Here is a 114,726-nt window from a genome sequence, read left to right as displayed (position 1 = left end):
CAGTCCGTGATGCGGACCTGCTCGAAGGTGCTCTCGTAGAGCTCGGCCGAGCCGAGCCGGGAGGAGGCGAGCTCGATCGAGCGCCAGCGGCTGCGGGGCGCGGACAGCCCCGGCACGTCCAGCCGCTCGAGCCGCGATTCCACGAGGGAGGCGGCCCGCAGCTGCGCCCGCTCGAGGACCACGCCGTCGAGCACGCACTCGCTGAAGGACGCGGCCGTCAGGTCGGCGCCGGTGAGGTCGACGCCGTCGAAGCGGAGGCCCTCCGCGTGCTCCCGGGCGCCGGTGTCGCCGGCGTAGCCCTCCGCGAGGCCGGCGAGGAGGAGCGGATCGAAACGGGGAGCGGGGAGGGCGGCGCGCACCCGGCGAGCCTACGCGGCGAGCACCTGCGCACCGCCCACCGGCGAGCCTCTGCGCGCGAGCGGGGCCCGGCGGTGAGAGCATGACCGCATGCCCCGACTCCTCGCCGTCTGCCGCGTCGACCGCCTGCTCCCGGACCCGGGCCTGGTCGGCGTGACCGCCATCGACAAGCGCCCCGTCGAGGGGCCGGTCGTCATCCGCGATCTCGGCGTCTACGCCGACGTGCAGGCCGACCGCGCGCACCACGGCGGCGAGGCGAAGGCCCTCTACGCCTACGCCCGCGAGGACGCCGAGTGGTGGGCGGAGCGGCTCGGCTACGAGATGCCCCCCGGACGGTTCGGCGAGAACCTGCGCGTCGAGGGGCTCGATCTCACCGGCGCCGTGATCGGCGAGCGGTGGCGGATCGGCGAGAAGGTCGAGGTCGAGGTGACGATGCCGCGGACGCCGTGCGCGACCTTCCAGCGCGTGCTCGGCGAGCCGCACTGGGTCAAGCGCTTCGCCGACGAGGGGCGCACCGGCGCCTACCTGCGGGTCCTGCACCGGGGGAGCATCGAGGCCGGCGACGCGATCGAGCTGCTCTCGCGCCCGGAGCGCGCCGTGCCGCTGCGCCGCTGGTTCGTCGAGCGCCGCGCGGACGACGCGCAGACCCTCCTCGACGCCGAGGCCGCGGGCGAGCTGCGCCTCGCCGCCGACCTGCGCCCGTACGTCGAGCGCGCCCTCGCCTGACCCGCGGGCTGCTGAACCGGCCCCAGCCTGCTGATCGAGCAGCCCAGTGCGGGCGTCGATCCGGCACGAATGGTCGTCTCCGAATGCGAGAGGGGACCGTTCGTGACGGATCGACTGGCGCGGTCGGGGTGTGGAGAACAGGCGGGTCTGTGAAGAGCGGTTCTCAGGGGTCCGCGTGCGGCACGGTGGCGGGATGCCGCAGCCGTCCCGTCTTCCCGCCGAGCTCCTCGGGCGGCCGTTCACCGTCGCCGAGGCCGCTCGCGTCGGTCTCGCCCGGGGTCGCCTGCGCAGCGGCGATCTGACGGCGCCGTTCCACGGCGTGCGGGTCGAGGGCGTCGATCCGGACCTCGAGATCCGCGCGCGGGCGCTCCTCGCCCTGCTCGGGCCGGGAGCGGTCCTCAGCCATCTGACCGCGGCGAGACTCTGGCCGCTGGAGCTCCCGCGCGCCCTGCCGGGTGAGCCGCTGCACGTCAGCGTGCGCGCGCCGGCTCGGGCGGCACGGCGTCCGGGAGTGGCCGGGCACGCGGTCTCCGATGCGCGGGTACGGCGCGTCGTCCGGCACGGCTTGCCGATGACCGACGGGGCGTCGCTCTTCTGCCATCTGGGCACGCTGCTCGAGCTCGACGATCTCGTGGCGGCGGGCGACGCGCTCGTGCGGACGCCGCACCGCGGAGATCCGGAGGATCCGCGCCCCTGGGTGCCGCTGGGGGAGCTCCGCGAGCGAGTGGCGTGGTTCTGCGGGCGCGGGGCAGCGCGGCTGCGCGAGGCGGTCGCGCTGGTGCGCGACGGCGCCGAGTCGCGGCCGGAGACGCGCTTCCGGCTCGCGTCGGTGCGGGCAGGACTTCCGGAGCCGCAGCTCCAGGTGCCGCTGTTCACGCCGGCGGGTGTCTTCGTCGGGCGGCCCGACGGCTGGTACGAGCGGGAGCGGGTGTCCTGGGAGTACGAGGGCGACGGACACCGCACGAGCAACCGCCAGTTCGCGCGCGACGTCGGCCGCTACGACGACTTCCTCGCGATCGGTGTGCACCCGGTGCGCATCGTCGCGGCCGAGTTCCTGCCGCACCCCGAGCGCTCGGTCGAGCGGCTGCGCCGGGCCCTCGCGGATCGAGCGCGCCCGTGAGCGCGGGTCTCGATACGCCGCGGCGCGGCTGCTCGACCGGCAGGGTGCGGCCGCTGCGGAGGCACTCGACCAGCAGGGAGGGGCCCTGGCGCAGGAAACTCCGGGAGGATGGGGGGATGACTGCGACGCTGCTCGAACGGATGCCGACGCCCGACGCCGACGGGCGCGTCGACGACGACGCGGTGTACCTGGCGTTCACGGAGTGGGCCGAGGCGCGCGGGCTGCCGCTGTACCCGGCGCAGGACGAGTCGATGATCGAGATCTCGTCGGGGGCGAACCTGATCCTGTCGACGCCGACCGGCACCGGGAAGTCGCTGGTCGCGATCGGGGCGCACGCCGCCGCGCTGGCGAACGGCCGGCGCAGCTACTACACCGCGCCGATCAAGGCGCTCGTCTCGGAGAAGTTCTTCGCGCTGGTCGACGTCTTCGGCGCCGCGAACGTCGGCATGGTGACCGGCGACTCCTCGGTGAACCCGGACGCGCCGATCATCTGCTGCACGGCCGAGATCCTCGCCAACCTGGCACTCCGGCACGGCGCCGAGACGGACGTCGACCAGGTCGTGATGGACGAGTTCCACTTCTACGCCGACCCGTCCCGCGGCTGGGCCTGGCAGGTGCCGCTGCTGACGCTGCCGCACGTGCAGTTCGTGCTGATGTCGGCGACGCTTGGCGACGTGACGGCGCTCGCCGCGGACCTCACCCGGCGGACGGGGCGCGAGACCGCGACGGTCACCGGGGTCGAGCGGCCGGTGCCGCTGCACTTCTTCTACGAGATCGCGCCGATCCACGACTCGATCGAGGAGCTGCTCTCGACGAACCAGGCGCCGGTCTACATCGTGCACTTCTCCCAGGCCGCCGCGCTCGAGCGCGCGCAGGCGCTGACCAGCGCGAACATCGCCACCCGCGAGCACCGCGACCGCATCGCGGAGGTGATCGGCGGCTTCCGCTTCACGACTGCGTTCGGCAAGACCCTCTCGCGCCTGCTCCGGCTCGGGATCGGCGTGCACCACGCGGGCATGCTGCCGAAGTACCGCCGCCTGGTCGAGCAGCTGGCCCAGCAGGGCATGCTGCGGGTGATCTGCGGCACGGACACCCTCGGCGTCGGCATCAACGTGCCGATCCGGACGGTGCTGCTCAGCGCACTGACCAAGTACGACGGCGTGAAGAGCCGCCAGCTCTCGGCCCGCGAGTTCCACCAGATCGCCGGGCGGGCCGGCCGCGCGGGCTACGACACCGCGGGCACCGTGGTGGTGCAGGCGCCCGAGCACGAGTCGGAGAACCGCAAGGCGCTCGACAAGATGGGCGACGACCCGAAGAAGCGGCGCAAGTGGGTCGGCAAGCGCGCGCCGCAGGGCTTCGTCAGCTGGGGCGAGCCGAGCTTCCGCAAGCTCGTCGACGCCGAGCCCGAGACGCTCACCTCGCACATGACGATCACCTCGGCGATGCTGCTCAACGTGATCGCGCGCGGCGGCGACGTCTTCGCGAACGTGCACGCGCTGATCTTCGACAACCACGAGCCGTGGAAGCGGCAGCTGCAGCTGGCCCGCCGGGCGCTGGGCATCTACCGCACGCTCCGCACCGCGGAGGTCGTCGAGCAGATCGTCGACGCCGACGGCGTGGTCCGCATCCGGCTGACCGTCGACCTGCAGCCGAACTTCGCGCTCAACCAGCCCCTCTCGCCGTTCGCGCTCGCCGTGTTCGACGTGCTCGACCCGGAGTCGCCGACCTTCGCGCTGGACGTGATCTCGGTGCTCGAGGCGACGCTCGACGACCCGCGGCAGATCCTCGGCGCCCAGCAGTTCCAGGCCCGGGGCGATGCGGTCGCCGCGATGAAGGCGGACGGCATCGAGTACGAGGAGCGGATGGAGCTGCTCGAGAGCGTCACGCACCCGAAGCCACTCCAGGAGCTGCTCGAGGCGACCTTCGAGACCTACACCGCCGTGCAGCCCTGGGTGCGCGACTTCGAGCTCTCGCCCAAGTCGGTGGTGCGCGACATGTACGAGCGCGCGATGTCGTTCGGCGAGTACTGCGCGTTCTACAAGCTCTCCCGCTCGGAGGGGCTGGTGCTGCGCTACCTCTCCGACGCGTTCCGGGCCGCCCGGCAGACCATCCCGGACGAGATCAAGAACGAGGAGCTGCACGATCTGATCGAGTGGCTCGGCGAGCTGGTGCGCCAGGTCGACTCCTCGCTGGTCGACGAGTGGGAGGAGCTGGTCAACCCGGCCCTGCACGCCGCCGACCAGGCGATCGTGCCGCCCGCGCCGCGCCGGCTGACCGCGAACCAGCGCGCCTTCCGGGTGCTGGTGCGCAACGAGCTGTTCCGGCGGGTCACGCTCGCGGCGCTGGACGACCACGAGGCGCTCGGCGAGCTGGACGCGGCGGCCGGCTTCGACGCTGACGCCTGGGGAGAGGCGCTCGACGACTACTACGACGAGCACGACTCGATCGGGATCGGGCCGGACGCCCGCGGTCCGAAGATGCTGCTCGTCACCGAGACGCCGACCCAGTGGCGGGTGCGGCAGATCCTCGACGATCCGGCCGGCGATCACGACTGGGGGATCTCCGCCACGGTCGATCTCGCGGAGTCGGACGAGGCGGGCGCCGCGGTCGTGCGGGTCACCGCGGTCGGGCGGCTCGACGGCGCGAGCTGACGGCGCAAACCGACGGGCGGCGCGCGGCCGAACGCCGCGAGCCGCCACCGCGGACCGACGCCGCGCGCCGCACGTCGCGTTTTCCGCGACACATCGAGCCCGCATACTGGTTCGCGTGGCAACGGGATCAGGGGACGCGCTCGTCGCGCGCGAGCGGCTCGCCTGGATCGACACGACCCGCGGCCTCGGCGTCCTCGCGGTCGTCCTCTTCCACGTCCTGATCTGGAGCTTCGCCACCGTCGCGGATCCGGGATCCTCGGTCGCCGCGCTCTGGGACCAGGTCGGGGGCTCGCTCGGGCGCATCCGGATGCCGATCCTCTTCGCGCTGGCGGGGCTTCTCGCGCAGTCCGGCCTGCTGCGCGGCTGGCGTCGCGGCTCCGCGCGGGTGCGGCTCGTCTCGAACTACTACCTCTACGCGGTGTGGGTCGTGCTCTACGCCGTGTTCTTCGCCCTGCTCGCGCGCCCCGACTTCCCGCACTCGATCGACTCGCTCGACCGCGTCCTCCTGCAGTTCGTCTTCCCGACGACCACGCTCTGGTTCCTCTTCGCGCTCGCGCTCTACCCGCTCGTGCTGGTGCTGCTGCGGGCGCTGCGGGTGCCGTGGTGGGGGATCCTGCTGCTCGGCACCGCCGCCTGGTTCCTCGCGACGAACCTGCGGGTGATCCTCTTCGGCGACGCGCTGCTGGCCAACTTCGTCTTCTTCGCGCTCGGCGTCCTCGGGGCGGAGCAGCTGCGCCGCTTCTCGCGGCCGGGTGTGCTGGTGCTGCTCGTGCCGCTCGGGGTGTTCCTGGTGGCGGTCGTGGGTGGGCGCGTCGTCGACGGGGCAGCCGGGCAGATCGCGGGCTTCGTGGTGAGCGCGAGCGCGATCCCGCTCGCCGTGGCCTGCGCGGCTCTGCTCTGCCGCTGGGCGCCGGCGGCGCGGGTCGGCTCGGCGATCGGACGGCGGACGCTGCCGATCTACCTGCTGCAGGTGCCGCTGCTCGGGCTGTGGTCTCTCGTCGCGAACCCGGACGCCGCCTGGCTGACGGGGCTGCTCGAGAAGCCGGTGGCGGCGCTGCTCTACCCGCTGGTGCTCACGGCGGCGATCGTCGCGCTCTCGCTCGGGATCCGCCGGGTGCTGGCGCTGATCCCGGGGGATCCGCTCTTCACGGTGCCGGCGCCGCTCGTCGCGCTGACGCGTCCGGCGCGGGCCGGGCGGCACGCGGGCTGAGCGCCGGCAGCCGCGCGCTCAGGCGCCCGCCCGGTGAGGCGATCAGGTGGTCGGACGGTCGGTGCTCAGCCGGCCGGGTGCTCAGCCGGTCAGGCCCAGATCTGGGCCAGGTACTCGCTCGTCACCTGCGGGCTGCGCTCGTGCACGTCGTCGGCGCTCCACTCGAGGATCGACTCGTCGATGATCCACTCGCCCTCCTTCGGTGCCGCGCCGCTGGTCTCGTAGCCGGCGGTCGAGTTCGTCACCGACGCCCAGGTCGCGGCGCCCATCGGCCCGATGAAGGTGCTGTCGAGCGCCGAGCAGCCGAACTCGACGCCGGGGCCGTTGGAGGCGCCGAAGCTGCCGTCCTGGTCGGCCTCGTCCGGCACCGGGAAGACCCGCTTCACGACGTCCGCTCCCACGACCAGGCAGTGCTGGTAGCGCACGTTCTCGGCCGAGCCGATCTGGAACGCGGTGTTCGTCGAGGCGAAGTCGATGCAGTCGATGCTCGTGATGTCGCCGTAGTAGTTGCCGCCCTGGCCGGAGAACTGCACGGTGTCGGTGTGCGCGCCGGAGCCCTTCTCCTTGTACGCGGGGGCGGTGTAGCAGCCGATGCGGAAGATGTGGCGGAGGCCGCCCGCGCCGTCGGTGGGGGTGCGCATGCTCGAGACGTCCTCGTCGCGGAGCTGGGCGTCCGGGACGACCACCTCGACGAGCTCGACGTTCTCGGTGAAGTCGGTGCCGTCGACGCCGTAGACGTTGTAGGCGTTGGTGGTGATCCGCGCGAAGGCCGAGCTGCTGCAGCCGGAGGCGAGGAAGGCGCCGTTGGTGACGATGCCGACGAGCGCGACGTTGTAGACGCGGAGCAGGCGCCAGGAGTTGGCGGTGGTGACCGTGCCCCAGCCGTCGCGCGGGTAGACGAGGACGCGGGTGTCGCGATCGAGCGTGCCGATGTCCTGCATCATCGGGGACGAGCTCGAGCCGGCGCCGCCGCCGGGCAGCTCGCCCGGCGCGACGAGGATGCGGACGGTGTCGGCGGGGCCCGCGGTGTCGAGCGCCGTGGTGATGGCCTCGCTGATCGCCGACCAGGAGCACTCCACCTCGACCTCGAGGTCGACGTCACCGGTGAACCACGGGGTCCGCGAGGGCCAGTGGGTGCCGTTCGGGCCGAAGGAGGGCGTCGGAGTCGGGACGCCGGCCAGCAGGTCGAGCTCGGCGGCCGGGGTGCCCGGCTCGCCGGAGACGCCGGGCTGGTCGGGCTGCAGGGCGCGATAGGCGGCGTAGCCGCCGCCGCCGAGGGCGACGAGGCCGAGGCCGGCGCCGACCGCGCCGAGCACGACGGCTCGACGGGAGGGCCGCTTCGGCGGGAGCTCGTGGAACTGCGACGCGTCGAAGGGAGGCTTCGCGGAGGAGGGCGAGGAGGAGTCGGCCAAGGGTGTCCAAACCGTCAGTGGGCGGTGCCGGAGGCGGCACGCCTCGGGTCCGGCGCGCCACGCTGTGCCGTGAGCGCAGCCGTCGGGACGTCGGCACGCTCGACACGCACCCTAGCAGCCGGGGTCGACGGGACTCCTGGGAGGGGGGTGCCGGGCGGGGCGGGTGCTGTCGGCGGGTGGGTCTCGATACGCCGCTGCGCGGCTACTCGACCAGCATGCAAGCGGGGCGGCGCGGCAGCTCGACCAGTATGAAGCGGGCGTGCGGCTGCTCGACCAGCATGACGGGCCGTTCCGGGCGGTGCGCTGCATGCTGATCGAGCAGCCCGCGGAGCGGGCGTATCGAGATCCACCAGCGTCAGAACGGGAGTCTGCAGACCTGCCCTGCTGAGGAGGGTGGGTCTCGATACGCCGCTGCGCGGCTACTCGACCAGCATGCAGGCGGGCGTCTCTTCCAAGGCGACCGGGGTCAGCGGCCGCGGGCCTCGCGCTTGCGCATCTGGGCGGCGATGTCGGCCTCGGTGATCTCCTTCTTCGCCGGGCCCCAGAGGGCGGCGGCCTGGCTGGCCACCCCGATGCCGATGCCGAGCATCGGCCAGATCGGCCAGAAGTAGCCGTCGGCGCCGGTCGCGAACCAGACGCCGGTGCTGATCGCGGAGACGGTCATCCAGCCGCCGACCGAGCCGGCGAAGTCGCGGCGGCGCTTGAGGTCCTTGACGGCCTGCGCCCGCTCGATGTCCTCGGGACGGGCGAGCTCGACCTCCGCCGGCTTCTCGGCGGCGTTCTCGGCGGGCGGCTGCGCTGCGGAGCCCCGCTCGACCCCGGTCGCCGACGGCTGATCGCGCCGGGCCGACGGGTCCGGGGACCCCCAGACGTTGTCGCTCATGACACCCCTCCGCTCGTTGCGCCCAGCCTACGCAGGCGGGCGGTCGAGGGCACGGCCCGCCTCAGGGGAGCTCGGGCTGGCAGTGCGGGCACCACCAGGTGCGCCGCTGCTCCGGGTCGTCGCGGACCTCGGCGCGGACGAGGACCGTGGTGCCGCAGCGCAGGCACGGCCGGCCGGCGCGGCCCGCGACCCAGTGCCGCTCGCCGCGGCGGGTGTCGCCGGTCGTGGTCTGGAACATCCCGGGCACCGTCACGGACGCGCGCAGGCCCCGGGCGGCGGTGGCGATCAGCGCGCGCACGTCGACGGTGCCGACGGGCCGCCAGGGGAAGAGTCCGCGGAGGAAGCAGACCTCGTTGGCCCAGAGGTTGCCGAGGCCCGCCATCAGGCGCTGATCGAGCAGGGCGGCGACGACCGGCCGCTCCGGTGTGCGGGAGAGGCGGGCGACGGCCTCCTCCGCGCTCCAGTCGGCGCGGAGCGGATCCGGCCCGAGGTGGCCGACCGCGCGTGCCTCGTCGCGGGTCGGCAGCAGCTCGACGACGGGGAGGTCGATGCCCCAGAGGGTGACCCCGTCGTCGAGTCGGAGCCGGACGCGGACGTCCTTCTGGACGGCCCGCGGGACGGCGCGGCCGGGCGAGGTGACCGTCCAGGAGCCCTGCATCCGCAGGTGCGTATGCAGGGTCAGGTCACCGGAGAAGCGGGTGAGCAGGTGCTTGCCGTGCGTGTCGTGCGTGTCGTGCTCGAGGATCCGCAGGCCCTCGAGCGAGCTGCCGGCCGCGTCGCCCGAGCGCAGCTCGCCGTCCGCCACGGTGCGGCCGTCCGCCGCCCGCCTCAGGCGGGCGGCGAGACGGTGGACGCTGTCTCCCTCGGGCATGCTCCGCACTCTAGGAGCCGGACCCGCGCGACGTCAGGGGTGGCGCGACGAGGGCGGGCCCGCTTCTCAGCGGGCCCGCCCCGGCGGTCGGTCGTGCGCGGTGCTCTAGCGGGCGCTGTACGCCTGCCGGTACGTCCGCTCCGTGCCGTCCTTCGCGGTGACCTCGATCGTCGCGGTGCCGGCCTTGATCGGGCGGAGCACCGTGAGGTACGAGGTCGTGAACGACTGGCCGGGCTTCACCGAGCTCTTCGTCCGCGTGCCGAAGGGCGTCGAGATCTCGATCGCGACCGCCTCCGGGCCGTTGTTGACGGCCGTGACCGTCAGCGTGCGGAGCACGGCGAGGCGCGTGGTCTTCGCGCTGGTCGCGACGTCGATCACGGTCGCCGGCGCGGTCTCGGGCAGGTCCAGTCCGACGACGACCGGGTCGTGGTCGCTCGAGCGGTAGGCCGAGGTGTCGTAGAAGATCGTCGCGTTGTAGTCGTAGCGGCTGTACTCCAGCGCCACCGACTCCCCGCTGTTGATGTTCCAGGTGTCGACACCGGTCACGGTCGCGTCGGCCGCCGGGGAGGCGAAGACGTGGTCGAGCGAGCCGACCGCGCCGTCGAAGGAGTAGGAGTACTTCCCGTCCTTCGCGCCCTGGTCGATGTAGCCCGCGTCGCGCAGGACCTGGATCGGGTCCTCCTGCGAGTAGGCGTTGAAGTCGCCGAGCAGGTAGACGAGGTCCGTCGCCTTCTCGGTCTTCAGGCGGTCGGCGAACGCGACGAGCGCGGTGGCCTGGTTGACGCGGGAGGCGTTCGAGGCGCCCTGGCCGTCACCCTGGTCGGCGTCGACTCCGGAGCCGGAGCCCTTCGACTTGAAGTGGTTCACGATCGCGACGAACTCGCTGGCGCTGTCGCCGATCAGGCGGAACTCCTGGGCGAGGGGCTTGCGGGCGTTGGAGAAGGCGACGCCGTCGTTCAGGATGACGGACTCGCCGACCGGCTCGATGACGGCCTTCTTGTAGATGAACGCGGTGCGGATGACGTCCTCGTCCGCGAGCGCGGGGAGGGCGGCGGGCGAGGGCACGTACGCCCACAGCTCCGAGCCGGCGGCGGTGTTGAGGGCGGCGGTCAGCGTGGCGAGGGCCTCGTCGCGCGGCTTGCCGAACTTGGCCGAGTTCTCGATCTCCTCGAGCGAGACGACGCCGGCGCCGAGGCTGTTGATCGCGGTGACGATCTTGGCCTGCTGGCGCTCGAGGTCGTCCGCGTTCGCGGCGCCGCGGGCGTCGCAGCCGCTGTTCACCGTGACGGGGTCGCCGTCGCGGTCGGTGTAGAAGGTGCAGCCGGTGATCGAGTCGCCGGTGGTGGAGAAGTAGTTGAGCACGTTGAAGGACGCGATCGAGAGGTCGCCGCCGACGGCCTCGGGGGCCGCCTCGCGGGTGTTCGCGAACGTCGCCGGCTGGACGGTCGCGGCGTTCTCGACCGTCAGCTGCGTCGTCGGCTGGAAGGACCAGCCGCCGTTGCGGTAGTCGAGCACGACCGGGGTCGTGAAGGTCGCCGGGGCGCCCACGCGGATCGGCTCGGTCGGGGTGAGGTAGGGCAGCGGGATCGCCTTGTTCGCGGCGGCGCCGAGGAAGTTGATCGAGGCGCCGTCGTCGAGGACGATCGCGCGCGCGGCGTTGTCGGCGACGACCGCGGCCAGCTCGGGCGTTCCGGGACGGGCGACCTCGGTCGGGGTCAGCAGCGGCGAGTCGCCGGCGGCGAGGCCGATGGAGCCGAAGCTGTTGAGGTCGAAGGTGTCGGTCACGGTGAACGCGCCCTGCGGGGCGATCAGCATGCTCTCGAGCGTCTCGCGCTCCTCGACGGTGCGGGGGAGGCCGACGGCGGCCGGGATCGGCGCGGCGGCCGGGGTGCCGAGCTTCTCGACGGTCGCGGCCGAGGTCGGGGTGAGCTCGGTGAGGCCGTTGAACTCGCTGACGGCGCCGGTGATGCGCAGGTTGTCGCCGATCGCGACCGCGCCGACCGAGGCGGAGGAGTAGACGAAGACGGCGTCGGAGGCGGTGCGGCCGGTGGTCTGCGCGCCGGTGCCGGCGGTCTGGATCACGAAGCCGCTGTAGCCGCCGGTCGCGTAGCGCGCGGTGACGACGCCGGTGGTGGTGACGGTCTGCCCGACGAGCGGGGACGCGGCTCCGGTGCCCTGGATCTCCGCGATCGAGACGGTCGGCGCGGTGGTGGGCGGCGTCGTCGGCGGCGTCGTCGGCGGGGCGGTCGGGGTCGCGGTGGGGGTCGGCGTCCCGGTCGGCGCGGGCGTCGGCTCCGGGGTGCTGCCGCCGGCGGCCTCGGGGGTCATCGCGCCGACGGTGAAGTCGGCGGCGTTGGAGTCGGTGTCACCGGTCGCGGTGTCGGCGCGCGCGATCGACTCGGTCAGCGTCGGCGCGGTGGCGGCCGCCGACTCGAAGGTGTTCGAGGTGCCGTAGCCGAGGAGGTCGAGGACCGCCTCGGGCTGCTCGGCGGTGCCGATCGGCGGGGCGACGAGGGTCGCGGTGCCCTCGACCAGGAAGAGCGTGCCGCCCGCGGCCGCGATGTTGAGGCCGTTCGCGGTCTGGTCGGCGGCGGGGAGCGGCGCGCCGTTGGTGCCGTTGCTCGCGCCGGCGATGAGGAAGTGGCCCTCGGCGGGGACGGTGCCGGTGAGCGCGACGGTCGTCGTCGGGTTGGCCGTGCCGGTGGCCGAGCGGTACTGCAGCGAGAGGCCGGTGAGCGCGACGTCGGCGCCGGTCGGGTTGAAGAGCTCGACGAAGCGGTTGCTGTAGGTCGCGCCGGCCGAGCCGCCGCGGGCGAAGACCTCGCTGATGACCAGCTCGTCCCCGCTCGGAGCGGCGGTGGCGGGGGCAGCGACCAGCGGCGAGGCGACGAGGGCCAGGCCGGCGAGGGCCGCGAGCGCGAGGCCTCTCCGGGGTGCGCGGGCGCGGGGCCTCTGCGCGGGGAGTGCGGGGGAGTCGGGCATGGTGGTCCTCTCGATCGCCGCTCCGGGGAGCGGTGGTGCGTCACCGCACGTCGACGGCGACCCTCGCCCCTGAAAGGGGCACAGTGAGCCACGCTATGCAGTGCGGGTGCCCGGCCTGTGAACCGGACGTTTCATGAACGTAAACTCACCCACCGACATCGGGGCCGCGGTCCCGTCTTCGCGGCCTCCGTCCGGGAACGCGCGCCATGATCGGGGGATGATCTCCTTCGAACTGGCCAAGGCGCTGCGCACCGCGGGTCTGCGCTGGGCACCGGTCACCGGCGACCGCTTCCGCATCGAGCGCGAGGGGTTCGACGGCGACGTCTTCACCGTGAGCGACATGACCATCGAGCCGCACGAGTACGAGACCGGCACCGTGCTCGGCTTCAACGGCACGACCGAGTGGGCGCTCGACTCCGTGGCGCTCGACGACTCGCTCTGGCTGCCGCGCGAGGACCAGCTGCGCGAGCTGCTCCGCGGCACGTTCCGCTCACTGCGTCGCGTCGCGGACGGCGGGCCGGTGCGCTTCGCCGTGACGGTCGAGCTCGCCGGCGAGCAGCGCGACTTCGAGGACGAGATCGCCGAGAACGCCTACGCGGAGGCGCTGCTCGCGCTGGTCAGCTCGGTCGCGGTCGACCTCGACGACGTGGACGAGCTCGCCTGAGCCGATCCTCCGGGCCGGTCGGGCTCAGGACGCCGCCTTCTCCTCCTCCGCTCCGGCCGTCGAGGCCGCCTTCTTCGCGGCGGGCTTCTTCTTCGGAGCGATCTTCTTGGGAGCAGCCTTCTCGTCGTCGTCGGTCTTCGCGGCGCTCTTCTTCGCCGGCGGCTTCTTGGCGACGGTCTTCTTCGGCGCCGAGTCCTCGTCGGCGGAGGAGTCCTCGTCCGCCTTCTTCCTCGTCACGCGCTTCTTCGCCGGCGCCTTCTCCTCGGAGTCCGCGGACGCCCCCGCCTTCGCGCCGCGGCTGCGCTCGACCGAGCGCTTCAGCGCCTCCATCAGGTCGAGCACCTCGCCGCCGCCCTCCTCCTCGGGCTTCTCGCCGAAGGTCGCGGAGGTGTCGAGGGCGTCGCCCTGCTCGATCTTCGCGTCGATGAGGGTGCGCAGCTCGGCCTGGTAGGAGTCCTGGAACTTCGACGCGTCGAAGTCCTCCGAGTAGGAGTCGACCAGGTGCGAGGACATCTCCAGCTCGCGGGCGGCGATCCGGGTGGTGCCCTCGAGGTACGGGAACTCGACCTCGCGCACCTCGTCCGCCCAGAGCAGCGTCTGCAGCATCAGCAGCTTGCCGCGCACGCGCAGCGCCGCCAGCCGGGTCTTCTGCCGGAGCGCGAACTCGACGATCGCGGTGCGGTCGGTCTCCTCGAGGGTGCGGCGCAGCAGCACGTAGGCCTTGGGGGAGGAGGAGTCCGGCTCGAGGATGTAGGCGCGGTCGAACATGATCGGGTCGACCTGCTCGCTCGGCACGAACTGCACGACGTCGATCTCGCGGTCGCGCTCCTCCGGCAGCGCCTTCAGCTCGTCCTTGGTGAGCACGACCGTGCGCTCGCCGTCGTCGTAGGCCTTGTCGATGTGGTCGAAGGTCACGACCTCGCCGCAGATCTCGCACTTGCGCTGGTAGCGGATCCGGCCGCCGTCCTTGTCGTGCACCTGGTGCAGGGGGACGTCGTGGTCCTCGGTGGCGCTGTAGATCTTCACCGGCACGTTGACCAGGCCGAAGGTGATCGCGCCCTTCCAGATGGCTCGCATGGCCCCAGTGAACACCGTGCGCCGCCGCGGCGGGAAGCCCCGCCCCTCCCGCGAGATGCCACTTGTGCACGCGACACGCCGTGGAATCGGGTCACAAGTGGCATCTCGCGGCGCGGAGGGGGAGGGGCACTCGACATCCTTTCGGGCGGCGGGTGTCGAATGGACGGCGATGACTGACGAGAACCGGCCCGCCGACAGGCTCCGCGCCGCCCTGACAGCCCCCGACGCGTCGTCCCGGCTGCAGGCGGCGATGACCGCCGGCACCCGGCCCGCCGGCGAGTACGCCCCGGTGCTCGTGGCCCGCTGCGCCGTCGAGCCCGACTTCGGCGTGCGCGAGATGCTCACCTGGGCGCTCACCCGCCACGATCCGGCGGTCACCGTCGACCTGCTGCTGCCCGAGCTCGCGTCCGGGACACCGCAGGCCCGCAGCCAGGCGCTGCACACGCTGTCGAAGGTGGGCGACCCGCGCGCGTTCCCGGCGATCACGCCCGCGCTGCTGCACGACGAGCACGCCGCGGTCGCGCACGCGGCCTGGCGCACCGCCGCCCGGCTCGCCCCGGACTCCGAGCGGCCCGCGCTGGCCCGGCAGCTCGCGGAGCACCTCGGCGAGCGCGACCGCCCGGACCAGCGCGCCCTCACCCGCGCGCTGCTGATGCTCGGCGACGCCGCGGGCCCCGTCCTCGAGGCCGCCGCGCGCTCGGAGGAGGACCCCCGCCGCTTCCACGCCCTGGCGACCCTCCGCCTCCTCGCCGACCCGGACGAGGACGTCGAGGAGGCCTTCGCCCGCGCCCGCCGCCCCTGACGCGGGCCCGACCGCTCGGAAGCGGACGCAGGGAACGCGTGAGGCGTCCCGTTCCCGTCGAGGCGTCCAGCAGCAGCGGGACTCCTCGACGGGGACGGGACGCCTCGGGCGTCCGGGTCGGCTCAGCCGATCGGGGTCGGGTTCACGGGGTCCGGCGGAACGGGCAGCGAGCCGTTGATGCGGTTCTGCGCCTGGCACTGGCTCGTGCAGTTGGTCGCTCCCTGCGAGAGCTCGACGGCGTCCTCGCCGAGCACCCCGCCGAGGCGGCCACCCGAGGCGACGGTCCACTTCGTGACCGTGCCGCTCTGGAAGGTCTTCGTGGCGACCTGCGGGCTGTCCTTGCCGAGCAGCATCGAGTGGTAGCCCGTCGCGCTCTGGGCCGGGGTCACTGCGTCGACTCCGCTGCCGAAGTTGATCTTGCCGGTGAAGCTGTTGACGAAGTAGAACAGCCCGGGGCCGAGTGTGTGCACGAGCTCGACGTTCCCGGCGAACTCGGGCTCCATCTGGAAGATGCCGCCCTGCGCGCCGTCCTTCGCCTGCACCTTGAGCTTGCCGGCCGCGGTCCGGAGGATCACCACCAGGGTGTCGTCCTTCACCTCCAGCGAGTCGAGCCGCGCGCCCGCGAGCTGCGCCGCGGTGAGCGTCGGCACCTTGGACGCGAAGACCACCGTCGGCGAGGTGACCATCCGCTGCGTGTCGGGGGCGCCGGTGAGCGTGTAGTCGTAGACGCCCAGCGTCGACACGCGGAGGTCGAAGCGGTTGTTGACGCCGCGCACCGCGATGGTCCCAGCGACGGCGACGTCCTTGAGCTTCACGTCCTTGCCGGCGGCCGGGTCGTAGGTGGTGCCGTTCACGGTGACGGAGTAGTCGCCTCCGACGGACGAGGTCTTGGCCTGCGCGGGCGAGGCCGCGAGGCCGGTGAGGAGCAGCGCGATCGCGGCGATCGCCGCAGTGCGGGCGGTTCTGCTGAGGGGGGACATCGTGGCCTTCCTGTCGACCGGCGCTGGGCCGGTGCGGGTAGGAGGCAACCCTCGCCCGCGCCGCGCCGCGCGGCAATCGGACCTTGGTACTAGTACCCGGGCAGGTGGTCGCGCACCCACAGCGCGGCGCTCGTGCGATCGCGCACGCCGATGCGCGTGAAGGCGTGCCCGACATGCACCTTGACCGTCCGCTCCGCGATCCCGAGCTCTCGCGCGATCTCCTTGTTCGCTCGGCCGGAGGCGATCAGCCGCAGCACCTGCTCCTCGCGAGTGCTGAGCGCGGGCAGGGCGGCACCGGCGCCGCCCGGCAGCAGAGCCCGGGCCGCCCGCGGATCCAGCGGGGCGTGCCCCGCCGCCGCCGAGCGGACCGCGTCGAGCACCACGGCGGGGTCGGCGTCCTTGAGCTGGTATCCCTGGGCGCCCGCCCGCAGCGCGGCGAGGACGCGGCCCCGGTCGTCGAACGAGGTCAGGACCACGACGCGGATCGCCGGGTGCAGGGCGAGCATCCGCGCGGTCGCCTCGATGCCGTCCATGCCCGGCATCGACAGGTCCATCAGGACGACGTCGGGCGCGGACTCCGCCGCCGATCCGAGCGCCTCCTCGCCGCTGCCCGCCTGCCCGACGAGCAGCAGGTCCGGCGCGCTCGAGATCAGCGCGGCGAGGCCCGCGCGGACGAGCGGATGATCGTCGACGATCAGGACGCGGATCACGGCGCCGGCTCCAGTCGCCAGTGCGTCCCCCGGCCTGGAGCCGTCAGGAGGCGCAGCTCGGCGCCGCGCTCGCGGGCGAGATCGCGCAGGATGCTCAGCCCGAGGTGTCCCGCTTCCGGGTGCGCGAGCGCCGTCGCCGCGTCGAAGCCGCACCCGTCGTCGACGACGTCGAGCGCGACCGAGCGGCCCGTGCGATCGCCTGCGCGCCGCAGCCGGACGAGGACGCTCCGCGCGCCGGAGTGCTTGACCGCGTTCGTCAGCGCCTCGTGCGCGACCCGGTAGAGGAGCCGCTCGTCGTCCGCGGTCAGGCCGGTGCGCGGCGGCGCCTCGACCACCACGTCCAGTCCGCGCGCGCGGGTCGTGACGGCGAGATCCTCCAGAGCGGCGGCGAGCCCCGCGTCGGCGAGGCTCGGCGGGTAGATGTCGACGAGCAGCGACCGCAGACCGCCGAGGCCGGTGCGGACGGTCGCGGCGACCTCGCGGAGATCCGCGGCGAGGGCGGGATCGCCGTCCGCCTCGGCCCGCTCCGCCCGCCCGTGCACGGCGAAGGAGGCGGCGACGAGGTCCTGCACGGCACCGTCGTGGACGGTCGCCGCGATCCGCCGGCGCTCGTCCGCCGAGGCGTCGAGGGCGCGCTGCAGCAGTGCTTCGCGACTCCGCCGCGACCGCCCGATCAGCGCGAGCAGGCGCGCGAGCACCGGCAGCAGCACGAGCACCAGCAGCACCGTGCTCGCGATCGAGATGACGGCGAAGCTGCGCCAGAGCTCGCCGCTGCGCTCGACGACCTCGTCGTAGCGGAAGTAGCTCTCGAACAGGAGCGGAGTCCCCGACGGCGTCCGCACGGTCCGGTAGGCCTCGAGGAGGCGTCCGCTGTCGCGCTCGTACACGTTCTCCGGGGCCTGCAGGTCGGAGACCTCGGCGTGCACAGCGACGTCGGCGAAGGCCTCCAGATCGTCCTCGTCGAGGGTGAAGGTCCGCCCCTCCAGGCGCCGGTCGTCGGAGTAGAGGATGCGGCCCGAGCGGTCCCAGAGCTTCACGCGCACCAGGGAGTCGTCGAGCACGTGCGCCCGGACCTCGCGGTCGACGAGCTCCAGCGCCGCCGGGTCGCCGGTGAGCACGGCGTCCGCGAGAGCCGGCTCGACGATCACCTCCGCGAGGAGATCGGCGGTGTCGGAGGCGTCGGCGACGGCCTCGGACTCCGCGAGCGTCCGCGCAGCCTGGACGTCGAGGGCGCTGATGCCGAGGATCAGGAGCAGGGCGACGGCGATCACGCCGGCGAACACGCGCCGCGGCCGGACGGCGGGCTCGCCGGTCCGCTCGCCCGCGGCCACGACGACGATCCAGGAAGGCTCCATCGCTCGCGAGGCTATCAACGACATCCGTCGTTCAGTGCGAGCGGTCCGGGTCGGCGGCGGCCCGCCGCGAACGAGCGAGGCGTCCCGCCCCCGTCGAGGCGTCCTGCCGGAGCGGAACGCGTCGACCGGAGCGGGACGCCTCGGGTGGTGCGGTGGCTACGCGCCGATGAGCACGCCGCGGTCGGCGAGGTACTCGCGGATCAGGCGCTCAGCGCTCGCCCGGTCGGTGATGCCGTAGCGGTCGATGATCTGCTGCACGTAGGGACGCGCGATCGCCTCGGTGATGCCGAGCTCGGCGGCGATCTCGCGCGGCGAGAGGCCGGCGGCGATCAGCCCGAGGACCTGCTCCTTGGTGGGGAGCACGAACGGCGGGGTGGTGGGCTCCGGCTCCGGCGTGGTCGGGTCCTTCTCGGCGTCGATCGCGGAGGTGTCCTCGGCGAAGGAGGCGGTCACGAAGGCGATCGCCTTCGAGGTGATGCCGAGCGCCTCCTGGTTGATGTTCGCCAGGTCGTCGCCGGCCGAGTGGTAGTTCGGGTCGTGCGCGATGCCGACGGTGCCGCCGAAGAGCGCGGCCTCCTCCTCGGTCTTGATGTCGTCCGCTCCGGTGAACAGGCCGGAGGCCGGGATGCCGGCGGAGATGAAGCCGTCGTAGTCGCTGCGGCCGTCGAACGCGGTGTCGATCCAGGGCTGGCCGATCGAGTCGAAGTAGTCCGTGAACGCCTTCTCGGTGGCGATGGAGCCCGCGGGCACCTCGACCGGGGCCTCGTAGGTGGACTCGTTCGCGTCGTAGACCGAGACGACGTAGTTCGGCGAGGCGACCATGTCGAAGTTCAGGTAGGTCGCGATGTCGCCGGCCTCCTCCTCCGAGAGCGAGTCGACGTAGGTGTACGAGCCGACGAGCCCGACCTCCTCGGCGCCCCACCAGGCGAAGCGCACGGCGTTGGTGGTCTCGCCCGCGTCCGCGAGCTGGACGGCGGTCTCGAGGAGCGTCGCCGATCCCGAGCCGTTGTCGTTGATGCCGGGGCCCTCGGGCACGCCGTCGAGGTGCGCGCCGAGCATGACCACGTTGTCGTGGTCGCCGCCGGGCGTCTCGGTGATGATGTTGAAGGTGTCGGTGTCGGTGGTCGTCTGCTCGAGGACCAGCGTCGCCGTGCTGGGCAGCGCGGCGATCAGCGACTGGCCCTCCTCGAGCGTCACGCCGACCGACGGGATGTAGCTGTCGTCGGGCGCGCCGAGCGTGCCGTTGAGCGCCTCGCCGGGAGCGTTGTTGTAGATGATCACGGCGGAGGCCCCGGCGGCGCCGGCGGCGGCCGACTTCTCCGAGAAGCTGCAGGTGCCGCGGCTGACCAGGGCGACCTTGCCGGTCGCGTCGAGTCCGGCCCAGGCGTCGGCGTCGCAGCCCAGCGGGTCGACCGGCTGGATCAGCTCGCCCGTGACGCCGCCCTCGGGGGTGGAGGGGGTGAACGACATCGGGATGCCCTCGACCGCGGGGGTCGTGGTCAGCGAGAACTCGTCGATCGTCTGGGTGGTGGTGGTGAAGTCCTGGCGCTCGGTGGTGTAGCCGGCGGCCTTCAGCACGGCCTCGACGTACTGGCCGCTCTGCTCGTAGCCCTCGGTGCCGATCGCGCGGTTGCCGTCGTTGGCGTCCGCGATCGCCTGGAAGGCCTCGAGGTGGTTCATGATGCCGTCGACGGTCACCGCATCGGCGAAGTCGACGGGCTCGACGGCGTTCGCCGCGGGAGCGAAGGCGAAGCCGGCGACCAGCGCGCCGGCGCCGATCATCGCGGCCGAGCCGAGGAGTGGACGCCGACGTCGTGCGCCGGAGGTGTCTTCAGTGGTGGTAGCCACAGGTGGTCCCTTTCGTCGAGGGCGGCGGCCGTCGGACCGACGGCCTCCGTCGCCCTCGCTGTGCTGAGAAGCGGCGGTGCCCTCTGCGAGCGTATTCACAGGTCGCGCGCGAATGACACCCCTTCGCGGCACTTGTCACCCGGTGGAAACACGGAGCGCCGGCCGCGGCCGGAGGGCGTCTCAGGCCGTCGCGTCGCTCTCGGCCCACTCGCGGAGCATCGCGATCGTCTCCGCGGGCCGGTCGCGGTGCGGGCTGTGACCGGCTCCGGCGACCACCGCATAGCGGACGCGCGGGTTCGCGCGGAGGACCTGTGCGGCGAGGGACGGCGGGAAGAACGTGAACACCTGCGGGTCGCCCGCGAGCACGAGCGCGGGCGTGCGCAGGGCCGGGACGTCGGCGAGCAGGTCCCAGGGGTCGTTGTCGTCGACGGTCGCGGCGACGGCGGCCGGATCGGCGGCGTGCGCGGCGCGGAGCTTCTCCGCGCGGTCGCGCTCGTCCCAGCGCGGCTCGGCGGCGGCGAGCCCGTCCGCGGTGACGGCGAGGGCGGCGAGCTCCTCCGCGCGGACCTCCGCCCGCGACTCGGCCGGCAGCTGCAGCACCGGGTCGAGCAGCACCAGCCGGGCGGCCCAGCCGGTGTCGCGCGCCGCCGCCCGCACCGCCACCGCTCCGCCGAGGGAGTGGCCGACCACGAGGTCCCAGGTGCCGGACGGAGCGCGCAGGGCGAGCACGTCACCGGCGTAGTCGTCGTGCCGGGACGACCCGCCGCGGGCGCCCGCACCGTGCCCGCGCAGATCCGGCGCCGTCACGCTCCAGCCGGCACCGGTCAGCGCCTCGGCGACCCGCCACCAGGTGCCGGACGCGCCGCCGAGTCCGTGCAGGAGGAGGGCGGTTCTCGTCTCCGGGGCTCGCGTCGTCATGCCGCCAGGCTAGGGCGCGTCAGTCGAGGCTCGGGTCGCGGCCGGTGCGCTCGCCGGACGCCAGTGCACCGATTCCTGCCAGATCCTCTTCGTCGAGGGCGAAGCCGAACACGTCGAGGTTCTCCCGGATCCGCGCGGGCGTCACCGACTTCGGGATCACGACGACTCCGAGCTGCACGTGCCAGCGCAGCACGACCTGCGCGGGCGAGACGCCGTGCTTCGCGGCGATCGACGCGAGCACCGGCTCGTCGAGCAGACGGCCGCGGGCCAGCGGCGACCAGGCCTGCGTCACGATGCCGTGCGCGGTGTCGAAGGCGCGCAGCTCGTCCTGGGGGAGCCGCGGGTGCAGCTCGACCTGGTTGATCGCGGGCACGACCTCGGTCTCGCCGAGCAGCCGCTCGAGGTGCTCGATCGCGAAGTTCGAGACGCCGATCGAGCGCGCCCGGCCCTCCTGGCGGATCCGCTCCAGCGCGCGGTAGGTGTCGACGTAGCGGTCGCGCGAGGGGATCGGCCAGTGCACGAGGTAGAGGTCGACGTAGTCGGTGCCGAGCAACTCGAGGCTGCGGTCGAAGGCCTCGAGCGTCTCGTCGAAGCCGTGGTCGTCGTTCCAGACCTTGGTGGTGACGAAGACCTGCTCCCGGGGGAGGCCGCTGGCGCGGATCCCCTCGCCGACGCCGCGCTCGTTGCCGTAGAGGGTCGCCGTGTCGATGTGCCGGTAGCCGGCCTCGAGCGCCGTGGCGACCGTGTGGGCCGCCTCGTCGTCGCCGATCTTGTAGACGCCGAGCCCGATCTGCGGGATCGCCCGCCCGTCGTTGAGGGGGAGAAGGGGAACGCTCATCCCCCCATTCTTCCCCCTCCGCGAGATGCCACTTGTGCGCACGACACGCCGCGAAAGCCGGTCACAAGTGGCATCTCGCGGGAGGGGTCAGAGGTGCCAGTGCAGCTCGCCGTGCGGGCCGACGCGGACGGTGTCCTCGATCAGGGCGGCGAGGCCGGCGACGCCGAAGAGGAGGCGGCGGTCGTCGCGCGCGGCCTGGCTGGTGTGCACGAAGCGGCGGACGGCGAAGTAGTCGTCGTGTCCGGGCTGGAGGCCGTCGACGAGGCCCTGCTCCCCGAGGGCGCGCAGTCCGCGGCCCGGTCGGCGAGCGGGCCCGAGACCGAGCCAGAGCGTGCCCGTCTCGAGCAGGACGACGGTGCTCGGCACGATCGCGCCGGCCCGCAGTCGCCGGGCCGTGATCTGCCAGCCGAAGCCGAGGTGGTGCACCCGGATCGGATGCGGTCCGCGCCAGGCGTGCGAGGGGTCCTCCGCGCGGTAGTAGACGGGGCTGGGGCGGAACGAGCCCTGCCAGAGCGCCGCGGCCAGCTCCCCGGCCCACTCGGGCGTCTCGGGGTCGGCCCAGGGGTCGAGGACGTGTGCCTCCTCCGCCTCGCGCTGATGCTGGCGGACGAGTTCCTCCGCGTCGTCGCGCAGTGCCATCGGCAGCCCCTCCGTCCCGTGCGAGCCCCACCCTAGGGGGGCGCGCCTGGGAGCCTCAAGGGAGCGGGGTCCGAGCCGAGTGGGAGACGCCTCCGCGCAAGGGCGTCAGAGGACGCCGACTCAGGTCGGCAGCTCCACCGGCTCGGTGTCCGGCAGCGGGCTCGCGTCGCGGCCGCGGAGGTCCGGGTGGAAGCGGCGGCCGAGCGCCGGGACGACGAAGCCGACGAAGGCGAACACCGCGGCGACCACGATCGCGGCCGTCGGGCCGGATCGGTCGATCTGCACGCCCGCGATCGCCGAGCCGAGCGCCGCGCCGATCAGCTGCCCGGTGCCGACCCAGCCGTAGGCCTCCGCCGTGTCCGAGAACTTCACGCTCGCGGCCGTGATCGTGAAGAGCGCGGCCAGGGCCGGCGCGATGCCGACGCCGGCCAGGAACAGTGTGATCGAGAGCCACCAGAAATCGGTCGAGAACGCCGCGAGGCCCATGCCGACGGTGACGATCAGCATCCGCCGCGCGGTCGCCCAGCGGCTGATCGGGATGTGGCCGAGGGTGAGCCCGCCGACGAGCGAGCCCGCCGCGAAGACCGCCAGGACGACGCCCGACTCCACGCCGCCCTCGCCGAGGACCGCCACGACGCCGGCCTCGACCGCGGCGCAGGCGCCGACCAGCAGGAAGCCGACGACGGTCGCGAGAAGCACCGGCGGCTTGGTCAGCACGGCGCCGAGCTTCCGACGCGAGCGCGGGATGCGCACCCGGCCGACCTCGGGCGAGGCGATGAACCAGATGCCGCCGCCGACGAGGAAGAACGCGGCGGTGAGGATGCCCGCGACGGTCGAGATCTGGATCGAGACGAACGTCGTCAGCACCGGGCCGAGCACCCAGATGATCTCCTGCGCCGAGGCGTCGAGGGAGAAGAGCGGGGTCAGCTGCGAGCTGGGCACCATCTTCGGGTAGATCGTCCGGACCGCCGGCTGCACGGGCGGCATGCTGAGGCCCGCGACGAAGCCGATGACGACGAACTGCCAGATCTCCAGCGGCAGCAGCGCCATCGCGATGATCGCGGCCGCGCAGACGATGAGGGTGGCGGTGAGCACCCGCCGCATTCCGAGCCGCCCCATCAGGCGGCTGGTCAGCGGGCCGGCGATCGCCTGGCCGATCGACATCGAGCCGAGCACCAGGCCGGCCGCGGCGTAGGAGTCGTGCACGCGCTCCACGTGCAGCAGGAAGGCGAGCGAGAGCATCCCGAACGGGAAGCGCGCGGTGAGCTGGGCCGCGATGATGCGACCCACGCCGGGGGTTCTCAGGAGTTCGGTGTAGCTGCCCACCGGATGACACTAGCGGCCCGCGGAGGCCCGCCGGCGTCGTCCGCCGAACCGGCCGCCGGCGGCCCCGGTCAGCCCGCGAGGACCTTCCGGATCCGCTGCAGCGACACGCTCTCGACGGTGCCCAGGCTCTGCGCGAAGAAGCTGATCCGCAGCTCCTCGATCAACCAGCGCGCGCGCACGAGACGCTCCGGAGCGTGCGGCGGCAGCGGGATCGTGCCGCCCGCGGAGCGGTAGAGCTCCTGCGCCGCCTGCACCTCGTTCAGCCAGACCCGGTCGCGGCCGACGTTCTCGCCGATCTTGCCGAAGCGCTCGGTGATGCCGCCGAGGTAGCGCGGCAGGTGCCGGAGCCGCTCGAGTCCCGTCGCGGAGACGAAGCCGGGGTGCACGAGGCCGGTCAGCTGCTCGCGGGCGTCGGTCAGCGCGGGGAGCAGCGCCATGCTCGTCGAGGCCTTGAGCGCCTTCTCGACGCCGCGCGCCGTGGTGAGGATCGTGGTGACGGTCTTCACGGTCTCGAACATCGTGTCCATCACGCTGCCCGAGACCCGGTCGCGGACCGCGTCGAACTCGGCGCGGAGGAAGAGCATGCCGTCCGGCTTCATCCGCCAGAGCACCGCGTCGACGCAGGCGAGCAGGCAGTCGCCGAACAGCGCCGTCGTGTTCTGGTACGGGCTCTGCGCGAGCACGAGCTTCTCGTTGGCGGTCAGGTACTGCTGCACGTAGGCGACCGGGCTGGGCGTCGCGAGCAGCAGCAGGCGGCGGACGCCGCGCGGGTGCTCGCGCGCCTGGTCCTCCGCGGTCGCGAGCAGGCGGATCGAGACGGAGTCGCCGTCGTCGATCAGTGCCGGGTAGGCGCGGATCGTGTTGCCGCCCTGGCGGGTGTCGGTGACACGGGGGAGCTCCGCCATGTCCCACGTCTTGATCCCCCGGCGCTCGAGGGCGTCGGGCACGCGCGCCTCGACCACCCGGGCGACCTCGTCGCGGACCCGGCCGCGCAGGCGCTCGGCCAGCGGCGCGAGCTCCTTGCCGGCGGCGACGGTGCGACCGCGCTCGTCGGCGATCGCGAAGGTGACCCGGAGGTGCGCGGGGATGCGCTCGAGGTCGAAGTCGGAGGCGTCGATCACGACGCCGGCCTCGCGGCGGATCGCCCCGGCGAGGGTCGCGGCGAACGACTCCGTCGGCGGGTTCGGCACGTCCTGGGGGAGCGCGGCGGTGAGCTTGCGCGCCCAGTCGTTCGCCGGGACGACGTTCCGGCGCAGGTGCTTGGGCAGCGCCTTGATCATCGCGGTGACGAGCTCGGCGCGGAGCCCCGGCACCAGCCAGTCGAAGCCGAGCGGCGTGACGCGCGGCAGCAGCGCGAGCGGCACGTGCACGGTGACGCCGTCCTCCTCGGTGCCCGGCTCGAACCGGTAGGAGAGCCGGAAGCGCTGGTCGGCCTGGCGCCACTGGGTCGGGAACGCGGTCTCGTCGATCTGCTCCGCGTCCTCGGGCAGGAGGGTCTCCTGCGTCATGGTCAGCAGGTCGGGCTCGTCGTGCTGCGCGGTGCGCCACCAGGAGTCGAAGGAGCGCACCGAGGTGATGTCGCGCGGGACGCGGCGGTCGTAGAAGTCGAAGACGGCCTCGTCGTCGACGAGCAGGTCGCGGCGGCGGGTGCGCTCCTCGAGCCGCTCGAGCTCGGCGCGCAGGGCGCGGTTCTTGCGGTCGAAGGCGTGCCGCGCGTCCCACTCGCCCTCCACGAGGGCATGGCGGATGAACAGCTCGCGGGCGTAGCCGGCGTCGATCCGGGAGAACTGCACCCGGCGCCGGGCGATGATCGGCACGCCGTAGAGGGTGACCTTCTCGTAGGCGACGGCCGCGCCCTGCGCCTTCTCCCAGTGCGGCTCGCTGAACTGCCGCTTCACCAGGTCGCCGGCGATCGCCTCGGCCCAGGCCGGATCGATCGCGGCGTTCGAGCGGGCGAAGAGCTTGCTGGTCTCGACCAGCTCGGCGCTCATCAGGGCGTCGGGCTGCTTCTTCGCCAGCGCGCTGCCGGGGAAGATCGAGAACTTCGCGTTGCGGGCACCGACGTACTGGACGCTCTGGCGCTCGCGGTTCTTCGCCGCGCGCTGCGCCTGCTGCGAGGTGGTGTCCTTGATGCCCAGGTGCGAGAGCAGGCCCGCGAGGAGGCTCCGGTGGATCCCGTCGGGGTCGACCTTGGGCTCGGCGAGCTCGAGCTTCAGCGGCCGAGCCAGCTGGCGCAGCTGGCGGAAGACGTCCTGCCACTCGCGCACGCGGAGGTAGTTGAGGTACTCGGCCTTGCAGAGCCGGCGGAAGGCACTGGAGGAGAGCTCGGCCTGCTTCTCCTCCACGTAGTTCCAGAGGTTGAGCAGGGTCAGGAAGTCGCTGGTGGGGTCGACGAAGCGGGCGTGCTGCTGGTCGGCCTGCGCGCGGCGCTCGAGCGGGCGCTCCCGGACGTCCTGGATCGTCAGCCCGGCGACGATCGCCATCACCTCGCGGCTGACGTCGTGCTTGCGCGACTCGATCACCATCCGCCCGAACCGCGGGTCGATCGGCAGCCGCGCGAGATCCCGCCCGATCCTCGTGAGCTGAGGCGCTTTGTCGGCCCCCGTTCCCCGCGAGATGCCACTTGTGACGGGTTTCTTCGGCGTGTCGCCCTCATAAGTGGCATCTCGCGAGGGGGAGTCGGCGGGGGTGGCGGGGGAGCGGAGGGCGCCGAGCTCGGTGAGGAGATCCAGGCCGTCCTTGATGCCGCGGGAGTCGGGCGGGGTGAGGAACGGGAAGCCGGCGATGTCGCCGAGGCCGAGCGAGATCATCTGCAGGATGACGGCGGCGAGGCCGGTGCGCAGGATCTCCGGATCGGTGAACTCGGGGCGGCGCTCGAAGTCCTCCTCCGAGTAGAGGCGGATCGCGATGCCCGCGCTGGTGCGGCCGGAGCGGCCGGAGCGCTGGTTGGCCGACGCCTGCGAGATCGCCTCGATCGGCAGGCGCTGCACCTTCGAGCGGGCGCTGTAGCGCGAGATGCGAGCGGTGCCGCCGTCGATCACGTAGCGGATGCCGGGCACGGTGAGGCTGGTCTCGGCGACGTTGGTCGCGAGCACCACGCGCCGGCGGACGCCCGGCGTGCGGCCGCGCTCGAAGACGCGGTGCTGATCGGCGGCCGACAGCCGGCCGTAGAGGGGGAGGACCTCGGTGCCGGGGAGGTTCCGGCCGCGGATGGCGTCCTCGGCGTCGCGGATCTCGTTCTCGCCGGAGAGGAAGACGAGGACGTCGCCCTGGTCCTCGCGCGCCAGCTCGGCCAGCGCGTCGGCGATGCCGGTCATCAGATCGCGGCTGCCGCTCGTGGCGTCGGGGACGTCGGTGTCGTCCTCCTCCTCGGGCTCCTCGGCGACGAGCGGGCGGTAGCGGATCTCGACGGGGTAGGTGCGGCCGGAGACCTCGATGATCGGGGCGGGCTCGCCGGCGGCGTCGCGGAAGTGCTCGGCGAAGCTCTGCGGGTCGATCGTGGCGGAGGTGATGATCAGCTTGAGATCCGGGCGGCGGGGCAGCAGCCGGTGCAGATAGCCGAGCAGGAAGTCGATGTTGAGGCTGCGCTCGTGCGCCTCGTCGATGATGATCGTGTCGTACCGGCTGAGCATCCGGTCGTGGTTCATCTCGTTGAGCAGGATGCCGTCGGTCATCAGCTTGATCCGGGTCGACGCGCTCGCCTTGTCGGTGAAGCGGACCTGGTAGCCGACGATCCCGCCGACCTCGTCGTCGAGCTCCTCCGCGATGCGCTCGGCGATGGTGCGGGCGGCGATGCGGCGGGGCTGGGTGTGCGCGATGCTCTCGCGGCCGAGCTCGAGGCAGATCTTGGGCAGCTGCGTCGTCTTGCCGGAGCCGGTGGCGCCGGCGACGATCACGACCTGGTGGTCGCGGATGGCGGCGGCGATGTCGTCCCTGCGCGCCGAGACGGGGAGTTCGGGAGGATACCGGATGCTGAGGACGTCTGACATGAGCCCTCCATCCTACGGCGCCGTGACATGATGCCCAGGTCTCCCGGCGGAATCCCGCGGGCGGCCACCCGCGCCGTGCGGGCCGAGCAGAGAGCCGAGTGTGAACACGCAGTCCCTCCTCGTGATCCTCAACATCGTCCTGCTGATCCTCGCGATCCGGGGCGTGCTGGCGAACGGGCGGCTGTCGAAGGTCGCGAAGGTCGGCTGGGTGGCACTGATCGTGATCCTCCCGTTCGCGGGGAGCATCGCGTACCTGGTCTTCGGCCGGCGGGCGAGCGGCGGCGGGTCGCCGGGGCCGCAGCGGCCGACCGGCTGGTTCTTCGAGCGCTGAGGCGTCCTTCGGCGTTTGGGGTGCTGGCGGGTGGGGCGGACGCGGTGCCTCGTCGCGGCTCCTTCCCGCGCGCCTGCGGCGCGCCCGCCAGACCCGAGCCAGGAGCCGCGACGAGGCACCGCGTCCACCCCTCCGGGGTGAGACGGAGGCGAGGGGCGGGCCTATCCCTTCGGGAGGAGACTCGACGTCGTCAGCTCTGAGGCCGGTGCCTCCATCGCAGGGAGAGGCCCATGAAACATGCTGGTCGAGTAGCCCCGGAGGGGCGTATCGCAGCCATGCTGGTCGAGTAGCCCCGGAGGGGCGTATCGAGACCCACCGCCGTCAGCAGGGCGGGTCTGCGGACTCATCTCCTGACGGTGGTGGATCTCGATATGCCCGCTGCGCGGGCTGCTCGAGCAGCATGAAGTCAGCAGATCATGCTGGTCGAGTAGCCCCGCAGGGGCGTATCGAGACCTACCGGCGTCAGCAGGGCGGGTCTGCATGCTCGGCTTCTGACGGTGGTGGATCTCGATACGCCCGCGAAGCGGGCTACTCGATCAGCATGGGGGCCCCGCGGAGCGGGGGTCCACCGGGGGGAGCGGCGAGAGTGGGGGGCGGCTGTCAACGGCCCGGACGGCGGCGGGCGGCGCGTCTAGCGTGGAGGGCATGGCCGAACGACTTCGCTCCAGTGTCAGTCCGTACCTCCGCTCGCACGCCGACAACCCGGTGGACTGGTGGCCGTGGGGGGAGGAGGCGTTCGCCGAGGCGGTGCGCCGGGACGTGCCGGTGCTGGTGTCGATCGGGTACGCGACCTGCCACTGGTGCCATGTGATGGCGCGGGAGTCGTTCTCGGATCCGGTGCTCGCGGCGCGGCTGAACGACGGGTTCGTGGCGGTCAAGGTGGACCGCGAGGAGCATCCGGACGTCGACACCGCCTATCTGACGGCGGCGAGTGCGTTCACGCGGAATCTGGGCTGGCCGCTGACGGTGTTCACGACTCCGGCCGGGGAGACGTTCTACGCGGGGACGTACTTCCCGCCGCGGGCCGTCGGCGGGGTGCCGGCGTTCTCGGACGTGCTCGACGCGGTGTCGGAGGCGTGGCGGCTGCGGCGCGACGAGGTGCAGGCGACGGCGGGGACGCTCAGCACCGCGCTGCGGGAGGCGACCGCGGTGGTGCCGACGGGAGACGCGCTCCCGGACGACGCGGCGCTCGCGGCGGCCGTCGGGGCGCTCGCTGCGGAGGAGGACCGGGTGCACGGCGGTTTCGGCGGGGCGCCGAAGTTCCCGGTGGCGCCGGTGCTCGGGTTCCTGGCGTCGCGGGACGACGGCGCGGAGCTGGCGGAGCGGACGCTGCTGACGCTGGCGGGTTCGCCGCTGCGGGATCGCGACGGGGGCTTCTTCCGCTACGCCACCCGCCAGGACTGGAGCGATCCGCACTACGAGCGGATGCTCTACGACAACGCCCAGCTGCTCGACGTCGCGGCGGTGCTGCTCGGGCGCGAGGGCACCGACCGGGAGGCGCTCGCCGAAGTGGCGGAGGGCGTCGCGTCGTTCCTGCTCGCGACGCTGCGCCGGCCGAGCGGCGGCTTCGCCAGCGCGCAGGACTCCGAGAGCGTCATCGACGGGCAGCGCTCGGAGGGCGGCTACTACCTCGCCGAGGACCGCACGGATCTGACCCCGCCCGCGCTCGACGAGAAGGTCGTCACCGGCTGGAACGGGCTGGCGATCGGAGCGCTCGCGCGAGCCGGGCGGGTGCTGGGCCGGGAGGACTGGATCGCTGCAGCGCGTGCCGCCGCCGATCTCCTCCTGGAGCGGCACCTCGTCGACGGGCGCGTCGGCGTCCGCGCCTCGCTCGGCGACTCCGTCTCCGCCGCGCGCCCGGCGCTGGAGGATCTCGGCATGCTCGCCGGCGGGCTGCTGCAGCTGGCGCTCGCCGAGGGGACGCCCCGCTCCGCGGTCGTCGCCCGGACGCTGATCGACGGGGCGCTGGACGCGGCCGCGTCCTGGCCGCCGTTCGCGCTGCCCGGCGGTGGGGACCCGGCGCTCACCGCGCGTGGGCTGCTGCTGGCGGCCGATCCGTCCGAGGGCGCCTATCCCTCGGGCCTCTCGGCGGCGGCCGACGCGGCCCACGTGCTGTACCTCCTGACGGGGGAGCGGCGCTACCGGGAGGCGGCGGAGGCCGTGGTCGCGGGCATCGGGCCGGGGGCACTCGGGCAGCCGATGGGGTTCGGCGGGGTCCTCGCGCTCGCCGGGCGCCTCGCGCGGCCGGTCACGCAGATGGTCGTCGTCGTCCCGGACGACGGCGCACGGGCACCGCTGCAGCGCGGCGCCCGGGAGACCGGGCTGGGCGTGCTCGCGGTGGTGAGCGACGACGCGGCGGCTGAGTGGGCCCGCGCCGGCTTCGAGCTCTTCGAGGGCCGGACGTCGCGCGACGGTCTGCCGACGGCCTACTCCTGCGAGGCCTTCGTCTGCGCGCTGCCGACGACCGAGCTCCCGGAGGAGCTGCTCACGCGGCCGTGACGACGAGCGGGGCGTCGGGGTCGGCGGCCCACTCGTTGAGCGAGCCGTCGTAGACGACCGCGGTGTCGACGCCGAGGACGGCGAGCGCGAGCGCGTCGGCCGTCGCGGCGATCCCGCCCGCGCAGTAGAGGACGATCCGCTCGGCCTGGAGCGTCTCGCCGAAGAGCGCCCGAAGCCGCTCCGGCGGGAGGAGCGTGTTGTCCTCGCGGTCGACCAGCCGGACGGCCGGGACGCTGACCGAGCCGGGGAGGTGGCCGAGGCGCGGCCGGCGCCCCTGCTCGCCGGTGAACTCCCTCGGCGGCACGGCGCAGACCAGGGCGCCCGGCTCCTCGCCGCGGACGACGCGCTCGACGCCGGCCTTGTCGATCCAGAGCGGGCGCTCGGGACGCACGGTGATGCCCGCGGCGGTCCGCGGCTCGACGTGACCGGTCTCGATCGGGCGCTCCTCCCGCCGCCAGGCGCTGAGTCCGCCGTCGAGCACTGCGACCGCGTCGTGCCCGGCGGCGCGCAGGAGCCACCACAGGCGCGACGCCCACTGGCCCACCGCGGAGTCGTAGACGACGACCACCGAGTCGTCGTCGATGCCGAGGGCGGCCGTCGCCGCGGCGAAGCGCTCGGGGTCGAGCCGGGTGAAGGGGAGGGCCGCCTCCGGATCCGAGAGCTGCGCGAGCAGGTCGCCGAAGACCGCGCCGGGCACGTGGCCCTCGAGGAGGTACTGCTCGTCGCCGCCGAGGTAGCCGGGCCTGCCGTCGAAGCCGGTCACCAGCAGGACGCTCGCGTCGACCACGACGAGGTGCTCGCGGCCGAGCTGGTCGGCCAGCCACTGGGTCGAGACGATCGGCCGGGCGAGGTAGGGGGCTGCAGGGCTGCTCACCTGCACCACGCTAGGCGCGACCCCCGACGCTCTGCAGGCCGGTGCGTCATCGTGGTTCATCCGGCGTCACAGTCGGCTCGGCGCGGCCGTCCCTCCTGCGGTACCGACCGCCGCGCTCAGCACTCGATGACGTTGACCGCGAGGCCGCCCTCGCTGGTCTCCTTGTACTTCGAGGACATGTCGATGCCGGTCTGCCGCATCGTCTCGATCACGGTGTCGAGCGAGACCCGGTGCGTCCCGTCGCCGTGCAGCGCCAGCCGCGCCGCGCTGACCGCGGTCGACGCCGCGATCGCGTTGCGCTCGATGCACGGGATCTGCACCAGTCCGCCGACCGGGTCGCAGGTGAGCCCGAGGTGGTGCTCCATCGCGATCTCGGCCGCGTTCTCCACCTGCCGCGGGGTCCCGCCGAGCACCGCGCACAGCGCGCCCGCCGCCATCGCGCAGGCCGAGCCGACCTCGCCCTGACAGCCGGCCTCCGCGCCCGAGATCGACGCGTTGGTCTTGCAGAGCGAGCCGATCGCCGTCGCAGTGAGCAGGAACCGCCGGATGCCCGCGCGGTCCGCCCCGGGCACGAAGCGGAGGTAGTGGTGCGCGACGGCCGGGATGATGCCCGCCGCCCCGTTCGTCGGCGCGGTGACGACTCGCCCGCCCGCCGCGTTCTCCTCGTTGACCGCGAGGGCGAACGCGTGCAGCCACTCCACCGAGGTCGCCCGCGCGCGGTCCAGCGGGTCGTCCTCGAAGGCCTCGAGCCGGCCGCGCAGGACGGAGGCGCGGCGCTGCACGCCGAGACCTCCCGGCAGGACGCCCTCGGTCGCCAGGCCGTGCTCGACGCAGGCGGCCATCGCGTCCCAGATCGCGTCCAGCCGCGCGTCGATGTCGAGGCCGGGGTGCAGCGCCCGCTCGTTCGCGGCGGCGATCTCGTCGATGCTCGAGCGGGTCCGGTCGCAGGTCGCGAGCAGGTCGAGCGCGGAGACGAAGGGGTAGGGGTGCGGAGCGAGCGAGGCCAGCTCGGCGCGCTCGCCGGCCCGGCGGATGAAGCCGCCGCCGATCGAGTAGTAGGTCTCCTCCCACTCGGGCAGCGCCGCGTCGCCGAGCCAGACGCTGAACGTCAGGGCGTTGGGGTGCTCGGGGAGCCGGGTGCGCGGCTCGAAGGCGATGTCGTCGCGCGTCATCGGCAGGCGCGCCTCGCCCGCGAGCGCGATCGCGCCGTCCTCGTCGAGCCGCCGCCACGCTCCGCGGACCTCCTCGGGGTCGCAGGTCTCCGGGTGCAGCCCGGACAGCCCGGCGACGATCGCGTCCGGCGTCCCGTGGCCGATGCCCGTGGAGCCGAGTGAGCCGTAGAGCGTGCAGACCACGCGGCTCACCCGGTCGAGCAGGCCGGCGTCGCGCAGCCGCTCGGCGAGGGCCAGGGCCGCCCGCATCGGGCCGACCGTGTGCGAGCTGGAGGGGCCGATCCCCACGCTGAACAGGTCGAAGGCGGAGACGTATGCACTCATCTCCCGAGACTACGCCTCGCGCGCGGAAGGGGGCGGGCGCCCGATCGAGCGCCCGCCCCCTGTTGTTCCGAGTACCCGGACCGAGGTCCCGAGGGTCAGAACTCGCAGTGCACGTGGTCCGAGTGGCCCGCGTCGCCGGGGCCGAGCGTGAGCGTCGCGCCCATCTCGGCGCAGGCGTTCTGGATCGCCTGGTGGTCGGCGCCCTCGTAGACCCGCACGCCGTCGATCAGGTCGATGTCGACCGCGTCGCCGGTGTAGTGGCCGGAGCCGGTGGAGTGGTCCTCACCCGCGATGGAGGTGACCCGCAGGGTGTGGCCGTACTGCGTGTTCAGCTTCAGCAGCGCGTCGAGCATGGCCGGGTTCAGTGCGACCGAGGTCACGCCGGCGTCGCCCTCGGGGCTCGTCTTGGCCGGCTGGCCGGCGGCCGTGTCGCGGATGTTCGCGAGCGAGGTGGAGGCGGCGTCCGAGCCCAGCTCGTAGAGCTCGATCCCCGGGTTGTCGAGGATCGCCTGCGCGGTCGCGGCGGCGTCGCCCGACGGGGGAGGCGTCGTGCCGCCACCGGTCCCGGCGACGAGCGCCTTCCAGGTGGCCGGTCCGACGATGCCGTCGGCGGTCAGTCCGGCACTGCTCTGGAAGCTCTGCACCGCGGCGGTGGTCGCCGCGCCGAACGCGCCGTCGACCGCGACGGACGCGCCGTTCGCGTTCAGCTGCGTCTGGACGGCGCTGACGGCGTCTCCGGAGGCGCCGCTCTGCACGGTCACCGTCAGGGCACCCCAGGTGGCCGCACCGATCACGCCGTCGGCAGCGAGACCCGCGCCGGACTGGAAGGAGGTGACCGCCGACTGCGTGCCGGCGCCGAACGCGCCGTCGACCGCGAGCGACTGGCCGGAGGAGCGGAGCAGGTACTGCGCGGTGGTCACGTCCTCCCCGGTCGAGCCGGAGGAGAGGACGGGCCAGTCGGCCGCCTGAGCGCTGGTCGCGGTCCCGACGCTGACGCCGAAGGCGAGCAGCAGGGCGGTGACGACCGCGAGGGCGCGGGCGCCGAGACTCCGTGCGCGCCGGGTCTCGGGGGTCGCCGTGCTGGTGGTCGTGCTGATCTCTGTCGTTCTGATGTCCGTGGTGCTCATGATCCTCATCCCTCGCTCTCGACGGCCTCGCGCGCCAGGGTCTCCCACTGCGCGTAGGCGTCCGGGTAGGCGGAGACCTGCACGGCCTGCGCCGCCTCGGTCACCGACATCGACTCCCAGCCGGCGATGTCCGTCAGGCCGGTGTTCGTGGTGGGGCTGTTCGCCGCCCCGTAGAACGCCCTCGAGGCGTAGACCGGGTCGACGAGGTCGGCCGCGTCGCCCCAGCCCGCCGACGGGCGCTGCTGGAACAGGCCGACCGAGTCGCGGTCGCCACCGGAGAGGTTCCGCAGTCGTGACTCCTGCATCGCCGTGGCGATGGCGACGACCCAGCCGTACTCGGGGACGCCGGCGGTCTTGCCCTCCGCGATGATCGTGCGGACGTTCGCGAGCTGCTCCTCGCTGAGGGTCGCGAACGTCTCGCCCGGCTGGCCCGGGTCGGGCGTGGTGCCCGAGCCGGCGCCGACGAGCGACTGCCAGGTCTGCGGACCGACGACGCCGTCGACGGTCAGCCCGGCCGCCGACTGGACGCTCTTCACGGCGGCGAGGGTCGCGGCACCGAACGCGCCGTCGACCGTGAGGCTCGCGCCGACCTTGTTCAGCTGCACCTGGAGCGCGCTGACCGCCTCGCCGGAGTCGCCGGAGGACACCGTCGCGATCAGGGCGGCCCAGGTCTGCGCGCCGACGATGCCGTCGGCCGAGAGGCCGCGCGCGCTCTGGAAGGAGGTCACCGCGGCGGCGGTGGCGGGGCCGAAGACGCCGTCGGCGTCCACGGAGGCGCCGGCGGCGTTCAGCAGGTGCTGCACCGTGCGGGCGTTGGCGCTGTTCTCGCCCTCGGCGACGACGGGCCAGGCGGCGGCGGACGCGGCAGCGGCGCTGACCGGCGCCTCGGCCGCGAAGACGGCCGGGGCCGTGGCGACCGACCCGAGGGCGAGGGCGCCGCAGGCGAGCCCTGCGATCAGGAGGCGCCTCGGGCGCTGGGCGACTGGAGTGGGACGGGTGGTTCTCATCGTTTCGTACACCTCTTCGTGGCCGCCGGGCGGCCGGATTCGTTGTCACGATCGGCGGAGTTCGCTTCTCCCTTGCCCGTCCTGCCTACTCCTGTCGCTGTCACGGATCCGGGGACACGGAGGGGTCGCCCAGAGAGCGCCCACGCGATGCGGAGGAGACTCCGACTCGAGGGGGAGGTGCTCACTGGACGGCAGGAGGATCCTTCGCCGATGTGCTCCGACGTCCCGCGCCGCGCGACACGCCCGGGTTGCACGGCACCAGCGGCCCTGCTAGCTTCGGCGGGCGCACCACCGGAGAGCGCACCCCCGACGCCCGGAAGGAGCAGCCCGTGACCGCGAATCGATCGACCAGTGACGAGCTGCTCGTCGCCGATCGCCCCCGCGCCCTCGTCGGCGCGGTCGAGCTCGAACGCTCGAAGCGCAATCTCGCGAACCTCCAGCCCGGCGTCGTCCGGCACCCCTAGGCATCCGCCGCGGGCTCCCGGACGACGTCGTCTCGGGGCCCTCGTGCGTCGGCACTCCTCTGCAGGGGAGGGGCCTCGCGGTCGGCTCGCGGCATCCCGCCGCCCCGAGCGCGTCCCACCCCGATCCCGGCGACCGCCGGGCCTTCACGAGAGGAAGGACCATGCAGAGAATCACGGAGCGGCTCGTCTCCTGGGCGAGCATCCTTGACGACAACGCACGGCAGCAGGCGCTCACCGCGTCGGAGATGCCGTTCATCCACCCCCACCTGGCGCTGATGCCCGACGCCCACCTCGGACTCGGAGCGACGGTCGGCTCGGTCATCCCGACCCTCGGCGCGCTCATCCCGGCGGCCGTGGGCGTCGACATCGGCTGCGGCATGATCGCCGTCCGCACGCAGTTCTCCCGGAGCGACCTCGCCGGCCGCGACCTGGGCGAGCTGCGGCGCCAGATCGAGCGGGCGGTGCCGCTGTCGGCCGGCGCGGCGAACAGGAAGGTCGTCGCGACCGCCGAGCCGCGGGTGGCCGAGCTGGAGGAGCTCGCCGCCGAGGCCGGCTTCGATCCGGCGCGCTCCGCGAAGCACTGGCGGCTGCAGGTCGGCTCGCTCGGCAGCGGCAACCACTTCATCGAGGTGAGCGTCGACGAGACGGACGCGGTCTGGCTGTTCCTGCACTCCGGCTCGCGGGGCGTGGGCAACAGGATCGCGACGGCGCACATCCGGGTCGCCCGCGAGTACTGCGAGCGGCACTGGATCGCGCTGCCGCACCCCGACCTCGCCTACCTGGTCGAGGGGACGGAGCCGTTCGACCGCTACGTCGCCGAGCTGCGCTGGGCGCAGCGGTTCGCCCTGCTCAACCGCGAGGAGATGATGGACCGGGTGATCCGCCAGGTCGCCGAGTGGAGCGGCGTCGCGGTCCAGGAGCGGGAGCGGATCAACTGCCACCACAACTTCACCGAGAAGGAGCACCACTTCGGCCGCGACGTCTGGGTGAGCCGGAAGGGCGCGATCCAGGCCGACGCCGGACGGCCGGGGCTCATCCCCGGCTCGATGGGGACCGCCTCGTACGTGGTGGTGGGGCGCGGTGACGCGATGTCGCTGAACTCGTCGCCGCACGGCGCCGGCCGCGAGTACTCCCGGTCGGCGGCGCGGAAGACCTTCAGCCGCGAGCAGCTGCGCGAGGCGATGGCCGGCATCGAGTACCGCGACACCGACGCCTTCCTCGACGAGATCCCGGCGGCCTACAAGCCGATCGACCGGGTGATGGCCGATGCGGCCGACCTCGTCGAGATCCGGCACACCCTCCGCCAGCTCGTCAACGTGAAGGGCGACTGACCCCCTCCGCGAGATGCCACTTGTGCGCGCGACACGCCGTGGAAAGCGTGCACAAGTGGCATCTCGCGGAGGAGGAGGGCGGCGTCAGCGCAGGGTCTTGCGGGAGGTGATCTGACCGGTGTCGAAGCCGAGGAGGTGCAGGCCGCCGTGGAAGCGGGCGTGCTCGACCTTGAGGCAGCGGTCCATCACCACGGTGAGGCCCTTCGACTCGCCGTACTCGGCGGCCTCCTGGTTCCAGATGCCGAGCTGCACCCACACCGTCGGCGCGCCGAGGGCGACGACGTCGTCGATGACCGAGGGGATGTCGCTGGCCTTGCGGAACACGTCGACGATGTCCGGCACGACGGGGAGGTCCGCGAGGCTCTTGTAGACCGGCTGCCCCAGGATCTCCTTCGCGTTCGGGTTCACGAAGTACAGCTCGTAGTCGCTCGACTGCTGCAGGTAGGTCGACACGAAGTAGGACGAGCGCGCCGGGTTCGGCGAGGCGCCGACGATCGCGACGGTCTTCGCGCGGCGGAGGATGTCGAGCCGCTTCTTCGCGTCCGGCCCGACCCAGGTGCGCTGGGACTTGAGCAGCTTCGCCAGCGGCGAGTTCGTCGGCACGGAGCAGCTGAGCCCGTTGGACAGGTGCGCGACGACGGTGTCGTCGGCCCCGGTGGTCGCGGCGGTGCCGGCAGCGATGCCGGTTGCGGTGTCGCTCATGGTCAGACCTCCACGGTCGGGGAGTCGATGGTCACCGAGACGTCGTCCGGCAGTTCGGTCGGTGCGTCCGGCGTGCCGTGCGCCTCGACCGCGCGGGTGAGCGCCTGGTCGAGGTCGTAGATGATGTCGTCCGCGTCCTCGATGCCGACCGAGAGCCGGACGAGGCCCGGCAGCACCCCGGCGTGCAGCAGCTGCTGCTCGGTGAGCTGCGCGTGCGTCGTCGAGGCGGGGTGGATCACCAGCGTCTTCGCGTCGCCGATGTTGGCGAGGTGGCTGGCGAGGTCGACCGACTCGATGAAGGTCTGGCCGACGGCGCGGCCGCCCTTGACCACGAAGCTGAAGACCGAGCCGGGGCCCTTGGGCAGGTACTTCTGCGCGCGCTCGTGGTGCGGGTGCGCGGGCAGGCCGGCCCAGTAGACCTCCTCGATCCGCGGGTCGGCGTCGAGCCACTCCGCGACGCGGCGGGCGTTGTCGACGTGCGCCTGGATCCGGTAGGGCAGCGTCTCGACGCCCTGCGCGAGCAGGAAGGCCGAGTGCGGGGCGAGGACCGGGCCGATGTCGCGCAGCTGCTCGGCGCGGAGGCGCGTGAGGAAGCCGTACTCGCCGAAGTTGCCGTCCCAGGAGAGACCGCCGTAGGAGGCGACGGCGTCGTGCAGCAGCGGGAACTTCTCCTGCGAGTAGTGGAAGCGCCCCGACTCGACGACGACGCCGCCGAGCGTGGTGCCGTGCCCGCCGAGGAACTTGGTGGCCGAGTGGATGACGATGTCGGCGCCCCACTCGATCGGGCGGACGAGGTACGGCGTCGCGACGGTCGAGTCGATGATCAGCGGGATGCCGGCGGCGTGCGCGACGGCGGCCAGGCCCTCGATGTCGGCGATCTCGCCGGAGGGGTTCGCGATCGTCTCGGCGTAGAGCACCTTGGTCTTGTCGGTGATCGCGGCGGCGTAGTCGGCCGGGTCGTTCGACTGGACGAAGGTGGTCTCGACGCCGAAGCGCCGCAGCGTGACGTCGAGCTGGGTGATCGAGCCGCCGTAGAGGTTGGCGGAGGAGACGACGTGGTCGCCCGCGCCAACCAGCGCCGCGAAGGTGATGAACTGCGCCGACAGGCCGGAGGCGGTCGCGACGGCACCGAGGCCGCCCTCGAGGCTCGCGACCCGCTCCTCGAACGAGGCGACGGTGGGGTTGGAGAGCCGGGAGTAGATGTTCCCGTACTTCTGCAGCGCGAACCGCGCCGCCGCGTCGGAGGTGTCGTCGAAGACGAACGCGCTCGTCTGGTAGATCGGCAGCGCTCGCGCGCCCGTCACCGGGTCGGGGATGTTGCCGGCGTGGATTGCCCGCGTCTTGAAGCCGTACTCGCGATCTGCCATGCGATCGACGCTAGCGGGCGCCGCCGACACCGGGCCACCGGAGCGACGCATCCCGTAACAGTCCCAGGCTCCGAGCACTCGAAGCGTCGCGCCTCGACGACCGTCACAGCGTCGCGTGCACCGCCGCCAGCGACATCACCGCGATCGCGAACCACGAGGCGAGCGCGACGACCAGCGCCCGCCAGCCGGTCGTCAGCAGCGCCCGGAGCCGCACTCCGCTCCCGAGCGCGAACAGCGCCGCCGCCAGCAGCCAGGTCTGCGCCGTGTCCGCCGCGACCAGCACGCCCTCCGGCAGCGGCAGGAGCGTCCGCAGCAGCACCGCCGCGAGGAAGCCGACCACGAACAGCGGCACGATCGCGGGGCGCGGTCCGCCCTCGTCTCCGCCGCGTCGCGTCACGGCAGCGGCGACCGCCACCATCGGCGCGAGCATCACCACGCGGGTCAGCTTCACGACCACCGCGATCGCGAGGGCCGACGCCCCCGCGACCTGCGCCGTCGCCACCACCTGGCCGACGTCGTGCACCGACGCGCCGACCCAGTGCCCGAACTGCACGTCCGTGAGGCCGAGCGGGTAGCGCAGTGCCGGCAGCACCGCGATCGCGAGGGTGCCGCAGAGGGTGACCAGCGCGACCGGCACGGCCTGCTCCTCCTCCTTCGCGCGGGTCGCCCCGGCCATCGCGCCGATCGCCGAGGCCCCGCAGATCGAGAAGCCCGCGGCCAGCAGCAGCGGCTCGCGGCCGGGCAGGCGCAGTGCGCGCCCGAGTCCGTAGGTCAGCCCGAAGGTCGCGAGCACGATCGCGACGACGATCAGGATCGCTCCCCAGCCGAGCGAAGCGATGTCGACGAGCGAGAGCTTGAGCCCCAGCAGGACGATGCCGGCGCGCATCAGCGTGCGCGAGGAGAACTTGAGCCCCGGGGCCAGCCGGCCGCTGAGCAGCGGGCGGGCCGCCGGCAGCTGCGCGACCAGGATGCCGAGCGCCACGGCGGCCGTCAGCATCGGCACGGCGGGGATCGCCAGGTGCACCGCGAACGCCAGGACCGCCGCGGCCGCGCAGGCCGCGAGCCCGGGCCCGATCCGGGCGATCAGACCCACGAGGGCAACCACATGTGCGCCTGCCAGAACGAGAACGACGTCTGCTGCCCGGTCCAGAGCGGGTAGAAGTAGGCGGTCAGGGCCGCCGCGACCACCACGAAGATCAGCACGATCACGATGCCGCGCGTGCGTCTGCCGCGCTCGTCACCCCGCTTGCCGATCACCACCCCCGCCGTCAGGGCGAGCGCCAGCATCATGTAGGGCTCGAAGACCACGCAGTAGAACTGGAAGACGGTGCGGTCCAGGTACAGCATCCAGGGCAGGTACCCGGCGACGATGCCCATCAGCACGAAGCCGGCGCGCCACTCCCGGTAGCGCGCGAGCCGGTAGAGCAGGTAGACCAGCGCGAGCACGCCGGCGTACCAGATCAGCGGATTCGCGACCGAGGTGATCGCCTCGTCGCAGCGCACCGCCGCGCAGCCGTCGACCCCGGTCGCCTGGTCGACGAAGTACATGCTCGTCGGCCGCAGCATCAGCAGCCAGGTCAGCGGGTTCGCCTCGTAGGGGTGCGTGGCGCGCAGATTGATCGAGTAGTCGTACATCTGCACGTGGTAGTGCCAGAGGCTCTGCGCCCAGTCCGGCACCCAGGCGAGCGCGCCGGTCCAGGCGTTGCCCGGGGCCTCCGTCGCCCACTGCCGCGCCCAGCCGCCCGAGGTGCGCAGCCAGCCGAGCCAGGTGCCGAGGTAGGCGATCAGCGCGATCGGCACGACCAGGAGGAAGGTGACCGGCCCCTGCTTGAGGATCGCGCCGCTGACCCAGAACGGCACGCCCGCGCGCCGGCGCAGCAGCGCGTCGACGACGACCGCGTAGACGCCGTAGGCGGCGAGGAAGTAGATGCCCGTCCACTTCACTCCCGCGGCGAGGCCGAAGATCAGACCGGCGGTCAGCAGCCAGGGCCGCCACCAGAGCACCGGTCCCCAGCTCGGCAGGTCGCCCGCGGCGACCTTCACGGCCATCCGCTCCTCGGCCCAACGCCGGTCGAGCAGGATCGCGGCGACACCGCAGAGGGCGACGAACATCAGGATGCCGTCGAGCAGCGAGACGCGCGACATCACGATCGCGTGGCCGTCGATCGCGAGCAGCAGGCCGGCGAGCGAGGCGAGGAAGGTGGAGCGGAAGAGCAGCTTCCCGATCACGATCACGAGGGCGACCGCGAGGATGCCGACGATCGCGGTGGCGAGGCGCCAGCCGACGCTGTCGTCCGCGCCGAGCAGGCCCATCCCGAGCCCGATGATCCACTTGCCCAGCGGCGGGTGCACCACGAAGGACGGCGCTCCGGTGAAGACGTCGACGGCGCCGGTGGCGAAGCCCGGGTCGGGGTTCTCCGGCCAGGCGCCCTCGAAGCCGAGGTTCCAGAGCGTCCAGGCGTCCTTGACGTAGAAGGTCTCGTCGAAGACCAGCGAGCGCGGGTGCCCGAGGTTCCACAGCCGGAGCACGGCGGCGACCACGACGACGAGGATCGGCAGCCCCAGCTCCCAGAGCCGGCGGCGCGCGGTGGTCGCGACGAGGCGGTCGTGCACGTCGTCGAACCAGGAGCCGCGGGGCAGGTCCGGCGCGCTCTCGCGCACGCGCGTCGTCGGGGCGCTCTCGGCGGTGCTCGCGGCAGTGACGCCGGCGGTGCTCCCGTCCGCGGGCCCGACCGGCACGGCGCGCGAGGCCCCCGCGGAGTCGAGGAGCAGGTCGTCGAAGTCGCGCTGCGGTCGGTCCGTCACCCGGCCATGCTAACGGCGCGCGGATCCGCCACCGGGCCGTGTTCGGCCGCCGACGCGCGCCGACTGGGAGGATGGACGGATGATCATCCTGGCCGGCACGCCCATCGGCAATCTCGGCGACGCGACGCGGAGGCTCGTCGAGGCGCTCGAGAGCACCCGGCACATCGCCGCCGAGGACACCCGCGTCACCATCCAGCTGCTCCGCGCCCTCGGGATCGAGAACCGCCCGCAGCTCTACGCCCTGCACGACCACAACGAGCGCGAGCGCTCCGCCGAGCTGGTCGAGCTCGCCCGCGAGGAGGACCTCCTCGTCCTCAGCGACGCCGGCATGCCGACCGTCTCGGACCCGGGCTACCACCTCGTCGAGACCGCCGTCGCCGCCGGCGTCCGCGTGACCGCTCTGCCCGGCCCGTCGGCCGTCCTGATGGCGCTCGCCGTCTCCGGTCTGCCGACCGACCGCTTCAGCTTCGAGGGCTTCCTGCCGCGCAAGCACGGTGAGCGGGTCACGCTCTTCCGCTCGCTCGTCGACGAGCGCCGGACGATGGTCTTCTTCGAGTCGCCGCACCGCATCGGCGACTCCCTCGCCGATCTCGTCGAGGCGATGGGGCCCGAGCGACGGGTCGTGGTCTGCCGCGAGCTGACCAAGATGTTCGAGGAGGTCCGCCGCGGCACCGCGGCCGAGCTCGCCGAGTGGGCGGCCGACGGCCTCCGCGGCGAGATCTGCCTGGTGGTCGAGGGCGCCCCCGAGCGCGAGGCGTCCCTGGAGGACGGGCTCGCCGACGTGCTCGAGCGTGTCGCGGCCGGCGCGCGGCTCAAGGAGGCGTCGGCCGAGGTCGCGGAGATCACCGGCCTCTCCAAGCGCGCGCTGTACGAGGCGGCCCTCGCGTCCCGTCGCGGCTGAGCCCCGGCCCGGGTCGCGTCCGGCACCGCTCTGTCACACAGCGGGAGGCCCCGGCGGCGAACCCTAGGATGGTCGCCATGTCCGACGGCGCCTCCTTCTATCTCACGACCCCGATCTTCTACGTGAACGACGTCCCCCACATCGGGCACGCGTACACCGAGGTCGCCGCCGACGTCCTCACCCGCTGGCACCGCCAGGCGGGCGACGACACCTGGCTGCTGACCGGGACCGACGAGCACGGCCAGAAGATCCTGCGCACCGCCACCGCGAACGGGACGACCCCGCAGGAGTGGGCCGACCGGCTCGTGCAGAATTCCTGGAAGCCGCTGCTGTCGACGATCGACATCGCCAACGACGACTTCATCCGGACCACGGAGCAGCGCCACGAGGTCAACGTGCAGAAGTTCCTGCAGAAGCTCTACGACGAGGACGCGATCTACACCGGCGAGTACGAGGGCTACTACTGCGTCGGCTGCGAGGAGTACAAGCAGCTCTCCGACCTCGACGAGGGGACCGGCGAGTACGAGGGGCAGTACGTCTGCAAGATCCACTCCAAGCCGGTCGAGCTGCTCAAGGAGAAGAACTACTTCTTCAAGATGAGCGAGTACACCGAGCGACTGCTCGCGCTCTACGAGGAGCGCCCCGACTTCGTGCAGCCCGAGTCGGCGCGCAACGAGGTCGTCAGCTTCGTGCGCCAGGGCCTCGCCGATCTCTCGATCTCGCGCTCGAGCTTCGACTGGGGCGTCAAGGTGCCCTGGGACGACTCGCACGTCGTCTACGTCTGGTTCGACGCGCTGCTGAACTACATCACCGCCGTCGGCTACGGTCAGGACGAGGCGGAGTTCGAGCGCCGCTGGCCGGCGACCCACATCGTCGGCAAGGACATCCTCCGCTTCCACGCGGTGATCTGGCCCGCGATGCTGATGGCCGCCGGGCTCGACGTCCCCAAGCAGGTCTTCGGCCACGGCTGGCTGCTGGTCGGCGGCGAGAAGATGTCGAAGTCGAAGCTGACCGGCATCGCGCCGGAGCAGATCACCGACACCTTCGGGTCGGACGCGTTCCGCTACTACTTCATGAGGGCGATCACCTTCGGCCAGGACGGCTCCTTCTCCTGGGAGGACCTCGCGGCGCGGTACCAGGCCGAGCTCGCCAACGGCTTCGGCAACCTCGCCTCGCGGGTCATCGCCATGCTGCACCGCTACTACGACGGCGTCGTGTCTGAGCCCTCGGCAGTGAGCGAGGCGGAGGAGCGCGTGCAGGCGACGGTCGCGGAGGCGGCGGCCGCGGCCGACCGCTCGATCGAGACCCTCGCGATCCACGACGCGATCACCGCCGTCTGGACGATCGTCGACGAGCTCAACGGCTACATCACCGAGCAGGAGCCGTGGGCCCTGGCCAAGAAGGACGAGCGCGAGCGCCTCGGCACCGTGCTCTACACGGCGTCGGAGGGGCTGCGCGCCCTGGCGGTGCTGCTCTCGCCGGTCGTGCCCCGCGCGACCACGGCGCTCTGGGAGGCGCTCGGCGTGCAGGACGCGCTCGGCGCGCTCACCGCCCAGCCGCTGCGCGCGGCGGGGGAGTGGGGACAGCTGCCCGTCGGCACCACCGTCGGCACCCTCGCCCCGCTCTTCCCCCGCATCGAGGTCCCGGAGTCCTGACCCGTCCGGGCCGTTGATCGCGGAGCCCGCTCCGCGGGCGCCTTCATGCTGGCGGAGCCCGCTGCCCGGGCGCCTTCCGAGGGTCACGGAGCCTGCTCCGCGGGCGCCCATATGTTGATCGAGTAGCCCGCTGCGCGGGCGTATCGAGATCCGCCGTCTGCACACGCGGGGTCTCGATACGCCGCCTGCGGCGGCTACTCGACCTGCATGGTGGGCCGCCCTGCGGAGGGCGGCCGGACCAGCAGGCGGACGCGTTCCCAGCCGACGGCTGCGCCTCCATGCTGATCGCCTAAGCGGCTGCGCCCCATGCTGATCGAGCAGCCCGCGCAGCGGGCCCTTCATGCTGATCGAGTAGCCCGCGCAGCGGGCGTATCGAGCTCCGCCCTCTGCAAGCGCGCACTCTCCAGATCCGCCCTCCGGGGCCCCGCCGCCCCGCCCCGGTAGCCTGGACGCATGACCGACAGCCAGCACGTCCGCGCCCGTGAGAACACGTCCGGCCGCGACCTGACGTACCCGCCGCTGCCCGAGGCGCTCGTCGTCCCCGTCTACGACAACCACACGCACCTCGAGATCTCCGACGGCCTCGAGCCGCTCGACTACCGCGAGCAGCTCGACCGCGCCTCTACGGTCGGTGTCCGCGGCGTCGTGCAGGTCGGCACCGACGTCGAGACCAGCCGCTGGTCGGCCGAGCGCGCCGCCTCCGAGCCGCGCATGCTCGCCGCCGTCGCGATCCACCCCAACGAGGCGCCGGCGCTCGAGGAGCGCGGCGAGCTCGACGACGCCCTCGCCGTGATCGCCGAGCTGGCTACCCAGCCGCGCGTCCGCGCCGTCGGCGAGACCGGCCTCGACTTCTTCCGCACCGGCGAGAGCGGCCGCGCCGCCCAGTTCCGCTCGTTCGAGGAGCACATCCGCATCGCGAAGGAGACCGGCACCGCGCTGCAGATCCACGACCGCGACGCGCACCGCGAGGTGATGGAGACCCTCCGCCGGGTCGGCGCCCCCGAGCGCACCGTCTTCCACTGCTTCTCCGGCGACGCCGAGATGGCGCGGATGTGCGCGGAGGAGGGCTGGTACCTCTCCTTCGCCGGCACCGTCTCGTTCAAGAACGCCGAGTCGCTGCGCGAGGCGCTGGTCGCCACTCCGCGGCACCTGATCCTCGTCGAGACCGACGCGCCGTACCTCACGCCGGAGCCGTTCCGCGGCCGCCCGAACGCGCCCTACCTGATCCCGCACACCCTCCGCTCGATGGCCGCGACGCTGGAGACCGACGTCGGCCACCTGGCCGCCACGATCGCCTCCAACACCGAGCAGGTCTACGGCGAGTGGGGCGGCGAGGTCGGCTCTGAGCCGTCGGAGCCGGTCGGGCAGCTGGCATGACCGGCCGGCACGCGGCGGAGGCGGCAGCCGAGCAGGTCGCCGTCCCGAAGCTGCTCGGACCCGCCGAGATCCGCGATCTCGCTCAGCTGCTCGACGTCACGCCGACGAAGAAGCTCGGCCAGAACTTCGTGCACGACGCCAACACCGTCCGCCGCATCGTCAAGCTCGCCCGCGTGGAGCGCGGCGAGAGCGTCGTCGAGATCGGCCCGGGCCTCGGCTCGCTCACCCTCGGCCTCCTCGAGGCCGGCGCCGGGGTCGTCGCCGTCGAGATCGACGGCCGGCTCGCGGAGCAGCTGCCCCGCACCGTCCAGCTGATGGCGCCCGCCGCCGACCTCACCGTGATCCGCGCGGACGCGATGAAGGTGCTCGAGCTGCCGGGCGAGCCCGTGCGGCTCGTCGCGAACCTCCCGTACAACATCTCGGTGCCGGTGCTGCTGCACTTCCTCGAGCACTTCCCGAGCATCCGCTCCGGCGTGGTGATGGTGCAGTCCGAGGTCGGCCTCCGCCTCGCGGCCGGCCCGGGCTCCAAGATCTACGGCGGCCCGAGCGTCAAGGCGTCCTGGTTCGGCTCGTTCACGACCGGCGGCACCGTGTCCCGGCAGATCTTCTGGCCGGTGCCCAACGTCGACAGCGTCCTCGTCTCGTTCGAGCGCGGCGAGGAGCCGGGCGACGAGACCCTGCGCCGCGCTGTCTTCGCGGTGGTCGACGCGGCGTTCGCGCAGCGGCGGAAGATGCTCCGCCAGTCGCTCGCCGCGCTCTTCGGCGACAGCACCGCCGCGATCGCCGCCCTCGAATCGGCCGGCGTGCCGCAGACGGCCCGCGGCGAGGAGCTCGACGTCGCGGCGTTCACCGCCCTCGGCCGGGCGCTCGACCCGGCGCGGGTGCCGGTGCGCGGCGGCGCGGTGCCGGCCGCGACGGGGGCTGAGGACGACGGCGAGAGCGCCGACGAGGATGCCGACGAGGCCGTCGACGAGAGCGCTCCCGCCGCGGACGAGCGCGGCTCCGCCACCCTGTAGCGTGGTCGCATGGCCCATCGCGCGACGACGTCGAACCGGGTCCACGCGCGAGCGCCAGGCAAGATCAACGTCTACCTGAAGGTCGGCGCCGTCCGCGAGGACGGCTACCACGAGCTCGCGACGGCGTTCCAGTCGCTGTCGCTCTACGAGGACGTCCGCGCGAGCGACGCCCCCGACTTCTCGGTCGAGTTCTCCGGCTCGATCGACACCCGCGGCCTCGCCGTCGACGGGTCGAACCTCGCGATCAAGGCGGCGCGGGCGCTCGCCCGGGCGACCGGCTACCGCGGCGGCGTGCACCTCGAGATCGAGAAGAACGTGCCGATCGCGGGCGGGATGGGCGGCGGCTCGGCCGACGCCGCCGCGACGCTGCTGGCCTGCGACTCGCTCTGGGGCACCGCCTGCACCCGCGAGCAGCTGCTCGGCATCGCCGCCGGGCTCGGCGCGGACGTCCCGTTCTCCTTCACCGGCGGCACCGCGATCGGCGTCGGCCGCGGCGACGAGCTGAGCCCCGCGCTCGCGAAGGGCCGCTTCGAGTGGGTGCTCGTGCTCTCGGAGCAGGGCCTGTCGACCCCCGAGGTCTACCGCGAGCTGGACCGCCACCGCGAGCGGCACCTGCACGACTTCCGGCCGATCTCCGCGACGCCGAGCATCGAGCCCAACGTGCTGCAGGCACTCCGGGCCGGCGACGCCGCGATGCTCGCCGATGCGATGCACAACGACCTCCAGGCGCCCGCCCTGCACCTGCAGCCCGGCCTCGCGCGGATCCTCGAGCGCGGCGAGGAGAGCGGCGCCCTCGGCGGCCTGGTCTCCGGCTCCGGCCCGACGGTCGCCTTCCTCCTGCCCGACGCCGACGCCGCGCTCGACCTGCAGCTCGAGCTGACGTCCGCCCGCCTGCGCGCCGTCCGCGTCTCCGGCCCGGTCCACGGCGCCCGCCTCCTCTCCACCTGAGGCATGCCGTCGGGGCATGCTGGTCGAGTAGCGGCGCAGCGGCCCACCCATGCTGGTCGAGTAGCCGCGGAGCGGCGTATCGAGACCCGCCCTGCTGGACACGGTGGATCTCGAGACGCCCTCTGCGAGGGCTGCTCGATCAGCATGTGCGGGGCACCGGCCTTCACCATGCTGGTCGAGTAGCCGCGGAGCGGCGTATCGAGACCCGCCCTGCTGGACACGGTGGATCTCGAGACGCCCTCTGCGAGGGCTGCTCGATCAGCATGTGCGGGGCACCGGCCTTCACCATGCTGGTCGAGTAGCCGCGGAGCGGCGTATCGAGCGGAGGGGGCGCCTCCGGCGCCATCGCAGGGCGGGGAAGAGGCCGACGTCCTTGGGGTGCGCGGGTCTCGATACGCCCCTGCGGGGCTACTCGACCAGCATGTCTGCGGGCGTCTCTTCCAAGTAGACCCACCCGGCGTCCGCAGAGAACGCTCGATCTCGTGGCCTAGAGTGCCGCTCATGGCCCCCAGACGAGTAGCACTGTTCGCGATCCTCACCGGGCTCGTCTCGGCCGCCGTCACCCTCGCCGCCGCCGAGCTCGTCGCCGTCTTCACGGGCGCCGGCGGCAGCCCTCTCGTCGCGGTCGGCGGCTTCGTGATCGACATCGTCCCGCCCGGCGTCAAGGACACGGTCATCGCCCTGTTCGGCACCGGGGACAAGCTCGTCCTCCTCGTCTCCCTCGGGATCGCGGTCGCCCTGCTCGCGATCGCCGCCGGGCTGCTCGAGTACCGCAAGGCGCCGCTCGGCGTCCTGGTCCTCGCCGCCGTCGCGGGCCTCGGAGCCCTTGCGGCCGTCAGCCGGGAGGGCGCCTCCGGCATCGACGCCGCGCCGAGCGTCGTCGGCATGGTCGCCGGCGCGATGGTGCTGCGCGCTGCCTCCGCCCGCCTGCGCGCCTGGGACGAGGAGCCCGCCCAGGGCTCGACCGACCGCCGCTCCTTCCTCCGCCTGGTCGGCATCGCCGGTGCCGCCGCCGTCGTCGCGGGCGTGGGCGCGCGGGTCGTCACCGCCGCCGCCTCCGCCGTCACCGCGGTCCGCGAGGCCGTCGTGCTGCCGACCCCCGCCGCCACCGCCGCGCCGATCCCCGCGACCGGCGTCCTCGACAGCATCGAGGGCATCAGCTCCTACGTCACCTCCAACGACGACTTCTACCGGATCGACACCGCGCTCTCCGTGCCCAGCGTCGACCCGGCGGACTGGTCGCTGAAGATCACCGGCATGGTCGAGGAGGAGATCACCCTCACCTGGGACGAGCTCCTCGCCCTCCCGCTCGAGGAGCACCTCGTCACCCTCTCCTGCGTCTCGAACGAGGTCGGCGGCGACCTGATCGGCACCGCGCTCTGGCTCGGCTACCCGATCCGCGAGCTCCTCGCCCGTGCTCGCCCGACCGCCGGCGCCGACATGGTGCTCTCCCGCAGCATCGACGGCTTCACCGCCTCCAGCCCGCTCGAGGTGCTGACCGACGAGGGTCGCGCCAGCCTCCTGGCGGTCGGCATGAACGGCCAGCCGCTCCCGGTCGAGCACGGCTTCCCGGTGCGGATGGTCGTCCCGGGCCTCTACGGCTACGTCTCGGCGACGAAGTGGGTCACCGAGCTGAAGGTCACCACCTTCGAGGACGACGTCGCCTACTGGTCGACCCGCGGCTGGACCGAGCGCGGCCCGATCAAGGTCGAGTCCCGGATCGACGTCCCCCGCCAGGGCCAGGCCGTTCCGGCCGGCACGGTCGCGGTCGCGGGCGTCGCCTGGGCGCCGCACACCGGCATCTCGAAGGTCGAGGTCCAGATCGACGGCGGCGCCTGGCAGTCCGCGCGCCTGGCCGAGGCCGTCACCGCCGACACCTGGATCCAGTGGGTCTACGAGTGGGACGCGATCGCCGGCGACCACGTCGTCCTGGTCCGCGCCACCGACTCCGAGGGCCTGGTGCAGACCCAGGACGAGGCGCCGCCCGCCCCCGACGGTGCGACCGGCTGGCACATGCGCACCGTGACGGTCGCCTGAGCGCACCGCGTCCGCCCGTGGGGATCCGCGGAGGCGGCCCCCGGTAAACTCGGCCCCTATGGCACATCTCCTGGGCGCTGAGTCGCTCCGCCTCGAGTACCCCACGCGGGTCATCTTCGACGACGTCTCCCTCGGCATCGAGGAGGGCGACCGCATCGGCATCGTCGGCCGGAACGGCGACGGCAAGTCCACCCTCCTCCGCCTGCTCGCCCAGCGCATCGAGCCGGACGGCGGCCGGGTCACCCACCGCCGCGGTGTCACGCTCGGCATGCTCGACCAGGCCGACACCGTCGACGAGGAGCTCACCGTCGCCCAGGCCGTCGTCGGCGGGCTCGAGGAGCACGAGTGGGCCGGGGACGCGCGCACCCGCGACGTCATCGCCGGGCTGCTGCGCGACGTCCCCTGGGACGGCGTCGTCGGCGCGCTCTCGGGCGGCCAGCGCCGCCGCGTCGCGCTGGCCAAGCTGCTCGTCGGCGACTGGGACGTCGTCTTCCTCGACGAGCCCACCAACCACCTCGACGTCGAGGGCATCGCCTGGCTCGCCGAGCACCTCAAGCGCCGCTGGGCCGCGACCTCGGGCGGCCTCGCGGTCGTCACCCACGACCGGTGGTTCCTCGACGAGATCTGCACCGCGACCTGGGAGGTGCACGACCGCCTGGTCGAGCCCTTCGAGGGTGGCTACGCGGCGTACATCCTGCAGCGCGTCGAGCGCGACCGGATGGCCTCCACCATGGAGTCGAAGCGGCAGAACCTGATGAAGAAGGAGCTGGCCTGGCTCCGCCGCGGCGCTCCGGCCCGCACCGCCAAGCCCAAGTTCCGCATCGACGCGGCGAACCAGCTGATCGAGAACGAGCCGCCCGTGCGCGACTCCGTCTCGCTGTCGCAGCTGGCCGTCTCGCGGCTCGGCAAGGACGTCGTCGACCTGCTCGACGTCACCGTCCGCTACGGCGAGCGGACCGTGCTGAACCGGATCGAGTGGCGGATCGCGCCCGGCGAGCGCACCGGTGTCCTCGGCGTCAACGGCGCCGGCAAGTCGACCCTCCTCGGCCTCGTGGCCGGCAGCGTGCAGCCGACCAGCGGCAAGGTCAAGCGCGGCACCACGGTCCGCGTCGCGATCCTCGACCAGCAGCTGCGCGAGCTGACCGAGGTGCAGCACCAGCCGGTCCGCGAGATCATCGCCGAGCAGCGCACCAGCTACTCGATCGGCGGCAAGGAGATGACGCCCGGGCAGCTGCTCGAGCGCCTCGGCTTCTCCAGCGCGCAGCTCTCGACGCCGGTGAAGGACCTCTCCGGTGGCCAGCGCCGCCGGCTGCAGCTGCTGCTGATCCTGCTCAGCGAGCCCAACGTGCTCATCCTCGACGAGCCCACCAACGACCTCGACACCGACATGCTCGCCGCGATCGAGGACCTGCTCGACTCCTGGCCGGGCACGCTCCTCGTCGTCTCGCACGACCGCTACCTGCTCGAGCGGGTCACCGACCAGCAGTACGCCGTGATGGACGGCGCGTTCCGCCACCTGCCCGGTGGTGTGGAGCAGTACCTCGACCTGCGCCGCGCGCTGGAGAAGGGCGCGCCCGCGGGCGGCTCGACGGGCGCATCCGCTCCGGCTCCGTCCGGTCTCGGCGGCGCCGAGCGGCGCACCGCCGAGAAGGAGGTGTCGGCGATCGACCGGCGCCTGCACAAGCTCACGCAGCTCTCCGCCGCGGTGCACGAGAAGATGGCCACCCACGACCCGGACGACTACGACGGCATCCTGGGCCTGAACGCGAAGCTGCGCGAGCACCAGGACGAGGCGGCCGGGCTCGAGCTGCGCTGGCTGGAGCTGTCGGAGCTGCTCGAGGGCTGAGCGCGGCGCAGAACATCAGCTGAGAAGGGGGTGCCTCCGCTGTGGGGGGAGGGACCCCCGTCTCAGCTGATGTTCTGCAGCGGAGTCAGCCGAAGTCGAGCGAGAGCTTGCGGAGCAGCTGCGCCAGCCGCTCCTGCTGCGCGTGCGTGAGGGCTCCGAGCAGCTCCTGCTCGGCGTCGACGAGCCGGGTGATCGCCGCGTCCACCCGGGACAGGCCCGACGGCGTCATCTGCACCAGCACGCCGCGGCCGTCGTTCGGATCGTCGAGGCGCTCGACGAGGTCGCGCTCGACCAGCCGGTCGATCCGGTTGGTCATCGTGCCGCTGGTGACCATCGTCGCCTGGAGCAGCTGCTTCGGGCTCATCCGGTAGGGCGCCCCTGCGCGGCGGAGGGCGGAGAGGACGTCGAACTCCCAGGTCTCGAGCTCCGAGCGGCCGAACGCGCTGCCGCGCGCCCGCTCCAGCTGCTTGGCGAGCCGGCGCATCCGGGAGAAGACCTGCAGGGGAGTGAAGTCGAGGTCGGGCCGCTCGCGCACCCAGGCGTCGACGATGCCGTCCACCTCGTCATTCGCGCTCACCCGTCCATTCTGGCGGGTGCGCGCCCCGGGAGTCGCCGGGAGCCGCTCGACGGGGACGCCACGGCGACGGCGGGTGCGGGCGGATGGCAGGATGGACGGCGCGCGAGAGCGCGGTCCGCCATGGTGTAACGGCAGCACGGCAGCCTTTGGAGCTGTCCGGTCCAGGTTCGAATCCTGGTGGCGGAGCTCTGTCGTCCAGGAGCACGGTCGCCGAGTACGGCTCCCCAGCTGTCGCGCACGGTGGCGCGAACGTTGGGATTCTCCCAACGAGCGCGTACTCTGCACGCATGACGGCAGACATCGGACGGCGTGTGGCCGACCTGCTTCCGAGTGGCAGCACTCAGCGGAGCATCGCGGCGGACGTCGGAATGACACCGGACGCGTTCTCGCGCGCTCTCCGCGGCGAGCGCGGATTCGCCGCGATCGAGCTCGCGAAGATCGCGGATCTCCTCGACGCGGACCTGCACTTCCTCATCACCGGGGCGCCGGACCCGACCCGGATGATCGCGGCCGCACGCCACTCCTTCGACCAGGAGACGCGGCGTCATCACGTGCCGGGCAAGGACATCGATCTCCCGCATCTCGACGCGGTCCTGCTCGCCTATGAGCAGGTGCAGGGCGAGCTCGCCGCATCCGTTGTCCCCGAGACTCTCGAGTCCGCGCGAGCCGCCCTCGGCGCCGACTTCGTCCGTCCCTTCGCCGACCGTCTGGACGCGCTGGGGATCGACGTCGTCCGCCTGAGCGAGTTGACCTCCGCCTACTCCTTCCGCTTCGGTGATCGAGCGATCATCGCGCTCAAAGCGACGGGGAACTGGTTCTGGGAGAACTGGTCGCTCGCCCACGAGCTCGGGCATCTCGTCCACCAGGCGGAGTCCCTCCGACGAGGTCGATCGGTGGAGACGGTCTCCAGCGAGCCGGAGGCCAACGGCTTCGCCGCCGAGCTCCTCCTTCCCTCTCCGTGGATCCGGAGCATCGATTGGACGGGAGTGACGGAGTCGGACATCGCGGAGCACGTCTGGGATCGAGGCGTCTCCGTCGACGCCCTGAAGAAGCGGGTCGCGGCGCTGCGCCTCCCGATGAACGAGCATCTCGAGACGTGGTCGACGCAGCCCACGCAGAGGCTTCTGCGACGCCACTGGAGCACGTCCGACGCCGGCCACCCCATCACGTCCCGGATGGACGCGGCGTCGACGCGGAGATTCCCGCTCGCTCTGCAGGACGCTCATCTCGCGCAGATCTCGCAGGGGACCGTCCGCAAGGACACGCTCGCGTGGATGCTCGGGGTGGATCCTGTCGACCTGGAGGTCGACGAGCCGACCGACGGGTCGGCGCTCTCCTCCGATGCCCTCGCCGACCTCCTCGGTCTCGGTGCCTGAGGAGTGCCTTCGCGTGACGGTTCGGCTCTTCCCTGACAACACGGTTCTGATCAACTTCGCCTACCTCCACCGCATGGACCTCCTTCGTCGGCTGCTCGGGGATCCTGCCTGGTGCGCCACCGTCGCCCATGAATGCTGGATGTCCTCGTCCGAGCCGGATCTGGAGGACTTGAAGGAGGCGCCCGACATCTTCGGCGAGCCGCTGTTCCCGGAGACTCCGGCAGAACATCTCCTCACGACCGTCTATCGCAAGCAGCTGTCTCGACCAGGGGATCCGCCAACGAAGAACCTCGGAGAGGCGGAGACTCTCGCCATCATCCACAGTCGCGACATCAAGGCCGTGTTCTTCACGGACGACGCCGGCCCTGCCGCTCTCCTCGCCGGGGAGCCGAGCGGCATCCAGGTGCAGACGGCGACCACGTGGGGGCTGCTGCGGATCGCGTATCGCGCGCACTTCGTGGACGGCGACACGCTCTGGTCGTACGTCTCGGTGCTCCGATCCAGGAACAGGCATCTCCCTCCCGGACGAGCCCGATACGACCGCGAGGATTTCACTGCCTGGTTGGAGTGCTGAGGCGACTCCACGGACGCGTCCATGGGGAAGCCGGGAAGGGCCGCTGTCGATTCCGGTAGCGTGATCGGCGGCGCTCAGCTGGTCCGAGGCCCCGGAAGATGTCCGGGGACCCGCCGGCTGTCCGTTCGAAACGAGTCGCCCGCCCGACCGCCGACGGAGTTCTGAGGATCGCCGAGAATCCTCCGGCGCTCGCAAGTGGCGCTCACGGAGGAGAACGAATCATGGTCGACAGCACGCTCGCGGTGGTGATCCTGGCCGCAGGCCAGGGCACCCGGATGAAGTCCCGCACCCCCAAGGTCCTGCACCGCCTCGCCGGGCGCCCGCTGCTGGGGCACGTCCTCGACACGGCCGCCTCGCTCGACGCCGGCCACGTCGTCACGGTCGTGCGGCACGAGCGCGAGCGGGTCGCCGCCGCGGTCCTGGACCACACGCCCGCGGCCCTCGTCGTCGATCAGGACGAGGTGCCCGGCACCGGCCGCGCCGTGGAGCTCGGCCTCGCCGCGCTGCCGGACGACTTCGACGGGACCGTCGTGGTGCTCAGCGCCGACGTCCCGCTGCTGGACGCCCCGACGCTGCGCCGCCTGGTGGACGAGCACCTCGCGGCGGCCAACGCCCTGACGATGCTGTCCTGCGTGCTCGAGGACCCGACCGGCTTCGGCCGCATCGTCCGCGGCGTCGACGGCGGCTTCGCCTCGATCGTGGAGCAGAAGGACGCGAGCGACGCCGAGCTCGCGCTCACCGAGACCAACGCCGGCGTGTACGCCTTCGAGGCCGCCGCCCTCCGCGCGGTGATCGGCGCCATCGGCACCGACAACGCCCAGCAGGAGAAGTACCTCACCGACGCCGCCGCCGCGCTGAAGACCGCCGGCCGTGCGATCGAGGCCGTCCCCGTGCAGGACCGCTGGCTCGTCGCCGGCATCAACGACCGCGCCCAGCTCGCCGACGCGGCGCTCGAGCTGAATGCCCGGATCGTCCGCCGCTGGCAGCTGGAGGGCGTCACGATCCAGGACCCGGCCACCACCTGGATCGACGTCGACGCGGTCCTCTCGCCCGACGTCGAGATCCTCCCCGGCACGCAGATCAAGGGGCCGACTGTCATCGCCTCCGGGGCGATCATCGGGCCGGACACGACCCTCGACTCCTGCGAGGTCGGCGAGGACGCGGTGATCAAGCGCTCGGATGCGACGCTCGCGGTGATCGGCGCTCAGGCACAGGTCGGCCCGTTCTCGTTCCTGCGCCCGGGCACCGTGCTCGGCGAGCGCGGCAAGATCGGCACCTACGTCGAGACCAAGAACGCGACGATCGGCGCCGGCTCGAAGGTGCCGCACCTCTCCTACGTCGGCGACGCGACGATCGGCGAGGAGTCGAACATCGGCGCCGGCTCGATCTTCGCCAACTACGACGGGGTGAACAAGGCGTCCTCCGTCGTGGGGTCGCACGTGCGCGCCGGGTCGCACAACGTCTTCGTCGCCCCCGTTAGAATCGGTGACGGAGCGTACACGGGCGCCGGCACGGTCATCCGCAAGGACATCCCCGCCGGAGCCCTCGGCATCACCGTCGCTCCGCAGCGCAACATGGCCGGATGGGTGCAGACCCATCGTCCGGGAACCGCGTCGGCCACCGCCGCCGAGGCCGCCCAGGCGTCGGAGCCCGAGGGCACCGACCGCGCGACCGGAGGAAGCGGAGCACAGTGACGGGCATCACCGCCAGCAACAAGAAGAGCCTGGTCCTGGTCTCGGGGAGGGCGCATCCGGCACTGGCGGAAGCGGTCGCCGACGAGCTGGGCACCGAGCTGGTCACCACCGAGGGGCGCACCTTCGCGAACGGCGAGCTCTACGTCCGCTACGGCGAGTCGGTCCGCGGCGGGGACGTCTTCGTCCTGCAGTCGCACACCTCGCCGATCAACGAGTGGCTCATGGAGCAGCTGATCATGGTCGACGCGCTCAAGCGCGCCTCGGCCAAGCGGATCACCGTGGTCGCGCCGTTCTACCCCTACGCGCGCCAGGACAAGAAGGGCCGCGGTCGCGAGCCGATCTCGGCCCGCCTCGTCGCCGACCTGTTCAAGGCCGCCGGCGCCGACCGCATCATGTCGGTCGACCTGCACGCCGCGCAGATCCAGGGCTTCTTCGACGGCCCCGTCGACCACCTCTTCGCGATGCCGGTGCTGCTCGAGCACTTCCGCGAGAAGCTCGATCCCTCGACCCTCACCGTCGTCTCGCCGGACATGGGCCGCGTCCGCGTCGCCGACATCTGGAGCGACAAGCTCGGCGTGCCGCTCGCGATCATCCACAAGCGCCGCGACCCCAAGGTCGCGAACCAGGTCTCGGTGCACGAGATCGTCGGAGAGGTCAGCGGCCGCGTCTGCCTCCTCGTTGACGACCTGATCGACACCGGCCGCACCATCGCCAAGGCCGCCGAGGCCCTCAAGGCCGCTGGCGCGATCGGCGTCGTCGTCGCCGCGACCCACGCCGTCTTCTCGGACCCGGCCCGCGAGCTGCTCAGCTCCGAGTTCATCGACTCGGTCGTCGTCACCGACACCCTGCCGCTGCCCGAGGAGAAGAAGTGGGACCGCCTGACGATCCTGCCGATCGCCCCGCTGCTCGCCCGCGCGATCCACGAGGTCTTCGACGACGGCTCCGTCACCTCCATGTTCGACGGCGACGCGTAGGCCGCAACCGGAGACGTCCGCGCTCTCCGCGCCACATGCTGGTCGAGTAGCCGCGGAGCGGCGTATCAAGACCCGCCGTCGCCCGCGGGGTGGTCTGCAGACCCGCGTCTGACAGTGGTGGATCTCGATACGCCCGCTGCGCGGGCTACTCGATCAGCATGGAGGGGCGGCGCCGCTCGTGAGCGAGCGGATCAGTGCCGTTCCTTGTTGGTCGAGTAGCCGCGGAGCGGCTTATCGAGACCCGCCGTCCTCAGCAGGGCGGTCTGCAGACCGGCGTCGGACGGTGGTGGATCTCGATACGCCCGCTGCGCGGGCTACTCGATCAACATGGTGCGGCGCCGCTCGCGCGCGAGCGGCTCAGTGCCGTTCCATGCTGGTCGAGTAGCCGCGGAGCGGCGTATCGAGACCAGGCGTCGCCCGCGGGGTGGTCTGCAGACCCGCGTCTGACGGTGGTGGATCTCGATACGCCCGCTGCGCGGGCTGCTCGATCAGCAGGGGCGTGCGCGGTCGGCGGCCTTCGGCTCGCTCGGGGGAGCGTCCGACGCCCTAGCATGAGTGAATGCGCATGCATGGTGATCAGACCCGGACGGGGGGTCTGCTGCGCGCCTCCGAGCTGTCGCGGGCGTCGATCGCCGTGGCCGCGCTCTTCCTCGTCTGGTCGCCCGCCGCGCACGAGGCCGGCTGGTGGCTGCTGCTCGGTCTCGGGCTCGCGGCGGCGATGGCCGTCGTCGGTGCGGTCGCCGACTCCGGCCGCGAGGTGCACGACGGACCGACGGGGGAGTGGCTCGGGCTCGCCGGCCGCGCCCTCGCGGCGTCCGCCCTCGCGCTGACCGCCGCCGACTCGATCGTCGGCGCGAGCGCGCGCCCGGTCGCCGTGCTCCTGATCGTCGGCACCACCCTCTTCGTGCTCCGCGGCGGTGCCGTCCCGCCCGGACTCGCGCGCCTGCTCCTGGGGCTCGTGCTGCTCCTCCTGCTGGCGTCCGCCGTGATCGTCGCCCTCGCGGACCCGGTCGCGACCCCGTCGGAGACGGTGATCGGCGGTGCGGAGGGAGCCGGAACGGCGGCCGCCCTGCTGCTCGTCCTCTTCGCTCCCGCCTCGCCCGGCGAGACGCCGACGCTCGGCCGCTCGCTGCTCGGGATCGGCGTCACGACCGTCGTGGCGGCCGTGATCGGCGTCGGGCTGCTGATGCTCGTCGGTCCGCAGGAGCTCGCCGATGTCCCGGCCTCGCTCTCCGCAGTCGCAGCCGGGACCCCCGCCGCCGTCCTCGTCGGCATCGCGGCCGTGCTTGCCGCCCTCCTCGCGCTCGTCGCCCTGACCCGGCGCGACGCCTCGGCGCTGGTCCGGCTCGCGGACGCGGGCGAGATCCCCGGCCCCTTCGCCCACCGCAACCGCCGCACGGGCGTGCCCGCAGCCGGTCAGCTCGCCGTCTGCCTGGTGTCGGTGCTCGCGGTGGTCGTCCTCGACGCCGACGCCCTGCTCGCCTTCGCGGTCGCCGCCTCGCTGCTCGCGCTGATCCTGCGCCGGCTGGATCGCGGCGTCGCCGGCGCGCGCTGGCCCGCGATCGTCTCCGCGGCGGGCGCGCTCGTCCTCCTGCTCGCGCTGCCCTCGGCGACGGCCGCCGCGGTCGCCGTCCTGCTCGCGCTGCTGCTCATCGTCCGCGCCTTCCGGCGCTAGCGGCCCCTAGGCGAGCGCGGCGGTCTCGACCGGCCGGCTCGGCAGCTGCAGCGCGAGCGGATCCGCCCGCACCCGCCCGAGTCCCGAGCGGACCGCGCCGAGAGCGACCGCCTGATCGCCGAGCGTCGACGGCAGGATCCGCGGTGCCGGGGCGTGCACCTCGCCCACCAGGCGCTCGGAGACCGCCGCGAGCAGCGGGCCGGCCGAGGCGGCCAGCGCCCCGCCCACGACGATCAGGGAGACGTCGAGCAGGTTGGCGACGGTCGCGGTGATGGCGGTGAGGCGGTCGATCAGCCGCGCGACGACGGCGGAGGCCAGCGGATCGCCCGCGTCGGCCGCGGCCAGCACCTCGGCGGCCCCGGGCTGCGCCACGGCGTCGAGGAGCGACGCCGGCCGGCCCGCCACGGCCAGCGCCTCGCGGGCCCAGGTCCGCGCGAGGGCCGCGATGCCCTCCGCCGAGCCGACGCCCTCGACCAGGTCGAGGTAGCGCATCTCACCGGTCAGGCCGCGGGCGCCGCGCAGCAGCGAGCCGCCGAGCACGATCCCGCCGCCGAGCCGCTCGCCGGAGAGCAGCGCCAGGTAGTCGTCGCAGCCGATCGCCGCGCCGCGCCAGCCCTCGGCCAGCGCGGCGAGGTTCGCGTCGTTGTCGACCACCGGCGACCAGCCGCGGCCGGAGTAGTGGTCCACGAGCCCGGGGTTCATCGCGCCCCAGAAGCCGTTGTCGCCCGCGGGGGAGTGGCCGAGCGCGTCGACGGGAGCCGGGACGCCGAGGGTCAGCGCGAGGACCTCGTCGTGGGTCACGCCGGCGAGGAGGAGGGCGCGGTCGAGCACCCGATCGATGTCGGCGACGCGGCGCTCGTGCGGGAGGTCCTCGACGAGCTCGTGATCGACGGCCTCGACGTGCCGCACGAGGGTCTCGCCGAGCAGATCGGCGACGAAGACGCCGACGCTGTGCTGTCCGGCGTCGACGCCCACGATGACGCCCGCGCGGCGGCGGAGTGCGTACCGGCGCGCAGGCCGCCCCTTGACGTAGTCGCCGGCCGCGCGCTGGTTCTCCAGCTCCTCCAGCCAGCCGAGCTCGATCAGGTCGTCGCAGACGGCGATCACGGTGGAGCGGGTGAGGCCGGTGCGCTCGATCAGAGCGGAGGCGGTCACCGCCTCGCCGGTCCAGGCGCGCTCGAGCACGTCGAGCGCGCTGCGCCGGCGCTGGAACGAGCCGGTGCTCAGGGAGAGCCTGCTCTCGGACATCGCGTCCCCCTTCCCCTTGACGTCGGCCGGATCGGCTGCAACAGTACATCGCGTACTAGATTTATTACCTAGATTTAGTCACCGAAGCAACTTATCCGCAACCCGGGAGACGACGACGTGCCCCTCACCACCACCGCCCTCAGCCGGCGCACCCTGCTCACCGCGGCGGGTGCCGGCGCCGCCGCGCTCGGCCTCGCCGCCTGCGCCTCCCCCTCCGGTTCGGGCGGGGTCACCGAGATCACCTTCTTCCAGTCCAAGCCCGAGGTGATCGGCTACTTCGACGAGGTCATCGACCGCTTCCACGCCGCGCAGTCGCGGGTGCGGGTCGTGCACGACTTCTCCTCGAACCTCTCGGCGGGCTTCGTGCGCACCAATCCGCCGGACCTCGGCTGCCTGAACTACAACTTCGAGGTCGCGCGGTTCGTCGAGCGGGGCGCCCTGAGCGACCTGTCCGACATGGCCGAGGCGAAGCGGATCAACCCCGACCTGCAGCCGCTGATCGAGCAGACCGCGTCCTACCCGGGCCGCACCAGCGTGCTGCCCTACTCGCTGATGATGTCGGCGGTGCTCTACAACCGCGAGATCTTCGCCGCGCAGAACCTCGAGGTGCCGACCACCTGGACCGAGTTCCTCGCGGTCTGCGACGCGCTGACCGCGGCGGGCATCACCCCGATCTACGGCACCTACAAGGACCCGTGGACGGTCGCGCAGGGGCTGTTCGACTACTCCGTCGGCGGGACCGTCGACCTCGAGGCCTTCTTCTCGCAGCTGAAGGAGCAGGGCGCCGACGTCGGCCCCTCCTCGCCGGTCTCGTTCGAGAAGGACTTCGCCGCTCCCGTCGACCAGATGGTGCAGCTCGCCGGCTACGCGCAGCCGAACGCGGCCAGCCGTGCCTACGGCGACGGCAACCTGGCCTTCTCGAACGGCGAGGCGGCGATGTACTTCCAGGGCCCGTGGGCGCTGAGCGAGATCGCGAAGACCGCCCCGGACCTCTCGATCGGCGCCTTCCCGCTGCCGATGACGGACGATCCGGACGAGCGCCGCGTGCGGGTGAACGTCGACCTCGCGCTCTGGATCCCGGAGGCCTCGACCAAGAAGGCGGCGGCGCGCGAGTTCCTCTCCTTCCTGATGCAGCCGGAGATCATCGACGCCTACAACGCCGACAACAACGCCTTCGGCGTCACCACCGACGCCCCCGCCGTCACCCAGCCCACCCTCGTCGAGCTGCAGGAGTTCTACGACCGGGCGGCGTTCAGCCTCGGCGCCTCGCAGCTCGTGCCGCAGAACATCCCGCTGCAGAACTACGTCCAGGGCGTCGCCCTCGGCTCCGACCCCGCCGCGACGCTCCGCACGATCGACGCCGACTGGGCGCGCATCGCGTTCCGCTCCTAGACCTCCCCGACCACCTCTCAGAGACGAGACACCATGGCCCTCTCCGCCCCCGCCCGCCCGGAGGAGCGCACCGTCGCGACTCCCCGCGCGGCCGTCGCCCCGCGCCGGAAGCCGCGCACCGACCGCACCTTCCTGCTCTACCTGCTCCCCGCGCTCGTGCTCTTCACGCTCGCGATCACCCTCCCGGCGCTGATGGGGATCTTCTTCAGCTTCACCGACTCGATCGGCTTCGGCGAGTGGAGCTTCATCGGCCTCACCAACTACGTCGCCCTGTTCTCGGACCCGGCGATCCTCGCCTCCTACGGCTTCACCGTGGGCCTCGCGCTGGTGACCGTGCTGCTGGTCAACGTCGTCGCCTTCCTGCTGGCGATCGCGCTGACCTCGCAGATCCGCGGGAAGGTCGCGCTGCGGGCGGTGTTCGTGCTGCCGATGGTGGTGTCGGGCATCATCATCGCGTTCGTCTTCAACTTCCTGTTCTCCAACTCGCTGCCCGCCTTCGCGCAGTCGGTCGGAGCGACGCCGCTGGCCAGCAGCATCCTGGCGGATCCGAACCTGGCCTGGCTCGCGATCGTGATCGTGACCGCCTGGCAGGCCGTGCCCTCCGCGCTGCTGATCTACATCGCCGGCGTGCTCTCGATCCCCGGCGACGTCTACGAGGCCGCCTCGCTCGACGGCGCCTCCAGCTGGGGGCAGCTGCGCTCGATCACGCTGCCGCTCGTCGCGGGCTACGTCGTGATCAACCTCGTGATCGGCTTCAAGAACTTCCTCAACTCCTACGACATCATCGTCGGCCTGACGGACGGCGGCCCCGGGACCTCGACCCGCAGCGTCGCGATGACGATCTTCTCCGGCTTCACCAGCGGCGACTACGCCTACCAGATGGCCAACGCCACGATCTTCTTCCTCATCGCGCTCGTGATCGCGCTCGTACAGCTGCGCGTCTCGCGCGGAAAGGCGGCCTTCTGATGACCAGCCAGGTCCCCCTCGCCCCGTCCCTCCCCGGCACCCGCGCCGCCGTCGACGCCGACGCCCGTCGCGGGGGGAAGCGGCGGCGCTCGAGCCTCCTGCTCACCCTCGTCCTCGTGGTCTGCGCCCTCTCGGTGATCGGCCCGCTGTGGGTGACGCTGACGATGGCCTTCAAGACCGGCGCCCAGGCGGTCGACGGCAACGCCTTCTCGATCCCGCTGCCGTTCTCAGTCGACGGCTTCGTCCAGGCCTGGAACCTGACCGACTTCCCCCGCGGGTTCGCCGTCTCGGTCTTCGTCTCGGCGATCACGGTCGGCGGCACCATCGTCCTCTCGGCCCTCGCCGCGTTCGCGATCTCGCGGAACTGGAGCAAGCGCTTCTACCGCTGGTCGTTCTTCTACCTGCTCGCGGCGATGTTCCTGCCGTTCCCGGTGCTCGCGCTGTCGCAGGTCTCGCTCACCGGACTCGTCGGGCTCGACAACCCGCTCGGCGTCGCGATCCTGCACGTGATGTTCCAGCTGAGCTTCAGCGTGATGCTCTTCACCGCGTTCCTCCGCTCGCTGCCCGAGGAGCTCGAGGAGAGCGCCCGGCTCGACGGCGCGACCACCAACCAGGTCTTCTGGCGGCTCGTCTTCCCGCTGCTCGCCCCGATGAGCGCGACGGTCGGCATCTTCGCCTTCCTCGCCTCCTGGAACGACTTCATGATGCCGTCGCTGATCACCTCGGACCCGTCGCTGCAGACGCTCCCGGTGCTGCAGAAGATCTTCCAGACCCAGTTCAGCAACGACTACAACGTCGCCTTCGCCTCCTACCTGATGGCGATGGCCCCGGCGATCATCGTCTACCTGTTCACCCAGCGCTGGGTCATGTCGGGCGTTACTCAAGGCGCCATCAAGTAGGGCTCGCGGGCCTCGGGGCGGCCGTCTGCGGCGTTGTCGTCGGTCGCCGTAGCTCCGCTACGCCTCCCTCCTCCGCCTTGCAGCCGACCACCCCGAGACCCGCGGGCTCGACTCCGGGAGGCGAGGGTGCCGTGCTGCGCACGAGCCGGCCCCGAACATGCTGGTCGAGTAGCGCCGCAGGGGCGTATCGAGACCCGCCGTCACCGAGCGCTCGGCCGCGGCCGACGACGAACCACCAGACCAGACCACAGACCACGACGAACGGAAGGACACCCGTGACGGACACGGTACTCAGCAGGAGCGGCACGACCGAGGACGCCCAGTGGTGGCGGCAGGCGGCCGTCTACCAGATATACCCGCGGAGCTTCGCGGACGCGAACGGTGACGGGATCGGCGACCTCGCCGGCATCCTCGAGCGGATCCCGTACCTGCGGGAGCTCGGGATCGACGCGGTCTGGCTCAGCCCGTTCTACCCGTCCGCGCTGGCCGACGGCGGCTACGACGTGGCCGACTACCGGGACGTCGACCCGCGGATCGGCACGCTCGCCGAGTTCGACGAGATGACGGCCCGCCTGCACGAGAGCGGCATCCGCGTCATCGTCGACATCGTGCCCAACCACTCCTCCGACCTGCACCCGTGGTTCCAGGAGGCGCTCGCCGCCCCGAAGGGCTCGCCCGCCCGGGAACGCTACGTCTTCCGCGACGGCCGCGGCGAGGACGGCGCCCTGCCGCCGAGCGACTGGGAGTCCGTCTTCGGCGGCCCCGCCTGGGAGCCGGTCGGCGACGGCCAGTGGTACCTGCACCTCTTCGCGAAGGAGCAGCCCGACTGGAACTGGGCGAACCGCGAGATCCGCGACGACTTCCTCGAGACCCTCCGCTTCTGGTCCGACCGCGGCGTCGACGGCTTCCGGATCGACGTGGCGCACTCGCTGGTCAAGGACCTCACCGAGCCGCTCCCCGCGGCCGCCGAGATCGACGGCCAGCGGATCGACGGCAGCCACCCGTTCTGGGACCGCGACGAGGTGCACGAGGTCTACGCCGAGTGGCGCGCCCTCTTCGACTCCTACGACCCGCCGCGCACCGCCGTCGCGGAGGCCTGGGTCGACGCCTCCCGCCGCGCCCGCTACGCGAGCCCCGAGGGGCTCGGCCAGGCCTTCAACTTCGACCTGCTCGAGGCCGACCTCGACGCGGAGGAGTTCCGCCGGCTGATCACCTTCAACCTCGAACTGGCCGCGGAGTCGGGTTCGTCGACGACCTGGGTGCTCTCCAACCACGACGTCGTCCGGCACGCGACCCGCTACGGGCTCCCGCAGAAGGGCGCGGCCGAGAGCGCCCCCGCGAAGCAGTGGCTGCTCAGCGGGGGAGCGGAGCCGGTGCTCGACCGCGCCCTGGGCCTCCGCCGGGCCCGCGCCGCGACCCTCCTGCTGCTGGCCCTGCCCGGCTCGGCCTACCTGTACCAGGGCGAGGAGCTCGGCCTGCACGAGGTGGCCGGCATCCCGGACGCCGACCGCCAGGACCCGACGTTCTTCCGCAGCGGCGGCACCGACGTCGGCCGCGACGGCTGCCGAGTCCCGCTGCCCTGGGAGGCGACCGGCGACTCCTTCGGCTTCGGCCCCGGTGGCGCGCACCTGCCCCAGCCCGCCTGGTTCGCCGACTCCTCCGTCGAAGCGGAGGAGCTCGCCGAGGACTCGACGCTCGCGCTCTACCGCAGCGCCCTCGCGCTCCGGCACGAGCTGCAGACCGACGAGAGCCTGGAGTGGCGGGACGCGCAGCCCGGCGTGCTGCACTTCGCGCGCCCGAACGGCTGGCACTCGGTGACCAACCTCGGCGAGGAGCCGGTCGCGCTCCCCGAGGCCGAGGTGCTGCTCGCGAGCGCGCCGCTCGAGGGGCGCCTGCTGCCGCCGGCGACGACGGTCTGGCTGCGCTGACCCGGCGACCCGTCGCTCCGCACGACGAAGGCGCCCCCGCCCGCGGGATCCGAGGATCCGACGGGCGGGGGCGCCTTCTGCGTGTGCACCCGTGGGTGCGTCCGCGGGGTCAGTGCGTGGACGGGTCCTGCTCGACCTCGGAGCGGTCGCCCGACCACAGCGTGTGGAAGGTGCCCTCCTTGTCGACGCGCTGGTAGGTGTGCGCGCCGAAGAAGTCGCGCTGGCCCTGCACGTGACGCTGCCGCGCCCACCGCCGGCGAGAACGCAATGCCGCCCGCCCGCCGACCGAAGCGTGGCGAGGAGCAACTCGAGTTTCTACCCGGCGACGAGGTTGTTCTAGCAGCGTGTGGTGGCGCAACAGGTGCTGCGCGCTGCGCCTACGGTCTGGCTCGCCTTGCGTCCGCGCTTCAGGCCATACGCTGAGGGGGGGTCGACGTCAGGGATGCAGTACCCTCCTCGGATATACCGCGTATAGCTGCGTCGAGAAAACCATCAATAATGTGATTGTGAAGGAGACTCGGTTGCGAGACTCGATCAGCCAGCTTGAGCTAGAAGGCTTCGGCCCGTTCGCATCAGCTCATTTCGATTTCTCACCTAATTTGAACATCATTGTTGGCGAGAATTCCACTGGGAAGTCGCAACTTCTCAAGGTCCTTTATAGCGTTACTCGTGCAGTCGGCACTCCGGATCAGTTGGCTGGACCAGAACCGACGAGAAGTTACTTAAATCTTTCGCTAGCGGCAAAGCTCGTCGAGACATTTCGACCAGAGTCTCTAGGGCGTTTAGCCAATCGCCGCAGAGGGCGTTCTAGGAGTCAAGTGGTGGTAGCGTTTGACGAGGACTCATACGTCGACTTTTCGTTCGCCTCGAATTCGAGATCTGAAGTCAAAACAGGCTACATTCCCGGTCACTGGTTCGAAGAAACGTCCGTCTATTTTCCTTCGCGCGAGTTGCTGTCAATATACCCCGGTTTCGTGTCGCTATATAACGAGCGGGCCTTGGAATTCGACGCCACTTGGCGAGATACGGCGGATCTCCTCGGTCGACCGCCGCTCCGTGGGGCCCGAGAGGGTGCGGTCAGGCGAATCCTAGCTCCTATAGAAGATTCGCTTGGGGGGACGGTGGTCGAAGAAAATGGCCGCTTCTACTTAAAGCAACCCGGTATCGGCTCGCTCGAGATGCACCTCGTCGCCGAAGGCCTTCGAAAGCTCGGAATGCTGGTGCGGCTGGTATTGTCGGGAACGCTTCTCAATGGCGGCTACCTCTTCTGGGACGAGCCGGAAGCTAATCTGAACCCCCGCACTCTTCGAGGCGTGGCGAAGACCATCGTCGAGCTATCTCGTTCCGGGGTGCAGGTCTTCATTGCAACGCACAGTCTTTTTCTTCTGCGGGAGTTGGAGCTCCTACTCGCGAGGAACAGTGAGGAGGCGTATGCGCTCTCTGCTCCGGCCCAATTCATCGGCTTGAACCGAGATGAAGACGACATCGCAGTATCGCAGGGACCGTCGCTACATGACCTGAGCGACATCACCGCTCTCGATGAAGAGTTACAGCAGTCGGCGCGTTATCTCGGGATGGTCGAGTAGATGGTCGAAATCAAAGAGAAGGACTTAGTGTTCTCATTTGAAGACGAATGGGAAGTCAGCAAGTATGACGAATGGGCGTTCTATCGCAATCGGCTCAATAAGATGAATGCGAAGGGCGTCGATATTGTTGCCATTCGCGAATCGATCCTTTATTTGATTGAGATCAAGGACTACACTCATCCGAATTCGAAACGCATACCTTTCGACACTCTGCCTCTCGAGATTGCGCAGAAGTGTCTCGATACCCTAGGGGGATTGGTTGCGGCCCGCGAATGGGCGGTCGGAGACGAACAGGCCTTCGCGGTGATCGCGCTTCGCGCCACTCGGGTGAAAGTGATATTCCATGTCCACCTTCCCCCGTCCAAGGGTGGCCGGCTGAGTAACGCCAATGGAGTTCTTGCGAACTTCAAAGATTCGATCGGTTCCAAGGTTAGGGGAATCGATCCCCACTTCATTGTTGAGAGCCCTTCTTCACCCACTGATCTATGGTCATTTCGTCATTTCAAGACGATAAAGTAACGCGCTCTCACTTCGCGGGCCCAAGGATCCGCCGAGCGAGAGCGCGCTACTCGGGTGCTGCCGCGGGTCAGTGCGTGGACGGGTCCTGCTCGACCTCGGTGCGGTCGCCCGACCACAGCGTGTGGAAGGTGCCCTCCTTGTCGACGCGCTGGTAGGTGTGCGCGCCGAAGAAGTCGCGCTGGCCCTGCACGAGGGCGGCGGGCAGGCGCTCGGAGGCGAGCGAGTCGTAGTACGACAGCGCGGCGCCGAAGCCGGGGATCGGCACGCCCGAGAGCGCGGCGGTGGAGACGATGCGGCGCCAGGCGGCCTCGCCGTTGGCGACGGCCTCGGCGAAGTACGGGTCCTCGAGCAGCGTCGTGATCTCCGCGTTCTCGGCGTAGGCGTCGACGATGCGGTTGAGGAACTGGGCGCGGATGATGCATCCCGCGCGCCAGATCTTCGCGACGGCGCCCTTGTCGATCTCCCAGCCGTACTTCTCGGCGCCGGCGATGATCGCGTCGAAGCCCTGCGAGTAGGCGACGACCTTGGAGGCGTAGAGGGCGGCGCGGACGTCGTCCTCGAAGCCGTCGTAGAGGGCGACGGGCGTCGGGCGCGAGGTGACGCGCTTCTGCACGGCGGAGCGCTGCGCGGGCTTGGAGGAGACTGCGCGGGCGAAGACGGCCTCGGCGATGCCGCCGACGGGCACGCCCAGGTCGAGCGCGTTCTGCACGGTCCAGACTCCGGTGCCCTTCGAGCCGGCCTGGTCGAGCACGATGTCGAGGAAGGGCTTGCCGGTGTCGGCGTCGACCTGGCGGAGCACCTCCGCGGTGATCTCGATGAGGTACGACTCGAGGTCGCCCTTGTTCCAGGCGTCGAAGACGTCGGCGATGGCGGCGGGCTCGTGGCCGCCGACCGTGCGGAGCAGGTCGTAGGCCTCGGCGATGAGCTGCATGTCGGCGTACTCGATGCCGTTGTGGATCATCTTGACGAAGTGGCCGGCGCCGTCGGTGCCGATGTGGGTGACGCAGGGCTCGCCCTCGGCGACCGCGGCGATCGAGGCGAGGATCGGGCCGAGAGTCTTGTACGACTCGACCGAGCCGCCGGGCATGATCGACGGGCCCTTGAGCGCGCCCTCCTCGCCGCCGGAGATGCCGGTGCCGACGAAGTGGATGCCGGTCTCGCGGACGGTCTTCTCGCGGCGGATGGTGTCGGTGAACAGCGCGTTGCCGCCGTCGACGATGATGTCGCCGGGCTCGAACGCGGCGGTCAGCTGCTCGATCACGGCGTCGGTGCCGCGGCCGGCCTGGACCATGATGATCGCCGTGCGCGGGGTCTTCAGCGAGGCGGCGAAGGCCTCGATGGTCTCCGAGGCGACGAAGCCGGCCTCGGGGTGCTCGGTGATCAGCGTCTCGGTGCGCCCGTACGAGCGGTTGTAGACGGCGACGGTGTTGCCCTCGCGGCTGGCGAGGTTGCGGGCCAGGTTCGAGCCCATCACCGCCAGACCGACGACTCCGATGTTGGCTGTGGCGGTGGGCTGGTCAGACACGGTTCTCCTCGACGTACACGTTCAGGGTTGACGGATTCAGGCTAGCGCCGGGGTCGGGCGCGCAGCCGGGAGCGGCCGTGCACGGAGGTCCTCCCTCCGACGCACGGCCGTTCAGACCTCAGGCGCCGTGGCCCTCGGGGTCGACCTCGGCGGGGATCGGCGGGCCGGGCGGGGTGCCGTCGCCGAACGGGCGGCCGCCGAGCTCCTCGCGGTGCGAGGGGACGAGCCAGCCGGACAGGTCCGGGCCCTTCGGCACGACGCCGGTCGGGTTGATGTCGCGCTGCACCTCGTAGTAGTGCGACTTGATGTGCGTGAAGTCGATCGTGTCGCCGAACCCCGGGGTCGCGAACAGGTCGCGGGCGTAGCCCCAGAGGGCCGGCATCGCCGAGAGCAGGTTTCGGTTGGCCTTGAAGTGGCTGTAGTAGACGGCGTCGAAGCGGGCGAGCGTCGTGAAGAGACGGACGTCGGCCTCGGTGATCGTGTCGCCGACGAGGTAGCGCTGCGTGCTCAGGCGCTCCTCCAGCCAGTCGAGTCGCGCCCAGAGCGCGTCGTACGCCCGGTCGTACGACTTCTGCGAGCCGGCGAAGCCGCACTTGTAGACGCCGTTGTTGACGTCCTGGAAGACCAGCTCCGCGACCTCGTCGATCTCGTCGCGGTGCTTCTCCGGATACAGGTCGGGCGCTCCGTCGCGGTGGAACTCCGTCCACTCGCGCGAGAAGTCCAGCGTCATCACCGGGTAGTCGTTGGTGACGACCTGGCCGGTGGGGATGTCGACGATCGCCGGCACCGTGATGCCGCGCGGGTAGTCGGGGAAGCGGGCGAGGAACGCGTCCTGCAGGCGCGGGATGCCGAGCACCGGGTCGACGCCGCCCGGGTCGAGGTCGAAGGTCCAGCTGCGCTTGTCGTGCGTCGGGCCGCAGATGCCCATCGACAGCGCGTCCTCGAGGCCGAGCAGGCGGCGGACGATCACCGCGCGGTTCGCCCACGGGCAGGCGCGCGAGACGACGAGCCGGTAGCGGCCCGCCTCGACCGGGTAGCCGTCGCGGCCGTCCGCGGTGATGCGGGTCGGGATGTAGTTGGTGTCGCGGTGGAAGCCGTTCTTCTCGACGTAGGAGCCGAAGTCGTCAGAAGTCATGCCCGCACGCTAGCCAGCCCGGCTGGGGGCGCGGTAGGGGCGCCCGCGGGTGGCGGCTCGGCCGCGCGGCCGGTAGGGTGGGTAGCTGAACTTCGGCGAGGGATGCCCCGTGCATCCGTGATCGACGCGGTGGAACCAGGTGGAGCTCCGGAAGGAGCGCCGCGGACCTTTCCTCACGCAGACACGCGTTCGAGTCGAAACCCCGTCCGCGGCCCCAGGCCGGGACCCGAGCAGGCGGCGCACGGCGCCGTCCAGGAGAACACCATGGCAGAACTCACCAACAAGGTCGTCGCCGAGGTCCGCACCTCGTTCGGCAAGGGAGCGGCCCGCAAGATCCGCGCCCAGAACAAGATCCCCGCGGTCCTCTACGGCCACGGCACCGAGCCCGTGCACGTCACGCTGCCCGGCCACCAGATCCTCCTGCTGACCCGCAAGGCGAACGCGATCCTCGAGCTCGACATCGAGGGCGTCGCCCAGACGTCGCTGGTCAAGGACATCCAGCGCGACCCGGTCCGCCAGATCATCGAGCACATCGACCTCGCGGTCATCCGTCTCGGCGAGAAGGTCTCGGTCGACATCCCCGTGCACGTCGAGGGCGAGGCCGCTCCCGGCACGCTCGTCTCCACCGAGGCGAACACGCTCTCGCTCGAGGTCGACGCCACGAAGATCCCGCAGAACGTCGTCGTCTCGGTCGAGGGCCTCGAGGCCGGCACGCAGATCACCGCCGCCGACGTCACGCTCCCCGAGGGCGCGACGCTGCTCACCGACCCCGAGGCGCTCATCGTGAACGTCACCGAGGAGGTCGAGCAGGACCTGGGCGAGGAGGGCGAGCCCACCACGCCGGCCGAGCCCACCGAGGCCGCCGAGTAGTCGGAGCACCACCCGCACGGACGGGCCCGCCGCGATCGCGAGCGGGCCCGTTCCGCGTCCGGGGGCTTCGCCCCGCGGAAGACGTCGCTGCTGAGCGCATCGAGAAGAGGGAACGAGATGGGCGAGACCTGGCTGGTCGTCGGACTGGGCAACCCGGGCGCGCAGTACGCGCGCAATCGGCACAACGTGGGGCAGATGGTGCTCGACGAGCTCGCGACCCGGATCGGCGGCTCGTTCCGCCGGCACAACCGCGCGAACGCCGTGGTCGCCGAGGGCTTCCTCCGCCCCGGCGGACCGAAGCTGATCCTCGGCAAGCCGAACAGCTTCATGAACCTCTCGGGCGGCCCGACGGCGCAGCTGCTCGACTTCTACTCCCTCGCGCCCGTGCGCCTGATCGTCGTGCACGACGAGCTCGACATCCCCTTCGACACCCTGCGCCTCAAGAACGGCGGCGGCCACGGCGGCCACAACGGCATCCGCGACATCCTCGCCGCGACCGACGGCGCCGACTTCCTCCGCGTGCGCGTCGGCATCGGCCGCCCGCCCGGCCGCCAGCCCGCCGCCGACTTCGTCCTCAAGGACTTCGCGGGCCCCGAGCACGAGAACCTGCCGATCCTGATCGCCGACGCCGCCGACGCCGTCGAGCTGATCGCCGACGCCGGCCTCCAGGCCGCCCAGCTGAAGGTCCACACGACCCCGTAGTGCGGTACGTCGAGACGACCGCTGGGCGGCCGCCTCGACCAGCATGCTGCGGCTGCCGCGACCTCGCGAGGGGCGCGCACTCCATGCTGGTCGAGTAGCCCCGCAGGGGCGTATCGAGACCGACCTCCCCAGCGCGGCGGCTCCGCCCGCGCTCCCGGCGCCGATCCGTCGCAACCGGCTGCTCCAGCCCCTCCCGAGCGACCACTCCTGACGGATCGAGCACCACCACCCGGCAGACCAGCCGACCACCCGGCAGGCGAATTCGAAATCGTGTGCCAAGCGATTTCGAAGAGCCGAACGCAGGACGCTCTGCGGAACGCACCCCGTCGCACAGCCGACTGCGCTGCGCCGGGCGAAGACCGGCGCAGAAAGCGAGCACGTCGGAGGTCGGCAGTAAACTCCTCCGGTGCCTCTCAACCGGATCATCTCGGCGCTCTCGCGCGCCTCCACGTTCGACGACGCTCTCGCGTTCGCGATCCGCGACGCCGATTTCTCCGTGGCCGACGGCCTCCGCGTCCCCCTGCTGGCGGGCCTCCTGGAGCGCCGCGCCGAGGCCGACCGTCCGCAGGCCGCGCTCGTCGTCACCGCGACGGGGCGCGACTCCGAGAACATCCGCGCGTCGCTCAGCTGCGTGCTGCCGGACGCCGAGGTCGTCGAGTTCCCGGCCTGGGAGACACTGCCGCACGAGCGCCTCAGCCCGAGCGCCGAGATCGTCGGCCGCCGCCTCGACGCTCTGCGCCGGATGAAGACCTGGTCGGGGGAGAAGCCGCTCGTCGTCGTCGCCTCGGTGCGCGCCGCGCTGCAGCCGGTCGCCGACAACCTCGCCGACATCGCGCCGATCCGCCTGGTCAAGGGCGGCCGCGGCTACGACCTCGGCCGGATCTCGTCCGAGCTGGTCGACCTCGCCTACTCGCGGGTCGACATGGTCACCCGGCGCGGCGAGTTCGCGGTCCGCGGCGGCATCCTCGACGTCTTCCCGGCCGTGGCCGAGCACCCCAGCCGCATCGACTTCTTCGGCGACGAGGTCGACTCCATCCGCGGCTTCTCCGTCGCCGACCAGCGCTCGCTGCCGGGGGAGGCCGACTCCGTCGTGCTGCCGCCGAGCCGCGAGCTGCTGCTCGTGCCGGCCGTCCGCCAGCGCGCCCGCGAGATGCTGCACGAGTTCCCGAGCCTCTCCGCGATGCTCGCGAAGATCGCCGAGGGCATCCCGGTGGAGGGCATGGAGTCGCTCGCGCCCGCGCTGCTGGAGCGCCTCGTCCCGATCTCGCACTACCTCCCGGCCGGCGCCGCGGTGGCCGTGCTCGCCCCGGAGCGGGTCGCCACCCGCGCGATCAGCCTCGCCGAGACGAACCGCGAGTTCCTCCAGGCCGCGTGGAGCGCCGCGACCGCCGGCGCCGAGGCCCCGATCGACCTGGCCTCCGGCGAGTTCATCTCGCTCGGCGCCCTCCGCGACGCCGTGAAGTTCAGCGCTCCCGGCGCCGAGACGCCCGACCACCCGTGGTGGACGATGAGCACCTTCCGCCAGGGTCCCGCCGCCGGCGAGGCCGAGGTGCTGCCGGAGGACCTCGGGATCGACGAGATCCTCGCCGTCCGCGTCGACGGCGAGCCCGTGCCCGGCTTCGGCGGCGCGGTCGAGGGCGCGCTCGCGCACGTGCGCGCCCGCCTGGCGGACGGCTGGAGCGTGGTGCTGACCGCCCCCGGCACCGGCACCGTCGAGCGCACCGACCAGGTGCTCGCCGAGCACGAGGTCGCCGCCCGCATCGTCCCCGATCTGCCCGCCGAGCTCGAGCCCGGCCTCGCCTACGTGCTGCAGGCCAACGTCGACCACGGCTTCGAGGTCGACGGCGCCAAGGTCGCGCTGCTCACCGACACGGAGTTCTACGGCCGCACCGTCGGCTACGACTCGCGCGCCGTGAAGAAGCTCGCCTCGCGACGGAAGAACGTCGTCGATCCGCTGCAGCTCAGCCCCGGCGACTTCGTCGTGCACGCCACCCACGGCATCGGCCGCTTCGTCGAGCTCTCGCAGCGCGAGGTCTCCAGCGGCGGGCGCAACGCCGTGAAGACCCGGCGCGAGTACCTCGTCCTCGAGTACGCGCCCAGCAAGCGCGGCTTCCCGGGCGACAAGCTGCTGGTCCCGACCGACCAGCTCGACCTCCTCTCCCGGTACGTCGGCGGCGAGGCCCCCGCGCTGAGCAAGATGGGCGGCAGCGACTGGGCGCAGGCGAAGAGCAAGGCGCGCCGCGCGGTCCGCGACATCGCGGTCGAGCTGGTGAAGCTCTACTCCGCCCGGATGGCCTCGCGCGGCCACTCCTTCCCGCCGGACACCCCGTGGCAGCGCGAGCTGGAGGAGGCGTTCCCGTTCGCGGAGACGCCCGACCAGCTGACCGTGATCGACGAGGTCAAGGCCGACATGGAGCGGCCGATCCCGATGGACCGCCTGCTCTCCGGTGACGTCGGCTTCGGCAAGACCGAGGTCGCCGTGCGCGCCGCGTTCAAGGCCATCCAGGACGGCAAGCAGGTCGCGATGCTCGTGCCGACCACCCTGCTCGTGCGCCAGCACCTCGAGACGTTCCAGGAGCGCTTCGCCGGCTTCCCGGTGCACCTGCGCGCCCTCAGCCGCTTCCAGAGCGCGAAGGAGTCGAAGGAGACGATCGAGGGCCTCGCCGACGGCACCGTCGACATGGTCATCGCGACCCACCGCCTCCTCAGCGACAACATCGTCTTCAAGGACCTCGGCCTCCTCGTGATCGACGAGGAGCAGCGCTTCGGCGTCGAGCACAAGGAGAAGCTGAAGGCGCTGAAGAAGAACGTCGACATCCTCTCGATGAGCGCCACACCCATCCCGCGCACGCTCGAGATGGCGGTCACCGGCATCCGCGAGATGTCGACGCTGGCGACGCCGCCGGAGGAGCGCCACCCGATCCTCACCTTCGTCGGCCCGTACTCGGAGAAGCAGGTCTCGGCCGCGATCCGGCGAGAGCTGCTGCGCGAGGGCCAGGTGTTCTTCGTGCACAACCGCGTCTCGACGATCAACCGCGTCGCCGCGCAGCTCGCCGAGCTGGTGCCGGAGGCGCGCATCGCCGTCGCGCACGGCAAGCTCAGCGAGTCGCAGCTCGAGCGGATCATCGTCGACTTCTGGGAGCGCAAGTTCGACGTGCTCGTCTCGACGACCATCGTCGAGACCGGCCTGGACATCCCGAACGCGAACACACTGATCGTCGACCGCGCGGACAAGTACGGCCTCTCGCAGCTGCACCAGCTGCGCGGTCGCGTCGGCCGTGGCCGCGAGCGCGCCTACGCCTACCTCCTCTACGACGAGATGAAGCCGCTGTCGGAGACCGCGCACGATCGCCTGCAGACGCTCGCCGCGAACTCCGACCTCGGCGGCGGCATGCAGATCGCGCTGAAGGACCTCGAGATCCGCGGCGCGGGCAACCTGCTCGGCGGCGAGCAGTCCGGCCACATCCAGGGCGTCGGCTTCGACCTCTACCTGCGGATGATCGGCGAGGCCGTCGACGGCTTCCGCGGCGAGGTGGCGGAGGGGCAGACCGAGCTGCGGCTCGAGCTGCCGGTCGACGCGCGGATCCCGGAGGAGTACGTCGACAGCGAGCGGCTGCGCCTGGAGGCGTACCAGAAGCTGTCCGCGGCGACCTCGCCGACCGCGAAGGAGGGCAGCGTCGACCTCGTGGTCGAGGAGCTGACCGACCGCTACGGCGAGCTGCCCGAGGCGGTCGAGAACCTCGTCCTGGTCTCGCGGCTGCGGATGCGGGCGCAGCGCGCCGGTCTCAGCGACGTGGTCGCGATGGGCTCGAACGTCCGCGTCGCGCCGGCGCACCTCGCCGACTCGATCCAGGTGCGCCTGCGCCGGATGTACCCGACCGCGAAGTACCTGCAGCAGGCGAACGCCGTGGTCGTGCCGATGCCGGTGCTCGACGGCGTCCCGCTCGGCGACCGCGCGCTGATCGACTGGGTCGCGAACCTGCTCGACGCGCTCTTCCCCGAGCCCGCCGCCGTCGCGAGCTGACCGCCGGCAACCCTCTCGACCGGGCGGCGCCACCGTTCCGGACGCCGCCCGACGACTCCGACCCCGACGACACCGACCCCGACGACACCGACCCCGAACGAAGGACGATCATGACCGCCTCCGACGAGCACTCCGTCCCGCCGCGCATCCCCGGCCCCGACGAGCCGAGCATCCCCGAGCTCGAGGAGGACGAGACGATCGCCCCCCGCCCCGAGGAGGAGGCCGCCGACCTCGACCGCGCGACCCCCGACCTCGCCCCGCACCCCGAGGGCTAGCCCTCCCCGCGAGATGCCACTTGTGCACGCGTCTCACGGCGTGTCGCGTGCACAAGTGGCATCTCGCGGCGGGGATCAGGACGCGAAGTGGGCGCGGACCTCGGCCTGCCAGCGGGTGCGGTCCTCGGCGGAGATGAAGGCGGCGTCGAAGGAGTTGAGCGCGAGGCGCTCCAGCTGGGCGTCGTCCATCCCGAGCTCCTCGACCAGCGCGCGGTAGTTCGCATCGACGTAGCCGCCGAAGTACGGCGGGTCGTCGCTGGAGACCGTGACGATCAGCCCGGCGTCCAGCATCGCCGGCAGCGGGTGGTCCTTCATCGTGTCGACGGCGCGCAGTGCCACGTTCGACAGCGGGCAGACCGTGATCGGCACGCGCTGCACACGGAGCATCGCCACGACGGCCGGGTCCTCCATCGCGCGGATGCCGTGGTCGATCCGCTCCACCTTCAGCAGCTCGAGCGTCTCGGCGACCGTCTCCGGGCCGCCCTCCTCGCCCGCGTGCGCGACGAGGTGCAGCCCCTCCGCCGCGGCGCGCGCGTAGACGTCGATGAAGAGCTCCGGTCCGAAGCCGACCTCGTTCGAGTCGAGCCCGACACCGATGATGTGCTCGCGGTAGGGGAGGATCGCCGTCAGCATCTCGTCCGCCGCGTCGGCGCCGAGGTCGCGCAGGAAGCACATGATCAGGTCGGTCGAGATGCCGTGCGTCTCCTCGCTCCGCCCGAGCGCGCGGGTGAGCCCGGCCATCACGATGTCGAGCGGCACCGCGTTGCCCAGGTGCGTCTGCGGATCGAAGAAGATCTCGGCGCGTCGGACGTTGGCGAGCTTCGAGCGATCGAGGTAGCCGGTGGCCAGCTCGAAGAAGTCGCGCTCCGTCTTCAGGACCGTGAGGTTCGAGTAGTGCAGCTCCAGGAAGGACGCGAGGTCCTGGAAGGCGTAGCGCGCGCGCAGGGCGTCGAGGTCCTCGGTCGGCAGCGCGATGCCGTTGCGGCGCGCCATCTCGACGATGTGCTCGGGCTCGATCGTGCCCTCGATGTGGATGTGGAGCTCGGCGCTCGGCGGCGCTCCGCGATCGAGGGCGGTGCCGGTGGCGGGAGGCGTGAGGGTCACGGTGGCGTTCCTGTTCCGGGCCGCGGTCGCGCCCCGCGGTCACCGTAGTCGGCGCGTGTTACGCGCCGATGACCGGCGGATGTGCGGCCCGCGACAGCGCCCACCCCGCCGCCTGATACCGCGCACAGCCGCCTTCGTCCGCACACCCGCTGGGAGGATGAGGGCATGCCGTTGCTCGCTCCCCGCCGCCGCCCCGCGTCCGAGCCGGGCCCCTTGCCGCTGGTCCGCCTGCGCGACGCGGCCGTCCGCGCGGGGGAGACGGAGCTGCTCGCGCCGCTCTCGCTCGAGGTCGAGCCCGGGGAGACCCTTGCGGTCACCGGTCCGAACGGCAGCGGCAAGACGACGCTGCTGCGCCTGGTCGCCGGCCTGACGCCGCCGAGCTCCGGCACCGTCGAGATCGCCGGCCGCCCGGTCACGGAGCGAGACCGCCAGCATCGGCGCCGGGTCGCCGCCCTCGTCGGCACCCCGCCCTTCGAGCGCGACCTCACGCTCGAGGAGCACCTCGAGATGGTCGCCCTGTCCTGGGGAGCACCGCTCGCCGAGGCGCGCCGCACGGCCGTCGCCGGTCTGGACGCGCTCGGCCTCGGCGCTCTCGCCCGCCGGTTCCCGCACGAGCTGTCCTCCGGGCAGACTCAGCTCCTCTCCCTCGCGCTCGTGCTCGCCCGGCCCGGCGAGGTGCTGCTGCTCGACGAGCCGGAGCAGCGGCTCGACGTCGACCGCGTGCCGCTCGTGATCGAGGTCCTTCGCGAGGCCGCCCGCGGTCGAGCGGTGCTGATCGCGTCCCACAACCCGCTGCTGACGAGCGCACTGGCCACCCGCGTCCTCGAGCTGAGCGGCCGATGAGGGCCGGCCGCGTCGGTGTCAGGCGCCTCCGGGTCGGCGGCCCGAGCGAGCGAGTCCACGCCGTCCGCGCTCTGCACCGGTCCCGCGCCGCGGCCGAGCAGCGCGGTGGCGCCTACGCCGGCTACCTCGCGGCGATGACCCTCCTGGTGGTCGTCCTGCCCGTGCTCCGGGCCGTCGTCCTGCTCGCCGCGGAGCCCGCCCCCGCCCTCGCCGCCCTCGACCCGATGACCGTCGTCGGCCTCACCGCCGGGCTGCTCCTGCCCGCCGCCGTGCTTCTCGGCCGCGTCCGCGGTCCGGCGGTCGGCGAGCCGCACACCTCCGCCGTGCTGCTCGCCACTGACCTGCCCCGCCACCTCGTGCTGCGCCGGCCCGTGGCGATCGCGGGGACGGCCGCCGTGCTCGCGAGCGCCGCGGCCGCCCTGCTCATCGCCGTCGCCGTGGGCGGTGCACCGCTCGTCGCTGTCGGTCCCGGAGCGGCCTTCGGAGTCCTCCTCGCCGTCGCCTGGCTCGCCGGCCAGTGCCTCCCCGGCCGAGGAGCGGCCCTGCTCACCGGGGTGCTGGGCGCCGCAGCAGCGCTCCCGGCTGGTCCGGATGCCCTCCTCGGCCGCGCGCTGACGACGGCCGACCCATCAGCCCTGCCCGGTACCGCGGTGCTGACCGCCCTGGCCGCACTCGCGCTCGCCGTCGTCCCGCGCCTGCTCGACACGGTCCGCGGCGGCGTCGTCGTCGCGCAGTCGCGGCAGTGGCGGTCGGCCCGGAGCAGGGGAGCGATCGGCGAGGTCGCCGACGCCCTCGAGGGCTACCGCGCCCGGCCCGGCCGCTTCCGCCGCCTGGACGCCGTCCGCGTCGCCCCGTTCGCCCTCGCCGTGCCGCTCCGAGACGCGATCGGCGCGTTGCGCACGCCCGGCCGCTCCGTCGCCGGGGTCGCCGCGCTGGCCGCCGCGGGGCTGGCCCTCGCCGTCGCGGCCGTGGCGCCGCCCTCGCTCCTCGCGCTCCCCGCCGCACTGGCCGGCGTCCTCGCTTACTGCGGCGCCGGGGTCTGGAGCGACGGCCTCCGCCACGCCGCCGCGACCGCGGGCCAGCCGGCGCTGCTCGCACCCGCGCCGTTCGAGCTGCTGCTGCTGCACGGGATCCTGCCGCTGCTGCTCGCCGTGGGGATCGTCGTCGCGGCCTGCGCTCTCGCCGCCGGGCCCGCGTGGCCCGCCGTCGCGGTCGCGGTGGTCGCGGTGGCCGCCCGGGCGATGGACGCGACCCGCGGCCCGCTCCCGCCCTCGCTGCTCGGGCCGATCCCGCTGCCGATCGGGGACGGGGCCGGCGCCGCGGTGCTGCTGTGGAACCTCGCCGGCGTGCTGGTGACGGGCGCCGCTGCGGTGGGAGTCGCGTCGGCCCCGGGCCTGCTCGCGGCGGTCCCGGTCGTCGCGGTCGGGTGCCTCCTGATCGCCCGCCGGCGTCTCGCTCGCGCCTGAGCCTCCCGACCTCCGCTCGCCGAGCGGATGCGAGGATGGCCGGGTGACCGCGCATCCCCGGCTCGACGAGCTCATCCGCACCGTCCACGTCCTCCGCGCCCCGGGCGGCTGCCCGTGGGACGCCGAGCAGACCCACGAGTCGCTCGTGCGCTACCTGATCGAGGAGTCGCACGAGCTGGTCGACGCGATCGAGGCCGGCGCCCGGGCCGACCTGATCGAGGAGCTCGGCGACGTGCTCTACCAGGTGCTCTTCCACTCCGACCTCGCCGCCGACGGCCCGGAGCCGTTCACGATCGAGGACGTCGCGGCGCACATGAACGCCAAGATGATCGGCCGCCACCCGCACGTCTTCGGCGACGCGACCGCCGAGACCGCCGATGACGTCATCGCCGTCTGGGACGAGCTGAAGAAGACCGAGAAGCCGCACCGGACGAGCGTCCTCGACGGGATCCCGCAGGGCATGCCGGCTCTCGCGCTGGCCGACAAGGTGATCGGCAAGGCGACGACGCTCGGCATCGTCGACGCGGGGGAGGGGCCGCTGCCGATCGAGTCGGAGGAGGACCTCGGCCCGCTGCTGCTCGCGATCGTCGCCTCGGCGCGGGCGCAGGGGCTCGACGCCGAGCGCGCGCTGCGCACGGCAACGCGCGACCTGCAGGACGAGATCCGCGCGGTGGAGCAGGAGCGCCGGGAGGGGTAGCTGTCGCCTCGAGTGCTGATGGCGGGGATCTCGATACGCCCGCTGCGCGGGCTACTCGATCAACAGAGGTGGCGGGCTCTGCGCAGTGCGGCGAGATTCATGCTGGTCGAGTAGCCGCGGAGCGGCGTATCGAGACCCCACGTCTCCAGAATGGTGGATCTCGATACGCCCGCTGCGCGGGCTACTCGATCAGCATGAACGGCCGGCTGCGCGGGCTGCGCGATCAGCAGGAAGGCCGTCGGTCAGGCCACGCGGCGCCCGCGGGGCAGGCGGGCCGCCGGCGTCGCCGTGCGGCGGATCGCGCCGAGCAGCAGGCCGACCGCCAGCACCAGCTGCAGCGTCAGACCGACGAACCAGGACGGGACGGTCGAGTCGAAGACCTCCTCCGGAGTGTTCGGCCGCGTCGAGCCGGTGTAGCCGGAGCAGGAGAGTTCGACGACCGGCTCCGGCGCGATCTGCGCCTGCCGAACCAGCAGCGAGAGCCCGGTGAACAGGTCCTCCGGCGAGCCGTACTCGTCGAGCTGCGGCGGGACGGCGTCGGCCAGCACCACGAACGGGTTGAGCGCGAGCAGCCCCCAGTAGTAGTCGGCCCGCGCCACCTGCGTCTCGTAGTCCGGTCCGCAGATCCCCTGCTCGTCGTCGACGAAGACGGTCTGCTGCTCCGTGGTCGTGACCGCCGTCAGCAGCCCGAACGCGATCAAGGATCCGACGCTCATCGCCGCGACCAGCAGGTAGGTGGTGACGACCGACATCAGCGGCCGGTCGAGGATCCCGCTGAGACCCACTCCGATCGCCGCGACGACGCCCAGCTGCACCGCGAGCACGAGCACCGAGACCGACGCGGAGGCGAGCGACACCCCGCCGACCCCGACGGCGACGAGCAGGAACGGCACGGTGCTCGCGAGGAACGCCAGCGCGACCAGCCAGGCCGAGACGAACTTGCCGAGCACGAGCTGCGCCGTGGTCACGAGGGTGACCTGCGTCGTCGCGAGGGTCCCCGCGTCGCGGTCGCCGTTCACGGCCGTGCCGGAGAGCGCGGGCGTCACCAGGCTGCCCAGCAGCAGCACGAAGTAGACGAGGGTCGAGTAGAGGAAGCCGCCCACGACGGCGCCGCTGCCCGAGAAGACGCCGGTCGCGACGACCAGCAGTCCGGTGACCGCGCCGACCAGCAGGAAGAACAGCCCGAGCAGGACGAAGGACGAGGTCCCGCGCACCCGCTGCGCGAGCTCGAGGCGGAGCACGATGCCGACGCCCTGCAGGAAGGGCAGCGGCCGGGCGGTGGTCTCGGCGCTCATCGGGCGTCCTCCTCGTTCTCGGTGCCCGGTTCCGCGGGCCGCCCAGGCCCCGCGGCACTCCCCGGCTCCCCGGCCGAGCGAGTCAGATCCGAGAAGGTGTGCTCCAGCTCGCCCACCGCCGGCGCGAAGCGGCTGACCGCGACCCCGGCCGACACCAGCCGCGAGAGCAGCTCGGCCGCCGCCGCATCGTCGACGACCGGCACGAGCGCCGCCTCGCGCTCCACCTGGACCCTCACGCCGGTCAGCCGCTCGACGACCTCGGCGAGCTCCGCTCCGCGCGGCCGCACCGCGTCGATCCGCCAGGCGCGCAGCGCCCGCGACGCGCGCGCGACCGCCTCCTGCGAGGCCGTCACGCCGCCGTCGAGGTAGACCGCCGCGGTCGCCATCTCGTCGAGCTCGGAGAGCACGTGGCTCGAGACCAGCACCGTGCGCCCCTCGCCGGCGAGCCGCAGCACGAGGTCGCGCAGCGCGATCCGCGCCCCGGGATCGAGCCCCGAGGCAGGCTCGTCGAGCACCAGCACCGACGGGTCGTGCACGAGCGCCCGGGCGAGGCTGAGCCGCTGCTTCTGGCCGCGCGAGAGCACCCGGGTCGGCCGGTCGCCGAACTCGACCAGATCCACGAGCCCGAGCAGCTCGTCCGCCCGGGCCTCGGCGTCCGGGCGCGGCAGCCCGTACAGCTGCCCCGTCGTCCGGAGGGTCTCCCGGCAGGTCAGGCTCGCCCACGAGCCGAGGACGTCGGGCATCCAGCCGAGCGCGGCCCGCACCGCGGCGGGCTCCTCGACCGGGTCGTGCCCGGCGACGCGGAGCCGCCCGGCGTCGGGGCGCAGCAGCGTCGCGAGCAGCAGCATCAGCGTCGTCTTGCCCGCGCCGTTGGGCCCGATCAGCGCGGTGACCTCCCCGGGCCGGGCCTCGAAGCTGGCGTCGCGCACGGCGTGCACGGACCCGAACGCCCGCGACACCCCCTCCGCGACGATGCCGGCATCAGCGTGCGTGTCCATCGAGTCCCCCTCGTCGGTCCGCGGCGATCCCCCTGACCGCGCGAGCGCCGCGAGCCTAGCCGACACCCCCGACCGGCCGGACGCCCGCGGCGCGGAGGGCCGGAGAACACCGGTCGACGGTCTGGGAGAATCGCCGCATGGCTTCTGCGATCACCCCGCCCCGCGGCATGCGCGACTTCCTCCCGGCCGACAAGGCGAAGCGCGAGCACGCGCTCGGAGTGATCCGCCGGGTCTACGCGGCGCACGGCTTCGACGAGATCGAGACCCCGGTGGTCGAGGACTTCGAGCGCCTGCACTCCGGCCTCGGCGGCGACAATGAGAAGCTCGCTTTCAGCGTGCTGCGCCGCGGGCTCTCGCACGACGACCTCGCGGCGGCGGCCGCGACGGACGACGCCTCGGGCCTCGCCGACCTCGGCCTCCGCTTCGACCTCACCGTCCCGCTCGCCCGCTTCTACGCCAGCCACCGCGCCGAACTGCCGACCGTCTTCCGGTCCGTGCAGATCGCACCGGTCTGGCGCGCGGAGCGCCCGCAGAAGGGCCGCTACCGCCAGTTCGTGCAGTGCGACATCGACATCATCGGCGAGCCGGGGCAGCTGGCCGAGGTCGAGCTGATCACCGCGACGGCCGCCGCCCTCGACACGCTGGGCCTGCGCGACTGCACGATCCGGATCAACGACCGCCGGATCCTCACCGGCATCCTCGAGCACTGCGGCTTCGCTCCCGAGCGCTTCGGCCCCGCCCTCATCTCGATCGACAAGCTCGACAAGATCGGGGCGAGCGGCGTCGTCGCCGAGCTCGAGGCCGACGGTCCGGACGCCGCGGCCGTGCTCGGCGGCTACCTCGCCCGCATCGAGGCGGCCGTCGCCGCCGGGGGAGTGGCGCTCGAGCAGTCCGCGATCCTCGGAGTGCTGCCCGAGGGCATCGACCCGGAGGCGGTGCTCGCCCTCGAGACGCTCGCCCGGTCGCTGCGGTCGCTGCCGACCGGCGTCTCGCTCCGCTTCGACCCCACGCTCGTGCGCGGGATGGGCTACTACACCGGCACCATCTTCGAGATCGCGCACCCCTCCTCCGGCTCGTCCGTCGGCGGCGGCGGCCGCTACGACGGCATGATCGGGCGCTTCCTCGGCCAGGACGTGCCGGCCTGCGGCTTCTCCATCGGCTTCGAGCGGATCGTCGAGCTGATCGACGTGCCGCTGGACGAGCGGCCGGACGCGGTCGTCCTCGTGCACGAGCGCGACGCGGCCCCGGAGGTGCTGCTCGCGCTCAAGCAGGAGCTGATCGCCGCCGGCTCCCGCGTGCGCCTGGAGCGCCGCGCCAAGAACCTCACGCCGCTGCTCGACCGGGCCGCCGCCGCCGGATTCACGCGCTTCGCACTCGTGCCCCGCGACGCCGCAGCGGCCGCGGATCTCGCCTTCAAGCCGCTCGGCTGAGCTGAGAGGGGCCTCAGCCGATCCGCCGGGAGGGACGGGCGGAGCGGTCGGATCGTTGTCGGATCCGTGAGACCCTTAATACCCGCGAAATCTGCGGACACACCGGAGAAATCTCCCGAGGATAGCGTCGAGGCACCCCGATCGGCGCGGCTTGGCGCGCCCCGTGGGGCACCCGTCGCGAACCGCGCACCACAGCAGCTTCCACCGCCTTACCCGAGGAGTCCCCCTTGCCCCTGTCGCCCTTCCGCACCTCGCAGACCTTCGACCGCCGCAGCGTCCTGCGCATGGCCGGCGTCGCCGGTCTCGCCCTCGGTGGCGTCTCCGTCCTCGCCTCCTGCGCCTCCGACTCCTCCGGCGCCTCGGCCGAGGACGGCGGCGACCTCGGCACCCTGAAGGTCCAGCTCTCCTGGATCAAGAACGAGGAGTTCGCGGGCGAGTTCTTCGCCGACTCCAAGGGCTACTACACCGAGGCCGGCCTCGCCGGCGTCACGCTGACCGCGGGCCCCTCGACCGGCACCGCCGAGCTGCTGTCCGGCTCGGCCGACGTCGCGCTCAGCGACGCCGTCTCGGTCGGCACCGTCGTCGCCAACGAGAAGGCGCCGCTCAAGATCATCGGCGCGACCTACCAGAAGAACCCGTTCACGGTCCTCTCGATCGCGACCGCCGGCAACATCGCCACCCCCGCCGACCTCGCCGGCAAGAAGATCGGCGTCCAGGCGTCGAACACCTCGCTCTTCCAGGCGCTGCTGAAGGCGAACGGCCTCGCCGAGTCCGACGTCACCGTCGTCCCGGTCGAGTACGACCCCTCGGTCCTGATCAACGGCACCGTCGACGGCTTCATCGCCTACCTGACCAACGAGGCGATCACCGTCGCCGCCGAGGGCTACGAGGTCGTCAACCTGCCCTTCGCCGACAACGGCCTCCCGTTCGTCGCCGAGACCTTCACCGTCACCGACCAGGCCGTCTCCGAGAAGCGCGAAGCGCTCAAGGCGTTCCTCGTCGCCGAGATCAAGGGCTGGACCGACGCGGTCAACGACCCGGAGGCCGGCGCGATGCTCGCCCTCGAGACCTACGGCAAGGACCTCGGCCTCGACGAGGAGTCCTCCAAGAAGGGCTCCACCATCCAGTCCGAGGAGCTCGTCGTCTCGGACGAGACCGTCGCGAACGGCCTCTTCACGATCTCGGACAGCCTCCAGGAGGAGACGCTCGCGTCGCTCTCGGGCGCCGGCATCGAGGTCGACGCCGCCGACCTCTTCGACATGAGCCTCCTCGCCGAGGTCTACGAGGAGAACCCCGACCTCGTCAAGTACGCCGCCTGACCGCGGCGACCGGAACAGCTCCACCACACATGCAGCACCACGGAGGGCACCACTCGTGACCGACACGACCGACGCCGGCACTCTGCGCGAGCAGGGTGCCGGCGGCACCGGCATCCAGATCCACGGCCTGTCGAAGACGTTCCGGATGGGCTCTCGCAGCGTCACCGCGCTGCAGGACACCGATCTGCACACCGACCAGGGCAGCTTCCTCGCGCTCCTCGGCCCCTCGGGCTGCGGCAAGTCCACCATCCTGCGGATCCTCGCGGGGCTGGAGGAGCCCACCTCGGGCTCCATCCGGGTGGACGGCCGCACGCCCAAGGAGTTGCGCCGCGACAACAAGCTCGGCATCGCCTTCCAGGACCACGCGCTCCTGCCCTGGCGCAGCGTGATGTCGAACATCCGCCTCCCGTTCGAGATCGCGGGCAAGTCGGTGGACCAGTCCTACATCGACGAGCTGATCGACCTGGTGGGCCTGCGCGGCTTCGAGAAGGCCAAGCCGGCGCAGCTCTCCGGCGGCATGCGCCAGCGGGTCTCGATCGCCCGCTGCCTCATCCTCAAGCCCGAGGTGCTGCTGCTGGACGAGCCGTTCGGTGCGCTCGACGACATGACGCGGCAGAAGCTCAACCTCGAGCTGCTGCGGATCTGGACCGAGAAGCCGGCCACGACCCTCCTCGTCACCCACGGCATCTCGGAGGCGATCTTCCTCTCGGACCAGGTCGCCGTGATGAGCCCGCGGCCCGGCCGGGTCAAGGAGATCATCGAGATCGACCTGCCCCGCCCGCGCACGCCGGAGATGCAGCGCACCCCCGAGTTCCACGCCTACGTCGACCAGGCGTCCGAGCTGCTGTTCGGCGACGGCGGCGCGGCCGCCGACGACCACTGAGGCGCCCCGTGGCCACCCTGCTCCCCGCTCCCGTCCCGCCGACCGAGCGCCGCTCGCGCTCCCTCCCGCCCTGGGCCTCCGGGCTGATCGGCATCGTCGGCATTATCGCCGTCTGGTGGCTGATCGCCCTGGTCACCGCCCCCACCGGCGGCACGACCTACGCCCCGGTCCCCACGCCGATCCAGGTCGCGCAGACGATCGCCGAGGACGGGCCCGCGTTCTACTGGGCCAACTTCTCGGTGACGATCGGCGAGGCCGCGGTCGGCTACTTCTGGGGCAACCTCATCGCCCTGGTGCTCTCCGCGCTCGTCCTGATCGTGCCGTGGCTGGAGGGGATCGTCTCCCAGCTCGCGGTCGTCACCTACTGCGTGCCGATCGTCGCGATCGGGACGCTCGTGCTCCTCATCCTCGGCGGCTCCGACGCGCCGGGGCGGCCGAGCGACACCGCGATCTTCCTCGCCGGGCTCTCGGTCTTCTTCACCACCGTCGTCGGCAGCCTGCTCGGCCTCAAGGCGGCCGACAAGGCCTCCCTCGACGTCGTGACCGTCTACGGGGGCACGAAGTTCACCCAGCTCCGGAAGGTCCGCGCCATCGCGGCGCTGCCGAACATCCTCTCCGCGCTGCAGATCGCCGTTCCCGCGGCGTTCCTGGGCGCGATCCTGGGGGAGTACTTCGGCAAGATCGAGACCGGGGTCGGGCCGATCCTGGTCGCGGCGCAGGTCTCGCTGAACTCGCCGCGCGTCTGGGCGCTCTTCCTCCTCTGCGCCGCCGTCGCGCTGATCGGCTACGGCCTCGTCGGCCTGATCGGGCGCCTCGTCGCCCCGTGGTCCTCCGGAAAGCGGGCATGACATGACCTCCACGATCCCCGACCGCACCGAGCAGTCGAGCCCGACGCAGATCATCGCGGTCGACGAGCTCCGCCGTCAGCTGCGCAGCGCCGCCCTCGGCGCCACGCTGAAGAGCCTGCGCAAGAGCCTCCTGATCGCGCTGTCGACCGTCGCGATCGTCCTCGCGATCTGGATCGGCGTGATCCTCTTCAGCGGCGTCTCGCCGTACGTGATCAAGGGGCCGTGGGACGTCTGGGCGCACCTGGTCACCGACGAGTCGGCGGCCGAGAACCGCGCCGAGCTCGGCGGGCTCTTCGCCGTCACCATGGTCGACTCGTTCATCGGCTTCTCGGCCGGCCTGATCGTCGCGATCCTGGTCGCGATCCTCTTCCGGCTGTCCAAGGGCGTCGAGCACGCACTGATGCCGTTTGCGCTGCTGCTGCGCTCGGTCCCGCTGATCGCGATGACGCCGCTGATCATCCTGGTCTTCGGCCAGGGGACGGTCGCCTCGGTCGCCGTGGTCGGCGGCATCGTCGTGCTCTTCCCGGCGCTGGTCACGATCGCGTTCGGCCTGAACAACGCCTCGCCGCAGATGCTCGACGTCGTCTCGGTCTACGGCGGCTCCACGCTGACGGCCATCCGCAAGGTCGCCATTCCCGGAGCGCTGCCCTCGCTCTTCGCGGCGATCCGCGTCTCCGTCCCCGGAGCGATCACCGGCGCGCTGCTGGCCGAGTGGCTCTCCACCGGCGACGGCATCGGCGGCGGCATCGCCGGCTGGACCGCGCAGGCCCGCTTCGACGACATCTGGTCGGCCGTCGTCCTCGTGACCGGCGTCTCGCTGATCCTCTACATGGTCGTCCAGGTCGTCGAGACCTTCGTCCTCTCCCGGATGTCCCTCTCCCTCTCCTGACGCACGTCTGCTCCCCTCCGCGAGATGCCACTTGTGCACGCCCGACACGGCGTGTCGCGCGCACAAGTGGCATCTCGCGGAAGCGGGGAGGGGCGGGTCAGACGGTGACGATCGCGTCGATGCGGCGCGGAGACAGGAGGTCGCGGCCGCCGAGGCCGTCGAGCTCCATCACCACGGCGATGCCCTCGAGGGACCAGCCGGCGCGCTCGATCAGGCGGCAGCTCGCGTCGAGGGTGCCGCCGGTGGCGAGCACGTCGTCGACGAGCAGCAGGCGCGCGCCCTTCGGCACCGCGTCCTCGTGCACCTCGAGCTGCGTGCTGCCGTACTCGAGCGTGGCCTGCTCGCTCAGCACGGTCCGCGGCAGCTTGCCGGGCTTGCGGATCGTCACGACCCCGAGGCCCGCGGAGTAGGCGGCGGCCGCGGCGAGGAGGAAGCCGCGCGCCTCGACCCCGGCGATCGCGTCGATCCGGCCGCGATACGGCTCGATCAGCGCGTCGGCGACCGCGCGCAGCGCCTCGCCGTCGCCGAAGACCGGCGTGAGGTCGCGGAAGAGGATGCCGGGCTTCGGGAAGTCGGGGACGACCTCGGTGAGGCGCTCGACGAGGGCGGCGGCGGTGCTGGTCACGGGGTCCTCCGGTGGGGCGGGAGCGGATCGGCGGCCGTGCGGCGCGGCTGCCGTCAGGGCCCTGGGAGTCTACCGACGCCTCGCGGACGCCTCCCGTTCCGAGGCGGTCAGTAGACTCCTTCCCGACCGCTCCCGCCCTCCGGGAGCCCACCCGTCAAGAGGAGATAGTTGTGGCCCTTATCGAGGCAGTCGTCGCCCGAGAAATTCTGGACTCCCGTGGCAACCCCACGGTCGAGGTCGAGGTCCTGCTCGAGGACGGCGCGTCCTCGCGAGCGGCCGTCCCCTCCGGTGCCTCCACCGGCGCCTTCGAGGCCTACGAGCTGCGCGACGGCGACGCCGAGCGCTACCTCGGCAAGGGCGTGCAGAAGGCCGTCGACGCCGTCATCGACGAGATCGGCCCGGCGATCGAGGGCTTCGACGCCACCGACCAGCGCCTCGTCGACGCCGAGCTGATCGAGCTCGACGGCACCGAGAACAAGTCGCGCCTGGGCGCGAACGCGATCCTCGGCGTCAGCCTCGCGGTCGCCAAGGCCGCCGCGCAGTCGGCCGACCTCGACCTCTTCCGCTACGTCGGCGGCCCGAACGCGCACACCCTGCCCGTCCCGCTGATGAACATCATCAACGGCGGCGCGCACGCCGACACCGGCGTCGACATCCAGGAGTTCATGGCCGTCCCGCTGGGCGCCGAGTCCTTCTCCGAGGGCCTGCGCTGGGGCGTCGAGATCTACCACGCGCTCAAGGCGCAGCTGAAGAAGGCCGGCTTCGCCACGGGCCTCGGCGACGAGGGCGGCTTCGCCCCCGACCTGCCCACCAACCGCGAGGCGCTCGACTTCATCCTCAAGGCCGTCGAGGCCGCCGGCTTCACCCCCGGCAAGGACATCGGCCTCGCGCTCGACGTCGCCTCCTCCGAGTTCTACGAGGACGGCAAGTACACCTTCGAGGGCAAGAAGCTCTCGGCCGAGGAGCTCTCCGCGTACTACGCCGACCTCGTCGCCAACTACCCGCTGGTCTCCATCGAGGACCCGCTGGACGAGGACGACTGGGCCGGCTGGACCCACCTCACCGCCGAGATCGGCGACAAGGTGCAGCTCGTCGGCGACGACCTCTACGTCACCAACCCGGTGCGCCTGGCCCGCGGCATCGCCGAGAAGGCCGGCAACTCGATCCTGGTCAAGGTGAACCAGATCGGCACGCTCACCGAGACGCTCGACGCGGTGGCCCTCGCCCAGCGCAGCGGCATGACCGCGATCCTCTCGCACCGCTCCGGCGAGACCGAGGACACCACCATCGCCGACCTCGCGGTCGCGGTGGACGGCGGCCAGATCAAGACCGGCGCCCCCGCGCGCTCGGACCGCGTCGCGAAGTACAACCAGCTGCTGCGCATCGAGGAGATCCTGGGAGGCGCCGCGACGTACGCGGGTCGCTCCGCCTTCCCGCGCTTCACCGCGTAGTCTCTCCCCGCCGGAGCGGCCCCGGAGCCCAGCACCTCGGTGCGGGCACCGGGGCCGCTCCTGTTCCGCCCTCATCCGTTCCACCGCTCGAGGAGGCACCCGCCCATGGCCCGACCGCCCCGCCGGCCCTCCGCACCCGGGAGCGCGCCCCGCCGCCCGGCCGCTGCCGAGACTCCGGACTCGCCCGCCTCGAAGCCCGTCGCGTCGAAGCCCGCCGCCAAGACGCCGAGCGCCTCGACGCCGAGCGCCTCGAAGCCGTCCGCCTCGAAGAAGCCGGCGTCCAAGCCCGCCGGCTCGACGTCCGCCGCGTCGAAGCGCCCCGGCGCGAAGCCCGGCTCCTCGGCCCCGAAGGCCTCGCGCACCCCGCGCGCGAAGCAGCCTCCCGTCACGCCGTCCTCCGCCTGGGTCGCGGGCGTCCGCGGCTCCGGCTTCACGCTGCTCGTGATGGGCATCATGATCCTGGCCGTCGTCGTCCTCGCGCCCAGCGTGAAGAACTTCGTCGAGCAGCGCGCCGAGATCGCCGAGCTGCAGCGCTCCGTCGATGCGGCGAAGACCCAGTCGCAGAACCTCGACGAGCAGCGCGTGCGCTGGTCCGACCCCGCCTTCATCCGCGCTCAGGCCCGCGAGCGCCTGTACTTCGTGATGCCGGGCGAGGTCAGCTACCTCGTCCTCGACGACATCGCCGTCGCGCAGCAGGCCGCGCAGCCGGCGTCGAACTCGGTGCAGAAGACGCCGAGCGACTGGGCGGGCTCGCTGCTCTCCTCGATCGCGGTCTCCGGCCTCGGCGACCCGACGACGGCGGAGCTCACGCCCACTCCCTGACCCCGGCCCCCCCCCCGCCCGGCCCCCGCCTACACTGGAGAGTTCCCTCCGGTCCCCGCGCCCCCTGGAGTCCTCCGTGACCACGCCCCCGTTCGACCCGCCCACCGAGCACGACATCGCCGTCGTCTCCGCCCAGCTGGGCCGCCCCGCCCGCGACGTGGTCGGCATCAGCGCGCGTTGCGTCTGCGGCAACCCGACGGTGGTCTCCACCAGCCCCCGGCTGAGCGACGGGACGCCGTTCCCGACCTTCTACTACCTGACCCACCCCGCCGCGACCGCCGCGATCTCGCAGCTCGAGGCGACCCAGGTCATGGTCGAGTACAACGGGCTCCTGGCCGAGGACGAGGCGCTCCGCGACGCCCACGCGGCGGCCCACCGCGCCTTCCTCGCCGACCGCGAGAGCATCGCCGTCGTCCCCGAGATCGCGGGGATCTCCTCCGGCGGCATGCCGACGCGCGTCAAGTGCCTGCACGCCCTGGCCGGCCACGCGCTCGCCGCGGGCCCCGGGGTGAACCCGATCGGCGACCTCGCGCTCGCCCGCGCCGACTGGTCGCCCGAGCGCTGCGAATGCCGGCCGCTCGAGGTCTGACCGACTCCGCGGCCCGGCGGGTCGACGCGATTCGACGCGCGGTTCGCTAGGCTGATTCCCAGTCGGGGTCAGTGCTGCCACCCGCATCGAGAGCGGGCACTTCGCGAGTAGCAGGGTGTTCGCATTGTCCATCCCTCTGGAGTGTTCACCGTGCCCAAAATCCTGATCGTCGGAGGCGGCTACGCCGGCTTCTACACCGCGTGGAAGCTGGAGAAGTACCTCCGCGCCAACGAGGCCGAGGTCACGATCGTCGACCCGCTGCCCTACATGGCGTACCTGCCCTTCCTCCCCGAGGTCGCCGCCGGCTCCATCGAGCCGCGCCACGCGATCGTCTCGCTGCGCCGCCACCTCAAGAAGACCGCGATCCTCGCCGCGAAGGTCACCAAGATCGACCACGCGTCCAAGACCGCGACGATCACCCCCACGGTCGGCGAGCCCTACGAGTTCGTCTACGACCAGATCGTCGTCACCGCGGGCTCCGTCTCGCGCACCTTCCCGATCCCGGGCGTCGCCGACAACGCGATCGGCCTCAAGACGATCGAGGAGGCGACCGCGATCCGCGACCGCATCCTCACCAACTTCGACAAGGCCGCGACCCTGCCGGCCGGCCCCGAGCGCTCGCGCCTGCTGACGGTCACGGTCGTCGGCGGCGGCTTCGCCGGCATCGAGGTCTTCGCCGAGCTGCGCTCCTTCGCGAGCGCGCTGCTCAAGCGCTACCCCGAGATCGACTTCGAGGAGACCAAGTTCCACCTCGTCGAGGCGATGGGGCGGATCATGCCCGAGGTCGCGCTCGAGACGAGCCACTGGGTCCTGAAGAACCTCGACCAGCGCGGCGCCACCGTGCACCTCGACACGCAGCTGAAGTCCGCCGAGGGCGGCGTCATCGAGCTGTCGACGGGCGAGACCTTCGAGTCCGACCTGATCATCTGGACCGCCGGCGTCATGGCGAACCCGTCGATCAAGAACTCCGACCTCCCGATCGAGGAGCGCGGCCGTCTGCGCGTGCGCGCCGACCTCCGCGTGGGCCACGACGACGTCATCGTCGAGGGTGCCTGGGGCGCCGGCGACGTGTCGGCCGTCCCCGACCTCACCGGTGGCGGCGTCGGCGGCTTCTGCGTGCCGAACGCCCAGCACGCCGTCCGCCAGGGCAAGCTCATGGCGACCAACATCATCGCGGTCCTCCGCGGCGAGGCGCCCAAGGACTACTTCCACAAGAACGCGGGAGCGGTCGCCGGTCTCGGCATCGGCATCGGCGTCTTCCAGTCCGGCAAGATCGCGATCAAGGGCTTCCCGGCCTGGGTCATGCACCGCGGCTACCACGGGCTCGCCATGCCCTCGTGGGAGCGCAAGTTCCGCGTGGTCTGGGGCTGGTGGAACAACCTCTGGCTCGGCCGCGACATCGCCTCGATCGAGGCCCGCGAGTACCCGCGCGGCTCCTTCGAGACCTACGCGTCGCGCCCCCGTCCGGCCGCTCCGGCCGCCGAGTCGGCTCCGGCCGGCACCCCCGGCCCGGCCGGCGCGCCGGTGACCGTGGGCGGCGAGCCCGCCAAGGCCTGACAGCACCCTCGGGCGGCGTGTGAGTGATCACGCCGCCCGGTGGTCGCCCCCATAGCCCAATCGGCAGAGGCAGACGACTTAAAATCGTCTCAGTCTGGGTTCGAGTCCCAGTGGGGGCACTCTCTCCGCGGCTGTTACGCCGCGCGTGCGTGCGCGGCCTTCTCGAGCGCCGCAGCCGGTAGCGCCCCTTCGAGGCTCGCTTCGTCGAGCAGGGCCGCCTCGAGGGCGGCGGTGATCTCGCCGGGGGCGCACTCGGCGCAGAGGACGACGAGCTCCTCAGAGCTCAGACCCTCGGGGTCCTCGCCGCCGGAGCGGTCCAGGACGACGGCATCGGTTCCGCAGCTTCCGCATTCGATCATGCGGGTACCGTACGTCCGACCTCCGACATCGCCGCGATGCGCGGACGGTGAGTCGCGCGGGAGTGCGAGAGTTCCGATCCGGGCCATCGGGCCGTGTCCGTTCCTGTCAATCGCTACGCCGGCGCCCGCCCTCGCATAGAGTCGTCGCCGGGCGGTCCTCGCCCGGACGGAGCGCTCGCGCCGCCGTCCCGGGGGCGGGCGTCCCGGTGGCGCCTCGTGGCGTCTCCTTCTTCTCGTGCCCTCGGGCACTGTCATGCATCACCCGGCGACGGGTGGTCGGGAGGCCTCCATGGGGAAGCTGCTCTACGGAGCCTCGGGTGTCGAGATCGAGTTCGACGACCGCACGCTCACGCACGTCCAGATCGTCATCGCCAACAAGCTGCGCCGCCGCGAGAGCTTCTTCTTCTCCTGGCGCGACGACCCGGCGGTCGGCGACGGCCGCTCCAGCATCTGGCTCGACCCGTCGGTCCCGCTCTACTTCAAGTACTTCGGCGGCCGGGTGCCGTCGATCAACCGCACCTGGATCGACCTGCTGACGGTCTCCGCGAACTCCTCCGGCGGGCTGCAGCTCGTGCAGGAGCCGGACGCCGCTCCCACCCCGCCGCCGAAGGGCGAGCAGGGCGCGTGAAGCGCGACGTCTCCGCCCGGCTGACCCTCGACGTCGCGCGACCCGCGACGCTCGTCTTCTCGATCGCGGTCGCAGAGGCCTACGGCGCTCCGGAGCGGCTGTCCCTCGAGCTGGACGGGCGCGAGGTCGCCGCCCGCGAGGTGCTCGACCAGCACGGCACCCGCCTGCACGTCCTCGAGGCGGGCGTCGGACGCCTCGTCGTCGACTACACCGCGAGCGTCGACGGTGTGCTGGAGCCGCTGCCCGGCGAGGAGGTCGACCGCCTGCGCTACCTGCGGCCGAGCCGCTACGCCGAGTCGGACATCCTGTGGGCGACCGCGCGTGCCGAGTTCGCGGGCCTCGAGGGCGCCGCCCTGCTCGCCTCGGTCAGCTCCTGGGTCGGCACCCGGCTCGCCTACGTGACCGGCTCGAGCCTCCCCACCGACGGTGCGGAGCGGACGCTGCTCGCCCGCCGCGGGGTCTGCCGCGACTTCGCCCACCTCGTGGTCGCGCTGCTGCGTGCGCTCGACGTGCCGGCCCGGCTCGTCGCGGTCTACGCGCCGGGGCTCGCGCCGATGGACTTCCACGCGGTCGCCGAGGCCTGGATCGAGGGCTCCTGGCGGGTGGTCGACGCGACCACGCTGGCGCCGCGCTCGAGCCTGGTGCGGATCGCCACCGGCCGCGACGCGGCGGACACGGCGTTCCTCAGCGTCTACGACGGCATCGCGACGCTGACCGACATGACCGTCGGCGCCGTGGTCGACGTGCTGCCGGACGACGACGTGCGCGAGCTCGCCGCGATCGGCTGAGCCCGCACCCGGGCCACCGGGCTCGATACCGCCCCGGCGCTACTCGCCGACGTCGACGAAGCGCCGCCAGGCCCAGATCGACGTGCAGACGGCCGTGAAGGCGATCACGGCGAAGAGCGCCGGCCCGCCGCCGCCGTCGGTCGCCCAGGCGGCGATCGTCGGCGTGAGGAGCAGGAAGAGGACGGTGCTCGCCAGCAGCGTCAGCCCGAGCCAGAGCACGGGCGACCAGCGCAGGATGCTCTGCCCGGCCGGCCGGCCGACCGGGAAGAGCAGCACGACGCTCGAGCCGACCGAGAGCAGCGTCGTCGCGCTGAGGATCTCGGTGGTGAGGACGGCGGCGAAGGAGCCGTCGGCGGGGACGGCCGCGGAGGCTCCCCAGGCGACGGCGGCGAGGCCGAGCAGGGAGACGATCCGCACGGTCGCGAGCTTGGCGCGCGCCACGGCCGAGGCGCCCTCGGGCAGGACGAGCCCGATCACCACTCCGAAGAGGAAGGCCGGGTCGAGGCCCGCGAACCGCGAGAGCAGTGCGGCGCCGGCCACCAGCAGCAGTGCGCGGGGCGAGGCGACGATGCGGATGCCCGGCAGGCCGAGCCGGCGCCCGACCAGGGCGGGGACCCCTGCGGCGACGGCGTTGACCAGGGCGACCGCGACGATCACCGCGATCAGCAGACGGAGGTACGCGGGCTGCCCGTCGATCCGGCCGGAGAGCAGCACGAGGCCGGCTGCGCAGCCGATCATGCCGACCACCATCGTCCGCGCGGAGACGGGCGCGGGGTCCGGCCTGTCGTCGTACTCCACGCTCGCGCGGTTGCGGCCGGTCAGGCGCCAGGTGCGCGGCTCGCGCGGCACCCGGCCGGCGACGGCCAGGCGGGCGGGGACGACGAGCAGGGCGAGGGAGGCGACCGCCAGCGCGAGCGAGCGCATCCAGTCGGCCATCGTGCCGATCGGAGCGCCGGAGGAGAGCGCCGTGGTCATCCCGGTGGCCGCGCTCCAGCCACCGGGCGCGGAGCCGCCGTCGGCGGGAGCGGGAGCGGGAGCGGTGGGGGGCGGGTCGCTCGGAGCGGCTCCCGGCGCCGGTGCAGCGGTGGCGCCGTCGGACGGGGCCGCCTCGGGCGCGGGCGCCGTCTGGCCCGGGCGCGCCGGGGAGGGCGTCGCGGTGCTTCCCGGCGTCGTCGGCCGCGCGGTCGGCGAGCCGGGTGCGGTGGTCGGCGTGCCGCCGCCGGGGGTCGCCGTGCTCGTGCCGGGAGCTGTCGCCGAGGGAGTGGCGGAGGGCGTCGTGGTCGCCGCCGAGAAGGTGGCGTCGATCCACGGGCTGCGCGAGCTGTAGTTGCCGGCAGCGTCGCCGGCGATCGCCGACACGCGGTGCGCTCCGGCCGTCACCGTGCCGCCGGTGCAGCTCCAGGCACCGCCGGTGATCGGCGCGTCGCAGGTGTTGACGAGGTCGACGTAGACGTAGACCCGCGTGCCCTCGGTGGCGGTGCCCGAGTAGACGGCGCCGGTGAGCGGCAGCGCGGCGCCCGGGCCGGGGGAAGCGAGGACCGGCGCGACCGGAGCTGCGGTGTCCACGACGAGCGAGACCGCAGCGCTCGCGGGCGAGACCGTGCTCCCGGCGAAGGAGGCGGACTGGGTCGCGGTCACCCGGTAGCTGCCGGGGGCGGGGGTGGGCGCGAGCTGGCAAAACCAGCGGCCCGCGCCGTCGGCGGTGGCGAGGCAGGAGGCGCCGCCGTCGGAGGTGACGGCGACGCTCGCTCCCGGGTAGGCGGTGCCGCTCACCGATCCGGCGGACGTCGCCGAGCCGTCGACCGACTCGATGACGGGAGCGCTGAGCACGGCGACCTCGGTGCGGGCCGAGGTGGTGCCGCCCGCGGCGAGGAGCTCGACCGCCGTCAGGCGGATCCGGCCGTCGTCGAGGTCGAGCAGGCAGCTCCAGGTGTCGTCGGCCTCGACGGTGGTGATGCAGAGCGGCTCGCTGCTGCCGGTGAGGCCGATCTGGATCTGATCGCCGGCCGTGCCGGTGCCGGTCGCGGTGACCGCGCCGCTCGGCAGCACGGTGCCGGAGGCCGGGGAGGTGATCGTGAGGGGTGCGGCGGCCAGCGCGCTCGGCGCGGTCAGGCCGGCGGCGGCGCCCAGCGCGACGAGCAGCACGAGCAGGAGGGCGGCCGGACGGCGGCGCGACGAACGGGGGGAGCGGCGGAGGCGACCCGTCGGCACGGCCGACGGACCCCTCGTCGCGGAACCCCCCGGAACAGACGCGGCGACACTCGGAATCACGGTGCGTCCATTGCACGGGGGCGCACGGGTGGTGTCAAGCGCGGCGCGCCCCCGTTGCCGGATGTACACCGAAGGGCGGATCGGCCTCCTCCGCCCGGGGGAGCGGCTGGTCGGAGCGGGAGAGCGCTTCCGCGACAATATACCCATCGACGAGTCGGAGGAAAGATGAGCGAGGACGCAGCACGCGGACGCGATCGGCAGCAGGTGCGCGCCGAGACCGCGCGCTTCGACGACCCGCGGGAGCTCGGGCGGCTGCTGCCTCCGGGACTGCGGATCGGACTCGCGCAGAGCGCCTTCCAGACGGAGGGCTCGCTCGAGGCCGGCGGTCGCGGCCGCTCCGTCTGGGACGACTTCGCCCTGCGGCGCGGCACGATCGCCGAGGAGGCGACGCCCGAGTTCGCCACCGACTTCGTCCTGCGCTGGCGCGAGGACCTCGCCCTGCTCGTCGACCTCGGCGTCGACGAGCTGCGGCTCTCGATCTCCTGGACCCGGCTGCAGCCGGACGGCCGCGGACCGATCGACCGCGGCGGCCTCGGCTTCTACGACCGCCTCCTCGACGAGCTCGCCGGAGCCGGGCTGCGGATCGCGCTCACCCTGCAGCACCGCGACACCCCCTCCGCGCTCAGCGGGGGCTGGATGAACCGCGACACGGCCTTCCGCTTCGGCGACGTCGCCTTCGAGATCGGCTCGCGGCTCGGCGACCGGGTGGCGGACTGGATCACCCTGGATCAGCCGTCGACCGTGTTCCTCGAGGGCTACGCGCTGAAGAACCAGGCGCCGGGCGCGGGGCGGTTGTTCAGCGCGCTGCCCGCGCTGCACCACCAGCTGCTCGGGCACGCGGTCGCGGTCGAGGCGCTCCGCTCCGCCGACCTCGCCGGGCGCATCGGGCTCGTCGACGCGCAGGCCGTGGTCGAGCCGGCGAGCGAGTCGGAGCGGGACGGCGCGTGGGCGGCGCTCGCCGACGTCCTGCAGAACCGGCTCGTCGCCGACGCCGTGCTCACCGGCGTCTATCCGTCGGGGCCGGAGGAGCTGCCGCCGTTCCTCGCCCCGCTCGCGGGGGTCGATCCGGTGGATCTCGCCCGCATCAGTGCCCCGCTCGACTTCTACGGGGTCGCGCCGCTGGCCCCGCAGCGGATCGCCGCCGGACGCGACCCGGCGCTGCCGACCGGGCCGGGTGCTCCGCCCGCTCTGCCGTTCCACGCCCGCCCGTGGCCGGAGCTCGACCGGACCGGTGACGGCTCGCCGTTCGCGCCGTGGGCGCCGGTGGCGGTGCTGCGGAGCCTCGTCGAGCGCTACGGCGACGCGCTGCCGCCGCTGGTGCTGACGGAGCTCGGCGCGAGCTATCCGGATCTGCCGGACCGGCAGGGCGCGATCGTCGACACGGAGCGGATCCGCTGGATCGGCGCGCACCTCGGGGCGCTCGCCGAGGCCGTGCACGAGGGCCTGCCGCTGGAGGCCGTTCAGCTGTGGACGCTGGTGGACGCCTTCGAGTGGCAGCACGGCTACACCCGGCCGCACGGGCTGGTGGCGCTGGACTCCCGCAGCCGCGACCGCGTGCCGAAGGCCTCGTTCGACTGGCTGCGGCGCGTGCTCGACGAGCGCTCCTGACGGCGACTGGCCGCGGGTCTCGATACGCCCCTCCGGGGCTACTCGACCAGCATGGAGTGCCCTGCAGGGGTGCTCGACCAGCATGAGTCGGGGCTGCTCGACCAGCATGGGCCGAGGCCGCTCGAGCAGAAGGGGGGGCCGGTCCGGCGTGGGAGACTGCCGCGATGCGCAGCCTTCTCGCCCTCGCCTCGATCCTGCACGCCGAGCCCGCCGTGGTGCTCGCCGCGCTCGCCGACGTGCTCGCCGCCGACGACGGGCCGGCGTTCGCGCGCTCGGCGGACGGGCTCGAGCGGCGGCTGCCGGTCGTCGGCCTCGAGCAGTGGCGGGTGCTGGCGGACGAGGAGGGCTCGCGGGTCGAGTGCGAGCTGGTCGCGTCGGGAGCCTCGTCCGCACTTGCGGGGGTGCTGGCCCGACGCCGGATCCGGGACGCGCCGGAGCGCTTCCGCACCGTGGTCACCGCCGTCGCGGACGTCGTCGAGCCCCGAGCCTGAGTGCCCCCCGCACGGGGAATGCACGACCCCCGCGCGCTGTTGTCCTCGATAGCGGGGTGGGGCCCGAGTGCCTCGCCCATCGGATCGCTCGGAGGAGCTCGAGGCAGATGGCAGGAACAGGAATGAGCAAGGGACGGGGAGTGCGCGGCGCCGACGAGGAGATCGTCTACCGCCGTCACGCGAACGGACGCGGCATGGTCGCTCCGGGATCGCGCGTCTCCGCGTCGGCGTACGTCGAGACCGGCGCCTACGTCGAACCCGGCGCCACCGTCGGGGAGCGGGCGTGGATCGGCGCCGGCAGCTGGGTCGACCGCGACGCGATGATCGGGCACAGCGCCTTCATCGGCGCGAACGTCCACGTCGGCCCGGAGGCCATCATCGGCCCCGGTGCCCGCATCGGCAGCTACTCGCGGATCGGCGGCTCGGCCGTCGTCGCGACCGGCGCGCGGGTCGACCGCGACACGGTCATCACCCCGGGCAGCCGGTTCGGCACCGACGACGGCGTCCGCGAGATCGGCCGCCGCGCCGCGTAGGCCCGCACGACCCCACGACCCTGTTCCGCCCGACCTCGGCGCTCCCAGAGCGGCACCGAGGCGGCGGAATAGGGTCGTTCCATGTTCGAACTCCATCACCTCAGCGCCCAGGAGCAGTGGGACTGGCTGCAGCGCGGCGAGATCACCCCGCTCGAGCTGACCGAGCACTACCTCGCCCGGATCGAGCGCTGGAACGGGGAGCTCGGCGCCTTCACCACCGTGACCGCGGACGCGGCGCGGGCCCGGGCGGCCGCGATCGACTCCGTGCCGCGCACCGCGCTGCTCTGGGGGCTGCCGAGCGGCGACAAGGACCTCTGGCGCCGGGCCGGCGTCCGGACCACCTTCGGCTCGCGGCTGCGCGAGTCGTTCGTCCCCGACGCCTCCGACGAGATCGTCCAGGTGCTCGACGCGGCGGGGGCGATCAGCCTCGGCAAGACGGCTGCGCCCGAGTTCGGCATGCCCTCCTACACCGAGAACCTCGTCGGGCCGCCGACGGTCACGCCCTGGGACACCTCGCGCGGCGCGGGCGGGTCCAGCGGCGGCGCGGCGAGCGCGGTCGCGGCGGGTCTGCTCCCGTTCGCGCCGGGCTCCGACGGCGGCGGCTCGATCCGCATCCCCGCCGCCGCCTGCGGTCTGGTCGGTCTCAAGCCCTCCCGCGGCCGGGTGCCGGCGCTGTCCGGAGTGGGGGGAGTGGGCGGCCTCGTCGTCGCCGGTCCGCTGACGCGCTCGGTGGCGGACGCCGGGATGCTGCTGGAGGGGATGCTCGAGCGTCGCAACGGCGTCGTCCCGCAGCGCACGGCGCTGACAGCGCCGGGGGACGGCGACGGCTCCTTCCTCGGTGCCGCCGTGCGCGGGGAGGGCCGGTTCCAGATCGGCGTGCTGACGGCCTCGCCGTGGGACGAGGAGTACGACATCGGGCTCGCTCCGGAGGCGCGCGCCGCTCTGGACGAGGGGATCGCCGCCCTGTCGGCGCTCGGCCACGGACTCGACGACGCGGTGCTGCCGCCGTCCGCCGCCTACCCCGACGCGTTCCGGCTGCTCTGGCAGAGCGGGGCGTCGACGCTCCCCGTCGCGGGCGACGAGCTCGAACTGCTGGAGCCGCTCACGCAGTGGCTGGTGCGGGAGGGACGGAAGCGCTCGGCCCGCGAGATCGTGGAGGCGGCGGGGGTGCTGTCGGCCTATGAGCGCGCGGTGATCGCCGCCTTCTCGCCGTTCGACGCGGTCCTGACGCCGTCGATGACGATGACGCCGCGGCCGGTCGGCTGGTACGACGCCGAGGATCCGGAGCGCAACTTCGAGCAGCAGGTGCGCTACACGCCGTACACCTCGTTCGTGAACGTGAGCGGCCTGCCCGCGATCGCGCTGCCGCTGAGTGTCACGGCGGACGGCCTGCCGATGGGGATCCAGCTGATCGGGCGCCCCGGCGGTGAGGCGGTGCTGCTGTCGATCGGCGCGCAGCTGGAGCGCCGGGCGCGCTGGCAGCGGCGGCACCCGCCGCAGTGGTGAGGCCCGGGGAGCCGGGCGCCGCCGACACCCGGCGAACGGGCAGCTCCGCACCCTTGGCCGGTCAGGTTAGGCATGCCTATACTTACTTCCGATGTGCATGTTCGAGGGACGAGACGGCTCGGAGCCGGTCGACGTCAAGCAGTTCCTGATTGCGGGTGACGAGACCGTCGTGCCCTGGATCCAGAGCATGCTCGACGCGCTCCCCGCGAACGCCCGCGGCCAGGTCTTCGTCGAGGTCGACGACGCCCGCGGCCTGCCGCCGCTCTCGGCGCCCGGCCGCGTCTGCGTCACCTGGCTCGGCCGCTCGCAGCGCTCCGGCGCTCCCGGCACCGGTCTCGCCTGTGCGCGCGGCGTCGCGCTCGACCGCGCGGTGCGCGCCTGGATGGGCGAGATGTCCGTCGTCGACGGCGACTACCCGTGGGCGGACGACCGGCACGACTTCTGCGCCTGGATCGGCGGAGAGGGCGCCGTCGTCGCGGAGCTCGCCGCAGATGTCGACGCCCGCCTGCGGGTGTCCGCGGAGCACGCCGCTCGCTGAGAGCCACTCAGGATTAGGTAAGGCTTACCTTCTCTGTGAGACTGGACAGGTGCCTCCGCTGACCGAAGCCCCCGCCCGCCCGGCCTACCGGCCGTACCTCGCGACCGTCGCCCGCGCGACCCGGATCGCGCCGCACTTCATCCGGATCACGCTGACGGGTGACGATCTCGGCTCGGTCGGCTGCACCGGCCCGGACCAGAGGATCAAGCTGGTCGTGCCGACGCCGACCTCGAGCGCGCACGACTTCATGGCCTCGATCGCGGACGAGAGGGGGCCGGACGGCCTCGCTCCTGACTGGTACACCCGCTGGCGCGAGCTGCCGGACGCGCTGCGGAACCCGCTGCGCACCTACACGATCCGCGCGACCCGCCCCGAGCTGGCCGAGGTCGACGTCGACTTCGTCGCACACGGCGACACCGGCCCCGCCTCCGCCTGGGTCGAGTCGGCCCGCGTCGGCGCGCAGGTCGTCATCATCGCGCCCGACACCCGCTCGGAGCTGGCCGGCGGTGGCGTCGAGTGGCACCCGGGTGCCGCGACGACGCTGCTGATGGCCGGCGACGAGACCGCGGTCCCCGCGATCAGCGCGATCCTCGAGAGCCTCCCCGCCTCGGCGACGGGGGCCGCCTTCCTCGAGGTGCCGAGCGCGGCGGACGTCCTGCCGCTCCAGCACCCCGCCGGAGTCCGCGTGCACTGGCTCGTGCGCACCGGGACGACGCCGGGAGCGCAGCTCGGCGACTCCGTCCGCGGCTGGGCGACCCGCTTCCTCACGGCGCATCACCGCGGGGTCGAGGTGTCCGACGTCGACGTCGACAGCGAGATCCTCTGGGAGGTGCCCGCGGAGCGCACCGACCCCGGCCTCTACGCCTGGATCGCCGGCGAGGCGGGCGCGATCAAGCTCATCCGCCGCTGCCTCGTCACCGAGCTCGGCGTCGACCGGACGCGCGTCGCCTTCATGGGCTACTGGCGGACGGGACGCTCCGAGGCCAACTAGCCTCGCGCCGAGTCCCCTCCGCCCTCAGAGTGCGGCGGGCACGCCGACCAGGCGGCTGGAGAGTGTCCAGAGGTCGCGGCCGAGCTGACGGTCGCGGGCCTGCGCCGCCACGGAGCCGACGGCGCGGAGTCCGTCGAAGTAGCTGCCGCTCGCCGCGCCGACGTCGGGCTCGGACGCCAGCGTGATCAGCGGGACGGCGCCCGCCTCGGCGGAGATGCCCGGCGACCCGCTCAGCGACAGCAGCGACATCAGCCGCGAATCGGCGCCGAAGCCGGTCGCGACGACGCCCGGGTGGAACGAGTAGGCGTCGACGGCGGTCGGCAGCAGGCGCTCGGCCAGCTCGCGGACGAAGAGGATCGTGGCGAGCTTCGAGGTGCCGTAGGCGCGCCAGCCGCCCAGCCACGGCCCGCGCCGGCGGTCGAGGTCGTCGAGCGAGAGCCTCCCGATCCGGTTGGCGGCGCTCGCGGTGGAGACCACGCGGGCACCGGGGCGCTCGCGCCCGGTCTCGATCAGGCGGGGGAGCAGGAGGCGGGTCAGCAGGAACGGGGCCAGGTGGTTGCTCTGGATCGTCCGCTCGTGCCCGTCGACCGTCTCGCCGCGGTGCGAGACGAGCCCGCCGGCGTTGTTCGCGAGCACGTCGATGCCGTCGTAGCGGGCGAGCAGCGCCGCGGCGAGGTCGCGGACGTCGTCGAGACGGTCGAAGTCCGTGACGAACGGGTCGCCGCCGATCTCGTCGGCGACCGCTCGGGTGCGCTCGGCGTTCCTCCCGACGACGGCGACGCGGGCGCCGGCCGAGGCCAGCGCGGCGGCGGCGACCCGTCCGATGCCGGAGCTCGCCCCGGTGAGGACGACGACGCGCCCCGTCTGATCAGCGACCACGGACGTAGCCGCCCTTCTCGAGGCCGGCCTCGATCTCGAAGCGGTTGCGCAGCGGGTCGCGGCCGGCGACGAAGTACATCAGCGGGAACCACATGCCGAAGGTGCGCCACTGCACCTTGTGCACGGCCTCGTGCTCGAGCACGCGGTCGGAGACGTTGCTGTCCGTCAGGTAGCTCGTGCCGACGCAGGAGCCGCCGCGGCCGAAGGCCCACGAGGGCAGGCCGGTGAAGACGACGAGCCCGTTGCGGCGCTCGATCGGGCCCGTGCTCCAGAGCGCGCCCCAGGCCAGCCCGACCGCGCAGGCGAAGAGGTAGCCGGGCCGGGTGATCGCCGGGTCGAGGGCGACGACCGCGACCGCGCGCCGCAGGGCGCTCACGCGCTGTCGCGCCCGTAGGTCTCGAGCAGGCGCAGCCAGACCTCGCTGATCGTCGGGTAGGAGGGGACCGCGTGCCAGAGGCGGGACAGGGGGACCTCGCCGACGACGGCGATCGTCGCGGAGTGCACGAGCTCGCCGACCTCCTTGCCGACGAAGGTGACGCCGAGCAGGACCTTGCGGTCCTCGTCGACGACCATCCGGGCTGTTCCCTTGTAGCCGACGGCGGCGAGCGAGGCGCCGGCGACGGAGCCGATCTCGTAGTCGACGACCCGGGTGCGGTAGCCGGCCTTCTCGGCCGCGGCGGCGGTGAGGCCGACGGAGGCGACCTCCGGGTCGGTGAAGACGACCTGCGGCACGGCCTCGTGGTCGGCCGTGGCGACGTGGGCGCCCCAGGGCGCGTCCTTCACCTCGCCGCCGGTGCTGCGGGCGACGATCACGTCGCCGGCGGCGCGGGCCTGGTACTTGCCCTGGTGGGTGAGCAGCGCGCGGTGGTTGACGTCGCCGACTCCGTAGAGCCAGGGCGAGCCGGAGCCGACCGGGGAGCCGTCCTCGCCGAGCACGAGCATCGTGTCGTCGACCTTCAGAGAGTCGCCCGGCTCGAGCCCGACGATCTCGAGGCCGATGTCGCGGGTCTGCGGGGCGCGGCCGGTGGCGGCGAGGATCTCGTCGGCCTCGACGACGTCGCCGCCCTCCAGGGTCACGGCGACGGTGCCGTCGGCGCGGCGCTCGACGGACGCGGGGGAGCCGCCGATCCGCACGTCGACGCCCAGCTCGCGGAGGGCGTCGCCGACCAGCTCGCCGGCGAACGGCTCGAACGGGGCGAGCAGCCCGCTCCGGGCGAGCAGGGTCACGGTGGCGCCCATGCCGGCGTAGGCCGTCGCCATCTCGCAGGCCACGACGCCGCCGCCGATGACGACGAGGCGGTCGGGGACGATCTCGGCGCTGGTCGCCTCGCGGCTGGTCCACGGCGAGGCGGCGCGCAGCCCCGGGATGTCGGGGACGACGGCACTGGTGCCGGTCGCGACGGCGACTGCGCTCCGGGCGTGCAGGACGCGGACGGAGCCGTCGGGGGCGGTGACGCTCACCTCGCGGACGCCGCTGAGGCGGCCGTGGCCGCGGACGAGCTCGATGCCGGCGCCCTCGAGCCACTGGACCTGGCCGTGGTCGTCGAAGCCGCTGGTGACGGAGTCGCGGTGCGCCAGGAGCGCGGCGATGTCGACGCCGCCGGTGACGGCCTGCGCCGCTCCCGGGAGGTCGCGGGCGGCCCGCAGCGCCATCGGCGCGCGCAGCAGCGCCTTGGACGGCATGCAGGCCCAGTAGGAGCACTCGCCGCCGACCAGCTCGCTCTCCACAATCGCGGCGGTGAGGCCGCCCTGCACGGCGCGGTCGGCGATGTTCTCGCCGACCGGCCCCGCGCCGATGACGATCAGATCGAAGGTGTCGGTCGCTGCGGTCTCGCTGGCGGCGTCGGTGCTCGGCGTGGTCATAGTCTCTCCGGATCGTTCTCGGGGGCGGATCGCCCGTTCTGTCCTGGACTCCGGCGCCGTGCGGCCCGGAGGACGTCCTCAGTGCGCGGGCACGATCTCGGCCCGCCAGCCGTCGTAGCGGCCGCCCTCGCGCTCGACGACCTCGATCACCTGGCGGAGGAAGGCGGTCGTCGCCTCCTCGTCCACCGCGGCGTGGTGGCTCGCGACCAGCACGAGGCGCAGCCGCAGGCGCGAGATCGCGATCTCGAAGCCGGAGGCGACGAGCGCCCGCCCGGCCCGGCGCGCCCTCGTGCGTCGGGAGAAGACGGCGAAGTGGTCGACCTCGCGCAGCTCCCAGACCTGGTCGCCGTAGCGCAGGCGGACCTCGAGCTGCTGGGCGGCGCGCTCGCGCTGGGCCTCGAGGACGGACAGCTGCCGGGCCGCGGGACCGGCGGTGCCGGTGGTGGTCGGGACGGACGTGGTCACGGGTGCCTGCTCGCTCATCGGCCGGTGAACTCCGCTCGGGTGCGGGAGAGGAAGGCCTCCATGCCGATCCGCGCGTCGTCCGACGCGGCGAGGCGCGCCAGCTCGGCGGGCAGAGCAGCGGCGGCCTCGGCGTCGGAGGAGGCGACGGCGAGGCGGGCGCTCGCGAGCGCCGCCTGCACGGCGAGCGGAGCCTGCGCGGCGATCCGCTCGGCGATCGCTCGGGCCGCCTCGGCGACGGCGCCGTCGGGCACCACCTCCTGGACCAGGCCGATCCGGTGCGCCTCGCGGGCGTCGAACTCGTCGCCGGTGAGGATCCAGCGCATCGCGTCGCCCCAGCCGGCCGCGCGCGGGAAGCGCAGCGTGGCGCCGCCGAAGGGGAGGATGCCGCGCGCGACCTCGATCTGCCCGAAGCGGGTCGACTCCTCGGCGAGGACGACGTCGCTCGCGAGGGCCAGCTCGATGCCGAGGGTGAGGCAGGTGCCCTGCAGCCCGATCACGACGGGCTTGGCCACCGGGCGGGTGCGGATCGCCCACGGGTCGAGCCCGCCCTCCGGCACGAAGTCCAGGCCGTCGCCGCCGAGCCGCGGGCCGATGTCGGCGAGGTCGAGGCCGGCCGTGAAGTGGGCGCCCTCGGCGAGGACGACGCCCGCGCGCAGCTCCGGATCGCGGTCCAGCTCGCCGTAGGCGGCGGCCAGCTCGCGCAGCAGCCGGAAGTCGGCCGCGTTCCGCTTCTCGGGCCGGTCGAGGACGATCTCGAGCACGTGCCCGCGCCGTTCGGTGCGCACACGTCGCCGGTCGTCGCTCATCGGTCCTCCGCTCGGGTCGCGTCCGTCCATCTTGCCCGGTGCCGCCGACACCGGGTCGCGGCGGGGCGCCGATTCGGAGTCGCCGCTCAGGCCGACGACGTGCCGGCCGGTGCTCGGACGGCGCGGAGTGCTCAGACGCCGCGGGTCGTCGCGCCGACCAGGCGGAGGATCGTCGGCAGGTCGTCGACCGCGGCGGTCGGCGAGGACGGCGCGAAGGAGGTGAGGCCCGCGCCCGCGAGCGGGAACCGGGCCCGCAGCGCGGCGAGGCACTCGACCAGCCGCGAGGCAGGGACGCCGAATGGCACGGGGTCGAAGAGGCCGGCGACCTCGGCGGGGTCGAGGACGTCGAGGTCGATGTGCACGTAGACCGAGCCGGCACCGGTCGCCTCGACGGCGGCGACGAGCGCCTCCGGATGGAGCGCGTCGACGCCGAGGTGGGTGGCGCCGCGCTCGAGCAGTCCGTCGAGCTCGCCCGGGTCCGAGGCGCGGACGCCCGCGAGCACGACGTGCTCGTCGGCGATCCGGTCCGCGGCGGACGCGCTGAGCAGTCCGACGCCGCGGCCGAGGACGGCCGAGAGCACCATGCCGCAGAACGCGCCGCTCGGCGAGGTCTCCGGGGTGTTCGCATCGGGGTGCGCGTCGAGCCAGACCAGGGCGACCGGCTCGGGGGAGGAGCGGACCGCGTGCCCGATCGCCGCGAACTCCACGCCGCAGTCGCCGCCGATCGTCACGATCGGCCCGGGACGGCCGGCCAGCGCCTCGCGGACCCGCTCGGCGGTCACGGCGACGGACGCGTAGCGGCGGACTCCGGTGTCCTGCGCGTCGCCCGCCTCCGGCGGGACGTCGACGACGACCGTGGCGGAGGAGGGCAGATCGCCGCGGATCGCCTCGGCTCCGTCGACGAGGCGCATGGCCCGCGTCGAGGCGGACCCCTGCCACTGGGGGACGACGAGGAAGGAGGCCATGGCTCTCACTATGGCACGCGGCTCGCGGGGGCCGAGGCTCCGCCCGATCAGGCCGCGGGGAGCTCGCCGGGCACGCCCGCGAGCGGATCCGCGGACGGCGCCTCGGGACCGTCGAGGTCGAGCAGCGCCTCGTCCAGCGCGGAGCGGGCGCGGTCGTCGGCCGCCCTCGCCTGCTCGAGCGCTGCGGCGGGATCGGCCGCCGCGAGGTGCAGGGCGGCGTCCAGCTGGGCGCGGGTCTCCTCGGCGAGGATGCGCGGCGCGGCGGTGATCCGCTCGCCGTGCACGGCCGCCAGCAGGGCGACCGCGTCGGCCCCGAGCAGGGCGACCGTGCGCGCGCCCTCGACCAGGAGCAGCTGCCGCTCGGCCTGCGCCCGCGGCTCGCGGTAGCCCGCCACCACGGCGTCCAGCGCGGCGTCGGCCTCCAGCAGCAGGGCGAGCACGGCGGAGGGGTCGTGGCGGACGTCCGAGGCGCGCGCGTCGTCGGCGCTGAGCAGCAGGCCGGTCGCGGCGGCGCAGGCGGTCGCGACGTCGGCGGCGGAGGCGAGCTGCGCGGTGGTCCGGACGCCGGTCAGGGTGGCTGCGCGGTCGAGGTCGTCGCGCACCGAGCGCTCCAGCGCGCTCAGCTGGGTCTCGGCGCGCTCGAGCAGCACCGTCTGCGCCTCGGCGGCGTCGAGCAGCGCAGCCGCGGCGGCGTCGTCGCGCTCGCCGGCCGCCTCGATCGCCTCGCGGAGCGGACGCACCTGCCGCTCCGAGGTGGTGCCGGCGAGGACGGAGACATCGGCGCGGGATCGGTGCAGCCGCTCGGGGAGGGACGGGGGCGGCGAGGTCACTCCGTGATCGTACGGGGCCTGTGTTACCGACCGTGTCGTCGCGACTCGACCCGCTGCCCGCCCGTGCCCAGGATGGAGGCATGCCAGGAACGCTCGCCATCGTCGAAGTCGCCTCGGCGCGCCCCGGACGCGACGAGTACCACGCCTACGTGCAGATGCTCAACGGCCGCATCCTCGGCCTCGCCCGCGAGCTCGGCTGGGAGGCGGAGCGCTTCGCCGCGGAGGACCTCGGCACCGCGCGGCTGCTCGAGCGCACGCTCGGCGCCGACGCGATCGTGCTGGCCGGCGGCGAGGACATCGCCCCCGAGCGCTACGGCGTCGCCCGCGGCTACGCCGGCGAGGGCCCGCACGCGGAGCAGGCCGACGCCGCCCAGATCGCCCTGGTGCGCCGGGCGCTGACCCGCCGCACCCCGCTGCTCGGCATCTGCCGCGGACTCCAGATCGTCAACGTCGCCCTCGGCGGCACGCTCGTCCCGGACCTCGGCCCGGAGGCCGGGCACCTCAACGCCGACGCACCGGTGCACGAGCGCATGCACCGGCACGACGTGGTGCTCGCCGCGGACTCGACCCTCGGCGGCCTCTTCGGCGCGGAGGCGCTCGCCGTGCAGAGCGCCCACCACCAGGCGGTCGACGCCCTCGCCCCGGGCCTCCGGGTCGTCGCCCGAGCGGAGGACGGCGTCGTCGAGGCGCTCGAGCACCGCGAAGCGCCGATCGTCGGCGTGCAGTGGCACCCGGAGGACCCGGCGGCGCCGGCCGGGCAGCTCGCCGTCCTGCTCGAGGGGCTCGCCCGCGCCGTCGCCCGGCAGAACCCGGTCGAGGCCGTCGCCGCCTGAGCGACGCCGGACCCGACCCGGAGCCGTCCGGGTAGGGCCTCAGCCGGCGAGCCGCGCCATCCACGCCTCGATGTCGTCGGCGGAGCGGGGGATGCCGGCCGAGAGATTCTCGGCGCCGTCGGCGGTCACGAGGACGTCGTCCTCGATCCGGACGCCGATGCCGCGCAGCTCCTCGGGGACGGTGAGGTCGTCGGGCTGGAAGTAGAGGCCCGGCTCGATCGTGAAGACCATGCCGGCCTCGACGATCCCGTCCAGGTACATCTCGCGGCGGGCCTTCGCGCAGTCGTGCACGTCGAGGCCCAGGTGGTGGCTGGTGCCGTGCACCATGTAGCGGCGGTGCTGCTGGTTGTCGGCCTCGAGCGCCTCCTCGGCGCTCACCGGCAGCAGTCCCCACTCCGCGGTGCGCCGGGCGATCACGGCCATGGCGGCGGCGTGCACCTCGCGGAAGCGGATGCCGGGCCGGACGATCGCGAACGCGGCGTCGGCCGCCTCCCGCACCGTCTCGTGCACGCGGCGCTGCGCCTCGGTGTAGCGGCCGTCGACGGGGAAGGTCCGGGTGATGTCGGCGGTGTAGTAGCTCTCCTGCTCCACGCCGGCGTCGAGGAGCACCAGGTCGCCGGGGCGCACCGGCCCGTCGTTGCGGGTCCAGTGCAGGATGCAGGCGTGCGCGCCGGCGGCGGCGATGGTGTCGTAGCCGACCGCGTTGCCGTCGGCGCGGGCGCGGCCGTTGAAGACGCCCTCGATCAGGCGCTCGCCGCGCTCGTGCCGGACGATGCGGGGCAGGTCGGCGAGGACGTCCTCGAAGCCGCGGGCGGTGGCGTCGACGGCGGCGCGCAGCTCGGCGATCTCGTACTCGTCCTTGACCAGGCGCAGCTCGGAGAGGTCGCGCTCGAGGGCGTCGCCGCGCTCGTTGGCCCGGGTCTCCGCGCCGGGCGACTGCGCGTTCACGCGCGCGGTGACCACGGGGTCCGCCTCGCGGAGGACCGCGACCGGCGCCTCGCCGGCGTCCAGGACGGCGTCGAGCTCCGCGATGCCGCGGGTCTCGAGTCCGAGGTCGGCTGCGACCTGCGCGAGGGAGGGCCGGGGGCCGATCCAGAACTCGCCGATCTCGGAGTTCGCGTAGAACTCGTCGGAGTCGCGGCCCGCCCGCTCGCGGAAGTAGAGCGTCGCGGTGTGGCCCTCGCCCGCGGGCTCGAGCACCAGGACGGCGCCGGGCTCCGAGTCCGAGCCCCAGCCGGTCAGCCAGGTGAAGGCGGAGTGCGCGCGGAAGGGGTAGTCGGTGTCGTTGGCGCGCTGCTTCAGCCGCCCGGCCGGCACGATCAGCCGGACGCCGGTGTGCAGGGCCGAGAGGCGCTCGCGGCGGCGCGCGGCGAAGACGGCCTGCTCGCGCGGCTCGGGGAGAGCGTCCTCGCGCTCGGCCCAGCCGGACGCGATGAAGTCGCGGAACCGGTCGGAGCCGGGGGTCGTGGAGCGGTTCGTGGTCGCGCGCGGCGCGGGGGCGGCGGCGACGGTCTCCGGTGCGGCGGTGGTGGTCTGCTCGTCCGTGTTCGTCATGCCGCCATTCTCCTCCCTGCGCCTGACACGGCGACCGGGGGCAGGGTCAGGCGGCCGGGGCAGCGGTCAGGACGACTCCTTGACCATCCCGCGGACCGAGAGCTGCGCGATCACCGGGCGGTGGTCGCTGCCGGCGTCGTCCTGGTCGTTGAGCACGTCGAAGCCGGAGACGTCCCAGCGACCGGAGAACAGCACGTGGTCGATCGGGGCGGCGAGGGCCGGCGGGAGGCTCGTCGGCCAGCTGCCGACCGCCGCGGCGTTCGCGAGCCGGCCGGCGTCCGCGCAGCCGCCGAGGTCGGAGTCGCCGGGGAGAGCCGACCAGTGGTCGAGCGTGGAGTTGAGGTCGCCCAGGACGACGAGGTCCTCCTCGGCGGTGCAGAGGTCGGCGAGCCTGGCCAGGTCGCTGCGCCACTCGGTCGCCTGAGCGGGCAGCGGAGCGGTGGTGTGCACGGCGGCGATCACCGGGCGGTCCGGGGTGTCGGGGCGGGCCACGAGGGACGCGCTGGTCGCGGTCGGCGTGCTCGCGGCGTCGACCGAGTAGCCGCCGAGGGTGGGAGAGAGGAGGAGGGCGGTGCCGTCGCTGGGACCGGAGCCCGCGACGAGATGGAGGGTCATCGGCCGGCCGGCGGCGGCGAGCACGTCGACGACCTGCTGGGCGCGCTCCTGGGACACCTCGAGCAGCGCGACCGCGTCGGCGGCGTTCGCGTTCGCGAGCGCGGCGACCGTCTCCGCGGGGACGCCGTCGTGCAGGAGGTTCCAGCTCAGGACGCGCAGATCGCCGAGGCGGTGCGCGCGGGGCGGGGCGGAGTCGTTGCCGCGGACCGCCTGCAGGCCGCCGAGCACGAGCGCGAGGGCGACGCCGAGGGCGCCGAGGACGAGGGCGAGCCGGCGCACGGGCTCGACGAGCACCGCGACGACGACGAGGACGACGGCTCCGGCGACCGCGGCCAGGGCGGTGGCGGCGCGGAACGAGACCAGCTGCGCGAAGGGCGTCTGACCGGCGAGGCCGAAGAAGCCGGGTGCCGCGACCACCAGCAGCACGATCGCCACTGCGAGCGCCACCGCGAACTTGACCAGTCGTGTCCCCATCCCGGCCCAGGCTAGGGCATCGGTCCCGGGGAGTCCGCAGGACGCGCGTCTACGATGGCCGGATGCATGTCCCCGGAGGCGGGTACGACCTCCACACCCATTCGCTCGTCTCCGACGGCACCGAGCCGCCCGAGGTGCTCGTCCGCGCGGCCACCTCGGCAGGTCTCGGCGGCGTCGCGCTGACCGACCACGACACCACCCGCGGCTGGGCAGCGGCGATCGCCGCGGCCGAGGAGGCGGGCATCGATCTGCTGCCCGGGATGGAGCTCTCCTCGAGGGTCGGCTGGGCGAGCGTGCACGTGCTCGCGTACCTCCCCGATCCGGAGGACCCCGGCCTCGTGGCCGAGACCTCGCGGATCCGCTCGGAGCGCTCGCACCGCGCGCAGGCCATCGTCGCGGCGATCGCGGCCGACTACGACCTCACCTGGGACGACGTGCTGGCGCAGACCAGCCCCGGCACCACGATCGGGCGCCCGCACATCGCCGACGCCCTGGTCGCCCGCGGGCTCGCGACCGACCGCTCGGCGGCCTTCGCGGGGATCCTCGACTGGCGCGGGGGCTACTTCCAGCCGCACTACGCTCCGGATCCGGTCGAGGCCGTGCGGCTCGTGCGGGCCGCGGGCGGCGTGCCCGTGATCGCGCACCCCGCCACGAGCACCCGCGGCATCGCGATCGAGTCGATGCTGCCGGAGCTGGTCGACGCGGGGCTCTTCGGCCTCGAGGTCGAGCACCGGGAGAACACCGCCGCGGGCAAGCGGCGACTGCGCGAGCTGGCCTCGCGGTACTCCCTCGTCACCACAGGGTCGAGCGACTACCACGGCACCGGCAAGCCGAACCGGCTCGGCGAGAACACGACGGAGCGCGCGACCGTCGACGCGATCCGCGGGGCGGCGCGGGCGGGCTGAGCCGCGCCGTCGGCACGGCGGGGTGGGTCTCGATACGCCGCTGCGCGGCTACTCGACCAGCATGCTTCTCACGCCGATCGAGCAGCCCGCGGAGCGGTCCCGCACGCTGATCGAGTAGCCCGCGGAGCGGGCGTATCGAGATCCACCGGCGTCAGAAGCCGGCGCTCCTGAAGGCCGGGTCTCGATACGCTCCTGCGGAGCTGCTCGACCAGCATGCTTCTCCTGCCGATCGAGCAGCCCGCGGAGCGGTCTTCCATGCTGATCGAGTAGCCCGCGGAGCGGGCGTATCGAGATCCGCGGCCGCTGAGACCTACGCCGAGCCGTCCGGGCGGGGGCTGCGGCGGCGCTGGCGGGTGCGGCGGCGGGGCTCGCTGTTGCCGTCGTGGTGCTCCTTGCTCTCGCTCGAGGGGGCCTGGCCGGTCTGCACCGGCTCGCCCTCGGTGGCGGCGGGAGCGGTCTCGGCGGCGTCACCGCGGCTGCGGCGGCGCGGCTCGCGGCCGCCCTCGCGCGGCTCCCGCGGCTCGCGCTGACGGGGAGCGCGCTCGGGGCGGGCGTCCGCCTTCGCCTCGGCGGGGATCGGGGTCGGCTTCAGCCGGCCCTTCGTCCCGACGGGGATCGCCAGGTCCTCGTAGAGGTGCGGCGACGAGGAGTAGGTCTCGACCGGGTCGGGCTGGCCGAACTCGAGCGCGCGGTTGATGAGGGCCCACTTGTGCAGGTCCTCCCAGTCGACGAAGGTGACGGCGATGCCGGTCTTGCCGGCGCGGCCGGTGCGGCCGACGCGGTGCAGGTAGGTCTGGTCGTCGTCCGGGATCGTGTGGTTGATCACGTGGGTGACGTCGTTGACGTCGATGCCGCGGGCGGCGACGTCGGTCGCGATCAGGATGTCCTTCTTGCCGGCCTTGAACGCGGCCATCGCGCGCTCGCGCTGCTCCTGGTTGAGGTCGCCGTGCACGGCGGCGGCGTTGAAGCCCCGGTCGTTGAGCTCCTCGACGATGCGGGCGGCCGCGCGCTTGGTGCGGGTGAAGATGACGGTCTTGCCGCGGCCCTCGGCCTGCAGGATGCGGGCGATGACCTCGTCCTTGTCGAGCGAGTGCGCCCGGTAGACGATGTGCTTGATGTTCGCCTGCGTGATGCCCTCGTCGGGGTCCGTCGCGCGGATGTGGATCGGCTTGTTCATGAAGCGGCGGGCGAGGGCGACGATCGCGCCGGGCATCGTCGCCGAGAAGAGCATCGTGTGGCGGGTGGCCGGGGTCTGCGCGAAGAGCTTCTCGATGTCGGAGAGGAAGCCGAGGTCGAGCATCTTGTCGGCCTCGTCGAGGACCATCGTCTGCACGCTCGCGAGCGAGAGCAGACGCTGACCGGCGAGGTCGAGCAGGCGGCCCGGGGTGCCGACGACGATCTGCGCGCCGGCCTTGAGCTGCTCGATCTGACCCTCGTAGGCCTTGCCGCCGTAGATCGAGACGATCTTGGTCGGCCGGTTCGAGGCGGCGAGCTCGATGTCCTCGGTGACCTGCACGGCCAGCTCACGGGTCGGCACCACGATCAGCGCCTTGACGCCGGGCTCGGGGTCGTTGCCGAGGGCCTGGATGAGGGGGAGGCCGAAGCCGAAGGTCTTGCCGGTGCCGGTCTTGGCCTGCCCGATGATGTCCTGCTTCTGCAGGGCCAGCGGGATGGTCTGCTCCTGGATGGGGAACGGCTCGAGGATGCCCTTGGCGGCGAGTGCGGCGACGATGTCGTCGTCGATGTTGAGGTCGGAGAAAGTCACGGAGTGAAGCGCCTGTCGTGTCGAACGGTCCACGCCCCTGTACGACTCGGGCGCAGGGTCACCGATCCAGCGCCGGTGACATCCCGGCGAGTCTACCGCCACGGGGGTCCTCGGGCCCGGAACCGCGGGCGGCGCGCGCTCTACACTGATCGGATGGCAGCCTGGTTCCGACGTCGACGTCCGCTCGGCGAAGCCCCCCGACTGACCCCGCGCGGAGAGTCGACGAGCAAGCGCGATCGCGTCGATCTGGCCGACCTGAGCCCCCAGCTGCTGCCCTACCTCGGCCAGGTGGCCTACCTCCAGCTCGCCGTCTTCGAGGCGCTGGCCCGCGGGGTGGCGGGCACGGACGACCTCGCCGACAAGGAGGCGATCTCGGCCGCCGCCGGCACCGCGCTCGCGAAGCACCACGCGGTCGTGGCCGAGCTGCGCCGGCGCGACGTCGAGCCGAGCGAGGCGATGGCGCCGTTCCGGCCGGCCATCGACACCTTCGAGCACCTCACCCGCGGCGCCGACCTGCACGAGACGCTGCTGTCGGCGTACATCACCGCCGGGCTGCTCGACGACTTCTTCATCCGGCTCACCGGCGGGCTGCCGAACGACGTCGGCCCGCGGATGGCGCAGACGCTGGGCGCCGACACCGGCGTCGACGGACTGGTCGCGATCCTCCGCCGCGAGATCGCCGCGGACGAGCGCCTCGGCTCCCGGCTCGCGGTCTGGGGGCGCCGGCTGGTGGGCGACACGCTGCTCGTCGCGCGCTCGGCGCTGATGGGCTCGGGCAACCCCGACTCCGACGAGTCCCGGATCGAGCCGGTCTTCACCGAGCTCATCGCCTCGCACACCCGCCGGATGGACGCGCTCGGCCTGACGGCCTGAGGCCCCGGCGCGGCTGTCGAACGGGGTCCGTCGCCTCCGGCTCGCGTAATCACCTCCGGCTCGCGGGCTTCGCCCGTTCCCGCGTGCCCGAGGGAGATCCGCGTGCCGGAGCTCGGCCTGTGCCGCGCCTCATGCTGGTCGAGTAGCCCCGGAGGGGCGTATCGAGACCCACGTCCTCCGGAGAGTGGGTTCTGCAGACCCGACTCCCTGCGGTGGTGGATCTACTTGGAAAGGGATGGTGACCTTTCACGCGGTTCTGGGGGTGAGGGTGACGTCGTAGCCGAGGGTCG

98 protein-coding genes, 2 tRNA genes and 1 pseudogene (1 of these 101 only partly in view) are annotated in these 114,726 nt (G+C 72.7%); 57 read left to right on the top strand and 44 right to left on the bottom strand.

Going from position 1 to position 114,726, the window contains the following annotated elements; all coding sequences use genetic code 11:
• Positions 1-359: the 5' portion of a pentapeptide repeat-containing protein gene (locus MT351_RS20315; protein ID WP_132437690.1), read on the bottom strand. The gene continues 298 nt to the left of window position 1, outside the view; 359 of the gene's 657 nt are visible here — the first part of the coding sequence; its start codon is at positions 357-359; the stop codon falls past the left edge of the window.
• An 88-nt stretch (positions 360-447) separates the two neighbouring features.
• On the opposite strand from MT351_RS20315, the gene MT351_RS11630 reads away from it, so the two are divergent.
• From MT351_RS11630 to MT351_RS11615, 4 genes are all read left to right on the top strand, one after another.
• Positions 448-1,083: an MOSC domain-containing protein gene (locus tag MT351_RS11630; RefSeq protein WP_123705180.1), complete on the top strand. Its 636-nt coding sequence runs from the start codon at positions 448-450 to the stop codon at positions 1,081-1,083.
• Between the two features lie 193 nt (positions 1,084-1,276).
• On the top strand, positions 1,277-2,203 hold the full coding sequence (locus MT351_RS11625; RefSeq protein WP_132437691.1) for a hypothetical protein: 927 nt from the start codon (positions 1,277-1,279) through the stop codon (positions 2,201-2,203).
• Between the two features lie 116 nt (positions 2,204-2,319).
• Entirely contained in the window at positions 2,320-4,854 is a 2,535-nt protein-coding gene (locus tag MT351_RS11620) for an RNA helicase (RefSeq protein WP_132437692.1), read from the top strand.
• Positions 4,855-4,969: 115 nt separating this feature from the next.
• Entirely contained in the window at positions 4,970-6,064 is a 1,095-nt protein-coding gene (locus tag MT351_RS11615) for an acyltransferase (protein WP_165909150.1), read from the top strand.
• Positions 6,065-6,153: 89 nt separating this feature from the next.
• Here MT351_RS11615 and MT351_RS11610 read toward each other — a convergent pair whose 3' ends face one another.
• The 4 genes from MT351_RS11610 to MT351_RS11595 all read right to left on the bottom strand — a co-directional run bounded on the left by MT351_RS11610 (position 6,154) and on the right by MT351_RS11595 (position 12,212).
• Positions 6,154-7,476, bottom strand: coding sequence for a hypothetical protein (locus MT351_RS11610; protein ID WP_165909151.1), 1,323 nt, complete (start codon positions 7,474-7,476; stop codon positions 6,154-6,156).
• A gap of 466 nt (positions 7,477-7,942) precedes the next feature.
• Positions 7,943-8,359: a 2TM domain-containing protein gene (locus MT351_RS11605; RefSeq protein ID WP_132437696.1), complete on the bottom strand. Its 417-nt coding sequence runs from the start codon at positions 8,357-8,359 to the stop codon at positions 7,943-7,945.
• A 61-nt stretch (positions 8,360-8,420) separates the two neighbouring features.
• Positions 8,421-9,230 (bottom strand): DNA-formamidopyrimidine glycosylase family protein, encoded by an 810-nt coding sequence (locus MT351_RS11600; RefSeq protein WP_243582249.1) that lies wholly within the window; start codon positions 9,228-9,230, stop codon positions 8,421-8,423.
• Between the two features lie 105 nt (positions 9,231-9,335).
• Positions 9,336-12,212 (bottom strand): ExeM/NucH family extracellular endonuclease, encoded by a 2,877-nt coding sequence (locus MT351_RS11595; RefSeq protein ID WP_132437698.1) that lies wholly within the window; start codon positions 12,210-12,212, stop codon positions 9,336-9,338.
• 217 nt (positions 12,213-12,429) lie between these two features.
• On the opposite strand from MT351_RS11595, the gene MT351_RS11590 reads away from it, so the two are divergent.
• The gene (locus MT351_RS11590; RefSeq protein ID WP_132437699.1) at positions 12,430-12,876 is read left to right on the top strand and encodes a hypothetical protein; all 447 of its coding nucleotides are present in this window, start codon (positions 12,430-12,432) and stop codon (positions 12,874-12,876) included.
• A gap of 24 nt (positions 12,877-12,900) precedes the next feature.
• On the opposite strand, the gene MT351_RS11585 is transcribed toward MT351_RS11590, so the two are convergent.
• Entirely contained in the window at positions 12,901-13,953 is a 1,053-nt protein-coding gene (locus MT351_RS11585; protein WP_243582248.1) for a Ku protein, read from the bottom strand.
• Between the two features lie 169 nt (positions 13,954-14,122).
• Here MT351_RS11585 and MT351_RS11580 point away from each other — a divergent pair, with 169 nt between their 5' ends.
• Complete coding sequence (locus MT351_RS11580; RefSeq protein WP_132437701.1) at positions 14,123-14,755, top strand: HEAT repeat domain-containing protein; 633 nt, start codon at positions 14,123-14,125, stop codon at positions 14,753-14,755.
• A 122-nt stretch (positions 14,756-14,877) separates the two neighbouring features.
• Here MT351_RS11580 and MT351_RS11575 read toward each other — a convergent pair whose 3' ends face one another.
• From MT351_RS11575 to hrpA, 9 genes are all read right to left on the bottom strand, one after another.
• The gene (locus MT351_RS11575; protein ID WP_207901805.1) at positions 14,878-15,735 is read right to left on the bottom strand and encodes a hypothetical protein; all 858 of its coding nucleotides are present in this window, start codon (positions 15,733-15,735) and stop codon (positions 14,878-14,880) included.
• An 89-nt stretch (positions 15,736-15,824) separates the two neighbouring features.
• Positions 15,825-16,445 (bottom strand): response regulator transcription factor, encoded by a 621-nt coding sequence (locus MT351_RS11570; RefSeq protein WP_123737594.1) that lies wholly within the window; start codon positions 16,443-16,445, stop codon positions 15,825-15,827.
• On the bottom strand, positions 16,442-17,800 hold the full coding sequence (locus MT351_RS11565) for an ATP-binding protein (RefSeq protein WP_123705167.1): 1,359 nt from the start codon (positions 17,798-17,800) through the stop codon (positions 16,442-16,444). Before MT351_RS11565 ends, MT351_RS11570 begins: the two co-directional genes overlap by 4 nt.
• A gap of 156 nt (positions 17,801-17,956) precedes the next feature.
• Positions 17,957-19,648 carry a M28 family peptidase gene (locus MT351_RS11560; RefSeq protein ID WP_243582247.1) on the bottom strand — a complete coding sequence of 564 codons (1,692 nt, stop codon included), beginning with the start codon at positions 19,646-19,648 and terminating at the stop codon, positions 17,957-17,959.
• Positions 19,649-19,828: 180 nt separating this feature from the next.
• The gene (locus MT351_RS11555) at positions 19,829-20,566 is read right to left on the bottom strand and encodes an alpha/beta fold hydrolase (RefSeq protein ID WP_132437702.1); all 738 of its coding nucleotides are present in this window, start codon (positions 20,564-20,566) and stop codon (positions 19,829-19,831) included.
• A gap of 19 nt (positions 20,567-20,585) precedes the next feature.
• Complete coding sequence (locus MT351_RS11550) at positions 20,586-21,404, bottom strand: aldo/keto reductase (protein ID WP_132437703.1); 819 nt, start codon at positions 21,402-21,404, stop codon at positions 20,586-20,588.
• 87 nt (positions 21,405-21,491) lie between these two features.
• Positions 21,492-22,043, bottom strand: coding sequence for a hypothetical protein (locus tag MT351_RS11545; protein WP_123447651.1), 552 nt, complete (start codon positions 22,041-22,043; stop codon positions 21,492-21,494).
• A 120-nt stretch (positions 22,044-22,163) separates the two neighbouring features.
• Positions 22,164-23,369, bottom strand: coding sequence for an MFS transporter (locus MT351_RS11540; RefSeq protein WP_243582246.1), 1,206 nt, complete (start codon positions 23,367-23,369; stop codon positions 22,164-22,166).
• Between the two features lie 68 nt (positions 23,370-23,437).
• Positions 23,438-27,358 carry an ATP-dependent RNA helicase HrpA gene (hrpA, locus tag MT351_RS11535; RefSeq protein WP_243582245.1) on the bottom strand — a complete coding sequence of 1,307 codons (3,921 nt, stop codon included), beginning with the start codon at positions 27,356-27,358 and terminating at the stop codon, positions 23,438-23,440.
• 100 nt (positions 27,359-27,458) lie between these two features.
• On the opposite strand from hrpA, the gene MT351_RS11530 reads away from it, so the two are divergent.
• Positions 27,459-27,689 carry a PLD nuclease N-terminal domain-containing protein gene (locus MT351_RS11530; protein ID WP_123737600.1) on the top strand — a complete coding sequence of 77 codons (231 nt, stop codon included), beginning with the start codon at positions 27,459-27,461 and terminating at the stop codon, positions 27,687-27,689.
• A gap of 645 nt (positions 27,690-28,334) precedes the next feature.
• Entirely contained in the window at positions 28,335-30,188 is a 1,854-nt protein-coding gene (locus MT351_RS11525; RefSeq protein WP_243582244.1) for a thioredoxin domain-containing protein, read from the top strand.
• On the opposite strand, the gene MT351_RS11520 is transcribed toward MT351_RS11525, so the two are convergent.
• From MT351_RS11520 to MT351_RS20015, 4 genes are all read right to left on the bottom strand, one after another.
• Positions 30,175-31,062, bottom strand: coding sequence for a rhodanese-like domain-containing protein (locus tag MT351_RS11520; protein WP_243582243.1), 888 nt, complete (start codon positions 31,060-31,062; stop codon positions 30,175-30,177). The genes MT351_RS11525 and MT351_RS11520 overlap by 14 nt on opposite strands.
• 116 nt (positions 31,063-31,178) lie before the next feature.
• A complete protein-coding gene (locus MT351_RS11515) occupies positions 31,179-32,558 on the bottom strand; it encodes an L-serine ammonia-lyase (protein ID WP_243582242.1) in 1,380 nt (459 codons plus the stop codon).
• Between the two features lie 95 nt (positions 32,559-32,653).
• Positions 32,654-33,685 (bottom strand): peptidoglycan-binding protein, encoded by a 1,032-nt coding sequence (locus tag MT351_RS11510; RefSeq protein WP_243582241.1) that lies wholly within the window; start codon positions 33,683-33,685, stop codon positions 32,654-32,656.
• A gap of 5 nt (positions 33,686-33,690) precedes the next feature.
• Complete coding sequence (locus tag MT351_RS20015) at positions 33,691-34,692, bottom strand: peptidoglycan-binding protein (RefSeq protein ID WP_279398278.1); 1,002 nt, start codon at positions 34,690-34,692, stop codon at positions 33,691-33,693.
• A gap of 329 nt (positions 34,693-35,021) precedes the next feature.
• Here MT351_RS20015 and MT351_RS20010 point away from each other — a divergent pair, with 329 nt between their 5' ends.
• Both MT351_RS20010 and MT351_RS11495 read left to right on the top strand, forming a co-directional pair.
• On the top strand, positions 35,022-35,156 hold the full coding sequence (locus MT351_RS20010) for a hypothetical protein (RefSeq protein WP_279398277.1): 135 nt from the start codon (positions 35,022-35,024) through the stop codon (positions 35,154-35,156).
• Positions 35,157-35,317: 161 nt separating this feature from the next.
• On the top strand, positions 35,318-36,487 hold the full coding sequence (locus MT351_RS11495) for an RtcB family protein (protein WP_243582240.1): 1,170 nt from the start codon (positions 35,318-35,320) through the stop codon (positions 36,485-36,487).
• 84 nt (positions 36,488-36,571) lie between these two features.
• Here the strand turns inward: MT351_RS11495 and MT351_RS11490 are convergent, their stop codons facing one another.
• The 4 genes from MT351_RS11490 to MT351_RS11475 all read right to left on the bottom strand — a co-directional run bounded on the left by MT351_RS11490 (position 36,572) and on the right by MT351_RS11475 (position 41,361).
• Positions 36,572-37,189: a CoA-binding protein gene (locus MT351_RS11490; protein ID WP_308197741.1), complete on the bottom strand. Its 618-nt coding sequence runs from the start codon at positions 37,187-37,189 to the stop codon at positions 36,572-36,574.
• 2 nt (positions 37,190-37,191) lie between these two features.
• Entirely contained in the window at positions 37,192-38,556 is a 1,365-nt protein-coding gene (locus MT351_RS11485) for an O-acetylhomoserine aminocarboxypropyltransferase/cysteine synthase family protein (RefSeq protein WP_243582239.1), read from the bottom strand.
• A 103-nt stretch (positions 38,557-38,659) separates the two neighbouring features.
• Complete coding sequence (locus MT351_RS11480) at positions 38,660-39,661, bottom strand: putative sulfate exporter family transporter (protein ID WP_243582238.1); 1,002 nt, start codon at positions 39,659-39,661, stop codon at positions 38,660-38,662.
• A complete protein-coding gene (locus tag MT351_RS11475; protein ID WP_243582237.1) occupies positions 39,640-41,361 on the bottom strand; it encodes a dolichyl-phosphate-mannose--protein mannosyltransferase in 1,722 nt (573 codons plus the stop codon). The genes MT351_RS11480 and MT351_RS11475 overlap by 22 nt, the downstream gene beginning before the upstream one ends.
• A 79-nt stretch (positions 41,362-41,440) precedes the next feature.
• On the opposite strand from MT351_RS11475, the gene rsmI reads away from it, so the two are divergent.
• The 7 genes from rsmI (at position 41,441) to MT351_RS11440 (ending at position 51,141) form a co-directional block, all read left to right on the top strand.
• Positions 41,441-42,262, top strand: a complete 822-nt coding sequence (gene rsmI / locus MT351_RS11470) for a 16S rRNA (cytidine(1402)-2'-O)-methyltransferase (protein ID WP_123447639.1) — start codon at positions 41,441-41,443, stop codon at positions 42,260-42,262.
• Positions 42,263-42,339: 77 nt separating this feature from the next.
• Positions 42,340-43,917, top strand: coding sequence for a methionine--tRNA ligase (gene metG, locus MT351_RS11465; protein WP_243582236.1), 1,578 nt, complete (start codon positions 42,340-42,342; stop codon positions 43,915-43,917).
• A 453-nt stretch (positions 43,918-44,370) separates the two neighbouring features.
• A complete protein-coding gene (locus tag MT351_RS11460) occupies positions 44,371-45,294 on the top strand; it encodes a TatD family hydrolase (RefSeq protein ID WP_127887222.1) in 924 nt (307 codons plus the stop codon).
• Positions 45,291-46,310, top strand: coding sequence for a 16S rRNA (adenine(1518)-N(6)/adenine(1519)-N(6))-dimethyltransferase RsmA (gene rsmA / locus MT351_RS11455; RefSeq protein ID WP_243582235.1), 1,020 nt, complete (start codon positions 45,291-45,293; stop codon positions 46,308-46,310). Before MT351_RS11460 ends, rsmA begins: the two co-directional genes overlap by 4 nt.
• 9 nt (positions 46,311-46,319) lie before the next feature.
• Positions 46,320-47,258, top strand: coding sequence for a 4-(cytidine 5'-diphospho)-2-C-methyl-D-erythritol kinase (locus MT351_RS11450; RefSeq protein ID WP_243582234.1), 939 nt, complete (start codon positions 46,320-46,322; stop codon positions 47,256-47,258).
• Positions 47,259-47,759: 501 nt separating this feature from the next.
• Positions 47,760-49,295, top strand: a complete 1,536-nt coding sequence (locus MT351_RS11445) for a molybdopterin-dependent oxidoreductase (protein WP_243582233.1) — start codon at positions 47,760-47,762, stop codon at positions 49,293-49,295.
• A 58-nt stretch (positions 49,296-49,353) separates the two neighbouring features.
• Complete coding sequence (locus tag MT351_RS11440; RefSeq protein WP_123447634.1) at positions 49,354-51,141, top strand: ABC-F family ATP-binding cassette domain-containing protein; 1,788 nt, start codon at positions 49,354-49,356, stop codon at positions 51,139-51,141.
• Between the two features lie 85 nt (positions 51,142-51,226).
• Here the strand turns inward: MT351_RS11440 and MT351_RS11435 are convergent, their stop codons facing one another.
• Entirely contained in the window at positions 51,227-51,718 is a 492-nt protein-coding gene (locus MT351_RS11435; protein ID WP_123447633.1) for a MarR family winged helix-turn-helix transcriptional regulator, read from the bottom strand.
• 114 nt (positions 51,719-51,832) lie between these two features.
• On the opposite strand from MT351_RS11435, the gene MT351_RS11430 reads away from it, so the two are divergent.
• From MT351_RS11430 to MT351_RS11405, 6 genes are all read left to right on the top strand, one after another.
• Positions 51,833-51,904, top strand: a tRNA-Gln gene (locus MT351_RS11430).
• A 101-nt stretch (positions 51,905-52,005) separates the two neighbouring features.
• Entirely contained in the window at positions 52,006-53,094 is a 1,089-nt protein-coding gene (locus MT351_RS11425; RefSeq protein WP_243582232.1) for an XRE family transcriptional regulator, read from the top strand.
• A gap of 13 nt (positions 53,095-53,107) precedes the next feature.
• A complete protein-coding gene (locus tag MT351_RS11420; protein ID WP_243582231.1) occupies positions 53,108-53,668 on the top strand; it encodes a hypothetical protein in 561 nt (186 codons plus the stop codon).
• Positions 53,669-53,889: 221 nt separating this feature from the next.
• Entirely contained in the window at positions 53,890-55,362 is a 1,473-nt protein-coding gene (gene glmU / locus MT351_RS11415; protein WP_132437716.1) for a bifunctional UDP-N-acetylglucosamine diphosphorylase/glucosamine-1-phosphate N-acetyltransferase GlmU, read from the top strand.
• Positions 55,359-56,336: a ribose-phosphate diphosphokinase gene (locus tag MT351_RS11410; protein ID WP_123447631.1), complete on the top strand. Its 978-nt coding sequence runs from the start codon at positions 55,359-55,361 to the stop codon at positions 56,334-56,336. The genes glmU and MT351_RS11410 overlap by 4 nt, the downstream gene beginning before the upstream one ends.
• A 559-nt stretch (positions 56,337-56,895) precedes the next feature.
• Positions 56,896-58,011: a hypothetical protein gene (locus MT351_RS11405; RefSeq protein ID WP_243582230.1), complete on the top strand. Its 1,116-nt coding sequence runs from the start codon at positions 56,896-56,898 to the stop codon at positions 58,009-58,011.
• Between the two features lie 6 nt (positions 58,012-58,017).
• Here the strand turns inward: MT351_RS11405 and MT351_RS11400 are convergent, their stop codons facing one another.
• Positions 58,018-59,259: an ROK family protein gene (locus MT351_RS11400; RefSeq protein ID WP_243582229.1), complete on the bottom strand. Its 1,242-nt coding sequence runs from the start codon at positions 59,257-59,259 to the stop codon at positions 58,018-58,020.
• Positions 59,260-59,376: 117 nt separating this feature from the next.
• On the opposite strand from MT351_RS11400, the gene MT351_RS11395 reads away from it, so the two are divergent.
• From MT351_RS11395 to MT351_RS11380, 4 genes are all read left to right on the top strand, one after another.
• Positions 59,377-60,651, top strand: a complete 1,275-nt coding sequence (locus MT351_RS11395; RefSeq protein ID WP_123737730.1) for an ABC transporter substrate-binding protein — start codon at positions 59,377-59,379, stop codon at positions 60,649-60,651.
• Between the two features lie 33 nt (positions 60,652-60,684).
• The gene (locus MT351_RS11390) at positions 60,685-61,617 is read left to right on the top strand and encodes a carbohydrate ABC transporter permease (RefSeq protein ID WP_243582228.1); all 933 of its coding nucleotides are present in this window, start codon (positions 60,685-60,687) and stop codon (positions 61,615-61,617) included.
• A complete protein-coding gene (locus MT351_RS11385; RefSeq protein ID WP_123705141.1) occupies positions 61,617-62,516 on the top strand; it encodes a carbohydrate ABC transporter permease in 900 nt (299 codons plus the stop codon). Before MT351_RS11390 ends, MT351_RS11385 begins: the two co-directional genes overlap by 1 nt.
• 275 nt (positions 62,517-62,791) lie before the next feature.
• Positions 62,792-64,444, top strand: a complete 1,653-nt coding sequence (locus tag MT351_RS11380) for an alpha-amylase family glycosyl hydrolase (protein WP_243582227.1) — start codon at positions 62,792-62,794, stop codon at positions 64,442-64,444.
• A gap of 109 nt (positions 64,445-64,553) precedes the next feature.
• On the opposite strand, the pseudogene MT351_RS11375 reads toward MT351_RS11380, so the two are convergent.
• Positions 64,554-64,712 (bottom strand): annotated as a pseudogene (locus MT351_RS11375) (hypothetical protein); the annotation flags it as partial.
• 238 nt (positions 64,713-64,950) lie between these two features.
• Between MT351_RS11375 and MT351_RS11370 the strand changes: the two are divergent.
• Both MT351_RS11370 and MT351_RS11365 read left to right on the top strand, forming a co-directional pair.
• Positions 64,951-66,030 carry an AAA family ATPase gene (locus tag MT351_RS11370; protein WP_243582225.1) on the top strand — a complete coding sequence of 360 codons (1,080 nt, stop codon included), beginning with the start codon at positions 64,951-64,953 and terminating at the stop codon, positions 66,028-66,030.
• Complete coding sequence (locus MT351_RS11365) at positions 66,031-66,549, top strand: hypothetical protein (protein WP_243582224.1); 519 nt, start codon at positions 66,031-66,033, stop codon at positions 66,547-66,549. It abuts the gene before it with no gap.
• 67 nt (positions 66,550-66,616) lie between these two features.
• On the opposite strand, the gene gndA is transcribed toward MT351_RS11365, so the two are convergent.
• Both gndA and MT351_RS11355 read right to left on the bottom strand, forming a co-directional pair.
• Positions 66,617-68,074, bottom strand: a complete 1,458-nt coding sequence (gene gndA, locus MT351_RS11360) for an NADP-dependent phosphogluconate dehydrogenase (protein WP_308197739.1) — start codon at positions 68,072-68,074, stop codon at positions 66,617-66,619.
• 118 nt (positions 68,075-68,192) lie between these two features.
• The gene (locus MT351_RS11355) at positions 68,193-69,209 is read right to left on the bottom strand and encodes a glutathione S-transferase family protein (RefSeq protein WP_243582223.1); all 1,017 of its coding nucleotides are present in this window, start codon (positions 69,207-69,209) and stop codon (positions 68,193-68,195) included.
• Positions 69,210-69,473: 264 nt separating this feature from the next.
• On the opposite strand from MT351_RS11355, the gene MT351_RS11350 reads away from it, so the two are divergent.
• The 4 genes from MT351_RS11350 to MT351_RS11335 all read left to right on the top strand — a co-directional run bounded on the left by MT351_RS11350 (position 69,474) and on the right by MT351_RS11335 (position 75,080).
• Positions 69,474-70,079, top strand: coding sequence for a 50S ribosomal protein L25/general stress protein Ctc (locus MT351_RS11350; RefSeq protein ID WP_123447622.1), 606 nt, complete (start codon positions 69,474-69,476; stop codon positions 70,077-70,079).
• A gap of 117 nt (positions 70,080-70,196) precedes the next feature.
• Positions 70,197-70,781 carry an aminoacyl-tRNA hydrolase gene (gene pth, locus MT351_RS11345; protein WP_243582222.1) on the top strand — a complete coding sequence of 195 codons (585 nt, stop codon included), beginning with the start codon at positions 70,197-70,199 and terminating at the stop codon, positions 70,779-70,781.
• Positions 70,782-71,187: 406 nt separating this feature from the next.
• Positions 71,188-74,805 (top strand): transcription-repair coupling factor, encoded by a 3,618-nt coding sequence (mfd, locus tag MT351_RS11340; RefSeq protein ID WP_132437725.1) that lies wholly within the window; start codon positions 71,188-71,190, stop codon positions 74,803-74,805.
• 110 nt (positions 74,806-74,915) lie between these two features.
• Complete coding sequence (locus MT351_RS11335; RefSeq protein WP_159422277.1) at positions 74,916-75,080, top strand: hypothetical protein; 165 nt, start codon at positions 74,916-74,918, stop codon at positions 75,078-75,080.
• 75 nt (positions 75,081-75,155) lie between these two features.
• On the opposite strand, the gene MT351_RS11330 is transcribed toward MT351_RS11335, so the two are convergent.
• On the bottom strand, positions 75,156-76,184 hold the full coding sequence (locus MT351_RS11330) for an adenosine deaminase (RefSeq protein WP_243582221.1): 1,029 nt from the start codon (positions 76,182-76,184) through the stop codon (positions 75,156-75,158).
• Positions 76,185-76,349: 165 nt separating this feature from the next.
• Here MT351_RS11330 and MT351_RS11325 point away from each other — a divergent pair, with 165 nt between their 5' ends.
• Genes MT351_RS11325 through MT351_RS11315 form a run of 3 tightly spaced genes read left to right on the top strand, consistent with a single transcriptional unit; the run spans position 76,350 to position 79,190 of the window.
• On the top strand, positions 76,350-77,027 hold the full coding sequence (locus MT351_RS11325; protein ID WP_243582220.1) for an ABC transporter ATP-binding protein: 678 nt from the start codon (positions 76,350-76,352) through the stop codon (positions 77,025-77,027).
• Positions 77,024-78,493 (top strand): hypothetical protein, encoded by a 1,470-nt coding sequence (locus tag MT351_RS11320; RefSeq protein ID WP_243582219.1) that lies wholly within the window; start codon positions 77,024-77,026, stop codon positions 78,491-78,493. The genes MT351_RS11325 and MT351_RS11320 overlap by 4 nt, the downstream gene beginning before the upstream one ends.
• 43 nt (positions 78,494-78,536) lie before the next feature.
• Positions 78,537-79,190, top strand: a complete 654-nt coding sequence (locus MT351_RS11315; protein ID WP_243582218.1) for a MazG family protein — start codon at positions 78,537-78,539, stop codon at positions 79,188-79,190.
• Positions 79,191-79,432: 242 nt separating this feature from the next.
• Here MT351_RS11315 and MT351_RS11310 read toward each other — a convergent pair whose 3' ends face one another.
• A complete protein-coding gene (locus MT351_RS11310; RefSeq protein WP_243582217.1) occupies positions 79,433-80,485 on the bottom strand; it encodes an ABC transporter permease in 1,053 nt (350 codons plus the stop codon).
• Positions 80,482-81,483: an ABC transporter ATP-binding protein gene (locus tag MT351_RS11305; RefSeq protein ID WP_243582216.1), complete on the bottom strand. Its 1,002-nt coding sequence runs from the start codon at positions 81,481-81,483 to the stop codon at positions 80,482-80,484. The genes MT351_RS11310 and MT351_RS11305 overlap by 4 nt, the downstream gene beginning before the upstream one ends.
• A 137-nt stretch (positions 81,484-81,620) precedes the next feature.
• Here MT351_RS11305 and hisS point away from each other — a divergent pair, with 137 nt between their 5' ends.
• From hisS to MT351_RS11280, 5 genes are all read left to right on the top strand, one after another.
• Complete coding sequence (hisS, locus tag MT351_RS11300; protein WP_243582215.1) at positions 81,621-82,913, top strand: histidine--tRNA ligase; 1,293 nt, start codon at positions 81,621-81,623, stop codon at positions 82,911-82,913.
• Positions 82,914-83,140: 227 nt separating this feature from the next.
• Positions 83,141-84,232 (top strand): ABC transporter substrate-binding protein, encoded by a 1,092-nt coding sequence (locus MT351_RS11295; RefSeq protein ID WP_243582214.1) that lies wholly within the window; start codon positions 83,141-83,143, stop codon positions 84,230-84,232.
• Between the two features lie 145 nt (positions 84,233-84,377).
• On the top strand, positions 84,378-85,115 hold the full coding sequence (locus MT351_RS11290) for an ABC transporter ATP-binding protein (protein WP_123705595.1): 738 nt from the start codon (positions 84,378-84,380) through the stop codon (positions 85,113-85,115).
• A gap of 8 nt (positions 85,116-85,123) precedes the next feature.
• Positions 85,124-85,963 (top strand): ABC transporter permease, encoded by an 840-nt coding sequence (locus MT351_RS11285; protein ID WP_243582213.1) that lies wholly within the window; start codon positions 85,124-85,126, stop codon positions 85,961-85,963.
• A 1-nt stretch (position 85,964) separates the two neighbouring features.
• On the top strand, positions 85,965-86,852 hold the full coding sequence (locus MT351_RS11280) for an ABC transporter permease (protein ID WP_243582212.1): 888 nt from the start codon (positions 85,965-85,967) through the stop codon (positions 86,850-86,852).
• Between the two features lie 97 nt (positions 86,853-86,949).
• Here the strand turns inward: MT351_RS11280 and MT351_RS11275 are convergent, their stop codons facing one another.
• Positions 86,950-87,477 carry an adenine phosphoribosyltransferase gene (locus MT351_RS11275; RefSeq protein ID WP_132437731.1) on the bottom strand — a complete coding sequence of 176 codons (528 nt, stop codon included), beginning with the start codon at positions 87,475-87,477 and terminating at the stop codon, positions 86,950-86,952.
• Positions 87,478-87,647: 170 nt separating this feature from the next.
• Between MT351_RS11275 and eno the strand changes: the two genes are divergently transcribed.
• From eno to MT351_RS11250, 5 genes are all read left to right on the top strand, one after another.
• Positions 87,648-88,928: a phosphopyruvate hydratase gene (eno, locus tag MT351_RS11270; RefSeq protein ID WP_123447613.1), complete on the top strand. Its 1,281-nt coding sequence runs from the start codon at positions 87,648-87,650 to the stop codon at positions 88,926-88,928.
• A gap of 105 nt (positions 88,929-89,033) precedes the next feature.
• Positions 89,034-89,750, top strand: coding sequence for a septum formation initiator family protein (locus MT351_RS11265; RefSeq protein WP_243582211.1), 717 nt, complete (start codon positions 89,034-89,036; stop codon positions 89,748-89,750).
• Between the two features lie 76 nt (positions 89,751-89,826).
• The gene (locus MT351_RS11260; RefSeq protein ID WP_133963103.1) at positions 89,827-90,339 is read left to right on the top strand and encodes a DUF501 domain-containing protein; all 513 of its coding nucleotides are present in this window, start codon (positions 89,827-89,829) and stop codon (positions 90,337-90,339) included.
• Positions 90,340-90,489: 150 nt separating this feature from the next.
• Positions 90,490-91,896 (top strand): NAD(P)/FAD-dependent oxidoreductase, encoded by a 1,407-nt coding sequence (locus MT351_RS11255; protein WP_123705592.1) that lies wholly within the window; start codon positions 90,490-90,492, stop codon positions 91,894-91,896.
• 45 nt (positions 91,897-91,941) lie between these two features.
• Positions 91,942-92,015 (top strand) — tRNA-Leu (locus MT351_RS11250).
• A 15-nt stretch (positions 92,016-92,030) separates the two neighbouring features.
• Here the strand turns inward: MT351_RS11250 and MT351_RS11245 are convergent.
• Complete coding sequence (locus MT351_RS11245; protein WP_123737713.1) at positions 92,031-92,255, bottom strand: hypothetical protein; 225 nt, start codon at positions 92,253-92,255, stop codon at positions 92,031-92,033.
• Between the two features lie 289 nt (positions 92,256-92,544).
• Between MT351_RS11245 and MT351_RS11240 the strand changes: the two genes are divergently transcribed.
• Positions 92,545-92,883, top strand: a complete 339-nt coding sequence (locus tag MT351_RS11240) for an ATP-dependent DNA ligase (RefSeq protein ID WP_068211888.1) — start codon at positions 92,545-92,547, stop codon at positions 92,881-92,883.
• Positions 92,880-93,671 carry a transglutaminase family protein gene (locus MT351_RS11235; RefSeq protein WP_123447608.1) on the top strand — a complete coding sequence of 264 codons (792 nt, stop codon included), beginning with the start codon at positions 92,880-92,882 and terminating at the stop codon, positions 93,669-93,671. The genes MT351_RS11240 and MT351_RS11235 overlap by 4 nt, the downstream gene beginning before the upstream one ends.
• 39 nt (positions 93,672-93,710) lie before the next feature.
• Here the strand turns inward: MT351_RS11235 and MT351_RS11230 are convergent, their stop codons facing one another.
• Positions 93,711-95,882, bottom strand: coding sequence for a hypothetical protein (locus MT351_RS11230; RefSeq protein ID WP_243582210.1), 2,172 nt, complete (start codon positions 95,880-95,882; stop codon positions 93,711-93,713).
• Between the two features lie 225 nt (positions 95,883-96,107).
• On the opposite strand from MT351_RS11230, the gene MT351_RS11225 reads away from it, so the two are divergent.
• The 6 genes from MT351_RS11225 (at position 96,108) to MT351_RS11200 (ending at position 101,609) form a co-directional block, all read left to right on the top strand.
• Positions 96,108-97,550, top strand: a complete 1,443-nt coding sequence (locus MT351_RS11225) for a glycoside hydrolase family 1 protein (protein WP_166674141.1) — start codon at positions 96,108-96,110, stop codon at positions 97,548-97,550.
• Positions 97,551-97,714: 164 nt separating this feature from the next.
• Positions 97,715-98,041 carry a hypothetical protein gene (locus tag MT351_RS11220; RefSeq protein ID WP_123737710.1) on the top strand — a complete coding sequence of 109 codons (327 nt, stop codon included), beginning with the start codon at positions 97,715-97,717 and terminating at the stop codon, positions 98,039-98,041.
• A 122-nt stretch (positions 98,042-98,163) separates the two neighbouring features.
• Positions 98,164-98,574 (top strand): transferase, encoded by a 411-nt coding sequence (locus tag MT351_RS11215; RefSeq protein ID WP_133963110.1) that lies wholly within the window; start codon positions 98,164-98,166, stop codon positions 98,572-98,574.
• An 81-nt stretch (positions 98,575-98,655) separates the two neighbouring features.
• Positions 98,656-100,080: an amidase gene (locus MT351_RS11210; protein WP_243582209.1), complete on the top strand. Its 1,425-nt coding sequence runs from the start codon at positions 98,656-98,658 to the stop codon at positions 100,078-100,080.
• A gap of 97 nt (positions 100,081-100,177) precedes the next feature.
• Positions 100,178-100,618, top strand: a complete 441-nt coding sequence (locus MT351_RS11205) for an SIP domain-containing protein (protein ID WP_159422291.1) — start codon at positions 100,178-100,180, stop codon at positions 100,616-100,618.
• A gap of 49 nt (positions 100,619-100,667) precedes the next feature.
• Positions 100,668-101,609, top strand: coding sequence for a siderophore-interacting protein (locus MT351_RS11200; protein WP_243582208.1), 942 nt, complete (start codon positions 100,668-100,670; stop codon positions 101,607-101,609).
• Positions 101,610-101,633: 24 nt separating this feature from the next.
• On the opposite strand, the gene MT351_RS11195 is transcribed toward MT351_RS11200, so the two are convergent.
• The 7 genes from MT351_RS11195 to MT351_RS11165 form a co-directional block, all read right to left on the bottom strand.
• Positions 101,634-102,488 (bottom strand): SDR family NAD(P)-dependent oxidoreductase, encoded by an 855-nt coding sequence (locus tag MT351_RS11195; protein WP_243582207.1) that lies wholly within the window; start codon positions 102,486-102,488, stop codon positions 101,634-101,636.
• The gene (locus tag MT351_RS11190; protein WP_123447600.1) at positions 102,478-102,864 is read right to left on the bottom strand and encodes a Fe-S oxidoreductase; all 387 of its coding nucleotides are present in this window, start codon (positions 102,862-102,864) and stop codon (positions 102,478-102,480) included. The genes MT351_RS11195 and MT351_RS11190 overlap by 11 nt, the downstream gene beginning before the upstream one ends.
• Positions 102,861-104,351 carry an NAD(P)/FAD-dependent oxidoreductase gene (locus MT351_RS11185; protein ID WP_243582206.1) on the bottom strand — a complete coding sequence of 497 codons (1,491 nt, stop codon included), beginning with the start codon at positions 104,349-104,351 and terminating at the stop codon, positions 102,861-102,863. The genes MT351_RS11190 and MT351_RS11185 overlap by 4 nt, the downstream gene beginning before the upstream one ends.
• Before the next feature lie 78 nt (positions 104,352-104,429).
• Positions 104,430-104,816, bottom strand: a complete 387-nt coding sequence (locus tag MT351_RS11180; RefSeq protein ID WP_243582205.1) for a ribonuclease E inhibitor RraB — start codon at positions 104,814-104,816, stop codon at positions 104,430-104,432.
• Between the two features lie 14 nt (positions 104,817-104,830).
• Positions 104,831-105,622, bottom strand: a complete 792-nt coding sequence (locus MT351_RS11175; protein WP_243582204.1) for a crotonase/enoyl-CoA hydratase family protein — start codon at positions 105,620-105,622, stop codon at positions 104,831-104,833.
• A 131-nt stretch (positions 105,623-105,753) separates the two neighbouring features.
• Complete coding sequence (locus MT351_RS11170) at positions 105,754-106,587, bottom strand: arginase family protein (RefSeq protein WP_207901801.1); 834 nt, start codon at positions 106,585-106,587, stop codon at positions 105,754-105,756.
• A 47-nt stretch (positions 106,588-106,634) separates the two neighbouring features.
• Positions 106,635-107,417, bottom strand: a complete 783-nt coding sequence (locus MT351_RS11165) for a hypothetical protein (RefSeq protein WP_207901799.1) — start codon at positions 107,415-107,417, stop codon at positions 106,635-106,637.
• 80 nt (positions 107,418-107,497) lie between these two features.
• Between MT351_RS11165 and MT351_RS11160 the strand changes: the two genes are divergently transcribed.
• On the top strand, positions 107,498-108,250 hold the full coding sequence (locus MT351_RS11160; RefSeq protein ID WP_132437745.1) for a gamma-glutamyl-gamma-aminobutyrate hydrolase family protein: 753 nt from the start codon (positions 107,498-107,500) through the stop codon (positions 108,248-108,250).
• 39 nt (positions 108,251-108,289) lie between these two features.
• Here MT351_RS11160 and MT351_RS11155 read toward each other — a convergent pair whose 3' ends face one another.
• Together MT351_RS11155 and MT351_RS11150 are read right to left on the bottom strand one after the other, a co-directional pair.
• Complete coding sequence (locus tag MT351_RS11155) at positions 108,290-109,804, bottom strand: aminopeptidase P family protein (protein ID WP_132437746.1); 1,515 nt, start codon at positions 109,802-109,804, stop codon at positions 108,290-108,292.
• A 66-nt stretch (positions 109,805-109,870) separates the two neighbouring features.
• Positions 109,871-110,893, bottom strand: a complete 1,023-nt coding sequence (locus MT351_RS11150) for an endonuclease/exonuclease/phosphatase family protein (protein WP_243582203.1) — start codon at positions 110,891-110,893, stop codon at positions 109,871-109,873.
• Positions 110,894-110,955: 62 nt separating this feature from the next.
• Here MT351_RS11150 and MT351_RS11145 point away from each other — a divergent pair, with 62 nt between their 5' ends.
• Positions 110,956-111,798, top strand: a complete 843-nt coding sequence (locus tag MT351_RS11145) for a PHP domain-containing protein (protein ID WP_243582202.1) — start codon at positions 110,956-110,958, stop codon at positions 111,796-111,798.
• A 310-nt stretch (positions 111,799-112,108) separates the two neighbouring features.
• Here MT351_RS11145 and MT351_RS11140 read toward each other — a convergent pair whose 3' ends face one another.
• Entirely contained in the window at positions 112,109-113,563 is a 1,455-nt protein-coding gene (locus MT351_RS11140; protein ID WP_243582201.1) for a DEAD/DEAH box helicase, read from the bottom strand.
• 153 nt (positions 113,564-113,716) lie between these two features.
• Here MT351_RS11140 and MT351_RS11135 point away from each other — a divergent pair, with 153 nt between their 5' ends.
• Positions 113,717-114,436, top strand: coding sequence for a ferritin-like fold-containing protein (locus MT351_RS11135; protein WP_123447589.1), 720 nt, complete (start codon positions 113,717-113,719; stop codon positions 114,434-114,436).
• Positions 114,437-114,726 lie beyond the last annotated feature (290 nt).

This window comes from Rathayibacter sp. VKM Ac-2926 (assembly GCF_022815565.1).
Taxonomy (GTDB): domain Bacteria; phylum Actinomycetota; class Actinomycetes; order Actinomycetales; family Microbacteriaceae; genus Rathayibacter; species Rathayibacter festucae.
The sequence above is the reverse complement of the archived record's forward strand: the minus strand, read 5'-3'. Positions and strand labels throughout refer to the sequence as shown.

Excerpts from the sequence above, each read along its gene's own strand:
- MT351_RS11515 (WP_243582242.1), bottom strand. The coding sequence starts at position 32,558 with ATGAGTGCATACGTCTCCGCCTTCGACCTGTTCAGCGTGGGGATCGGC.
- MT351_RS11365 (WP_243582224.1), top strand. The coding sequence starts at position 66,031 with ATGGTCGAAATCAAAGAGAAGGACTTAGTGTTCTCATTTGAAGACGAA.
- MT351_RS11210 (WP_243582209.1), top strand. The coding sequence starts at position 98,656 with ATGTTCGAACTCCATCACCTCAGCGCCCAGGAGCAGTGGGACTGGCTG.
- MT351_RS11310 (WP_243582217.1), bottom strand. The coding sequence starts at position 80,485 with ATGAGCGCCGAGACCACCGCCCGGCCGCTGCCCTTCCTGCAGGGCGTC.
- MT351_RS11595 (WP_132437698.1), bottom strand. The coding sequence starts at position 12,212 with ATGCCCGACTCCCCCGCACTCCCCGCGCAGAGGCCCCGCGCCCGCGCA.
- MT351_RS11545 (WP_123447651.1), bottom strand. The coding sequence starts at position 22,043 with ATGGCACTGCGCGACGACGCGGAGGAACTCGTCCGCCAGCATCAGCGC.
- MT351_RS11215 (WP_133963110.1), top strand. The coding sequence starts at position 98,164 with ATGAGCAAGGGACGGGGAGTGCGCGGCGCCGACGAGGAGATCGTCTAC.
- MT351_RS11280 (WP_243582212.1), top strand. The coding sequence starts at position 85,965 with ATGACCTCCACGATCCCCGACCGCACCGAGCAGTCGAGCCCGACGCAG.
- MT351_RS11490 (WP_308197741.1), bottom strand. The coding sequence starts at position 37,189 with ATGAGCGACACCGCAACCGGCATCGCTGCCGGCACCGCCGCGACCACC.
- pth (WP_243582222.1), top strand. The coding sequence starts at position 70,197 with ATGGGCGAGACCTGGCTGGTCGTCGGACTGGGCAACCCGGGCGCGCAG.
- MT351_RS11205 (WP_159422291.1), top strand. The coding sequence starts at position 100,178 with ATGTTCGAGGGACGAGACGGCTCGGAGCCGGTCGACGTCAAGCAGTTC.
- MT351_RS11550 (WP_132437703.1), bottom strand. The coding sequence starts at position 21,404 with ATGAGCGTTCCCCTTCTCCCCCTCAACGACGGGCGGGCGATCCCGCAG.
- MT351_RS11585 (WP_243582248.1), bottom strand. The coding sequence starts at position 13,953 with ATGCGAGCCATCTGGAAGGGCGCGATCACCTTCGGCCTGGTCAACGTG.
- MT351_RS11620 (WP_132437692.1), top strand. The coding sequence starts at position 2,320 with ATGACTGCGACGCTGCTCGAACGGATGCCGACGCCCGACGCCGACGGG.
- MT351_RS11325 (WP_243582220.1), top strand. The coding sequence starts at position 76,350 with ATGCCGTTGCTCGCTCCCCGCCGCCGCCCCGCGTCCGAGCCGGGCCCC.
- rsmI (WP_123447639.1), top strand. The coding sequence starts at position 41,441 with ATGATCATCCTGGCCGGCACGCCCATCGGCAATCTCGGCGACGCGACG.
- MT351_RS11335 (WP_159422277.1), top strand. The coding sequence starts at position 74,916 with ATGACCGCCTCCGACGAGCACTCCGTCCCGCCGCGCATCCCCGGCCCC.
- MT351_RS11160 (WP_132437745.1), top strand. The coding sequence starts at position 107,498 with ATGCCAGGAACGCTCGCCATCGTCGAAGTCGCCTCGGCGCGCCCCGGA.
- MT351_RS11555 (WP_132437702.1), bottom strand. The coding sequence starts at position 20,566 with ATGACGACGCGAGCCCCGGAGACGAGAACCGCCCTCCTCCTGCACGGA.
- MT351_RS11240 (WP_068211888.1), top strand. The coding sequence starts at position 92,545 with ATGGGGAAGCTGCTCTACGGAGCCTCGGGTGTCGAGATCGAGTTCGAC.
- MT351_RS11425 (WP_243582232.1), top strand. The coding sequence starts at position 52,006 with ATGACGGCAGACATCGGACGGCGTGTGGCCGACCTGCTTCCGAGTGGC.
- MT351_RS11580 (WP_132437701.1), top strand. The coding sequence starts at position 14,123 with ATGACTGACGAGAACCGGCCCGCCGACAGGCTCCGCGCCGCCCTGACA.
- MT351_RS11630 (WP_123705180.1), top strand. The coding sequence starts at position 448 with ATGCCCCGACTCCTCGCCGTCTGCCGCGTCGACCGCCTGCTCCCGGAC.
- MT351_RS11485 (WP_243582239.1), bottom strand. The coding sequence starts at position 38,556 with ATGGCAGATCGCGAGTACGGCTTCAAGACGCGGGCAATCCACGCCGGC.
- MT351_RS11400 (WP_243582229.1), bottom strand. The coding sequence starts at position 59,259 with ATGTCCGAGAGCAGGCTCTCCCTGAGCACCGGCTCGTTCCAGCGCCGG.
- hisS (WP_243582215.1), top strand. The coding sequence starts at position 81,621 with ATGGCTTCTGCGATCACCCCGCCCCGCGGCATGCGCGACTTCCTCCCG.
- MT351_RS11605 (WP_132437696.1), bottom strand. The coding sequence starts at position 8,359 with ATGAGCGACAACGTCTGGGGGTCCCCGGACCCGTCGGCCCGGCGCGAT.
- MT351_RS11565 (WP_123705167.1), bottom strand. The coding sequence starts at position 17,800 with ATGGAGCCTTCCTGGATCGTCGTCGTGGCCGCGGGCGAGCGGACCGGC.
- MT351_RS11155 (WP_132437746.1), bottom strand. The coding sequence starts at position 109,804 with ATGACGAACACGGACGAGCAGACCACCACCGCCGCACCGGAGACCGTC.
- MT351_RS11440 (WP_123447634.1), top strand. The coding sequence starts at position 49,354 with ATGGCACATCTCCTGGGCGCTGAGTCGCTCCGCCTCGAGTACCCCACG.
- MT351_RS11355 (WP_243582223.1), bottom strand. The coding sequence starts at position 69,209 with ATGACTTCTGACGACTTCGGCTCCTACGTCGAGAAGAACGGCTTCCAC.
- rsmA (WP_243582235.1), top strand. The coding sequence starts at position 45,291 with ATGACCGGCCGGCACGCGGCGGAGGCGGCAGCCGAGCAGGTCGCCGTC.
- MT351_RS11385 (WP_123705141.1), top strand. The coding sequence starts at position 61,617 with ATGACCAGCCAGGTCCCCCTCGCCCCGTCCCTCCCCGGCACCCGCGCC.
- metG (WP_243582236.1), top strand. The coding sequence starts at position 42,340 with ATGTCCGACGGCGCCTCCTTCTATCTCACGACCCCGATCTTCTACGTG.
- MT351_RS11460 (WP_127887222.1), top strand. The coding sequence starts at position 44,371 with ATGACCGACAGCCAGCACGTCCGCGCCCGTGAGAACACGTCCGGCCGC.
- MT351_RS11150 (WP_243582203.1), bottom strand. The coding sequence starts at position 110,893 with ATGGGGACACGACTGGTCAAGTTCGCGGTGGCGCTCGCAGTGGCGATC.
- MT351_RS11350 (WP_123447622.1), top strand. The coding sequence starts at position 69,474 with ATGGCAGAACTCACCAACAAGGTCGTCGCCGAGGTCCGCACCTCGTTC.
- MT351_RS11225 (WP_166674141.1), top strand. The coding sequence starts at position 96,108 with ATGAGCGAGGACGCAGCACGCGGACGCGATCGGCAGCAGGTGCGCGCC.
- MT351_RS11135 (WP_123447589.1), top strand. The coding sequence starts at position 113,717 with ATGGCAGCCTGGTTCCGACGTCGACGTCCGCTCGGCGAAGCCCCCCGA.
- MT351_RS11405 (WP_243582230.1), top strand. The coding sequence starts at position 56,896 with ATGCGCATGCATGGTGATCAGACCCGGACGGGGGGTCTGCTGCGCGCC.
- MT351_RS11600 (WP_243582249.1), bottom strand. The coding sequence starts at position 9,230 with ATGCCCGAGGGAGACAGCGTCCACCGTCTCGCCGCCCGCCTGAGGCGG.
- glmU (WP_132437716.1), top strand. The coding sequence starts at position 53,890 with ATGGTCGACAGCACGCTCGCGGTGGTGATCCTGGCCGCAGGCCAGGGC.
- MT351_RS11495 (WP_243582240.1), top strand. The coding sequence starts at position 35,318 with ATGCAGAGAATCACGGAGCGGCTCGTCTCCTGGGCGAGCATCCTTGAC.
- MT351_RS11265 (WP_243582211.1), top strand. The coding sequence starts at position 89,034 with ATGGCCCGACCGCCCCGCCGGCCCTCCGCACCCGGGAGCGCGCCCCGC.
- MT351_RS11145 (WP_243582202.1), top strand. The coding sequence starts at position 110,956 with ATGCATGTCCCCGGAGGCGGGTACGACCTCCACACCCATTCGCTCGTC.
- MT351_RS11320 (WP_243582219.1), top strand. The coding sequence starts at position 77,024 with ATGAGGGCCGGCCGCGTCGGTGTCAGGCGCCTCCGGGTCGGCGGCCCG.
- hrpA (WP_243582245.1), bottom strand. The coding sequence starts at position 27,358 with ATGTCAGACGTCCTCAGCATCCGGTATCCTCCCGAACTCCCCGTCTCG.
- MT351_RS11305 (WP_243582216.1), bottom strand. The coding sequence starts at position 81,483 with ATGGACACGCACGCTGATGCCGGCATCGTCGCGGAGGGGGTGTCGCGG.
- MT351_RS11445 (WP_243582233.1), top strand. The coding sequence starts at position 47,760 with ATGGCCCCCAGACGAGTAGCACTGTTCGCGATCCTCACCGGGCTCGTC.
- MT351_RS11245 (WP_123737713.1), bottom strand. The coding sequence starts at position 92,255 with ATGATCGAATGCGGAAGCTGCGGAACCGATGCCGTCGTCCTGGACCGC.
- MT351_RS11590 (WP_132437699.1), top strand. The coding sequence starts at position 12,430 with ATGATCTCCTTCGAACTGGCCAAGGCGCTGCGCACCGCGGGTCTGCGC.
- MT351_RS11525 (WP_243582244.1), top strand. The coding sequence starts at position 28,335 with ATGGCCGAACGACTTCGCTCCAGTGTCAGTCCGTACCTCCGCTCGCAC.
- MT351_RS11390 (WP_243582228.1), top strand. The coding sequence starts at position 60,685 with ATGGCCCTCTCCGCCCCCGCCCGCCCGGAGGAGCGCACCGTCGCGACT.
- MT351_RS11625 (WP_132437691.1), top strand. The coding sequence starts at position 1,277 with ATGCCGCAGCCGTCCCGTCTTCCCGCCGAGCTCCTCGGGCGGCCGTTC.
- MT351_RS11175 (WP_243582204.1), bottom strand. The coding sequence starts at position 105,622 with ATGAGCGACGACCGGCGACGTGTGCGCACCGAACGGCGCGGGCACGTG.
- MT351_RS11510 (WP_243582241.1), bottom strand. The coding sequence starts at position 33,685 with ATGAGCACCACGGACATCAGAACGACAGAGATCAGCACGACCACCAGC.
- MT351_RS11170 (WP_207901801.1), bottom strand. The coding sequence starts at position 106,587 with ATGGCCTCCTTCCTCGTCGTCCCCCAGTGGCAGGGGTCCGCCTCGACG.
- MT351_RS11450 (WP_243582234.1), top strand. The coding sequence starts at position 46,320 with ATGGCCCATCGCGCGACGACGTCGAACCGGGTCCACGCGCGAGCGCCA.
- MT351_RS11185 (WP_243582206.1), bottom strand. The coding sequence starts at position 104,351 with ATGACCACGCCGAGCACCGACGCCGCCAGCGAGACCGCAGCGACCGAC.
- MT351_RS11290 (WP_123705595.1), top strand. The coding sequence starts at position 84,378 with ATGGGCTCTCGCAGCGTCACCGCGCTGCAGGACACCGATCTGCACACC.
- MT351_RS11575 (WP_207901805.1), bottom strand. The coding sequence starts at position 15,735 with ATGTCCCCCCTCAGCAGAACCGCCCGCACTGCGGCGATCGCCGCGATC.
- MT351_RS20015 (WP_279398278.1), bottom strand. The coding sequence starts at position 34,692 with ATGAGAACCACCCGTCCCACTCCAGTCGCCCAGCGCCCGAGGCGCCTC.
- MT351_RS11220 (WP_123737710.1), top strand. The coding sequence starts at position 97,715 with ATGCGCAGCCTTCTCGCCCTCGCCTCGATCCTGCACGCCGAGCCCGCC.